We start from the raw sequence: 112886 nt of genomic DNA, 5'->3' as shown, positions 1-112886 counted from the left end.
CTCGCGGAATCCGTACTTCGCATACAAGGCGCGAGCGGGACGGAAGAACTCCTGCGGCTCCGTCTCGAGGCTGACGCGCCGGTAGCCACGGCGAGTCGACTCCGCGCACGTGCTCGAGCAGGCGAGCCCCCAGCCCACGGCCGCGAGCCGCGGCATCCGTGCGCTCGCGAGCCGGGTGCGCGGCTACGCCGTTGTCAGGGAAGCAGTTCGCGGGATGCCGTGTTCAGCCAGCCGTCCCAAAGGTCCGGCGCCGCGATCGCCGTCGTCGACGCGATCTGCATTGGCGCCGAGTGGTTGTCCGTCACTACGGAGGGGCTTATGATGACTGAGCGATATAAGAACCCATAGTTCTATTATCGAACAGACCGCCCCCACGCATCCAGTGCCCACGACGAAGTGAGGAGAAGCCGTGCAGTTCCACCACTACGGCTACGTGTCCGGTGACCCGCGCGTGCAGCCCCTCGCGGGCGTCGGCATCGACCGCCCCGAGGAACTCCCCGATGAGGTAGACGTCCTCATCGTCGGCGCGGGCCCGGCGGGCATGATCGCCGCGGCGCAGCTGTCGCAATTCCCCGACGTCGTGACCCGCGTCATCGATCGCCGCCCCGGCCGGCTCGAGATGGGCCAGGCCGACGGCATCCAGGCCCGCAGCGTCGAGACGTTCCAGGCGTTCGGGTTCGCCGAGCGCATCGTCGCCGAGGCCTTCTGGCAGACCGAGATGGTGTTCTGGAAGCCCGATCCCGCCGATCCGTCGCGCATCGTGCGGGCGAAGCGCACCCCCGACGACCCCAGCGGCGTCAGCGAGTTCCCGCACCTCCTCGTCAATCAGGCACGCGTGCTCGACTACTTCGCCGAGGTGATGGCGAACTCGCCCACGCGCTCGAAGCCCGACTTCGGGCTCGAATTCGAGAGCCTCGACGTCGCCGAGCACGGCGAGTACCCGGTGACGGTCACGCTCGTGCACACCACCGGTGAGCGCGAAGGCCAGCGCCGCACCGTGCGCGCGAAGTACGTGATGGGGGCGGATGGCGCGCACAGCAAGGTGCGCGCGGCGATCGGATGCCACATGGAGGGCGACCGGGCCAACCACGCGTGGGGCGTGATGGACGTGCTCGCGGTCACCGACTTCCCCGACATCCGCCTGAAGGCCTCCATCCAGTCGGAGGCGGGCAGCATCCTGCTCATCCCGCGCGAGGGCGGCTTCCTGTTCCGCATGTACGTGGACCTCGGCGCGGTTCCGCTCGACGACCACCACCATGTGCGCGAGACCACGATCGAGCAGGTCATCGCCAGGGCGAATGAGATCCTGCATCCGTACACGCTCGACGTGAAGAACGTCGCGTGGCACAGCGTGTACGAGGTGGGCCACCGCCTCACCGACCGGTTCCACGACGTCGAGACGGAGGCCGCCGGCACGCGCACGCCGCGCGTGTTCATCGCCGGCGACGCCTGCCACACGCACAGCGCCAAGGCCGGCCAGGGCATGAACGTGTCGATGCAGGACGGCTGGAACCTCGGCTGGAAGCTCGGCCACGTGCTCGAGGGGCGCGCCCCCGAGAGCCTGCTCGCCACCTATTCCGCCGAGCGGCAGGTCGTGGCGCAGAGCCTCATCGACTTCGACAAGCAGTGGTCGGCGATGATGGCGAAGAAGCCCGAGGAGTTCGCCTCGCCGTCGGAGCTCGAGGAGTTCTACGCCCGCACATTCGAGTTCCCCGCCGGGTTCATGACGCAGTACGCGCCCTCGTTGATCGTCGCCGACGCGACGCACCAGGCGCTCGCCGAGGGGTACCCGATCGGCAAGCGGTTCAAGTCGGCCATGGTCACCCGCGTGTGCGACGGCAATCCGGTGCACCTCGGCCACCACGCGACGGCCGACGGCCGGTGGCGCATCTACGTGTTCGCCGACGCGGCAGGTGTCGGCGTGTCACGGCCGGGAGCGGCATCCGCTGTCACCGACCTTGCCGAGTGGATCGCGACGTCACCGGACTCACCGGTTACCGCCACCCCCGAGGGCGCCGACCGCGATGCGTGGTTCGACGTGAAGGTGATCACCCAGCAGCCGTACACCGAGGTCGACCTCGGGGTCGTGCCCGACCTGTTCCTGCCGCGCACCGGGCCGTTCCAGCTCATCGACTACGAGAAGGTGTACGCCGCCGACCCCGACGACATCTTCGAGACGCGCGGGATCGACCGCGCCGGCGCGGTCGTGGTGGTGCGTCCCGACCAGTACGTCGCGAACGTGCTGCCGCTCACGGCGACCGACGAGCTGGCCGCCTTCTTCCAACCGATCCTTCGTGCCGGCCGGCCCGCCGTTCAGGCGCCGTAGGCTCGTGCCACGGTCTCGGCGGCGAGCTTGAGGCGGTCGGCGATCTCGGCCTCGGATCGGGGGAACGAGACATGGATCACCGCGATCGCCGCGGGCGGCTGCCCCGGCAGCGTCAGCGGCACGGCGACCGACCTGAGCGACGGCACGACCTCGTCGTGGCTCCGCGCATAGCCGCGTGCACGGCTGTCGGCGATCTCGCGGCGGAGCTCGTCGGGCACGTCTGACGGCCATGCGCTCTCGGGAAGGCCGAGCAGGATCGCCTTGCCTGGGCCGCCGCGAGTGATCGGATGCCGGTGGCCCGGCCGGTACGACACGACGGCCACGGTCTGGCGCGGCGACGCGCTCACGAGCGTGACGGCCTCATCGGTGTCGACGAGCACGGCGAGCAGGCACGTCATGCCGAGTTCGTTCGCGACGTCGTTGAGCTCGGGCAGCGCGAGCTGCTGCAGGTCGCGTGCCACGCCCGACGCGAGCGCCGCGAGACCCGTGCCGAGAGCGAGGCGGCCGGCGGCATCGCGCGAAACGAGGCCGTGATCCTCCAGCGTGCGCAGCAGTCGATACGCCACCGAGCGATGCACGCCCAGTGCGCTCGCGAGCTCGTCGATCGAGAGGTTCCGGTCGGCGGCGGCGAGGATCTCGAGCATCCGGATGCCGCGGCTCAGCGTCTGCGACCCCGCCGGCGTTGCCGCGCTTCCTGCCATGATCAGCCCGTGCCCTTCTGCCGGTGCGAGGCGCGATCATCGCGTCTCTTCCCTGTCCCGTTCGTTCGATACTAGGACGACTCGACCAGTAATCGAACACGAAGGCGGCGTGTACCGGGCGAAGGAACCCGCCATCTTTTCGCGCGGGAATCGGGCGAATCATCGAGCGGATGCCGCGTCGGCACGTACGCTGAACGACACGTGCAGCGCCGCCGCCCGGGGCCTTCCCCGCAAGCGACACCGCTGCACTCCCCTGTCGAGAGGAGCGCCCGTGAGGGTCGGCATCGCGAGAGAGCGACGAGGCGGCGAGCGGAGGGTCGCCGCCACACCGGATACCGTGCGCCAGTTGGCCGGTCTTGGGCTGGAGGTGCTCGTCGAGCACGGCGCGGGCGAGGAATCCGGTCATTCGGATGCCTCGTACGAGGCGGCCGGCGCCGACGTCGTCGACGCCATCGAACTCGGTGATCTCGACGTGCTCCTGCACGTGCGTCCGCTCGAGCCCGAGACGCCGGCGCGCTTGCGGCGTGGCGCCGTCACGATCGGGCTCGCGTCGCCGTCGACGGAGTTGCCGACCGTGGAGGCCCTGCGCGTCGCGGGCATCACGGCCTTCGCCCTCGAGCTCGTGCCGCGCATCTCCCGCGCGCAATCGATGGACGCCCTCACGAGCCAGGCGCTCGTCGCCGGCTACCGGTGCGTGCTCGAGGCCGCGATGCGGTTGCCCCGGTTCTTCCCGCTCTACATGACGGCGGCGGGCACCATCCCGCCCGCGAAGGTGCTCGTGCTCGGCGCCGGGGTCGCGGGCCTCCAGGCGATCGGCACGGCGAAGCGCCTCGGCGCCAGGGTCTCGGCGAACGACGTGCGCGCGGCATCCGCCGACGAGGTGGCGTCGATGGGCGGCACGTTCGTGCACCTCGATCTCGACGCGGCCGACGCGGGGGGCGGCTACGCCAAGGAGCTCGGGGCCGATCGCGCCGCGCGGCAGCGGCAATTGCTCGCCCCGCATGTGGCCGACGCCGACGTGCTCATCACGACCGCTGCGATCCCCGGACGCCCTGCGCCGCTCCTCGTGACGGCCGAGATGGTCGCCGCGATGCGGCCGGGCGCGGTCGTCATCGACCTCGCCGCGGAGTCGGGCGGCAACGTCGAGGGCTCGGTTGCGGGATCGGATGTCGCGGTGCCGACCGCCGACGGCGGCGGAACGGTCACCATCGTCGGCATGAAGGATGCCGCGTCGACGATGCCCGGCGACGCGTCGCGTCTCTACGCGAAGAACGTCGCGAACCTGCTCGCCCTCATGACGCACGACGGCTCGGTCGAACCCGACTTCAGCGACGTGGTGGTGCTGGACGCGTGCCTCACCCACGACGGCGAGGTGCGGCATCCGGCGACGGCAGATGCGCTGGAGGCGGTAACCGCCGAGGGTGGTTTCGATACGCGTCGGGCTTCGCCCGGCGCTACTCAACCACCGGGGGCTCCCGACGAACAGGAAGGAACGCGCTGATGGACGACGGCATCGCACTCCTCACGATCACCGTGCTCGCCGTGTTCGTGGGCTTCGAGGTGGTCTCGAAGGTGTCGAGCACCCTGCACACGCCGCTCATGTCGGGCGCGAACGCGATCCACGGCATCATCCTCGTCGGCGCGATCATCGTCGCCGGCCAGGCGGGCGACGGCTGGACGCTCGCCCTCGCGCTGCTCGCGGTACTGCTCGCGACGGCGAACCTCGTCGGCGGCTTCGTCGTCACCGACCGCATGCTCGAGATGTTCCGGGGGCGCAAGAAGCCCCCGGAGCCCGCGGCACCTACGACGCCCGCGGCACCTACGACGCCCGCGGCACCCGTGGCATCCGACGCCGGCACGAAGGAGGCCGGCCGATGATGCTGCTCTCCCCCACCTGGACGGCGATCCTCTACCTCGCGGCGGCGGTGTGCTTCATCCTCGCGCTCAAGGGCCTCAGCTCGCCCAAGACCGCCCGGCGCGGCAACCTCATCGGCGCCGCGGGAGCGCTCGTCGCGGTCGTCACCGTGTTCCTCTCGGTGAAGCTCGACAACATTCCGTGGATCATCGCCGCGATCGCCGTGGGCTCCGCGATCGCCGCCCCAGTGGCACGCCGGGTGCAGATGACGCAGATGCCGCAACTCGTCGCGCTCTTCAACGGCGTCGGCGGCGGCGCGGCGGCCCTCGTGGCATTGCTCGAGCTCGGGCATTCGGATGACCCGTGGGTGCGCCTCGCGATCGCCTTCACCCTGCTGGTGGGCTCCGTCTCCTTCGCGGGCTCCATGGTGACGTTCGCCAAGCTGCAGGAGCTCATGACGACGCGACCCGTGGTCTTCCCGGGGCTCCCGATCATCATGGCCGCCGTGCTCCTGGCGGCGATCGCGGCATCCGTCGCCGTCATCTTCACCAGCGCCATCTGGATCGCCGTCGTGCTCATCGTGCTCGGCCTCGCGACGGGCGTGCTGCTCGTACTGCCGGTCGGCGGCGCGGATGTGCCGATCGTCATCTCACTGCTCAACGCGTTCACCGGTCTCGCCGTCGCGGCCTCGGGACTCGTGCTCGGCAACGTGCTGCTCGTCGTCGCGGGCACGCTCGTGGGTGCGAGCGGAACGATCCTGACCCGCGCGATGGCGTCGGCGATGGGACGCAGCGTCGCGGGCATCCTCTTCGGCGCCTTCCGGGGCGGTTCGACCGCCGGGTCGACCGTGGCATCCGATCGCCCGGTGCGTTCCTCGAGCGCTGAAGACGTCGCCGTGCTCCTCGGCTACGCGCAGCGCGTGATCATCGTGCCGGGCTATGGGCTCGCGGTCGCGCAGGGCCAGCACACGATCGCCGAGCTGCAGGCGGCGCTCGAGGCGCGCGGCATCGAGGTGATCTTCGCGATCCACCCGGTTGCCGGGCGCATGCCGGGTCACATGAATGTGCTCCTCGCCGAGGCGAACATCCCGTACGAGGCGCTCAAGGAGATGAGCGAGGTGAACCGCGAGTTCAAGACGGCGGATGTTGCGCTCGTCGTGGGCGCGAACGACGTCGTGAACCCCGCGGCGAAGACCACGCCGGGCTCGCCGATCTACGGCATGCCGATCCTCGAGGTCGATGCCGCCCGGCAGGTCGTGTTCCTCAAGCGCTCGATGCGTCCGGGCTTCGCGGGCATCGAGAACGAGTTGCTCTTCGAGCCGCAGACGACGCTGCTCTTCGGCGACGCGAAGGACTCGCTCGGCAAGGTGCTGACGGCGGTGAAGGCGCTGTAGGTCGGGCGCGGGCGGGTGCGGGAGGGTGCGCGTGCGCGTGCGCGCGTGCGGCCGCTGGCCGCTGGCCGCCTCCCGCCTCCGACGGCGGCGCCCAGCCCGACGCGTAGGATGGATCGGTACCCCATCGGATGAAAGAGGTCGCCGTGGCCGCCGCCCGCGATACTGCTCCGGAGCTGTCCCGATTCTGGACCGTTCCGGTCGTCCGCGGCATCTTGGCGATCGTGCCGGCCGTGGTCATCACGTTCTCACCGAATCATTCGCCGGGGTTCGGCCTGCTCGTGTTCGGCGCGTGGGCGATCGTGTCCGGTCTCGTCGTCGGCGCGCTCGCGATGCGGTTCACGGCTGATCGCGGCATCCGCTCGCTCTTCGTCATCACCGCGATCGTCACCGTCGTGGCGGGCCTCCTCGCCGTGACCGTGCCGGGCGGCCTGCCGTTCCTGCTCTACCTCGTGAGCGTGTGGGCGGCGGTGACCGGGTTCGTCGAGCTCTACGCTGGCCTGCGTGCCCGCGGGCGCACGCCGGCCGCACGCGACTGGATCGCTGCGGGCGGGCTCACGGCGCTGCTCGCGCTCGTGTTCCTGCTGCTGCCGCCCGACTCGGTGACGGCAGTCGGACTCTTCGGCGGATACCTCGTGATTCTCGGCGTCTACCTCGTCATCGGCGGGTTCTCGCTGAAGTGGGCCGCGGCACCGCGCGCCGACGCATCCCGATCGGAGCCCCAGTCGTGACCCAGCCCTCCGGTGAGTACAAGCCGAGCCGCCGCGACGTGCTGCGGCCGGCCGAGTACGTGGGCGGCGCCGCGATCTCCGCGATCTTCACGGGCGTCGTCGTGCTCATCGTCACGCGTGACCTCACGCTCGCCCTGATCGTGGCGGGCGGCGTGTTCATCGTGGTGCTCGTCGTGCTGGCGCTCCTGGCGATGACCGTGAAGCCGGATGCCGCGGAGTCCGCCGAGCTCGATGGACCGGGCCCTGACGGGCCCGACGAGCCGGGCGCGCCGGGTCGCGGCGGACACTGACGAGGCGCGATTCACATGAGCCCGGCGGCACACCAAGTGTCGCCGCCGACGTCTGCGTCTCGGCCGTCTCCACGGGCCGAGGGGCGGCTCACCTAGGTGCGAAATGCAGGAGATCCTGCCCTATGGCGTCGATGTCGGGCGCATGATCGAGCATCTCCTGCAGTTCGAGCCGGCGGTAACAGCCGGCGCCTCATGGGGGATCTGCCTCACGTGAGGCGCGACTCACATGAGCCGAGCGACACGCAAGGTCCGACTCCACAGGCGGGACGAGTGGAGACAAGGGGGCCGGCGAGCCGAGGCCGGAGGTCGGCGAGGGAAGGCCGGCGACCGAGGAGCTGGCGAACGCGGACCGGCGAGCGGGCGAGCGCGCAGCGCCGCCGCGCTCAGCCGAGCTCGTCGACGAGCTTCGACGCGATGCCCGTGTAGCCACCGGGCGTGAGGGCGAGCAGGCGCGCCTTCGCATCTTCGCCGATCTCGAGGCTCTCGACGAAGGCGGCGAGCTCGGCGGCGCCGACGCGCTTGCCGCGCGTGAGCTCCTTGAGCAGCGCGTAGGGGTCGGTGATCGACGAGCGCCCGGCGACGACCTCAGCGCGGATGACGGTCTGGATCGCCTCGCCGAGCACCTCCCAGTTGTCGTCGAGGTCTGCGGCGAGCAGGGCTGTGTCGAGGTCGATCTCGCCGAGGCCCCGCTCGATGTTGTCGAGCGCGAGCAGGGAGTGGCCGAAGCCGACGCCGATGTTGCGCTGCGCGCTCGAGTCGGTGAGGTCGCGCTGCATGCGTGAGGTGACGAGCGTCGCGGCGAGCGAGTCGAGCACGGCCGACGAGAGCTCGAGGTTCGCCTCGGCGTTCTCGAAGCGGATCGGGTTGATCTTGTGCGGCATCGTCGAGGAACCGGTGGCGCCGGCCTGCGGGATCTGGCGGAAGTAGCCGAGCGAGATGTAGGTCCAGATGTCGGTCGCGAGGTTGTGCAGCACTCGGTTCGCGTGCGAGACGCGAGCGTAGAGCTCCGCCTGCCAGTCGTGCGACTCGATCTGGGTCGTGAGCGGGTTCCAGGTGAGGCCGAGCGACTCGACGAACTCGCGCGACACGGTCGGCCACGCGACATCCGGAGCGGCGACCACATGCGCGGAGAACGTGCCGGTCGCGCCGGAGAACTTGCCGAGGTACTCGGTGGCCTCGACCTGCGCGGCGATGCGCGACAGGCGGTGCGCGAACACCGCGAGCTCCTTGCCCATGGTCGAGGGCGTGGCGGGCTGGCCGTGGGTGCGCGAGAGCATGGCCGCGTCGCGGTGCTCCACGGCGAGGGCGGCGATGCGGTCGATGACGCGGCGGTACTTGGGGAGCCAGACCTGCTGCACCGCGTCGCGCACGGTGATCGCGTACGAGAGGTTGTTGATGTCTTCGCTCGTGCAGGCGAAGTGCGTGAGCTCGGCGATCGAGTCGAGGCCGAGCAGCTCGAGGCGGCGGCGCACGTAGTATTCGACGGCCTTCACGTCGTGCCTGGTCGTGGCCTCGAGCCCGGCGAGCTCGTCGATGTCGACCTGCCCGAACTCCGTCACGACCGAGCGCAAGCGCGACTTCTGCTCATCGGAGAGCGCGGATGACCCGAAGAAGCCGCGATCGGTCTGGGCGATCAGCCACTCCACCTCGACGTGCACGCGGGCGCGGTTGAGGCCCGCCTCGGAGAGGTGCTCGCCGAGCGCGCCGACCGCCGAACGGTACCGTCCGTCGAGCGGGCTGAGCGGCTGGGGAGGCAGCGAAGTCATCGATTTCCTTGTCTGAGTGCTGGTGCGAGTTGCCGGAAGAGCGCCGACGTCGACCGCTCTATCATCTCAAGCACTCGATCGAACATGACCGCGTCGGAGTAGTAGGGGTCTGGCACGTCCTGCAGGGCCGCGAGTTCGGGGTCGAACTCGAGCAGCAGCCGAACCTTGTCCTGCTCGAGCGTGCTCGGCGCCCAGTTGCGCAGGATCCGCATCTGGCCGCGGTCGAACGCGACGATGAGGTCGAGCGTGGGAAAAGCCTCGGCCTCGAACTGCCGCGCCCGGTGATGCGAGCCGTCGTAGCCGGCGCGAGTGAGCGCCTCGATCGTGCGAACGTCGGCGGGCTCGCCGACGTGCCAGTCGCCGGTCGCCGCGGACTCGATCGCGAGCCGGTCGGCCAGCCCGGCGCGTTCGGCGAGGGAGCGCAACACGACCTCGGCCATCGGGGAGCGGCAGATGTTGCCGGTGCAGACGAACGACACTCGGAAGGGCTGCGCGGCGTCCCCGGCGGGTTCCGCTCGCGTCATGCTTCCATTGTGGACGAGATGCGGCGTGTGCGCAGCACTCGATCCGCTGGCTAGGCTGGCCGTCCGGCCGGTGAACCGCCGGGTCTCGCGCGCGACGAGGGAGCCACGAATGACGGATGCCCCGAGCGCCGACATCCACGTCGACGCCGAGCTCGCGGCGGGGCTCGTGGCTTCGCAGCATCCCGACCTCGCCGGGCCCGTGACGTTCGCGGCGAGCGGCTGGGACTGCGCCCTGTTCCGCCTCGGCGACGACCTCGCGGTGAGGTTGCCGAGACGCACCCTCGCTGCCGGGCTCGTGCTGCATGAGCAGCGCTGGCTGCCCGAGCTCGCCGCGCTCTCGCCGGTGCCGCTGCCCGCTCCCGTGCGCGTGGGGCGCCCGACGCGGGAATTCCCGTTCGCGTGGAGCATCGTGCCGTGGTTCGAGGGGGTCGCGGCGTACTCCGTCGAGCCGGCGTGGCGCGCGGCTGCCGCTCCGGGGCTCGCGGCGTTCGTCGCCGCCCTCGGCACCGGTGCACCGGCGGATGCCCCGCTGAACCCGTTCCGCGGTGTGCCGCTCGCGGCGCGCGACGACGTCGTGCGGGTGCGGCTCGCGAGCGGACGGCTTCCCGACGCGGTCGCACTCACGGCGGTCTGGGAGCGTTCGCTCTCGGCGCCGACGTGGCACAGGCCGGCCGCGTGGGTGCACGGCGACCTGCATCCGGCGAACCTCGTGCTCGCGGCGTCCGGAGCCCTCGCGGCCGTGATCGACTTCGGCGACGTGTGCGCCGGCGACCCTGCGTGCGACCTCGCAACCGCGTGGCTCACGTTCGACGTCGCCGGGCGGGCGGCCTTCCGCGCAGAGCTCGAGCATCGACAGGAGACGGATGCCGCGACGTGGGACCGCGCCCGCGGCTGGGCGCTCGTGCTCGGCAGTGCGATCGTCGACTCGGTCGGCACGTCGGGCGCGCTCGGGCGCGTCGGGGCGCACGCGCTCGCGCAAGTGCTGCTCGACTGACGGCCGCGCGGCACGCAGAGCTGACGGACTGGCGGCTCGGCTCGGCGACCCACCCTCCACAGGCCCGGCGCCGCCCCACTTGTGTACGGCTCGGCAAGGATGCGGCGAGCGGATGCCGCGGCGCGGCCACACTCGTCGCATGCACGACTCCGACTTCGACTCCGCGATCGCCGCACTCACGGGCAACCCCGTGACCCCGTCGCGAATCGACGCGGCCGAGCGCCACCTCGGGATGCTGAGCGCCCTGCGCGACGAGGTGCGCGATCGACGCAGGTCGCTCGTTCCACGAGGTGCCGACGGCTGGCGTTCGACGGCCGCCGATCGATACCTGGAGCGGCTCGACGAGCTCCGTGGCCTCCTCGAGGCCGTGCTGGACTCGCTCGAGTCGGCCCGGTCGCAGCTCGCCGACCGCGTCAGCGGGATGCACTCCGAGCTCGAGGCACGGGAGGCGGCGGTGCGTGCCGAGGCCGAGCGCGCGGAGGCATTGCGGGAGAGCCTTGCGCGCTCTGACGCGGCTCTCGCGGAGCGGGGCAACGGGGGCATCGAGCGCGGAGCAGCGCCAGGAGGCGCCACGGCATGGACGACTCGCTGACCGTCTCCGGCGGCGGGTCGACCGCCGTCGCGACCGACGAGCTCTTCGTCGACGCCGCGCGGCTCGGTGCGGTCGAGACCGTGATGACGGAATGGTCGGAGCGGGCAAGTGTCATCTGGCGCGGCCTGGTGCACCTCGACCTCGACGAGCCGCTGGTGACGTGGGGCGTCGCTCCGGGCCGGCAGGTGCAGGAGACGATCGGGCGCCTCGCGGAGGCGGGTGAGCAGGCCGGCCGCCTTCGGGTGTCGCTCATCGAGAGCGCCGAGCGGTATGGCGCCACCGAACGCATGATCGACGCCCTCTGGGCGGCGGGCGGCCGACTCGGCGGGTGGACACTGGGGTGGTTCGCGCCGGCGATCGTGGGCGCCGGGCTCGCGGCCGCCGCCGCACAGGGCATGGTGCGGCTCTTCGGCATCGGGCAGACGCCGACCGAAGCGTGGCTGGCCGAGCACCGGGAGCTCCTGTCCGACCCCGCATTCGTGCGGGTCGTTCGCGCCGCCGCCGATTCCGCCGACGAGTTCACCGCCGGGCTTCTGCATCTTCCGAGCACCACGGCCCCGATCGGCACCATGATCGGCGCCCCCGAGAACGCGTCGGTGCTGCTCGCGCTCGCCGGCGGTCTCGGCCTCGCCGGGGGGCGCCTGCTCGTCGATGGGCCGGTGCAGGTGTCCCGTGTGGGGGTCGGTTCATCCTCCCCCGGTGCCGCCGGCGACGGCAGGGCGGGCCCGCCCGACCCGGGCCGCTCCGTGCCGGCGCCGAGCGGCGTCGGCGATCTCGCGGAGCGCGTGCCCGCGAGTGGCGACGCGCAGATCCGCATCGAGCGCTACGGCCCGCCCGGCGATGCGCGCTGGATCGTCTACATCAGCGGCACGATCGAGGTCGGGCTCGACGCTGGCGAGCAGCCGTTCGACATGACCTCGAATGTGCACGGCATCGCCGACGACTCCGCGCTCGACGACCTCAGGTTCGCCGGTGCCGACTCCGGCGCCGGCGAGCGGGCGGTGCGCCAGGCGATGGCCGATGCCGGCGTCGCGCCGGGCGAGCCGCTGCTCGCGGTCGGCCATTCGGGCGGCGGCATCATCGCGGCGAGTCTCGCCGGCGATCCCGAGCTCAACACGGTCGGTGTCCTGAACCTCGGCGGGCCGGTCGCGTCGGCCGAGCTGCGCGAGGGCGTGCAGCTGCTCTCGATCGAGCACGAGGAAGACCTCGTTCCGGCGTCCGGCGGCGCGGGGCATCCGTCAGATCAGCGCACGACCGTCTCACGCAGCGTGCTCGACCCGAGCGTGGAGTACTCCTCGATGCTGCCCGCGCATGAGCTCTCGCGCTACCGCGAGACGGCAGCACTCGTCGACGAGTCCGAAGAGGAGCGGCTCTCCGCGTTCCGCACGCTCGTCGCCGACGTCACCGGCGACGGCGAGGGCCGTTCCACAGAGTGGAAGGCCCGGCGAGACCTCAGCTGCTCGACGACGACGACGGCCGCACGATGAGGCCGATGAGCCAGCTGATGATGCCCATCACGAGCGCGCCGAGCACGCCCCACCAGAAACCCTCGATGACGAGCCCGAAGCCCATGAGGCCGCTGATCCATGCGACGAGCAGCAGCAGCAGGCCGTTCACGATGAATGAGATGAGGCCGAGCGTGAGCACGTAGAGCGGGAACGCGACGATCCTGATGAACGTGCCCACGATCGCATTGACCAGCCCGAAGATGAGCGCGATCAGCAGGTAGGTGAGCACCGTGGCGATGTTGGTGTCCTCGTAGGGCACCACGTTCACGCCGGAGACGATGAATGTCGTGAGCCACAGGGCGAATGCGACGACGATGACCTTGACGATGAACCGCATGGCTCAACTCTGGCAGAACGCCTCGACGGAGCGAAGGGGTACGGTGGAATCCGTGACCGCACCGGAGCCCACCGGGGCAGGCGTTCGCCTTCGCCCCGAGATCGCATCCCTTCCGCCGTACCGCCAAGGCCGGCCCGCGCCGGCCGATGGGTTCAAGCTCTCGAGCAACGAGAATCCCTTCGACCCGCTGCCCTCGGTCGTCGAAGCGATCTCCGCATCGGCGAAGTACGTCAATCGGTACCCGGATGCCTCTGCCCTCCCCTTGCGCGAGGCGCTCGCCGCACGATTCGGCGTGAGCGCCGACGAAGTGCTCGTGGGCGCAGGATCCGTCTCCCTCCTCGCCCAGTTCATCGCGGCCGCCGCCGGCCCCGGCGACGAAGTGGTCTACTCCTGGCGCTCGTTCGAGGCCTACCCCGGGCTCGTCTCCGTCGCCGGCGCGACGAGCGTGACGGTGCCGAACCAGCCCGACCATCGCCACGACCTCGAGGCGATGGCCGCGGCGATCACCGATCGCACCCGCGTCGCCATCGTCTGCTCGCCGAACAACCCCACGGGCACCATCGTCACCGCGGCGGAGTTCGACGCATTCATGGCCGCCGTGCCCGCCGACCTGCTCGTGCTGCTCGACGAGGCGTACATCGAGTTCGTACGCGACGAGCCAGAAGCGGCAGGCAGAGCCGTCGACGGCCGCTCGCTCATCGGCCGGTACCCGAACCTCGTCGTGCTGCGCACCTTCTCGAAGGCATACGGGCTCGCTGGTCTGCGCGTCGGCTATGCGATCGGTCCGCTCGACATCCTCGACGCCGCACGGTCCACCGCGATCCCGCTCGGCGTCACGGCCGCCTCCACCGCAGGCGCCCTCGCGTCACTCGAGCCGGCCGCCGAAGCCGAGCTCCTCGCGCGCGTCGACGCCATCACCGTGCGCCGGAGCCGCCTGCACGAGGCGCTCCTCGCGCAGGGCTGGCCGGTCCCCGTGCCCCACGGGAACTTCGTGTGGCTGCCCACGGGAGCCGCGACCACGGAGGTCGCCGATCGGCTGTTCGAGGCTGGACTCGTCACGCGCGCGTTCCCGCCCGAGGGCATCCGCATCTCGATCGGCGAGGAGGAATCTGGAGACATCCTCCTCAGGATTCTCGGCGAGCTTGTGCCCGCTTTACAAGAACAGCTCCCGTCATAGCTGTAGCGTGGAACGGTGTCTGCCCGCGAAAGAGACTTCACCGCACCGACGGTCCAGCTTCTGACCCCTGAGGGCGAGCTGCGACCGACGCCCGAGGCTGAGGCCTATCTTCCCCTCGTCGAGGCACTCGACGACACCATGCTCGAGCGGTTCTACCGCGACATGGCGATCTCCCGGCGCATCGACATCGCCGGCGCGAACCTGCAACGGCAAGGCCAGCTGGCGCTCTGGGTGCCGAGTCACGGGCAGGAGGCGGCGCAGGTCGGCTCCGCACACGCGGCCCGCCCTCAAGACCACCTGTTCCCGTCGTACCGCGAGCACATCGTCGGCATCATTCGCGGGCTCGACCCGGTCAACATCCTGGCGCTGCTCAGGGGGGCGACGCTCGGCGGCTGGAACCCCGCCGAGAACGGCAACTTCCACCTCTACACGCTCGTGCTCGCCTCGCAGACCCTGCACGCGACGGGCTATGCGATGGGCCTGCAGTTCGACGGCGCCACGGCCACCGGCGATCCCGAGACGGATGCCGCCGTGCTCGTCTACTACGGCGACGGCGCTTCCTCCCAAGGAGACGCGAGCGAGGCGCTCGTGTTCGCGTCGAGCTACCAGACTCCGCAGGTGTTCTTCATCCAGAACAACCAGTGGGCGATCTCCGTGCCGGTCTCGCGACAGTCGCGCAGTCCCCTCTCGCTCCGCGGCGGCGGCTTCGGCATGCCGGGCGTGCGCATCGACGGCAACGACGTGCTCGTGAGCTACGCCGTGACCCGCCAGTCCCTCGAGGAGGCGCGTGCTGGCGAGGGCCCGAGCCTCATCGAGGCCGACACCTACCGCATGGGCGCGCACACCACCGCCGACGACCCCACCAAGTACCGCACCGACGACGAGGTCGAGTACTGGGCCCGGCGAGACCCGATCACGAGGTACCGCACGTGGCTCGAGGGCCGCGGGGCATCCGCCGCCTTCTTCGACGACGTCGACCGTGAAGCGGCCGATGTCGCCGCCGACCTGCGCCGCCGGGCGCTCGACCTGGTCGCGCCGACCCGCGAGGTAATCTTCAAGCACGTGTACAGCGAGCCGCATCCGCTCATGACCGAGCAGTCCGCGTGGCTCGAAGCCTACGAGTCGAGCTTCGAGGGCGGGTCGTCGGCATGAGCGCACGAACCGAAGAGGAGCTCCGGGTGACGGATGCCACACAGGGGTCCGCCGAGGCTCTCGAGACGCAGACCGCCGCAAGCGAGACCACCGCGACCGATGCCTCCTCGAGCGACACCGCGGCAGCGGCATCCGCGCCGTCGTCGATCGAGCCGGGCGTGCCGGGCGTGCAGACCCTCTCGCTTGCGAAGGCGATCACCGCCGGCCTCCGCGAGGCGATGCGCGCCGACCACAAGGTGCTGCTCATGGGCGAGGACATCGGCCCGCTCGGTGGCGTGTTCCGCGTGACCGAGGGGCTCCAGGCCGAGTTCGGCGACAAGCGGGTGCTCGACACGCCGCTCGCGGAATCGGGCATCGTCGGCACCGCGATCGGCCTCGCGATGCGCGGCTACCGGCCGGTCATCGAGATCCAGTTCGACGGATTCATCTTCCCCGCCTTCGACCAGATCACCACGCAGCTCGCTCGCATCACGGTGCGCCACAACGGCACCGCGTCGATGCCCATCGTGATCCGGGTGCCCTACGGCGGCCACATCGGCTCGATCGAGCACCACCAGGAGAGCCCAGAGGCGTACTTCGCGCACACGCCGGGCCTGCGCGTGGTGAGCCCGTCGAACCCGCACGACGCGTACTGGATGATCCAGGAGGCGATCGCCTCGAACGACCCCGTGCTGTTCTTCGAGCCGAAGAGCCGGTACTGGCCGAAGGGCCCCGTCGACCAGGCCCACGCCGGCGTGCCGCTGCACGCGAGCCGCGTCGTGCGCGAGGGCACGGATGTCACGGTCGTCGGCCACGGCGCGATGGTCGCCACCCTGCTGCAGGCCGCCGACATCGCCGCCGGAGAGGGCCGGAGCCTCGAGGTCGTCGACCTGCGCTCGCTCTCCCCCATCGACTACGGCCCGCTGCTCGACTCGGTGCAGCGCACCGGGCGACTCGTCGTCGCGCAAGAGGCGTACGGCAACGTGAGCATCGGCTCCGAGGTCGCCGCCACCGTCGCCGAGCGGGCGTTCTACTCGCTCGAGGCGCCGGTGCTGCGCGTGTCGAGCTTCGACACCCCGTTCCCTCCGGCGGCGCTCGAGACCGAGTACCTGCCGAGCCCCGATCGGGTGCTCGAGGCCGTCGACCGCGCACTGGCATATTGACCCGCGGCTTCGGCCGCGACCTGAGAGAGGCGTGAGATGAGCGAGATCCGATTCCCGCTGCCCGACGTCGGTGAGGGACTCACCGAGGCCGAGATCGTGCAATGGCGCGTCGCCCCCGGCGACCGGATCGCGCTCGACCAGGTGTTCGTCGAGATCGAGACGGCGAAATCGCTCGTCGAGCTGCCGAGCGCCTTCGAAGGCGTCGTCTCCGAGCTGCTCGTCGACGAAGGCAACACCGTGAACGTCGGTACGCCGATCCTGGTGATCCAGACGGATGCCGCGGGGTCGGCGGATACCGCGGCCGTCGCGCCTTCCGCCGCCGCAACGCCCGCCGCACCTTCCGCCGCCGCACCGACGGCGCCCGCAGCGCCCTCCGCTCCGGCAGCACCCGCCGCACCGGCTGCCGAAGAGGGCGGCGGTGCCGTGCTCGTCGGACACGGGAGCTCGGGTCCCTCGGCGACTCGCCGGCGGCGGCATCCGTCTCCCGGGGGTGCGCACGAGAACTTCACGTCGCCCACTCCCCCGCCGCCCCCGGCCTCAGCTCCCGCGGCGCCGGCTCCGGCCCCGGCGACGCCCGCCCCCGCTGCCGCACCCGGTCCTGATCGGCGCCTTCCGGTGATCGCGAAGCCGCCCATCCGCAAGCTCGCGAAAGACCTCGGTGTCGAGCTCTCGCGAGTCACCCCCACCGGACCCATCGGCGACATCACGCGCGACGACGTGATCCGCGAGGCGAGCCAGGCGAGCGTCTTCCGCAACATCCAGACGCCCGAGTGGCCCGAAGGCCGGGAAGACCGCATTCCGGTCAAGGGCGTTCGCAAGGCGATCGCGAATGCCATGGTGCAGAGTGCATTCCAGGCGCCGCATGTGAGTGTCTTCGTCGACGTCGATGCGAGTCGCACGATGGAGTACCTGAAGCGGCTCAAGGCCTCACCCGACTACGCGGGCGTCAAGGTGTCGCCGCTGCTCATCATGGCGAAGGCGATGATCTGGGCGGTGCGCCGCAACCCGTCGGTGAACGCGCAGTGGACCGACAGCGAGATCATCGTCAAGCACTACGTCAACCTCGGCGTCGCCGCGGCGACCCCCCGCGGTCTGCTCGTGCCGAACGTCAAGGAGGCGCAGGCGATGACGCTCGTCGAGCTCGCGGCCGCCCTTGAACGGCTCACGCTCACGGCTCGTGAGGGCAAGACGCAGCCGGCCGAGATGCAGGGCGGCACGATCACCATCACGAACATCGGCGTCTTCGGCATGGACACCGGCACGCCGATCCTGAACCCCGGCGAGGTCGCGATCGTGGCGCTCGGCACGATCAAGCAGAAGCCGTGGGTCGTCGACGGCGAAGTGCGCCCGCGCTTCGTCACGACGATCGGCGCCTCGTTCGACCACCGGGTCGTCGACGGCGACGTTGCGAGCCGATTCCTCGCCGATGTCGCATCGATCATCGAGGAGCCCGCGCTCCTGCTCGAGTGATCGGGGCCGGCGTTCCGCGGGTGCCGGCTGTTCGACGTGAGCTGCCTCTCCCCCGCTGATCTCAGCCGTGCGGGGTACTCAGCGGCGCGTCTCGTAGACAACGGATGCCGCGTCGCGACGCACCTCGACGAGCCCGGCCTTCTCGAGCACCCGCTGCGATGCGAGGTTCTCGGGCGTCGTGTCGGCGCGCGCGCCGAGCGCACCGTGAGCGGCTGCCGTGCTGAGGGCGGCGACGACCGCCTCGGTCGCGAGGCCGGAGCCGCGAGCGCTCTCGATGAGCCCATAGCCGAACTCGACGAAGCCTTCGTCGTCGGGAGGGCCGAAGAAGCCGAACCCGCCGACCGCATGGCCGTCGCCGTCGAGGCGGATGACATAGGGCCCGAAGGGCGCGGGGTCGCCGTGCGGCCCGATGATGCCGAGGTACATGCGTGCGACGTCGAGCTCGTCGGCGGTCGGATATCCCGGCGCCCACGAGTCGTCGTGCGGCTCGCCGTCGAGCAGGCGTCGCGCGTGCGCCGGCGTGTAGGGCACGAGCCGGAGCCGATCGGTGCGGATCACCCGCAGGTCACCGTCCGGACGACTCGAGGCATCGGCTCGGAAGGACTCAGAGCCGGATCTCATAGGTGACGGCCGCCTTGGAGCGCCCGGCCTCGAGCATGCCGGCGTGCTCGAGCGCTCGGCGGGCGGGCAGGTTGGCGATCTCCGTCTCGGCACGAGCGATGGTTGCGCCCGCCGAGCGGGCGAGCTCGAGCGTCGCCTGCACGATGTGCCGGGCGAGGCCACGACCGCGTACGGCGGGCACGAGGCCGAAGTCGAACTCGACGACGCCGTCAGCGCTCGGAGGGCCGAACAAGTTGACGCCGCCGATGGCGGCGCCGTCTCTGCCGCGCCGCACGAGGTAGGGCCCGAATGGGGCGGGATCGCCGCTCTCGCGCACGGTCTGCACGAAGGCGCTGAGGAGCTCGGGCTCGTCGGTGAAGGCGTAGCCGCCCTCCCACCCGTCGTGCGGATCTACTTCGCCCGAGAGCACGCGCAGGGCATCGGCAAGGGTGAACGGATGCAACGTCAGAGGGGTTGTCGTCGTATCCACGGGCATCACTCTCGCACGTCGATCCGACACTTGCCAGATCATTTCCACAGGATCGGGGGAATGACGGCAGGTACCGCGCGTTGCACTGTCACGTGATGGAGGGTGCGTGCTTTCCCTGATTTTGACAACCATTATCAATAAGCGTAGCGTCGGAGACATGAGACGACGCCACGCTGATTCCCGCCGCCCGCTTGCACCCGTAGCGGGAGTCGCGATGCTGGCAGCAGCTGCGCTCGCACTCACAGGATGCGCCGACTCGGCGGCATCCGGCAGCGGCAGTGACAGCGGCGCCAAGATCGTCGTGACGACCACGCAAGTGGGCGACTTCACCCGAGAACTGCTCGGTGACGATGCCGGGATCACCCAATTGCTCTCCGCCGGCCAGAGCGCCCACAGCTTCGACCCGTCGGCAGCCCAGCTGCTCGCCCTCACCGAGGCCGACGCGCTCGTCGTGAACGGCGCCGGCCTCGAGAGCTGGCTCGACGACGCGGTGAAGGCCTCGGGCTTCGACGGCGAGCTCATCGACGCGAGCTCCGGCATCGAGCTCTTCGGCACCGACGACCACGAGGCGCACGCCGACGAGGGCGCCGCGGAGGAGCACGCCGACGAGGCGGAGGAGCACGGCGAGGAAGCGGAGCACACCGAAGACGAGCACGGCGAGGGAAACCCGCACATCTGGACCGATCCTGAGCTCGCCGAGCACATGGTCGAGAACATCACCGACGGCCTCGCCGCAGTCCCCGGAATCGATGCCGCCACGGTGGAGTCGAACGAATCGGCCTATCTCGACAAGCTCAGCGCCCTCGACGACTGGATCGAGGAGAACGTCGCCAAGGTGCCCGTCGAGCAGCGACTGCTCGTGACGAACCACGACGCGTTCACCTACTTCATCGCCGCGTACGACCTCACCTTCGTCGGCAGCGTCATTCCCAGCTTCGACGACAACGCAGAGCCCAGCGCCGCCGAGATCGACGAGCTCGTCGCCAAGATCCGCGAGACGGGCGTCAAGGCCGTGTTCTCCGAGGCATCGATCTCGCCCAAGGCGGCCGAAACCATCGCGACCGAATCGGGAGTGAAGGTCTACTCCGGCGAGAACGCCCTCTACGGGGATTCGCTCGGGGCCGCCGGCACCGACGGCGAGACCTACCTGAGCAGCCAGGAGCACAACGCACGACTCATTCTCGAGTCGTGGGGCGTCGAGCCTTCCGCGCTCCCCGCCGTGCTGCAAGGATGACTGGATGAGTGACGCCACCGTGCTCCGCCTCGACGGCGCCGCCTTCACCTACCCCGGGGGCGCCGGAGTGAGCGAACTCGATCTCGCAGTCGAGGCGGGCGAAGCGGTGGCGCTCATCGGTCCGAACGGCGCCGGCAAGTCGACGCTGTTGAAGGGCATCCTCGGACTCGTGCCGCTCACCGCGGGCCGCGTTCAGGTCGGCGCCAGTGCGGCGCCGGTGAGCGCGGACGCGCCGAACGACCGGGCCGGATCGCCCGAGCCGGCGACGCATGCCCGGAACGGCATGGTGGGGTTCCTCCCCCAGTCGGCCGAGCTCGATCCCGACTTCCCGATCAGTCTCGAGCAAGTGGTCATTCAGGGCAGGTACCGAGGGCTCGGGCTGCTGCGCTGGCCCGGCCGAGCCGATCGGCAGGCGGCTCGCGAGGCGATCCAGACCGTCGGCCTCGCCGCGCTCGCGAAGCATCGCTTCGGTGAGCTCTCGGGCGGGCAACGCCAGCGCGGCCTGCTCGCTCGCGCCCTGGCATCCGAACCTCGACTCCTGCTACTCGACGAGCCGTTCAACGGCCTCGACCAGGCGAACCGCGATGCACTCATCGACACCATCCGCACCCTCAAGCACCGGGGTGTGGCAGTGGTCGTGTCGACGCACGACCTCGAGCTCGCGCGGCTCGTCTGCGACACCGTGGTGCTCGTGAACGGCACCCAGCTGGCGAGCGGGCCCGTCGACGAGGTGCTCACGCTCGGCAATGTGCAGGAGTGCTTCGACGGCGTCGGAGTCGAGATGGACGAGCACACGCTCGTGGTGCCCGGCCACGAGGGCCACTGAATGCCGCACGCTGCATACATGGCGGATGCCCCGGGGGAGTGGTGACCGATGAGCCTCGTCGACGTGCTCTTCGGCTCCTTCGCGATCCCGTTCATGGGGCGGGCCCTCCTCGTCATGCTCGTGCTCGCGGTGGTCGCCGGCGTCGTCGGGGTGCTCGTGAACCTGCGCGGACTCGAGTTCATCAGTGACGGACTCACCCACGCGGTCTTCCCCGGTCTTGCGATCGGGTTGGCCGTGGGCGGCACCACCGGCCTCATCCCGGGCGCCGCGATCGCAGCCCTCGGGGGCGCCCTCGCGCTCACGTGGCTCGATCGCGCTGGCATCACCTCCGATGCGGCGATCGCCATCGTGCTCACGGCGACGTTCAGCGTCGGCGTCATCGTGGTCTCCCGCAGCTCCGACTACGCAGGCGAGCTCGAAGCGCTCCTCTTCGGACGGGTGCTCACCATCCCGCCGTCGGAGGTCGTGCCGCTCGTCGTGGTGAGCCTCATCGCACTCGCGGCCGTCGCGGTCACCCTGAAGCAGCAGCTCTTCCGCGCGTTCGATGCGCGCGGCAGCCGCGCCGCCGGCGACTCGTCGCTCGTGCTCGATCTCGTGCTGAACGCCGCGGTCGCACTCGTCGTGGTGGCGGCAGCGAGCACGATCGGCACGCTGCTCGTGCTCGCGCTGCTGATCGTCCCGGGCGCTGTGGCCCGGCTGGTCACCGAGCGCATGTGGTGGCTGTTCCCGACTGCCGCGGCCTTCGCCGCCATCGCCGCATGGCTCGGCCTCGCGGCAGGCTATGCGATCTCGGTCGGCGGCGGCTTCGATCTCCCGGCCGGGAGCACCGTCGTGGGCGTGTTCGTGATCGGCTACGGGATCGTGCTGCTCGTGCGTCTGCTCCTCGACCGGCGTGCCACGCGGCCCGGGCGCCGGCGACAGGCTGCCGGAAGGGCTCGCGACGCCAGCGGCGACGCGGGCATGGAGGACCTCCTCAGCACACCCTTGCTCTCCTCCCGGAAGGCGCGCTGATGGGCTATTTCGAGCGTGCGCTCTTCGCGGCGGTCGTGATCGGTGCAGGGGCAGGATTCGTGGGCGCTCTCGTGGTGCTGCGTCGCCGCACGTTCTTCGCGCAGGCGCTGACGCACGCCACCTATCCCGGCGCGGTCGCTGCGGCCGCGCTCGGCGTGAGCGTGCCGCTCGGCGCGGCAGTGGCATCCGTCGTGCTCGTCGCCGTGATGGCGGCCATCGCGCGGGTGCGGCGGCAGGGCGCCCAGGTCGCGGCCGGCATCGTGCTGACCGGTGGCTTCGCTGCCGGGGCGCTCCTGCAAGCGGCGATCCCCGGACTTCCGGTGCGTGCCGAGTCGCTGCTCGTCGGATCGATCCTCACGGTGAGCGATGGAGATATTCTGATTGCGGCATCCGTGGCGGTCGTCGCCGTCGCGCTCATGGCCGCTTTCGGCAAGGAGATCGCGTTCTCGACCTTCGACCCGGCAGGATTCCGGGCTGCGGGGTTCCGTGAGTGGCCCGTCGAGGTGCTCGTGCTCGCCCTCATCGCCGCTTCGGTGGTGAGCTCGCTGCCGGCGGTCGGCGCCATCCTCGCGATCGCCCTGCTCGCCGCCCCGGCCACGGCCGCGCGACTCCTCGTGCCGGGCTTCCGAGGCATCCTGGTCGCCGCTCCGATCATCGGTGCGGCATCAGGCGTGCTCGGAGTGCTCGCCTCCCGCACGTTCGCGATCGCAGCCGGTCCCGCGATCGCCCTCGCCGCCACCGCGTTCTTCCTCCTGGCACTGGGAATCTCCAAGCTCCGCGGGCTACCGTTGAACCGAGTCGCCATACCTGTGGAGACCGTAGAGGACGCACGAACCGCATGAAGAGAAACACCTGGCAACGCGAAGCCGTACGCGAAGCGCTCGACGACACCGAGGGCTTCATCAGCGCGCAGGCGCTCCACGGGGCGCTGCACCAGACGGGCTCGCCGATCGGCCTCGCCACCGTCTACCGTGCGCTCGGCGACCTCGCCGCCAACGGCGAAGCAGATTCGCTGCAGTCGCCCGATGGCGAGTCGCTCTACCGGGCGTGCAGCACGACGGGCCACCACCACCACCTGATCTGCCGCAACTGCGGACTCACCGTCGAGATCGCCGCCGACGAGGTCGAGACCTGGGCACAGAAGGTCGCCGCCGATCACGGCTTCACGGGCGCCGCCCATGTCGTCGACGTGTTCGGCCTGTGCGCCAACTGCACGAAGCTGCTCGCAGCGGGGGAGTAGCCGAGCGAGCGGATGCCGCAGGATGCCGACGAGGTGTTCACGGATCTCGAAGGCCGGTCCGTGTGGTTGCGTAAGGCAGCGCTGCGGCGGAACTCCTGATCGCGCATGGTTTCACCGGGCAGCATTTGGGTCGCGCTCGGATCGTCGCTACCGTGGTCCACGGTCCTGCAGGACCCAACCGCCCAGTCCGCGCTCACGAATTCCCAATTCGGAATCCGTGAGCGTATGGTTCGGCGGCGTGGCATACGGTCCCGATGGCCGTCTGTGACGAAGCCTGGATTCGCCCGGAGACGACACCTCGTCCCGCGCTTGAGTCCGGGTTCCGATTCGCCGTCAACCCGGTCGTCAACCATGAGCTCGCCCCACCGAGCGATGATGGCGCACGTCTTCGTGCGTGTCATCCGGCGTGCCTCCCGGAGCACCGATATGACCGAACCGCCCGCAATCGCGGCACGCAACCTCAGCAAGTTCTTCGGCCGCAAGCAGGCCGAAGCGATCGAGCGCCTGCGCGCCGGCGCCAGCCCCGCCGAGCTCGCGCCGCTCGGCACGCCGGCCGTCGTCGACGCCGACTTCACCGTCGAGCGCGGCGAGATCTTCGTCGTCATGGGGCTCTCGGGCTCCGGCAAGTCGACGCTCATCCGCATGCTCAACGGACTCATCGAGCCGACCGGTGGCACCGTGACGGTGATGGGGGAGGAGCTCACGGGCATCTCGCCGAAGCGACTCCGGCAGCTGCGCCGCAGCCACGTGTCGATGGTGTTCCAGCACTTCGCGCTGCTTCCGCACCGCAGCGTGCTCGAGAACGCCGCCTACGGACTCGAGATCCAGGGCGTCGCCGAGGCCGAGCGCCGCGAACGCGCCGAGCGCGTGCTCGATCGCGTCGGCCTCGCCGGCTGGGGCGAGCGCATGCCCTCCGAGCTGTCGGGCGGAATGCAGCAGCGCGTCGGGCTCGCCCGCGCCCTCGCTTCCGACACCGACATCCTGCTCATGGATGAGGCGTTCTCGGCGCTCGATCCGCTCATCCGCCGCGAGATGCAGGAGCAGCTCGTCGAACTCCAGCAGGAGTTCGGCAAGACCATCGTCTTCATCACGCACGACCTCAACGAGGCGATGTTCCTCGGCGATCGCATCGCCGTCATGCGCGACGGTCGCATCGTGCAGCTCGGCACCGCCGACGAGATCCTCACGGATCCCGCCGACGACTACGTCGCCCAGTTCGTGAACGACGTCGACCGCGCGCGAGTGCTCACCGCGGCATCCGTCATGGAGGCACCGCGCGCGCTCGTCTCGTCATCGGCCGGGCCGCGCACCGCGCTACGGACGATGCGCGACCTGCAGACCTCGTCGGTGTTCGTCGTCGGACAGGGACGTCGCCTGCTCGGCGCCGTGCAGGACCGCGACGTGATGCGGCTCGTGAAACGCGGCGACCGCTCACTCGACTCGGTGATTCGCGACGACGTCGCGTTCGTCGACCGTCAGACCTATCTCTCCGACCTGCTCGAGAGCGCCGTCGAGAGCGTGCTCCCGCTCGCCGTCGTCGACGACCAGCATCGGCTCATCGGCGTCGTGCCTCGCGTCACGCTGCTCGCCGCGCTCGGCAATGTGTCGTCCGCGACGGGCGAGCACGCCGTCATCGAGCCGCCGGCGACCATCGCCGTCGAGACGATCACCGCCACGCTGCACGAGACCGCCCTGCTGGGCGAGTCGGATGTCGCAGGGGAGAGGGCCTTCGCATGAACGACTTCCGTCTCCCCCTCGGCCAGCTCGTCGAAGACGCCATCGACTTCGTCACGGAGGCCTTCGGCGGACTCTTCGACGTGATCCGCATTGTCTTCGCCGGACTCTACGACACCGTCGACCTCGTGCTCTCGACGCCACCGTTCTGGGTCGTCATCGTCGCGATCGCCGCGCTCGGCTACTTCGCCCGCGGTTGGGTGCTCGCCGCCGGCAGCACGCTCGGACTGCTCATCGTCGTCGGCGTCGACCAGTGGGACAACTCGATGGACACCCTGGCCCTCGTGCTCGTCTCGAGCCTCATCGCCGTGGCGGTCAGCGTGCCGCTCGGCATCCTCGCCGCGCGATCGGAGCTCGCGTCGCGAATCATCCGGCCGATCCTCGACTTCATGCAGACGATGCCGGCCTTCGTCTACCTGATTCCCGCACTCATCCTGTTCCGGGTCGGCGTCGTGCCGGGCATCGTCGCGACGATCGTGTTCGCGATGGCACCCGGCGTGCGCCTCACCGAGCTCGGCATCCGCGGGGTCGACAAGGAAGTGGTCGAAGCCGGCCACGCCTTCGGGTCGTCACCCTCGCGCATCCTCCGCCAGATCCAGCTGCCGCTCGCGATGCCGAGCATCATGGCCGGCGTCAACCAGGTCATCATGCTCTCGCTCTCGATGGTCGTCATCGCCGGCATGGTCGGCGCGGGTGGTCTCGGCGGCGAGGTCGTCGCCTCGCTCGGTCGCATCGACATCGCGCTCGGTTTCGAGGCCGGCCTCTCCGTCGTCATCCTCGCGATCATCCTCGACCGCCTCACCGGCGCGCTCGGCTCCCGGCGGCGGAAACCGACGCGCCGGGTATCCGACGACCCCACGAACCGGATCGGCACCACCGATCCCCGTCGCGCGGAACCGCGCGACTCCGCATCGCCCGTGCCACAGCACGCGGGAGGAAAGGAACACCTATGAGAACGCGTCAACTGACGAGGCTCATCGCCCTCGGGGCAGCAGGAGCGCTCGCGCTCACGGGCTGCGCGAGCGGCGCCGGCGCAGCCGGCGGCGACCTGCTGAAGAACGGCGATCGCAGCGAGCTCACCATCGCCGTGTTCAACGGATGGGACGAGGGCGTCGCCGCGAGCGAGCTCTGGAAGGCCATCCTCACCGAGCAGGGCTACGACGTCACCCTCGAGTACGCCGACCCCGCGCCCGTCTACTCGGGCCTCAGCACCGGCGACTACGACGTGACCCTCGACACGTGGCTGCCGATCACCCACCAGGACTACATCGAGCAGTTCGGCGACGACCTCGTCGACCTCGGCGCCTGGAACGAGGACGCCAAGCTCACCATCGCGGTGAACGAGGACGCCCCGATCGACTCGCTCGAGGAACTCGCGGCGAACGCCGACAAGTTCGGCGACCGCCTCATCGGCATCGAGCCGGGTTCGGGCCTCAACCGGGTCACCACCGACAGCGTCATCCCGACCTACGGTCTCGACGACCTGGAGTACCTCACCTCCTCGACGCCGGCGATGCTCGCCGAGCTGACGGCGGCGACGGATGCCGGTGAGAACGTGGCCGTGACGCTCTGGCGCCCGCACTGGGCCTACGACGCGTTCGCGCTCAAGGACCTCGCCGACCCCGAGGGCACGCTCGGCGATGCCGAGGGCATCCACTCGTTCGGCGGCAAGAACTTCGAGACGAGCTTCCCGACGCTCTCCGAGTGGTTGTCGGACTTCACGATGGACTCCGAGCTGCTCTACTCGCTCGAGAACGCAATGTTCAACCAGACCGAGACCGACGACTACGGTCCCGCCGTCGAGAAGTGGATCTCCGAGAACCGGGAGTACGTCGACTCGTTGACGTTGTAGCGCAGATCATCGGCGGGTGAACGGATGCCGCGGCATCCGCTCACCCGCCGATGTCATGCCACTTCGAGCAGCATCGCCCGTGCGCGCGTCGCTCAGCGGAGATGCCCACGATCTGTTCCTCGAGCTCGGGATGAGGCGGCCGTCGCCTTGACCGCCGCCAACTTTTATGCTTAAAATCCTCCGCGGCATCAGACCCGGAGCGCCGAAGGGAGGCGGCGAATGAGCGGCGAATCGACCCGTGCGGGGCGCAAGGCGAGCATGTCCGACGTCGCCGAGCTCGCGGGCGTCTCGACGATGACGGTCTCGAACGTCATCAACCGGCCGGAGGTCGTCTCCGAGGCGACCCGCGGGAAGGTCCACGCCGCGATGCGCGAGCTGCGCTACCGCAACAACCTGGTCGCCCGCAGCCTCAGACTCGCGCAGCCGCGCCAGATCGCCTACGTGCTCCCCGCCCAGGACACCGGGGGCAACCAGTACATGGACACGTTCCTCCACGACCTCGCCGCCGCCTGCCAAGCGGCCGAGCGGAACCTCACCCTCGTCACCGAGCGGGACGCCGAGGCGCTCATGACGGCGTGCGAAGACCTCTACTTCGGACAGTCGGTGGCGGGCTTCGTCATCTCCAACGTGTGGTCGGCCGACCCGCGCCCGGTCGGTCTGCGCGAGCGCGGCATTCCGTTCGCGGCCTACGGAAGGACCGCCGAGGCCTTCGCGACCCCGTGGAGCTGGGCCGAAGGCGACGCCGCACTCGGTATCGCGCTCGCCGTCGAGCATGTCGCCGAACGCGGGCACCGCGAGCTGGCGTTCGTGGGCGCCGTCCCCGCCAACGTCACCATGGCCCTGCGCGAGATCGGCTACCGCGAGGCCTGCGTGCGACTGGGGCTCAGCGGATCGCTCGACGACACCCGGATCGTCCCATGCGACGGCGACCTCGCCTCCGGCGTCCGCGCAGCCGCCGACCTCCTCGACGCCCCCTCGCCCCCGACTGCGATCATCTGCGTCTCGGACCCCCTCGCGGCGGGCGCCCTCATCACGCTGCAGCGCCGCGGTCTCGCGCCGGGCCGGGACGTGGCCGTCACCGGCTACGACGACACGACGCTGACATCTTTCGGCACGGTCGGCATCACCTCGGTCCGCCAGCAGTCGGCGGCCATCGCTTCGGCACTGGTGCGCCTCGTCATCGAACCGCCCGAGGAACCCGAGCACCTCCTGCTGCCGCCCACCCTCGTCACCCGCTCCAGCACTGACCCGACGGCGTGACCGATCTTCACCCAAGGAATTTTCAGCTCACAGAGCACCAACACCCAGAAGAGGAGAAGGTCCACATGGCCAACCAACCGATCCGAGTCGTCGTATGGGGCGAGAATCGGCACGAGCAGGTCGAGCCGTCCGTGGCCGAGCGCTACCCCGACGGCATGCACGGCGCCATCGCCGACGGCGTCCGTGAATGGCTCGGCCACAAGGCGAGCATCACCACCCACACCCTCGACGAGCCCGAGCACGGGCTGACCTCCGATGTGCTGGACGAGACCGACGTCCTCGTCTGGTGGGGCCACGCGGCCCACGGCGAGGTCGCCGACGAGATCGTCGAGCGCGTCCACCGGCACGTCCTCGCCGGAATGGGCCTCGTCGTTCTCCACTCCGGGCACTGGTCCAAGATCTTCATGAAGCTCATGGGCACCACCTGCACGCTGCGCTGGCGCAGCGAGCACGACCGCGAACTGGTGTGGACGGTGAACCCGCAGCACCCGATCGCCCGCGGCATCCCGAACCCGATCGTCATCCCCGAGCAGGAGATGTACGGCGAGTACTTCGACGTGCCCACCCCGGACGAGCTCATCTTCATCAGCGGCTTCACCGGCGGCGAGGTCTTCCGCAGCGGCATGACCTACCGCCGCGGTTTCGGCCGCATCTTCTACTTCAGCCCCGGCGACCAGGACTTCCCGGTCTACCACCACCCGGACGTGAACCACGTGATCGCCAACGGCATCGAATGGGCCCGGCCCGACCGCGAGCGCGAGACACCGACTCTGCTGCGCTACGAGACCGACGACTTCTTCAACGGCCAGGGCTACCGGGGAGCGTTCGAGCGATGAGCTTCCGAACCATCGAATCCGAAGGGCCCCTTCGCCTCATTGTGGTCGGCGCGGGCGGCATGGGACGGGCCTGGGCCCGTACCATCAAAGCCAGCCCCGATGCCGAACTCGTCGGGATGGCCGACCTCTACGTCGAAGCGGCCGAATCCGCCGCCGCCGACACCGGCATCCCCGGCCTCGCGGTGGGCACCGACGCGGTTGAACTCGCGCAGCGCGTCGGCGCGGACGCCATCGTGAACGCCACCATTCCAGAAGCGCACCACCCGGTCACGATCGCGGCCCTGCAGGCGGGCTTCCCCGTGATCGGGGAGAAGCCGGTCGCCGCCACCGTGGCAGAAGGCCTCTCGCTCGCCGCGACGGCCGAGCACACCGGGCAGCTGTTCATGGTCAGCCAGTCCCGCCGCTACCACCCGGCGCTGCACCAGGCCAAGCGTCAGCTCGCCGGGCTCGGCGCCGTCGGGATCGTCGCGGTCGACTTCTTCCGGTCGCCCCGCTTCGGCGGCTTTCGCGACGAGATGGCCAGCCCGCTCCTGCTCGACATGGCCATCCACCAGTTCGATATGGCCCGGTTCCTGCTCGACGCGGACCCTGTCTCCGTCTCCTGCGAGGAGTACAACCCGGGCTGGAGCTGGTACGCGGGCGACGCGGCCGCGAACGCGGTCTTCGCGATGGAAGGCGGCGCCCGGTTCACCTACAACGGCTCCTGGTGCAGCCCCGGCCACGAGACCTCCTGGAACGGTTCCTGGCGGATCTCGGCCGAACGCGGCTCCGTCCTCTGGGACGGCGAGAATGACCCGAGCACCGACCCCGACGAGGAGGCCGACCCCGGCGAAGACCCCGGCAAGGACATCGCGGGATCGCTCCGCGAGTTCATCGCCGCCGTCCGGCACGGCCGAGAACCGATGGGGCGCGTGCACGCCAACATCATGAGCCTCGCCATGGTCGAGGCGGCGACGCAGAGCGCGTCCCAGGGGCGGCGGGTCGCGATCGACGACGTGCTCGACCGCTCCTACGACGCCGCGCTCGCGACCGAGCGCCACGCCGAAGCGCTCGCCGTCCTGGAATCGTGGCCGTCCGTTCGAGAGGCCCTGAGCCCTCGAGCGGAGCGACCGTGAGCGAAACCCCCAACGTCGGCATGATCGAGTATGTCGACTCGTTGACGTTGTAGTGGTCGTTTCGGCCGACCATCCGCTGTCTGGTAAGCTACCTCTTTGGCTGGGCACTTCCACTGCCCAGACCGCGACAATCCCCTTCGAACCTCGCGAGAGATCGCGGGCATTCGTGCGGGATCGTCAGCAGACAAGAGACCTTGGGAGGGGCATCCGCCCCTCGGTATTGGAGGAAACCACTATGGCCGCAGTGTGCCAGGTGACCGGAGCCGTTCCCGGCTTCGGACACAACATCTCGCACTCGCACCGCCGGACGAAGCGCCGCTTCGACCCGAACGTGCAGAAGAAGACCTATTACGTGCCGTCGCTTCGACGTAACGTCACCCTCAAGGTGTCCGCCAAGGGCATCAAGGTGATCGACGCTCGTGGCATCGAGTCCGTCGTGAAAGACATCCTGGCCCGCGGGGAGAAGATCTGATGGCGAAGCAGCAGGACATCCGTCCCATCATCAAGCTCCGTTCCACGGCCGGCACCGGGTACACCTACGTGACCCGGAAGAACCGCCGCAACAACCCCGACCGTCTCGTGCTCAAGAAGTACGACCCCGTAGTGCGCAAGCACGTCGACTTCCGAGAGGAGCGCTAAGACATGGCCAAGAAGAGCAAGATCGCGCGCAACAACCAGCGCCAGGTGATCGTCGACCGTTACGCGGCCAAGCGCCTCGAACTGAAGAAGGCGCTCATCGACGAGAACGGCACCGACGAGAGCCGCGAGGCCGCTCGTCGTGGCCTGCAGAAGCTTCCCCGCGACGCGTCGCCGGTGCGTCTGCGTTCGCGTGACGCCATCGACGGACGCCCCCGTGGCATGCTCACGAAGTTCGGCGTCTCGCGCGTCCGTTTCCGTGACATGGCCCACCGCGGCGAGCTGCCCGGCATCACCAAGTCGAGCTGGTAAGCCACAGCCTGTGCCGAGAGGGGCGTCCCGCAAGGGGCGCCCCTTTCGTTGTCTCCGAGGGCCCCGGATGCCGCGGTGCGGGTGCCCGGCATCTGCGACACGCCGGAGCGAGTCTGCGAGATGCATCCGGAAATCCGCGGGATTCCGCGGATCTCTGCTACATTCAAGGCGGCCCGATCGGCCACGGGGGCGGTTGAACGATCGTTCCCGAGAACTCACAATTGCTGTACCGAACAGCGAAGGTCCGAGGAGGACATTCAATGGCTGACAAGTCGCTCAACAAGACCGAGCTCGTCGCGAAGGTCGCTGCATCGACCGGGCAGAGCCAGGCCACCGTCGACGCCGTGCTCGGCGGCCTCTTCGAGGCGTTCGCCGAGTCCGTGGGATCCGACACCAAGGTCTCGATCCCGGGTTGGCTCGCTGTCGAGCGCACCTCGCGTGCCGCTCGCACCGGTCGCAACCCGCAGACGGGTGCCACGATCGAGATCCCGGCCGGTCACTCGGTCAAGATCTCGGCGGGCTCGAAGCTCAAGGCTGCTGCCAAGTAGCATCCGAGACTCCCGAAGGGGCGCCGGCGCGAGCCGAGCGTCCCTTCGTCGTCTCCGGGGCGCACCGGGGCCGCTCACGGTAGCGCCGTCTAGGCTGGTTCGGTGCCCCGCTCCGTACGCGTGCTCGGCCCTGCCGTGCTCCTCGCCGTCGCGCTTCTCGCGACGTTCGCCTCCCTCGCCTACGGCGGGGGAGCGGAGCCGTACCTCATCCAAGATCCGGGCCCCATCGCGCGATTCGGGGTGCCGGTCGCGAAGCTGCTGGTGAACCTCGGTGCGGCGGGCATGCTCGGCGCGCTCGTGCTCGCGGTGTGGGCACTCACCCCCGAGCGACGCGAGTTCGATCTCGCGCTCGATGTGGCCGCGGCATCCGCAGCCCTGCTCACCGTCGCGAGCGCGGCGACGGGGTTCTTCACCTTCCTCGTCGTGACCGCGGTGCCCTTCGACCTCAGCGAGTCGTTCGGGCAGAAGCTCGGCCAGTTCGCGACGACCATCGAGCTCGGCCAGGCCTGGCTCACCACGACGCTCGTGGCGGCTGCCGTGACCGTGCTGTGCTTCGCGGTGCGCAACCAGACCGCGCTCGTGTTCGTCACCGTGCTCGCTGCGGCCTCCCTCGTGCCGCTCGCGCAGCAGGGGCACGCCGCCGGGGCGGCCGGACACTCCGAGGCGATCACCGCGCTCGGGCTGCACCTCGTGTTCGCGGCAGTCTGGGTGGGCGGGCTCGTCACGATCGTGCTGTTGCGCCGCGAGCTCGGCCTCGACCGGCTGCCGGCGGTGCTCTCGCGCTACTCCACCGCCGCCCTCATCTGCTTCATCGTCGTGGCACTGTCGGGGTATGCGAATGCCGCGCTGCGAATCGGCACGTGGGACGAGCTCGGCACTCCTTATGGTTCGCTCGTGCTCGTGAAGCTCACGGCGCTCATCGCGCTCGGGCTGTTCGGCGCGGCGCAGCGGCGATTCCTCATCGGGCGGATCGTGGGGACCGCGGGGGGTGGTGGCCTCGGTGGCCTCGATACGCCTGCTGCGCTGGCTACTCGACCACCGGGGGGCGCTGCGAGGGCTACTCGACCACAGGGGGCGTTCTGGCTGCTCGTGGTCGCCGAGCTCGCCTTCATGGGGCTCGCGTCGGGCGTCGCCGCAGCCCTCGCCCGCACTCCGACCCCCGTGCCGGAGCAAACGGGTTCCCTCGCCCGCACACCGGCCGAGATCCTCACGGGCGAGCCGCTGCCCCCATGGCCCGACTTCTCCCGGTTCTTCACCGAGTGGAGCCCCGACCTCATCTGGCTGCTCGCGTGCGGCTTCGGCATCTTCTTCTACCTCGCCGCTGTGCGCCGGCTCGACAAGCGCGGCGACCGCTGGCCGATCTACCGCACGGTGCTGTGGGTGGCCGGCCTGCTGCTGCTCGCCTACATCACGAGCGGCGGCGTGAACGTGTACGAGCAGTACCTCTTCTCCGCGCACATGGGTGCGCACATGGTGCTCACCATGGCGGTGCCCGTGCTGCTCGTGCCGGGCGCGCCGATCACCCTCGCGGCGCGCGCCATCCGCCCCAGGAAAGACGGCAGCCGTGGTGGTCGCGAGTGGATCATGCTCGCCGTGCACTCCAGGTTCGCGGGGTTCATCGCGAACCCGATCGTCGCGGCGCTGCTCTTCGCCGGCTCGCTCTGGGTGTTCTACTACTCGCCGCTCTTCCGCTGGACGATGATCGACCACATCGGCCACGAGTGGATGATCGTGCACTTCCTCATCACGGGCTACCTCTTCGTGCAATCGCTCATCGGCATCGACCCGGTGCCCTACCGGCTGCCGCACGCCTTCCGGCTCGTGCTGCTGCTCGGCACGATGGCCTTCCACGCCTTCTTCGGGCTCGCGATCATGTCGGGCACCGGCCTGCTGCTCGCCGACTGGTACGGCGCGATGGGTTGGGGCACCGACGCGCTCGTCGACCAGCAGCTCGGCGGCGGCATCGCCTGGTCGATCGGCGAGATCCCGACCGTGGCACTCGCGATCACCGTCGCGGTGCAGTGGTCGCGAAGCGATGAGAAGGAATCCCGGCGCCGAGACCGCCACGCCGACCGCACGGGCGACGCCGAACTCGAGGCGTACAACGCGCGGCTCGCAGCGATCGCCGAGCGCGACGAGAGCAGGTCGTGAACCCGCCGACCGATGCCGCAGCTGGCTCGAAGTCCTGACACTCAGCGGGTTGCGCCACTGACGGCTCGAGCGGGAGTCACCTCAGCTGGATCGCGATATTGCCGTCGGGCTTGATCACTGCGGTGAGCGCCAGCGTGAACGGCCGATCTTCTTCAAGGGTGAAGAAATCGCCGTCGAAGAGCGACTGCACGTCGACGGTCATGTGCGCGACCCCCTCGGTGGGCGGCATCTCGAACGACGACTCGCCCGGCGTGAGCACCACGACGGGTGTGGACACCATGCTCCACTTCGGTTCGCTCACGACGCGGTCGTCGATCTCGATGCCGAAGGGGCAGTCGGTGGGCTGCAGCACCGGCTGCTGGGCGCACGTCTGGAGGAACTCGTCGACCTTGACCTGCACGCGATCGACGAACTCGGCGGTCGGCTGGGCATCGACGATGACCGACGTGCGTGCCGACGCCTCGGCTTGCACCGCGACGTGCGGGGCGTCGAGCAAGGTCGAGTCGTAGTGGAACTCGTACACCGCAGGTGCCATCGCGAGGTAGGAGGTGATCTGCGTGAACGCGGTGAGCTCCTCGCCGGACTTCGCCGCCCGCGTGTCGAGCGACAGCGAGCCGACGGTGAAGAGCGGGTTGTGCGCGGCGGTCACGTCGATGACGGCGAGCGGGCTGACCGCGAACTCCCACCGATTGAGGAACCCGTAGAGCGGATCGATCGGTCGCACGTCGAAGGTGGACTCGATGATCGCGGCCTCGAGGCGGTAGCTCGCCGTGACCGAGTGGGAGCCATCGGCGAGCGTCTCGTCTTTCACGATGCGAACGTCTTCGGGGCCGGCTTCGACGACCCCCGAGCGGAGCATCGCGGTGGAGATGTTCGCGGGCAGGCCGAGCTCCTCGAGCTCCGCGGCGTCGAGAGCGACCCCGGGAGTGGTCGACGCGGTCGCGATGTCGTCGTCGGCGATCGCCTCGAGATAGCGGTCGACGAAGCTCGAGGCGCCGTAGATCGTCTGGTTCAAGCCGCCGAGGGCCGCGAGGAAGGCGCCGACGAGGAGCACCGCGAGCCCCGCCCATGCGGCGACGGCCAGCGGCGACACCCGACCGACACGCACGCGAGAGCTCCCCACCCGCACAGTCTATGTTGGGTCGCAGCGCGAGCCCGCGCTATCCCCAGCCCCGGGGAACGCAGGCCGGTGCGGGGTTACAGTGGGAGCGCGCCCGCGCACGGGCGTGCTCGCCGCGCGGCGCCGGCTCGCGGCATCCGCCAGCCCCCTCGGAAAGAACCGTCGTGCAGAACGTGACCCTCTCCCGCGAACAGGCCGCGGTGTTCCAGGCCATCGAGGGCACCCGCGAGCACGTGTTCGTCACCGGGCGCGCCGGCACCGGCAAGTCGACGCTGCTCAATCACTTGAACTGGAACACGAGCAAGCAGATCGTCATCTGCGCGCCCACGGGCGTCGCCGCGCTCAATGTCGGCGGGCAGACCATCCACTCGCTGTTCCGGCTGCCGATCGGGGTGATCGCCGATCACGACATCGATCAGAACGACGCCGTGCGCAAGATCCTGAACGCGATGGACACGCTCGTCATCGACGAGGTGTCGATGGTGAACGCCGACCTGATGGACGCGATGGACCGCTCGCTGCGCCAAGCGAGGCAGCGCCCGCATGAGCCGTTCGGCGGTGTCCAGGTCGTGCTCTTCGGCGACCCCTACCAACTCGCGCCGGTGCCGGGCGACGGCGATGAGCGCGCCTACTTCGCCGACACCTACGAGTCGATGTGGTTCTTCGACGCAAAGGTCTGGCGCGAGGCCGACCTGAGGATCTTCGAACTCGGCGAGATCCACCGCCAGCACGACGACGAGTTCAAGCTCATGCTGAACGCGGTGCGACACGGCATGGTGACCGCCGAGATCGCAGGCGTGCTGAACAGCATCGGCGCGCGGCGGCCGCTGCCCGAGCACGGCGCCATCACGCTCGCCACTCGCAACGACACGGTGAACCGCATCAATGCGACCCAGTTGCATCGGCTGCCCGGCACCTCGCAGGCCAACGCGGCCGACGTGACCGGCGACTTCGGCGGCAGGGCGTTCCCCGCCGACGAACGGCTCGAGCTGAAGATCGGCGCGCAGGTGATGTTCCTTCGCAACGACAACGCCATCGGTCCCGACGGTCAGCGCTGGGTGAACGGAACCATCGGCACCGTGACGCACCTCAGGCGCGCGGTGCGCGTCGAGATCGACGGCGACGAGCACGAGGTCGAACAGGTCACGTGGGAGAAGTTCAAGTACACCTGGGACCCCACTCGCAAGAAGCTCGAGCGACAGGTCGTCGCCGAGTTCACGCAATTCCCGCTGCGGCTCGCGTGGGCGGTCACGATCCACAAGTCGCAGGGCGCCAGCTACGACACGGCGATCGTCGATCTCGGGCAGCGCGTATTCAGCCCCGGCCAGACCTACGTCGCCCTCAGCCGCCTCACATCACTCGACGGCCTCTACCTCTCGCGGCCGCTGCGCCCGAGCGACATCATCGTCGACCGCAACGTCGAGCGGTTCATGGCGGGAGCGACGCGGGAGATCGGCGCGGCAGCCGAGCTGCCCAGCGCGGGGGCCTAGGGCGAGTCCCCTACTGCGTCGGCCTCGTCCGGCGGGAATCTCGGTCCGTGCGGGGATGGGCGCGTGCGGGGATGGAGTCGGGCGACGCCGCTGCGTATTCTCGTAGGATGCCGTACCCCCCGAACGGGGTTGGTGCAGCGACGACGAGGTGAGGTGAGCACGTGTCCTACGGGGAGCAGCGCCACGAGCCGATGCGTCGAGCCCGCGGTCGTCACGCTGCACCGACGGCAGACCCGACGGTGGCCCCGACCGCCCCGACGGCCGCCCCGGTGGTTGCAGGAGGTCGGCGAGCGCGCCGCGCTGCAGTCGCGGCTCCGGTCGCGGCCCCGGTCGCGGCATCCGTCGAACCGCGCATCTCCGCCGCGGCCGCGTGGCTCTTCGAACGCCGTGTGCACGTGCTGATCGCCACGTCGGTGGTGACCGTCGCGTTGATCGGTGGCGCGCTCGCGCTCAACCCCTTCGCGAGCGCACCGCGGCCCGTGGGTGAGGTCGCGACCGTCGCCGACACCGACCGCCCGACGCCGTTCGACCCGGCGGCGCCGGGCAGCTCTGCGCCGATCGTCGCGAGTCCGGGGCCGACGCCATCGATCAGCCCGACGAGTCCGGCACCGCGGCCCGAAGCGCCACCGGCGGCTCCGGTGACCGACGCGCCCGTCGCACCGCCGGCCGAACCGGGAGCCACCGAGCCACCGGAGCCCGACACCGCCCCGGCTCCGACGAACCCGACCGAAGATTCCACGCCTCCCGGCCCGGCGGAGGACTGCGAGGAGCCCGACGGACTGCTCGGCCAGCTCTTCGCGCCGCCGTGTCCGTGAACCACCGGTCTTGTGGAAGCGAGGCGCTGAAAGATCAGCACTCGCACGCGCCATCCGATCCGGGCTTCGCGGGATAGAATCGAGTCGGACACGCAGCTAGGGGGCTCGGTGGCTGACCGCCTGGGGAAGAGGCGGCGACGAAGCGCATTCGCCGCCGTCATTGCCACGACATTGGTGTTCTCCGGATGCACCGGAGGAGCCGCAGACCCCGGGGCGCGGTTCGACCAGGTCGACGCCGCATTCGGCGACGAGGTGAGCAGCAGCCTCGAGGCGGTGCTCGACGAGGCCGTCGCGCTCAGCGGGTCGAGCGGCGGCGTCGCAGGGGTCTGGGCACCGTGGGCGGGCGAATGGTCTGGTGCGTCGGGTGCGCTGGAGTTCACCGAGGGCGCGCCTGCCGTGGCATCCGAAACCCGGTTCCGCATCGGCACGCTCACGACCGAGATCACCTGCACCATCCTGCTGCGGCTCGTCGACGCCGGCAAGGTGGCGCTCGACGACGAGGTGGGCGACTACGTCGAGTGGATACCCGACCTCGACGGCATCAACCTCGAACAGCTCTGCCGGCACACGTCGGGCATCGCCGACTACTACCCGCCGCTCCGCAGCCATTTCGTGGCGAACCCCGAACGCGTGTGGCCGTCGAACGAGCTCCTGTCGAACGCGCTCGCGATGAGCCGCGTGGGCCCGCCCGGCGAGCAATGGTCGCAGTCGCGTTCCGGCATCCTTTTGCTCGGCATGGCGCTCGAACGAGCGACCAACCGCTCGTGGGCCGACCTCGCGAAGCAGTACGTCTTCGACCCGCTCGGACTTGAGAGCACCGGCATCCCCGCGCCCAATGACACCGATCACGACGGCCTGCTCGGTGCGTACTCGGCGTCGATCGCGCAGGACGGCACCGTCGACTGCGCCGTGCTCCTCGACGATTCATCGCAATCGAGCTCGATGGGCGGTGTCGCGGCGGGCGCAGTCTCGAACCTCGAAGACATGCGAAAGCTCAGCGAGGCGTTCGCGACGGGAGTGCTGCTCGACGAGGGCACCGTGCGCCGGCAATGGAGCCCGACTCCGATGGGCGGCGATACGCCCGCGTGGCAGGCATGGGGCCTCGGCGGCGCCCAGTACGGTTCGATGCGCGGCACCGCCGGCGAGACCGCCGGAGCCCTGACGGCCGGATTCACCGACCCCGCTAGCGGACTCACCGTCGTCGTCGCGCTCAACAACTCGACGTCGGGCGCCGACTTCGTGCGCGAGGTCGCGTTCGCCCTCGCATCGATCGCGTCCAAGGCCGAAGCGCAGGGTGAGCGTGAACGCCCCCTCGTCGAGCTGCCGTGGTCGATCGAGCAGGCCACCGAGAACATGCGCGCGCTCGCGAAGTGCCCGCGCGAGACGGAAGCGGCGCCGGCCGGAGGCTGATCCGCACAGGAACGAAGGAGGCGAGTCATGGGAAAGCTGATCTGCAGCGGCATCATGTCGCTCGACGGATACATCGCCGACGAGCACGGAGACTTCAGCTGGGCTGCACCCGACGAGGAGGTGCACACGTATGTCAACGAGCTCGAGCGGCCGGTCGGCACCTACCTGTACGGGCGCCGCATGTACGAGGTGATGCGCTACTGGGAGACCGCCGACGAACAGCCCGAGCAGGCCGAGGTCGAGCGCGAGTACACGGCGATGTGGAAAGCCGCCGACAAGATCGTCTACTCGTCGACGCTCGAGCAGGTGACCACAGCGCGCACCCGCCTCGAACGGCAGTTCGACCCCGAGGCGCTGCAGCGGATGAAGGATGTATCGGAACGCGATCTCTCGATCGCGGGCCCGAGCCTCGCGGCGCACGCGATCCGGGCTGGACTCGTCGACGAGTTCCGGATGTTCCTGAGCCCGGTCTTCGTCGGTGGAGGCACGCGATTCCTGCCCGACGGTGTGCACGTGCGACTCGAGCGGATCGAGGAGCGACCGTTCGACAATGGGTTCGTCTTCTTGCGCTACGGCATTCGGGAGGGCACCTGAGCGCCGGCCGCAGAGCCGCGGCGTTCCCGATCAGATCACCTGGGCTCCACGGTCGCGCAGGGCACTGGCGAGTGCCGGATCGAGCTGGGCGTCGGGGTCGACGATGATGCCCGCCGTCTCCTCGAACTCGAGCACCGGGAAAGCCGATGCGACCCCGAGCTTCTCGGCGCTCGCCAGGATGTAGGCCTCGGATGCCTGGGCGGCGAGGGCGCGCTTGGTGGCGGCATCATCGAGGTCGCCGGTCGTGAGCCCGGCGTCGGGATGCACACCGGTCACGCCCAGGAAGCAGATGTCGGCCCTGATGCGCCGGATCGCCTCGTCTGCGAGCGGCCCGCTCGTCACCATCGAGTGCCGCGAGAGCCGGCCGCCGATCAGCACGATATCGACGAGCGGATGCTCCGCCAGCGCGATCGCCACGGTGGGGCTCGGCGTGATGACGGTGGCCTCGAGGTCGGTGGGCAGCAGCCTCGCCATCGCGAGGGTCGTCGTGCCGGCGTCGAGGATCGCACTCGTGCCCGGGCGGATGAGCTGCAGGGCCGCGCGCGCGACCCGCTCCTTGCTCTCGGTGGCGAGCGAGAGCCGATCACTGTAGGGCCGGATCGCGGCCGAGACCGGCAGCGCCCCGCCGTACACGCGCTGGCACAGCCCGGCCTCGGCGAGGGCGCGCAGGTCGCGGCGGATGCTGTCCTCCGAGATGCCGAGTGCGGTCGCCACGTCTTTCGCGACGATGCGCCCATCGGCCGCGAGGATCGCGAGCAGATGGTCTCGACGTTGCGCACTCAGCATCCGCACTCCTTCTTGGTGTTGCACGATTGTGCACGGTTAACGCTACGCTACCCGACATGGAAACTCCACTGCTCATCCTCATCGCCGGCCCCTACCGTTCGGGAACGAACGGCGACCCCGATGCCATCGCCCGCAACCTGGCACGACTCGAGGAGGCCGCCTGGCCGATCTTTCGCCGAGGGCACGTGCCGATGATCGGCGAGTGGGTCGCGCTGCCCGTGCTCCGCGGTGTTGCAGAGGCTGCCCAGGCCGACGAAGGCGGCGACGTCATGTACGAGACGGCCGCGCGCTTGCTCGAGCATTGCGACGCCGTGCTGCGACTGCCGGGGGAGTCGAGCGGCGCCGACACGGATGTCGCGATCGCCCGGCGGCGCGGCATCCCCGTGTACTTCGACCTCGACGAGATCCCGCAGCTCGAACAGATCCCGCCGCGGGTGAGCCCGTCAGCGACGCGGATCGGTCGAACGAGCGGGCAGGCTCAGCGGAAGCCCTCCGCTTGCGTGCTCTCCTCAGCCACGCGAACGCCGTACCGGTAGGCGAGCTTGCCGCCGAGCCATCCTGAGACGCCGATGATGGCAAGCCCGATGATGCTGAGCACCAGGCCGACGACGCTCACCTCGTCGTGGTCGGATGCCGCGCGCACGAAGTAGTTCACGGCGAACAGCACGGTGGCCGTGAGGTTCAGCGTCAGGTGGATCACGGCGGTTCGCTTTGCGGGAGTCCTGATGAGGGATACGGATTCATATTCCGGTGCCGGCATAGGCCTGGCGGGTCTCGATTGCCTTGTGGATGATCGGATCGCGTGAAGGATCGCTGTCCTATGCTCTCTGGTCATGGCTGACTTCGAGGGCGCCCTCCCCCGCTCAAACCTCCGCCGGATCCCCTCATCACGTTCGGCTCCCGGCAGGGGTATCAACGCAGACGCCTTCCCCGCCGTGCTCCTTGCGGCGCAGTCGGGTGCGTCGTGGGCGTGCACGAACCTGTGGGTCGACCATGCCCCGGCGGTCACCGCTTTCCTGAGGGCTCGCGGGTCGTACGAACCCGAAGACCTGACGAGCGAGGTGTTCCTTGCCGTCTTCGACCAGCTCGACCGCTTCCGCGGCGGCGAGGCGGAGTTCCGCACGTTCGTGTTCACGATCGCGTACCGGCGACTCGTCGACGAGCTGCGCAAACGGTCGAAGCGAGGCCATCACGTGGAGTGGAGCGACGAGCTCGATGCGCGTCGAAGCCCGAGTGCCGAGCACGAGGCGATCGGGAATCTCACGGATGCCTCGGCCCGCGCCGTGCTCGACGGGCTCCCGCCCGACCAGCGGAACGTCATGGTGTTGCGCATCGTCGCCGACCTCACCGTCGAGCAGGTCGCCGAGATCCTCGGCAAGCGGCCCGGCGCGGTGAAGGCACTGCAGCGACGCGCGCTCCAGACACTTCGAAAAAAGTTCTCCGCAGGGCGTACCCCTGCGGCGGCATCCGGCGATAGCAGGGAGTGAGATGAGAGACCACCGGATCACAGACGACGAGGCTTCGGCCGTGCTGCGCGGGGAGACCCCCGAAGCACGCCGCGACCTCGCCGCTGTGGCAGACGCCGTTTCGATGTTCCGGCAGGCCTCTTTCGGATCGCCCCCTCAGCCGTCGGCTGAGTTGGCGCTTCGCCTCGACCTCGAGAGAGCGCAGAGGATCTCGGCTTCTGCAGACGGAATGACCCCATCGACATCGGTGATGGCGCCTCTGGCGTCGGCACCGAGAACAAGGAGAAGAAGAGTGTCTTTGAGTGGATTTGTCGGCCTCGGCCTGGCAGCGAAGATCGCGATCGGCGCGGGCGCCGCGGCGGCAGTGGGCATCACCGGCGTCGGCGCGGCCGGCGCAACCGGCGTGTTGCCGACCGACGCCCAAGTGGTCTTCGAGCAGGTCACCGGGGTGCACCCGGGCGGCGAGCACGTGAGCGACGCCGGTATCGAGAACAGCGAGTTCGGCATCACGACGTCCGAAGAGGCTCAGCTGAAGGCCGAGGTGAAGCGCGAGGCTGCGCTGGAGAACGCCACGGACAAGGTCAAGGCCGGCCTTGAGTCCGCCACCGACAAGGCCCAGGCCGGCCTTGAAACGGCCACCGAGAAGGCCCAGGCCGGGCTTGAGACGGCCGAAGAGGTCGGACAGACGGGCCTCGAGGCCGTCGAAGGCGCCGGTGACATCGCCGACGAGGTGGGCGGAGCTGTCGACCTCGACGGAGACGCCGGCGTCGACGCCGGAGCAGGAGTGCAGGGTCACTGACCCGCGGCCGAATCACTCGAGAACGGACCCTCGCCGACTGGCGGGGGTCCGTTCTCGCGTGTGGATCTTCAGAGGCCGCGCGCGGCCGCGCGATCGCTCCTGGCGAACTCGATCGCCGTCCGTATCGCTCCGGGCTCGTCGTCGTGCAAGCTGATCGCATGAGCGCCGAGCACGACGAACACTCCCGCACGCGATCCGCGCGGTTACGCATCGCGAGTGCCCCGAACCGGGTCACGACGTTCGAGTTGTTCTTCGATCTGGTCTACGTGTTCGCGTTCACCCAGCTGAGCCGGCTCATGGCCGAGACGCACTCGGGGCTCGGCATTCTCCAAGCACTCATCCTGCTCGGCCTCCTCTGGTGGACCTGGGAGTCGTACGGCTGGCTCTCGAACCAGGCGCCAGCCGACCAGGGGGTCATGCAGGTGGGCATGAGCATCGCGATGATCGCGGTGTTCGTCACGGCGCTGACGATTCCCGAGGCGTTCCATGACCTTCCGGGAGGATGGCACGCTCCGCTCGTGCTCGCACTCGCCTATGCGCTCGTGCGTGTCATCCACACGACCTTGTACATGGTGGCGGCCGGCGATGACGCGGCCCTGCGTCGGCAGGTGCTGCTGACACAAGCTGTCGCGATGGCGCCCGCGACGGCGGCCCTCATCGTCGGCGCCGTCGTCGGAGGACCGGCGCAGACGTGGATCTGGCTCGGCGCATTCCTGTACTACGCCGCCCTCACGTATGCGAGCTCCCGCGGCGGCGGTGGCTGGCGCCTGCACTCGCCGGTGCACTGGGCGGAACGGCACGGACTCATCGTCATCCTCGCGCTCGGCGAGTCGATCGTCGCGATCGGCGTGGGCGTCGCACGTGAGCCGATCGACGGCCCGATCACCATCGGAGTGGCCCTCGCCGTAACGCTCTCGATTCTGCTCTGGTGGGCGTACTTCGCTCGCGCCTCGGCGGCCGGGGAACTTGCCCTCGAGCGCCGGAGCGGTGCCGCGCGAGTGGTGCTCGCTCGCGACGCGTACACGTACGTGCACGTGGTCATCGTGGCGGGCGTGATTCTCGCAGCACTGGGCGTGGAGGAGGCGATGACACACATCGGCGCGCCCGAACCCCTCGGTTGGTTCGGCGCCTCGGCGCTCGCCGCGGGTCTCGCCCTCTTTGCGTCCGCGACCGCGTTGTTCGGCCGCCTGGTCGACCTGCCGTGGCCCGGGATCCGGCTCGTCGCGGCGCTCGTGCTCGCGGCATCCGTTCCCGTGCTGGCCGCGGTGCCTGCCGTGTGGGCGCTGGTGATCGTGGTGGCGGTGCTCGCGGCGATGGTGGCGCTCGAAGCTGCGCAGCGAGCCCCGGTGGTCGAGTAGCGCCGGGCGACGCCCATGCATATCGAAACCACCCGCCCGGTGCGACGCCAGTCGGTCTCACCAGCCGCGGGGGGAGTCCTCGTCCATGCGGCGCAGCGATCTCGGCCGCCGGTCGAGGTGGATGCCCGCGATCATGCAGCGGATGGAGCCGCCGGCGAGTTCGATCGTCTCGACGTCGACGGCGAGGATGCGACAGCTCCGCTCGATGATCTCGCGCTGGGCAGTGGTGAGGCTCGCCTGCGCCCTGCGGGACATCGCGAGGATCCGCCCTCGCGAACCACGAAGCTCGATCGCGTTGCCGGCGAACTCGTGCACCTGGCTCCCGCTGAGCGCGACGACCTCCTTGCCGGATTCGGCCAAGCGAGTCGCGACCTCGTCCCGGCGCTCTGCGGGCGTGATCAGGTCGAGTCCGACCAGTGCGAAGTCAGTGGCGACGGCCATCATCACGTTCGTGTGATAGACCGGCACGCCGTGCTCGTCGATCGCGTCGAACAGCATCGGCTGATACTCGAAGTCCGCGCAGAACCGTTCGAGTGCGGCCGGGTCGGCCCGGTGCGATCGCGCCACGTAGGCGACCCGGTTGACGTGGTCGAGCACCATCGCCCCGGTGCCCTCGAGGAAGATGCCGTCGCGTTCGAGCCCCGAATAGTCCACCACCTCGCTGACGACGTACTCGCGCTCGAGGAACTCGATCACATCCCAGCGTCGCTCGGCTCGGCGATTCGGGGTGAACATCGGATACGTCGCGACGCGACCGTCGGGGTGGGTCGAGAACCAGTTGTTCGGGAACACGCTGTCGGGGCGACCGCCGTCGGGATCCTCGAAGAGATGCACGCCGACGCCGGCGCTCTCGAGTGCCGCCGCCACGGCGGTCACCTCGTCGTAGGCGGCCTGGGCGATCTCCTCGTCGCTGCGGCCGGGGTCGAGCGACTGAAAGGCGTTGTCGACGGCCGTCTCGGGATTCGGCCTGAATCGGTGCGGGCGGATGAGCACGACCGCGCTCGGCGCCTGAACGGACAACGACACGCCTCCTCTCCTCGTTGCTCTCACCGTACGAGTGTGCGATATGCAGCGGCAATGCGCTGAATGCGTCATTTCGCCCAGTCGAGTGCGCAGAAATGCATCGGTTGTTATACGGTCTGAGCATGGCTCTCCCGCTCGACGACCTTGACCGAAATCTCCTGGCGGCCTTGCGGGCCAACGGCCGAGAGCCGGTCGCCAGCCTCGCCCGCAAACTCGACGTGACCCGGGCAACCGTCAACAGCCGGATCGATCGACTCATCGCCTCGGGTGTCATCGTGGGGTTCTCCGCGGTGATCCGTGAGCAGGACGACCTCGACTCGGTGCGGGCGATCGCGCTCATCGAGGTCGAGGGGCGAACCACGACCGACGTGATCCGGCATCTTCGGGGCATCCCCGAGATTCGCTCGCTGCACACCACGAACGGGAGCTGGGATCTCGTGGCCGAGATCCAGACCGACAGCCTCGGCAATTTCGATCGAGTGCTCGGCGCGATCCGGTCGATTCACGGCGTGCAGAACAGCGAGACGAGCCTGCTCCTCAGCTCAGTGATCGCGTGACGACTGAAGAGCGCTGTCTGCGTGACGCGGTCGTCGAGCGGATGCCGCGGTGGGCCCTACCTCGACGACATCAGAATCCCGTCGGCTCCGTCTCGAACTCGGGTTCCTCTCGAGTCGAAGGTCCTGCGGTTCGGTACCTACTTGGCGTTCACCGCGCCGGCGGGGCGGGCGCCGACTCGGTGACGTCAGTCTGGGTGCTCGTCGTCCGGAAGCTCCGGCCACCGACCGTCAGCACGACGGCGAAGCTGACGAGCGCCGACATGAGTACGACGCCCGAGCTCATCGCCGGCGACCAGTCGAGCCCGAGACGGGCTGCGATCGCGATGAGCTGACCGGTCCAGACGAGCAGCGGCAGAGCGGATGCCACGATCAGCTCCATGGCCCGCTCGCTCGCCCGTTGCCGGAATCCCACCACGACGAGATCGAGCACAACGGCGGAGACGAAGGCGGCGACGACGGACGACCCCAGCGTCTGGAAGCCGGTGAGCACCGACGCCATTCCCGCAATCGCAGTCACGAGCACGGTGAGTGCGCCCGGGAACCAGGCTCGGGTGCGAAGCAGGGAGATCGCGGGGATCACGAGCACCAGGGAGGTGAGGATGAAGCTCCCGAGGCCGGCGGAGGCCAGGCCCTCGGACACGACGTGCTGCTCGGTTCCCTCGGGCGCGTGCGACAGGGGAATGGTGGGAGCGTCGGTGACGAAGGCCGAGAGGAAGGTGAGCGCGAACGCGGCCACACCGGTGATGCCCACCACGGCGAGGAGCGCTGGGATGCGAGCCGCAAGTGGCGCGGTCTCGCCTCGGCGGAACGCGAGGAACGGGCCGCTCAGCAGCAGCGAGCCGCCGACGAACAGCAACAGGTGCGAGGGGCTGAGCAGGGCATCGATCCCGAACTCGACACCGAAGATCACGTGCCAGATCATGTCTGCGACGCCGCCGATGGCGAAGAGCGCGGCACCGACCGTCGCGAACCCGTAGCCGGCGGGAATCACGACGATTCGCGGCGAGCCCGAGCGCCGCGAGGCACGGAGGCTCATGACCGCAAGCCAGAGCACGAGGAGCGCGAGTCCGCCGTAGAGGAACGCGTGCCACGGTGTGAAGAACGAGTCGGGAAGGCCCATGATGTGCGCCCGGCCATCGGCGTACACCGCCGAGACGACGACGAGGCCGAGCACCGCGGAGACGGCGTCTTCGGGGAGGGTGCTCTGCGGGATGAGGGATTCGCTGGTGGCAGCGTTCATGAGGCTAACATATACCCCCTAGGGGTACATCGTCTACGGGCACACCTGACCGTTTCGGTTCGCTCCGCAAAAGTCTACGCGTGTTGCGTCGTGCTGAGAATCACTGGCAGCCCCCCAGCAAAGCCGGGGATGTCTGCGAGTTGTCACGAGTAGATTTGCGTGTCAGGATGACTCTACTTCGCGATCACACCGACGCTCAGCTCTCCAGTTTGCGACGAAGAGCCCATGAGCATTGCTCCCTGAAAGGCTTCACATGATTTCCATCGGAGTGGTGGGAGCTGGGCAGTTCGCCGCCCAGTTCGCCACCCTGTTCAAGGTGCACCCCGATGTGAGCACCGTCTTCGTGACGGATCTGCTGCCCGAACGGGCAACGGAGCTCGTCGATCGCGAAGATCTGGACGGCACGGTTGCCGACTTCGAAGCTCTTCTTGCCTCCGACGTCGATGCGATCGCACTCTTCACCCAGCGCTGGACGCACGGGCCGCTCGTCGTCCAGGCGCTTCGTGCCGGCAAGCATGTGTACTCGGCTGTCCCGATGGCCATCTCCCAGGAGGAGATCTCGGCGATCATCGAGGCGGTACGCGAGACCGGCCTGACCTACATGATGGGCGAGACCAGCCACTACAACCCGGCCACCGTCTTCGCGAGGAAGAAGGTCGCCGAGGGAGCTTTCGGCCGCATCTTCTATGCCGAGGGCGACTACGTCCACGACATGGACCTCGGCTTCTACTCCGCCTACCAGTACAGCGGCGGCGCCGAGTGGAAGAAGACCGCCAGCTACCCGCCGATGCTCTACCCCACTCACTCGGTCGGTGGGGTGCTGGGCGCCGTCCAAGGCCATGCGGTGAGTGTCAGCTGCATCGGAGTCCGAGACGACCGCGACGACGGAGTCTTCGACAAGGAGATCAGCCAGTTCGACAACGACTTCTCGAACGCCAGCGCCCTCTTCGAGCTCGACAACGGCGGCGTCATGCGCATCAATGAGATGCGGCGCGTGGGCTACCCCTCGCACATCAGGGAATCCCGGTTCCGGTACTTCGGCACCGAGGCCAGTTTCGAGCAGCTCGCCACTGTCAGCGTCTGGCAAGACAAGCACGATGTCTTCGACATCAGCGACAAGATCGCGACCAAGCCGACCATGTCGCTCGACGACCCCTCGCTTGCCAACGTCGCCCCAGAACTGCGGGAAGCGTTCGTGTCGGGCTACGCCGAGGTTCACGACGTCGATCGACTCCCCGAGGTGTACCACGGCATCCCGAGCGGACACGAAGGCAGCCACCACTTCCTCGTCGACGACTTCGTCCGCGCCGTTGTCGACCGCACCCTCCCTCCAGTGAACGCGTGGGTGGCGGCCCGCTACACGCTGCCCGGCATCATCGCCCACCAGTCCGCTCTCCAGGGCGGCGCTCGCCTCGAGATCCCCGATTTCGGTGATGCCCCCGCCTCGGTCGACGCGTCGAATACACTCGACCGACAACGAGGCTGAGGGGTCTGTGAAGCCGTGACGAACAGTGCATCGTCGCACGAGCGAGTCACGCGTGCCGACGTTGCCCGCTATGCCGGAGTGAGCACCGCTGTCGTCAGCTACGTCGTCAACGAAGGGCCACGACCGGTCGCCGCCGCCACGGCAGAACGCGTCCGCAACGCGATCCGCGTTCTCGGCTACCGTCCCAACGTCAGCGCTCGAGCCCTCCGAACAGGAACCACACGGCTCCTCGGGTTCATCTTCCCCGAGATCGACAACCCGCTCTGGGCGGAATTCGCGCTCGCCGTGGGCGGCGCGGCGGCCAAACGCGGCTTCGACCTGATCCTCGCCAACAGTGAGGGCGATGCGACCGTCGAGCGGCAGCACATCCTCAACCTGGCAGCACGACAGGTCGACGGCATCATCATCACGAGCGTCTTGGCACGCCCGGATGTCGCAGCCCTTCCCGACACCGGGGTACCCATGATTCTCCTGAACACGTTCCGCGAGGTTCCAACATTCAACAGCGTCGGTGTCGACGCATTCCAGGGAGCCTACGAGGGTGTGCAGCACCTGATCAGCCACGGTCACACCACGATCGGCCTCATCATCGGTGGCAGCGGCGGCGCCGACATCGAGCTCCGAGAGGCAGCCTGGCTCCAGGCCATTCGAGATGCTGGCCTGCCTGACGGGCCGATCGCTCGCGATGCGTTCTCCCGCGAGGGCGGCTACCGGGCCGGCCTTCGACTCTTCGCCGGTCCTAACCGGCCCAGTGCCGTCTTCGTCAGCTCCGATATGCAGGCCATCGGCCTGTACCGCGCACTCTACGAGTCGGGACTCTCCGTTCCGGGCGACGTCGCAGTGGTCGCCTTCGACGGCACGAAGGAATCAGAGTTCACCAATCCCCAACTCACGGTCGTGCAGCAACCGGTGCAGGAGCTGGCCGCCACCGCCGTCGAACAGGTCCTCGCCGGGGAGTCGGTCCATGCCCCCCGGCGCTTCGTGCAGCCGGCGACCCTGGTGATTCGTCAGTCCTGTGGGTGCGAGTAACCCCCGCCACTTGGCATCCGCTGCCGTCAGGAACTCTCCTCCTGCGTGTGTTCCCCGGCGTCATGGAGCTCGAGCAGATGGCGCCGCTGCGAGACGGAGAGCTTGGTCGTCCCTATTCGGTAAACACCTTCTTCGCTATCCCCATCGCACCCATCCCCTTGGGCCAGCCCGCATAGAAGGTGACGTGAGTCAGAGCTTCGATGAGCTCTTCCCGGGTCACGCCGTTCTCAACGGCACGGCCGAGGTGGAACTCGAGCTGGGGAAAGTCGCCACCGGCCGCGAGCACCGCAACAGTGATGAGGCTGCGATCGCGGGCGGAGAGCTCGGGGCGGTTCCAGACGTCCTCGAAGAGCACGTCGTCGGTGAGGGCGGCGAGCTTCGGAGCGAAGTCGCCGAACATGCGGCGTCCGCCGCCTATCTGCTTGGGCTGGTCAGTCATGAGGATCCTCTTTCATTGGTGGGTGGACGGGTTGGTCCTACTGTTGCAGCAGCGCTTTGATGGCGCGGCGTTCGCCTCAGCGGGTGGTCGGGAGGGCGACGCCGGTGTGGTCGGCGAGCTGTGCGATCAGTTCGTCCTGAAAGCCTTGGTTCAGGGTGGCCGGGTGGGGTGCCTGTTGGTGCATGTGGTGCCAGTACCCGCCGGTGACTTCGGCTCCGGGGTCGTCGCTTCCGGCCAGCCATGCCTGGGTGAGGTGGCCTTCCCGGAGGTCATCCGACGCCGCGGGCCCACCCATGCGAGTGGGCACCCAGCCGGGGTCGACGGCGTTGCTGAAGGTATTAGGCCAGGCGCGGGCGACGAACATCGTGAACGCGGTGATGAACAGTTTCGAGTCGGAGTACGTCTTGGTGGCTCGGGTCCCAGACCAGTCGACGCCGGTCAGGTCAGCCCGCCCGCCGCGATGCATGCCACTGCTGAGGTACACCAGCCGGTCCGGACGCTCGATCAGCGCCGTGAGCAGGTAGGGTGCGACGACGTTCACCGGGAGGAGCGGGGGTCCGTCGACGACGCCGGCGTTGTGAATGACGGCGTCCATCCGGCCGATGCTGTTCAGCTGTTCTGCGATCGCGCGGACGTCGTCGGTATGGGCGAGGTCTCCGACGACGACTCGAACACCGCGCGCGGTCAGATCGCTGAGGGCGTCGGCCCGGTGGGGGTTGCGGGCGTGGAGGACGAGCTCATGCCCGTCCTCGATGAGGTCGAGGGCGGCGTTTCGGCCGAGACCTTCTGAGGATCCGGTGATGAAAATGCGAGACATTCGGGGATCTCCTTGCTGGTGTCGAGCGGTGTCAGTTCTGGTCGGTGAGAGCGCCGCGGCGGGTGAGAACCCAGACCAGGAGCGCGACGATGATGATGGCCAGGGCGGTGCCGGTGACGGCGGTCCACCCGCCGGCAGCCCACAGCGGCCCGGCGAGGGCGGAGCCGATCGCGCCGCCGAGGAAGTTGCTGACGACAAATGCGGTGTTCAGGCGGCTGCGGTTCTGGCCGGGCAGGGACAGCAGCCGGGTCTGGCCGAGTACGAGGGTGGCCTGCGCGGCGAGATCCAGCATGATGACGACCACGATCAGGCCGATGACGGAGGACTGTGCCAGCGAGGCGCCGACGAGGGAGGCGGCCAGGAGGCTGAGCGCGATTCCAGAGGATGGCACTGACCAGCCGCGGTCGTGGAACATGCCGGCCCGCCGTGCGGCGACTGCACCCACGAGGCCCGCGAGGCCGAACAGGCCAATCTGGCCAACGGATAGCGAGAACGGCGACGCCGAAAGCAGGTAGGTCAGCGAGGTCCAGAACAGGGAGAACACGGAGAACACCGCTGCGCTGATGAGGAGCGTGGGCGCGGCTGCTCGGTGCTGGGCGACGGTGGTGAACACGGAACCGAGCAGGCGGAAGTAGTTCGTGGCCGGGCGCTTGTCCAGCCGGGGGATCAGGAACGACAGCACCACGGCGAGGGCGACGGTGAGGATCGCGGCGAAGACGTAGATGGCGCGCCAGCCGATGAACTCTGCAACGGCTCCACTGATCGTACGGGACAGAAGCACGCCGATGAGGGCTCCGGAAGCGATGGTTCCCAGCACGCGCCCGCGCTGATCTGGTGCCGCGAGCTCACTGGCGAGCGGGGTCAGAAGCTGCGCGGAGACCGTGGTCAGGCCCACCCCGCCGAGCGCGGCGAGCAGCAGCGAGAAGGTCGGGGCGACGGCCGCACCGAGAAGTGCGAGCGCTGACAGTCCGAGGATCAGGGGGATCATCCGCTTGCGGTTGAGGACATCGCCAAGGGGGACGATCAGGAAGATTCCGAGCGCGTAACCGATCTGGGTTACGGTCACCAGCGAGGCGGCGACCGCGGAGGAGACGTCGAGCGAGCGAGCGATCTCCTCGATGAGGGGCTGAGCCCAGTAGAGGTTTCCGACGGCAAGACCGCCGGCGATCGCGAAGATGATGGTTCGCGTGCGCGTCATGCCACTGGTGGCGAGCGTTGTCATGATGTCCGTTCCTGATGATTGCGTGACACTCACGGCATCGATGAAACAGACCTGAGCCGGCCGCCGAACAGATGCGGCCCGCCCAGGGTGTTGGTAGGTCTCAGGCCTCGTCGATGACGATGCCGAACGACTCCGTGTCGAGGTTGTCGATGTCGAGGGTGTCGCCGGTGTCCAAGGCATCGACCCGTGCCAGCTCATCGTTCGTCAGTTCGAAGTCGAATACGTTGAAGTTTTGGGCGATGCGTTCGGCGTTGATGGACTTCGGGATGGCGGAGCGGCCCTGCTGGATGTGCCAGCGCAGGATGACCTGTGCGTTCGACTTGCCGTAGCCCTTGCCGATGGCGCGGATCGTGGGGTCGTTCAGCGGGTTGGTGGGTTCGCCGTTGTAGCTGCGGATGCCGCCGATCGGGGACCACGCCTGGGTAACGATGCCGTGTGCGGTGTTCTTCGCCTGCAACTCGGCACGGATGTTGTACGGATGCAGTTCGATCTGGTTGACCGCCGGCACGATGTCGGTCTCCGCGAGCAGAGCGTCGAGGCGGGCCGGCACGAGGTTGCTCACGCCGATGGCGCGAACAGCCCCGTCGGACAGGAGCTTCTCGAGCGCCTTGTACGCCTGGATCGTGCGCTCGAACTTTGCAGTCAACGGCTGGTGCAAGAGCAGCAGATCCAGCTGCTCGACGCCGAGCTTCTTCGCACTCTTCTCGAACGCGTGCAGCGTCTGTTCGTACCCGTAGTCGGTGACCCACACCTTGGTTTCGATGAACACCTCTTCCCGCGGCACCCCAGAGCGGCGCAAGCCCTCGCCAACCTCCCGCTCGTTCAAGTACGCGGCGGCGGTGTCGATGTGTCGGTACCCGAGCTCCAGCGCCGTCTGCACCGCGGCGACCGTCTCCTCCGGAGCAGTCTGGAATACGCCTAGGCCGATCGCGGGCATGGTGACGCCACTGTTGAACGCGACTGTCGGGGACATCTCTTCTCTTTCCATCTCTCGGTTCATTGTTGAAGGCTGAGCGCGTTCCGCCGGCAAGGGGTCGAGTCGCATCCGAAGCTGCTGAACAACTCTTTCGGCAACGGTGTGTCTCCTTCTTCGGCGGTCCACGACCGCAGGATGGCTGGCGCTGTGCTCAGGAGGCCTCCGCCGGAATACCGGCAGCGGGCTTGTGGTGGGCTCGCATGTCGCCGACGCCGTCAGCATCGACAACTCGCTCGTGAAAACGCCACGACCCGTCTTCGAATACGAACGTGTCGAGATAACGCCCCTGGAAGATCAGCTGCAGTGGGAAGTCTTCGGTCACCTGGATCGAGTCGACGTACGAAACACTTTGAGCGGTTGCGCCGTCCTCCGCGATGTCGATGAGCAGGTTGCTCACCACATGCCGGGTGCCAAGCCGGTCACCATAGACACGAATGACCTCGAGGGCAGCGAGATGCTCCGCGGCGCCCTGGCAGATCACATCGGGCGATAGCTGCCAGCGCGCGTGCTCGAACAGTGCGGCGGCGCCGGCCAAGTCGGCGCCATCCAGGCGATGGCAGTAGGTGTAGATCAAGCGTGTGATCGCCGATTCGGCATCGCGACGCTGCTCAGATGTCAGCATGTCTTCCTTCACTTCTCATCGGCAGCACAACTGACCCGTTCACGCTGGGCGTCGGAGCGTTGACTGCGACGAATCTGGAATACCCGAGTCAAGACGCGGGCATGGGAGGCACCGGTTTGGGTGCCGAACTTCGACTTTGGACGCACGCCGCCGGACGGCAGCAAAGTTGAGCTCAAAGCGGATACGGCGCATCCGTATATAAACTATCACACAAGCGGATACCTCGCAACCGCTTTGATAGGGTCGTGCACATGACCGATGTCAAGCTGCGCAAGGATGCTGCCCTCAACCGCGCACGACTCTTGGAAGCAGGGCGCGAGGTCTTCGCCCAGCGCGGGCTCGACGCGACCCTGAACGATGTCGCCCACCATGCCGGCGTGGGCGTGGGCACCGCGTACCGACGATTCGCGAACAAGGAAGACCTCATCGACGCGATTCGATATCAACAGGACAATGAACTCGAGGCAATCCTGAACGAATCTCTCGCCATGGGCGACCCCTGGGACGGACTCGTGCTCTATTTGGAGAAGTCGCTCGCTCTGCATGTGAGCGATCGCGGGATGGCTGAACTCCTCACCGGTCGGCGCGTCAGGCCGGAAATGCACGATCAGAGCCGCAACCGACTGGCGCCACTCGTGAATCGCGTCGCCGAACGTGCACGAGACGCCGGAGTCATACGTGCAGACGCTACCGGTACCGATCTGATCTTCCTCCAGATAGCCTGCATCTCCATCAGCACCGTCGTGCAGGACGGACCCGAAATCGAAGAACGCAGCGATACCCGCGACCTCTACCGCCGCTATCTCTGGGTCATGCTCGATGGCCTGACCCCCCAACGCGGCGACACCGCACCACTCCCCGTACAGGCACTTACGACGGGCCAGCTCCACGCACTCCTCAGCGACCCCATCGCCGGGGACAACTCACACGCGGCGCGAAGCACCTGACCCGCCCCTGGCCCACAGCCGCCACAGCTCATCATCCTGCTCGATCGTGAACAGATACGTACCTTCGGACCAATTCTTCCCGGGTGGTGCGTTGACCGGTTGACACCGCCCTCGGAATCGACCGATCTCATTCGTCCCTGGTCGACTCGCGTTCGATGATGCGGAACGGCGACTGCAGTTCGCGCGGCGCGACGTCGTCGGAGGTGGCGCCGCCGATGCGCTCGAGCAGCAGCTCGACCGCCATCGCGGCGATCTCAGAGCGACCCGGGTCGACGGTCGAAAGGCTCGGTCGCGAGAAGCGTCCATCGTCGACGTTGTCGAATCCGATGAGTGCGACGTCCGACGGCACGTCGATGCCATCCTCCTGCAGCACTCGCAGGGCGCCGAGCGCGAGTTCGTCGTTCATGGCGAACAACGCATCGAAAGGCTCGCCGCGCGCAAGCAATTCGCGCATCGCCTTGGCGCCGTTGCTGCGATGCCAGAGGTCGACCTCCACGACGAGCTCGTCGCGCAGCTCGATGCCGTGCGCACGGAGCGCCTGCACGTATCCCTCGTAGCGAAGAACGGCGGAACCAAGGCGTGCGTCGAGATGCGCGCCGATGACGGCAATCCGCTCACGCCCGAGCTTCAACAGGCTCGCGGTCGCCGCGGCGCCAGCCTCGACGTTGCGCATGGTCACGCGGTCGACGTTCGCGTCGGGCAGCCGCTCGCCGAGCAGGACGAGCGGCGAGCCGATGTCGAGGAGCTCGGTGTCCTCCTCCGTCATGCCGAAGGGGCTGAAGATGAGCCCGTCGGTGAGCTGTCGTCGCGGGCCGCGCAGGAGTTCGAGTTCCCGGGCACGGTCGCCGCCACGCGTCTGCTCGATGAGCACGACCAGGTCGCGTCGCTCGGCCTCCTCGATGACCGCATCCGCGAGTTGCGCGAAGTAGGCGAGTGACAGCTCGGGGACGGCGAGTCCGATGACGCCCGTTCGACCGGATCGCAGGCTGCGGGCGGACAGGTTGGGTCGGTAGTCGAGCTGGGCCACCGAGGCGAGCACCCGCTCGCGCGTTGCCGCGCTGACCCTGCCGAGCCCGTTCACGACGTTCGAGACGGTCTTGATGGAGACGCCGGCGTGCTGCGCGACATCGTGCAGCGTCGTACTCACGCGTCCTCCGATCTCGTTCGACACCACGCCAGCGTACAACGTTGTACCTACCGCTTGACAGTCGATCCGGGTTGGGTTTAGATGCTGGTACAACGTTTACCATACAACGTTTACCCTCGCCGCAACGGGAGAGGGCGCCCCCACCCCGACGAAGTCGAGCGGGATGACGACGACGTCACCACAGAAAGGCAACTTCGATGAGGAAGACGGCAACGGCAGTACTTGCCGCGGTGTCGGCCGGGGCGCTTGCGCTGGCCGGATGCGCCCCGACTCAGCCCGCATCAGATGGTCCGACGACGCTCACCTTCTGGCACGGGTACACGGAAGCCGATGGCGACGTGCTCGAGCAGATCGTCGACGACTTCAACGCCTCGCAGGACGAGGTGGTCGTGAAGACCGAGGTGAAGACCTGGGATGTCATCGACGACACGCTCCTTCCCGCCCTCTCAGCAGACGAAGGTCCCGAGATCGTCGCGATGCCCGCCGAGCGCATGCCCGTCTACGCGGACAAGGGCGCGTTCGTCGACCTCGGCGAGCTGTACAGCAGCGATGAGAACGTCGCAGAGATCGTGCCCGCTGCGATCGACATGGTGACGGCAGATGGCACCCAGTTCGGCGTGCCGACCGGGTTCGTGCCCCTCTCGGTGTTCTACAACCGCACGCTGTTCGACGCCGCAGGGATCACCGAATTCCCCAAGACGTGGGACGAATGGGTGAACGTCGCCACGCAGCTCACCGTCGACGAGAACGGCGACGGCACTCCCGAGCAGTACGGCCTCGCCCTTCCCGATCACGCCACCGTCGCGAACGGCCTCTGGCCGAGCCTCTTCTACGGTGGCGGCGGGGACCTCGTCACCGACGGCGAGGCCGTCATCGACTCACCCGAGAACGTGGCCACCCTCGAGTACTGGTCATCCGCCGTCGCGACGAACAAGATCTCCCCGACCGGGCTTGACGGCATCGGTGCCGACGAACTGTTCAGCTCGGGCAAGGCGGCAATGCACGTCGGCGGACCGTGGATGGCATCGATCTCCGAGGCGAACGACATCGACTATGGCATCGCCGCGATCCCAGCCGGCCCCGAGGCGCAGGCGGCGAGCGCGATCGGCGTCGGCATGGGCATCACCGCACAGGCCGACGACGCCCAGATCGCAGGCGCCGAAGCGTTCTTCTCGTACTTCTTCAGTGAGGATGTCGCGACTGAATGGTCGCTCGGCTCGGGCTGGCCCCCGCTGCGCGGTGATATCCCCGCGACCGCGGTCGAATCGAACCCCGTCGTTGCGTCGCTCACCGAGATCGCCGCGACCGGCCGGCCATTGCTGCCGGGCGTGACCGCGAGTGTCGACGTGCTGTCCGCAATGGACACGGCGACGCAGAAGTCGCTCGCGGGCGGTGATGCCGGCGCGTTGCTGTCGGACGCTCAGGCCGAGATCGAGGCTGCACTCGCCGGCTGAGCCTTCGGCATCCCGGGTGGGGGCGGGAGCCCCGCGGCAGCCCCCACCCGATCGAAACGGAGAACCATGTCCATCACACTGCACAAGCCGGCGACGCGATACCGGCCGCCCGCACCGCTCGGCGGGCGCGGAGCAGGCCCCCGACGCGCCCGCCGCAGCCTGCTCGCGCTGCTGTTCCTCGCGCCGGCGCTCGTCCTGCTCGGGGCCTTCGTCGCCTGGCCGATGCTCTCGGCGTTCCGGCTTTCGTTCACCGACTCGAGCGGATTCGGCCGTGAGAGCTGGGTCGGCTTCGCGAACTATGCGAGGGTCGTCACCGACCCGGCGGTGCTCCGGGCGCTCGGCAACACCGCGCTCTACGCCGCCCTGTTCACGCCAGCCGCGGTGATCGTCGCGCTCGTGCTCGCGCTTGCCCTGAACCATCCCCGCCTGCCGCTGCGCGGCGCATTCCGCACGGCGCTGTTCCTGCCATTCGTCGTGTCCCTCGCGGTGGCTGCGTTCGCCTGGTCGTACCTGCTCGACCCGCAGATCGGGTTGCTCAACTACTGGCTGCGCGGTGCCGGCATCCAGCTCGGCAACGTGCTGCAGGATCCCGCGCTCGCCATGCCGACCGTCGCACTCGTGGCGGTCTGGAAGAACTTCGGTTTCTACATGGTCATCTTCCTCGCAGGCCTGCAGGAGATCCCGGCAAGCCTCCGAGAAGCCGCCGTCGTCGACGGCGCCAGCGCCTGGCAGCGACTCGTGCACATCACCCTGCCGATGCTGAGCAACACCTTCGCGTTCGTGCTCATCGTCGCCCTCATCGCCGCCCTGCAGGCGTTCGACCAGATCTACGTCATGACAGGCGGCGGCCCATTCGGTTCCACGCAGACGATCGTCATGGAGATCTACGAGTCGGGCTTCCGCGAACTCGAGCTCGGCTTCGCCTCCGCGCTGTCCTATGTGCTGCTGGCGATCACGCTGCTGCTGAGCCTCGTGCAGTTCGTCTTCTTCGGCCGACGAGAGCAGGATATGCAATGACCGCGACCGATCACCGTCGCCCGCGCCGCGTGCACGCGGCATCCGTCATGCTCGTGCTCGGCATGCTGCTCGCGGCCGCAGCGTCACTGCTCCCGATCGCCATCATCGTCTTCACCGCATTCAAGCCGATCGCCGAGGTGAACGCCTACCCGCCGACCCTGATTCCGGGTGAGTGGACGCTCGAGAATTTCTCGCGCATCTTCGACGAACTTCCCTTCGCCCGGCTGATCCTGAACAGCGTCGTCTTCGCCGGCGGTGTCACCCTGTTCGCGCTCGCGTTCGACTCACTCGCCGCCTACGCGCTCGCCCGAATCGACTTCCGTGGCAGCCGGGTGCTGCTGATCGCGATCATCGCGAGCCTCATGATCCCGTTCCAGGCGACGCTGATTCCCATTTACCAGCTCGTTGCCGACCTCGGCTGGGTCAACACTTTCGCCGGGCTCATCGCGCCGCGCGCCGCCGACGCGTTCGGCATCTTCTTCCTGCGGCAGTTCTTCCTCTCGCTGCCCCGCGACCTCGACAACGCCGCGCGGATCGACGGGGCGAGCGAGTTCCGGATCTTCCGCAGCGTCATCCTGCCCAATGCGGTGCCTGCGCTGCTCACACTCGGCATCTTCACCTTCGTCAACAACTGGAACGACCTGCTGTGGCCGCTCGTGTTCACGACCGAAGCCGAGATGGGCACCATCACCTCGGGTCTCACGCTGCTGACGGGGCCCGGCGGGATCATCCCGCAGGGCGTGATGATGGCGGGCTCGCTCATCGCGGTGCTGCCGCTCGCGGTGATGTTCCTGATGATCCAGCGACGCTTCATCGAGAGCGTCGCGACGACGGGAATGAAGTAAGTGGCGACGAAAGCTCAGTGGTGGAATGACGGCCGGTTGCACTTCGGCGCGGGCATCGAGAACACGTTCGTGCCGCAGGAACGGGCGGGCGAGCGGCCGATCGACGAGTACGAGCTCACCGAGCATTACGACCGCTGGCACGACGATCTCGCGCTCGCGCAGTCGGTCGGCGCGGAGTTCCTCCGCTGGGGCATCCCGTGGCATCGGGTCAGCCCGGCCCCGGGCACCTGGGACTGGGATTGGACCGACCGCGTCATGGCACGCTTCGGCGAGCTCGGTGTGCGCCCGATCGTCGACCTGCTGCACTACGGCACGCCGCTCTGGCTCGACGACCAGTTCCTGCATCCCGACTATCCGAAGCACATCACCGAGTTCGCGTCGCGAGCTGCCGAGCGGTATTCGGATGTCGCGACCGACTGGACCCCGGTCAACGAGCCGATGATCCACGCCCTGTTCTGCGGCGAGTACGGATACTGGCCACCGTATGGGCGCGGACCGGCCGGGCTCGTGGCGGTGTCGGCGGCGCTCGCCCGAGGCTTCGTGGAGACGCAGCGCGGCATTGCCGACGTGCAAGCCGATGCGACGTTCGTCCACGTGGATGCCTCGCTGCGATACGTCGGCGACATCGATGCGCCGGAACACCGCGCGGAGGCACGGCGACTCAGCGAACAGGCGTTCCTCGTGGAGGACCTCGTGACGGGACGGGTCGGCGGCGACCATCCCCTCGTACCGCTGCTCACCGGGCAGGGCGTCGGCGATGACGAGCTCGCCTGGTTCGCCGACCACGCGGTCACGCCAGATGTCATGGGAGTGAACTACTACCCGCGGCATTCCACCGAGGTCTTCGAGGCCGGCGTCCATCACAGGGGCGGGTTCGCCGATCCGCGGCCCACGCGCGACGACGGCACCAACGGATTGACTGAGATGCTCCGCCTCTACGCCGACCGATATGGCGCGCCCGTCATGGTCACCGAGACCTGTGTGACCGGAAGCCCGGCCGAGCGAATCGAATGGTTAGAGGCGTCGCTCGCCGCGGTCGAGCGCATTCGCTCGAGCGGCGTCGACGTCGTCGGCTACACATGGTGGCCCTTGTTCGACATGATCGAGTGGACCTATCGCCATTCAATGGAGCCGCCGTTCGCGCATCGGCTGACGATGGGCCTCTTCGACCTCGTCGAGACGCCGACCGGGCTCCAACGACGCCGCAACGCCGTCGCCGCCCGGTTCGAAGCGCAGGCGCGAGCAGCGCGCCACGCCTACGCGCGGCTCGACTAGGGCGTATGGCCAAGCGCGCCTGCCTCCCCGCGCGGGGGAGGCAGGCGCGCTTCAGGATCGGCCGACCGCTATCCGCGAGTCCACTGCTGGGTGGTGGTGGTCGCGTCGCACGGTGCGAGCGCCACGCCCCACTCGTTCTCCGGAGTGGCGAGGCACAGGCCGGCATCCGCGGTGCTGCTGATCGTGAGGTCGGCGTTGAGCTCCCACTGCTGTTCGGGCGTGCCGGTGCAGTCGGTGATCATGAGCTTGCTGCCAGCAACCACCCCGCCGACCGGCGCGATGCACATGTCGCCGTAGACGGAGAGCTCGTGCTCGGCCGTCCAGTCGAACGACTGGTTCCCGCCGCCGTTGCAGTACCAGAGTCCGAGGGTGGTACCGGCCGTGGTCGAGAATCCGGGAACGTCGACGCACACGCCGTGCTTCACGCTCACGAGCGGCTCGCCGGGAGGGGCGGGGGGCAGGTCGTTGAGCTGCTCCTCGTCGAGGAGGCCCCAGCCCCACTGGATCTGCGCGAGGCCCGACTCGTTGGTCACCTCGAGCTCGCCATCGGCGCTCAGGGTCGTGAGCGTGTAGGCGTCGTTCGTGCGCAGGCCCGGCCAGTAGACGAGGCCGATGCCCTGGTCGCGGGCCACCTCGGTGAGGGCGCCGAGATACGACGTGTAGACGTCGCCATCGTGGTTGCCGTAGTTGAGTCCGGTCGTCATGGGTGAGCCCGCCTCGGAGACGACGGTGCGCCACCCATACTCGCCGATTCGGGGCAGCAGGTTCTGCTTCCACTCGTCCTCGGTGGTGTGGTTGGCCCAGAACCCGTAGAAGTGCAGCGAGAGCAGCGTGCCCTCGAGCTCTTCGGCCGCGCCGACGCCGGTGACATCGTCGTTGTAGCCGGTGCCCGAGATGATCACGCGCTTGCGCGGGACGTCACTATGGTCGTCGAGCCAGCCCGAAGTGAGAGAGACCCACTCGTCGAGGGTGTAGCCGAACGGTTCGTTCATCGGCTCGAAGTACACCAGGGGGTTCTTGCCGTACTCCGTGACCACCGTGTCCCACATTGCGTCGAACGCAGCCGGGTCGTCGGCCCGGCCGTCCTTGGCGTTGTCGCCCTCCCAATAGCTGAGGATGACCTTGAAGCCGTGGCGGGTGGCAGCGTCGATGGCGCCCTGGTAGGACTCCCACCAGTCGGTGCCGACGCTCGACGGATTGATGGGAAGCCGCACGGTGTTGGCGCCCACCTCGCGACGGAACTCCTGGACGATGTCCGACGCCTTTGCGTAAGTGGTTCGGTAGTCGTCGTCGGTGTCCAGACCGGAGGGCACGACCTCGTCATCGGCATAGTTGTCGCGCGGATCGGCCCAGTTGACCCCGCGGAACTCACTCGTACCGGTAGGGCCGGTCGAGGGAGCTGCGACTGCCGGGAGTGGGGCGGCCACCGCCGTGAGCAGGGCCGCGGCGAGGACGATGCCCATTGGGTTTCTCATCGGTCTCCAATCTTCGCGGAGCGTCGATGCGCCGCGATCTCGGGATGTTGACGTCAACATCGTTGCCGAAGGTCTCACATCTCGGCCCCTCAGCGCAAGAGGTCTCGTCCGACCGTCCCGGATTACGTCGGTGGCGAGTCTGGTGCCCCCCGACGCGGTGAGGGCCCCGGCCGTTCGGCCGGGACCCTCACGTCAGGGGCGGTTCGCTACTTCCTGAACTGGAATTTCGCGGTGTGCACCGTAGAGGGTGCCACGCTGATCGCCCGGCGCGGACCCCCGGGTCGAGGATCTCCGCGTGCGGGCGCTCAGAACACGATCACGGGCTTGACGGTGACGCCGTGGTGCATGTCGTCCGCCGCGCGACCGATCTCGTCGAGCGGGTAGCGCTTCTCGAGCCTCTCGAGCGGCAGCTTCCCCTCGGCGTGCATCGCGATCAGGAGCGGGATGAGCGTCGCCGGGTCCGTGTCGCCCATCGTGACCCCGCGCAGCACCTTCCCTGACAGGATTCCCTGGATGTCGACGGGGATCTCGGTCCCGGGAGGCGGGGCGCCGCACACGAGCACCGTGCCGCGCACCGATGCGGCATCGAGGGCTCCGCGCGCGACCCTCGGGCTGCCCGTGGTGTCGAAGCTCAGGCTGACGCCGCGACCCCCGGTCAGCTCGGCGAGCCGCGCGCCGACGTCCTCGGTGCCGGCGTTGATCGTCGCCGTCGCGCCGAACTCCTCCGCGAGCCGCAACCGCTCATCCACGAGATCGATCGCGATCAGCTGGGACGGATTCCCCTGCGCCGCCGCGATGACCGCTGACAGCCCGACGGCGCCGGCCCCGTAGACCGCGACGATGTCACCCTCCCCGGGATCGAGCACGTTCCACATCGATCCGAAACCGGTGAGCACCCCGCACCCGAGCGGGGCGAGCACCGTGAGATCCGCCCCCGCATCGACCTTCACGGCCGAGCGCTCGTCGGCGATCGCGTACTGGCCGAACGACGACTGGCCGAAGAAGTGGCTCGCGACGGGGGCGCCGTTGCGCGTGACATCCGCAGAGCCCTCCGGACGGAGCATCCCCAGGAGGTTCCGCGGCAGCCAGGTCTCGCAGTAGGCCGGGTGCGCCGAGTCGCATGCCTCGCACGATCCACACGAGGTGAAGCTCAGCAGCACCTTGTCGCCGACGGCGAGGCCGGTCACGCCCTCGCCGACACGGTCGACGATGCCGGCGCCCTCGTGCCCGATGATCCCGGGCGAGGGGAAGGGGATGCCACCGGCGATCACGCCGAGGTCGGTGTGGCACAGGCCCGAGGCCACGAGCTTGACGAGCACCTCCCCGGGGCCGGGGTCGGCGAACTCGACGTCACTGACCAGCAGTTCGCCCGGCGCCTCGAGGACGGCGGCGCGTCCCGCCGTCACTGGGCGGTCCCCTGCTCGAGGTTGAACACCATCGAGTGCGAGCGCTGATACGACGCCATCGCCTCTGGTCCGCCCTCGCGACCCCAGCCCGAGGCCTTGACCCCGCCGAACGGAGTGGCGGGGTCGAGCAGGGCCCAGCCGTTCACCCAGGTGATCCCCGCTTCGAGCCGCGCGGCGACGCGGTGCGCCTTCGCCAGATCCGAGGTCTGGATGCCGCTCGCGAGCCCGTAGCGCGTGGAGTTGACGAGGTGGATCGCCTCCTCTTCGGTGTCGAAGGGCTGCACGGTGAGCACCGGGCCGAATACCTCCTCCGACACGGCCTCGGCGTCGGCACCGAGATCCGCGAGCACCGTCGGGCGGTAGTAGAAACCGTCGAGCTCGGCCCTCTCGCCTCCCGTGATCACCCGGGCGCCGGCCGCCTTCGCACGGTCGACCATCGCCGAGACCTTCTCGAGCTGGGTCGCGCTCGCGAGCGGCCCGATCACCGTCTCGGGATTCGTGATGTCGCCGAAGGGCACGTGCGGCACCGCCTCGGCGAGGATGCCGAGCACGACGTCGTAGATCGGACGTTCGACCAGGAGCCGGGGTCCCGCCATGCAGAACTGCCCGGTGTTGAAGACGAAGGCGGCGATGACGGTGTGCATCGCCGTGTTCAGGTCCGCATCCGCGAAGAGGATGTTGGCGGCGTTGCCGCCGAGCTCTGCGGTGAACGGCTTGAGAGTGCTGCCCGCGAGCTGCGCCGCGTGCGCGCCGATCTCAGTCGACCCGGTGAAGGCGACCTTGTCGACGCCCGGATGCGCGACGAGGTGATCGCCGATCGCGCCGCCCGAGCCCGTCACGACGTTGAAGACGCCGTCGGGCACGCCGGCCTCCTGCAGGATCTGCGCCATCAGCAGCGCACTCAGCGGGGTACCGCTCGCCGGCTTGTGCACGATCGTGTTGCCGGCGATGAGCGCGGGGGCGATCTTCGTGCTCGACAGGATGAGCGGGAAGTTGAACGGTGTGATCGCCGCGACGACGCCGATCGGCTCCTTCTTGACATAGACGTGGGCGTGGCCGGTGATCTCGCGCACCGAGCCGTCGAGGTGGTGCCCGAGGCTCGCGTAGTACTCGTACAGTTCAGCGGCGTTGTTGACGTCGACGACCCGGGCGAAGGTGATCGGCTTGCCGACGTTCGAGCTCTCCGCCTGGGCGAGCTCCTCGGAGCGCTCGCGCATGAGCGTGTAGGCGCGCTGCAGGATGCGCGCCCGTTCGCGACTGGACAACCCCGACCACACTCCCGAGTCGAACGCGGCGCGCGCGGCCGCGACCGCGGCATCGACATCGGCGGTCGTCGCCTTCGCCACCTCGGTGAGCTTCTTCCCGGTCGCGGGGGCGATCACGTCCATGCGGCCGCCGTCCGAGGCGTCCCGCCAGTGCCCGCCGATGAACAGTCGTCCGGGCGGGGGAGCGGTGGTGGATGCGGGGGTCGGGGTTTCAGTCAGGGTCATCGTCCTGCTCTTCTCTGAGTGGTGGATGCGGTAATGGGTCTGGTGCTCGGTTGTCTGAGTGGCGCGTTCAGCTCGCGACGGAGGAGAGAGCTGCGACGCGCTCGAGCAGGTCCGCGAAGCCGGCGGGGTCCTCCTGGAACGGCGCGTGACCGTGAGGGATGCGCACGATCTCGGCGCCGCTGCGCACGGCGAGCGACTCCTGGAATGCCGGCGCGACGACGCCGTCGTTCTCGGTGAGGATGTAGGTCGCAGGCTTCACCCGCCACGCGACGCGTGAGACCTCGTCGCCGAACGAGGCCAGCGACTGCGGCCGGAACAGATCGGCGAGCTGCTCGGATGCCTCGCGCGGAACTCCGGGGGGCATGTCCGCGGCGATCAGGTCCACGCGCTCGTCTCGGCTGCGGCCCATCGTCACCTGACCGTCGGCGATGCCCCACGCCTCGGGGAGGGAGCCGCCCACCGAGGCAATGACGCTCTCACCGGCGTCGAGCGCGAACGCCGCGACGTACACGACGCGCTCGACCGCGGGGTGATCGCCCGCCTCCGTCACGGGCACGCCACCGTAGGAGTGCCCGACGAGCACGACCGGCCCGTCGGCGCGATCGATCGCGGCGGTGATCGCCGCGGCATCCTGGAGCATGCTCTCGGTACTGCCGGTCGAGGGAAGATCGAGCGCGTCGACCTCCCAGCCGCGCTCGCGCAGGATCTGCTCGAGTGGGCCGAATTCCCACGGGCCCACCCAGGCGCCGTGGACGAGGATGATTCGGGGGCGGAGTTGCGCAGTCATCGGGATTCCATGCCTTTTCGGACGGGATGCGCACGGGTTCGCTCTCGCGATGCCCGACGTTGCGCATCTGCTGGATCGACGTCGGTGTCGTTCCCCCAGCGTGCCGCCGCGCGCCGGGCTGCGGTATCCGTAGGACTACGTAATCGGCGACGCGGACGCGAACGTCGCCTCGTACCAGGCCGCGATCTGAGCGCGCGACGAGAAGCCGAGCTTGCCGAGGATGCGCTGCACGTGAGTGTCGACGGTGCGCACCGAGAGCACGAGTTCCCCGGCGATCTCGCGGTTGCTCATCCCGCGATGGATGCGCATCGCCACCTCGCGCTCCCGCGCGCTGAGCCCGCCGGCGACCGTGGCCTTCGGCTCGAGGGCGAACGCGACCGCCTCGTCGGAGTCGAGGTGTCCGCCGGCACCGACGAGCTTGTCGTACCGCTGGGGGCCGAGCCGCCGCCGGAGTTCATCGACGCATCGATCGTGATGAGCCGCGAGCTGCGGCCCGTGCACCGTGATCGCCGACCCGATGAGCTGCCAGCGGGCATCAGTCGCCCCCAGCAGGATCGCGGCCCGATCCGCCAGGCCGCGCTCTGCGCCGACCCAGCTGAGCACCTCGAGCATGAGGCACTCGCCGACGGGATCATCGAAACCGCGATCGGTCACGATGGCCTTCCGCGCGAAGCGCTCCGCGGCATCCAGATCACGCTCGACGAACGCAGCGAGGCTGAGGGACCACAGCGCGTGCGCGCGCATCCAAGTCTCGTCCACGGACTCGGCGTAGGCGAGCGCGTCCCTCCCGGCTCGGGCCGCGTCGGGCTCGCGGAGATGGCTCAGCGCCGTGGTGAGCTGGAACTGCGCGAGGAGAGCCTCCTCGGGATGGCCGCACTCCTGAGCGGCGCGGATCGACGCTTCGAACTCGCCGACGGCATCCCGCGGCCGGCCGGAGAACATCGCGTGCGTGCCGCGCCAGCGGTGGAGCTCGACGCGGATCGTGGCGGCCCGGTCCGTTGAGAACGAGGCGCCCTGCCTCTGGCTGTCCGCCTCGTCGAGTCTCGCCGCGGCTTCGTCGAGGTCGCCTTGCAGCAGGCACAGCCAGGCGGCGTTGATGAGAGCTGGAACCCGGTGGGTGGCGGACCCTCCCGGCAGGGCGAGCACGCGGGTCGCCCAGCCGCGACCCTCGGGGATGAACCCGCCGACCGCCCAGTGGTAGCAGAGATCGGAGAACAGGGCGAGGGCCGTGTCGGTGGCCATCGCGGTGGCCACGCTGAGAGCGGACTGCAATTCGGCCCGGTCGGCGCGCAGTCGCGCGAGTACCGCGGTCTGCCCCGGGCCGTACCAGTCCACTCGCGAACTCGCCGCGACTGACGCGAAGTGGTCGAGGTGTCGTCGGGTCAGCACAGGCGACCGCCCCTCCTCCTCGGCGCGCTCCCGTCCATACCCGCGGATCGTCTCGAGCATCCGGAATCGACCGGTCTCATGGTCCGCCTCGACGACGGACTGCGCGACGAGCGCGTCGAGTGGATCGACGATGTCCTCGATCGTGTAGCCCCCGACCGCCGCAGCGGCCTCGAGGTCGAACGGGCCGGAGAAGACCGCGAGCGCGCACCAGAGTTCGCGCTGCTCGGGCGAGCACAGCTCGTAGCTCCAGTCGACCACCGCCCGCAGGGTGCGTTGACGCCCGACGGCGCTGCGGGAGCCGCTGCGAAGAAGCGTGAACCGGGAGGAGAGACCGCTCGCGAGCTCCGCGATCGAGAGGGTCCGCAGCCGCGTCGCGGCAAGTTCGATCGCGAGCGGCAGCCCATCGAGGGATCGGCACAGCTCGGCGGCGGACTCCTCCTCGGTCGGACCGAGCTCGAAGGCGGCGTCGGCGGCACGTGCTCGGGCCACGAGGAGGGACACCGCCTCGGACGGCCCCTCCGACGCGGCCTCCATCGACAGCGGCGGCACCGCGTAGACGAGTTCGCCGTCGAGCTCGAGCGGACGACGGCTCGTCGCGAGCACGGTGAGTTTCGGGAGCGCGAGCAGAAGTTCGTCGGTGAACGAGGCGGCGGCATCGATGATCTGCTCGCAATTGTCGAGGACCAGGATCGCGGGTGTGTCGCGAAGCGCGGCGACGACGACCTCGAGCGGATCGCGCCCCGATTGGTCCGCGAGCGGAAGGGCGCGCACCACCGCGAGCGGCACGCGTTGCGGATCTTGCACGGACTCGAGCGGGACGAACCAGCAGTCGATGCCCTCGTGTTCCGCGTACCGGTTCGCCGCGCGCATCGCGAGCCGGGTCTTGCCTGCACCGCCGACGCCCGTGAGGGTCACGAGCGAAGATGCGTCGAGGAGCGACTGGAGAGCCTCCAACTCGCGATGGCGACCGACGAACGCGCTTCGCGGCTCTCTGATCATCACGACTCCAGCGTCGTCGCCCGCGACTGGCGCGGGTGAACTCGGGTGGGTCGATTATCGCAGTGTTCCAGCGCCGATCGGTTATGGTGCCCACATGACGACTCTCGTGGGAATCGCGCCGAGCGGCGAACGGCGCAACCCCACTGCGGTCGCTGCGTTCGTGCTGGGGCTGCTGGCAATCGCGGGTTTCGCGACCTTCCTGCTCGGCAAGGCCCTTCCCGACGCGATGGTGTTCGCGGTGATCCAGGGGATCCTCATTGCCGCGCCCGCGCTCTGGCTGATCGTCGTCGTGCTCGCGATCGCGCTCGGGCACTTCGGGTTCGCGCAGGCCCGTCGGCACAGCGGCGCGGGGCGCGGCCTGTCGATCACCGCGATCGTCCTCGGCTACGTCGCGCTCGTACCGATGGCCATCATGGTGTGGCTCACGGTGTCCGGCCTGGCGCTGTGGGGGCCGTGGTTCGGGATGCTCCGCTGAGCAACCTCGCTCGACGGTGGGCACCGGCTCGACTCAGTGCGCCTGCTCGATCCACCCGTCGCCCGTGACGGGCTCGCCCTGGAACGTGCCGTCCACCGAGCCGATGCCCTCGTATACGGGTGCGCCCTGCGTCGGGAACTCCTGGTCGGCGACCGGCGCCGTCACGGTGAAGTCCGCGTCGAAGAGCGGGATCTGCACCCGGACGCCCGTGTAGTACGTCTCCCCCGTGACCTGGCTCGTCCACGTCGGCGCGAGCGGCGTCATCGTGCTCGCGACGTAGTACATCTGCCCGTCGGGGCTCTGCACTGTCGAGAACGACGGGACCGCGACATCCGTGGGAGGATCCTCGCCGGCCTTCGAGAGGAAGTAGTTCTGCAGGGTCCAGCCGTTGTCGAGCTGCTGGTCGGTGAGGTTCCATTTGACCGGGTTCGCCGAGTCTCCGAACGCGCCGTATTCGTGGTCCATCCAGGTCTCGCCGGTGACGGGGATCTTCTCTCCGTCGAGCGTGATCGTGCCGGTCGTCTGCAGGTGCGTGAGCGAGAAGTAGTAGTTCTTGTGCTGCAGATCGAGCGCGTGATCAGTCGAGTTCACACCGGTGCCCCATACGGTGAACGGGCTGCCCTGTTGCGTCTCCGTCAGGTCGAACTGCACCGGCGTCAGCGTCACCTCGTCCGCCATGACTGCCTCTATGTGCAGCCCCTGCGTCGGGTCCTCGCCCGGCGCCGACATCGAGACGTACGAGGGGGCGGCAACGGCCTTCGCGCCGGTCCCGTCGCCGCCGATCAGGATCTCGGGCGTCGAGGTGTAGCCCGTGCCAGGGTCGCTCACCAGCACGACGCCCACCCCGCCGTCGGTGCCGAGTGTGGCGATCGCGGATGCCCCGGTACCGCCGCCGCCGCGGATCGTCACCTTCGGCGCGCTCGTGTACCCGGTGCCGGGGTCGGTGACGACGATGCTGCCGAGCTGGCTCGCCGAGTCGCCGAGGCGGGCGAACCAGTCCTTCGTCGGGTCCGACTCGGCCCAGTGTTGCGGGTCCCATGACTTCGGGGGGAGGTAGACGGTGGTCGCCTGGTAGTGCTTCCCGTTCTGCACATCGGTGAGCATCACCTGGGTGAAGGCCCAGCCGTTGATCGGGAACGCGGCCGCGTTGATCTCGAAGCCGAACTCCCGGTCGCCCGCCCGGAGCGTTCCGATATTCCACCACCACTCGGTCGGAGCGCCGAGGTGGAGGTACATGTCCTTCGGCAGTCCGACCGCGGCACTGTCCGCTGGCACCGGAATCGGCGTGCCGGTTGACTGCGGTACCGCCGGCGGCGCGGGTGAGGCGCACGCGCTCACCGCCGCGATCGTGGCCGCGACGATCACCGTGCCGACCATGCGTCGCACCCGGCCCGCTGCTCGCACGTACGCCCCCCAGCGTTGGTTGGTGCTGAACGTACCATGACGGGAATCAAACCCGCGCTATCAGCCGTCCTTCCGCCGGGGGTTCGGCGGTCGGCGGCGCTCCCACGCGTCGACGATGTGCGCACGCATGGCAGCCTCGGCGGCATCGGGATCGGCCGCCTCGATGGCAGCGAACACCGCCTCGTGTTCGTCGAGGGTGAGCTCGAGCTCACTGTGCCTGCTGAACCGGGCGCTGAGCCGTGCCTGGTAGAAGAGCGTCTTGACGATGTTGTCGGCGAGGAGATTGTCGGTCATCTCGCCGACAACGGCGTGGAACACCACGTCGGCCTCGCCGAACGCCGGCTCGTCGCCGATCGTGTCGCGCATGAGCTGGAGGGCGTTGCGCAGACGCTCGAGCTGCTGTTCCGTGCGCGATTCCGCGGCATCCTTCGCGATGATCGCTTCGAGCGCGGCGCGCACCTCGGTCAGATCGTCGAGCACGCCGAGCGTCGCGTCGTTCGCCACGAGGGCGGAGAGCACGGTCGCGTCGAGCATGTTCCATGAGCCGGATGGGGTCACCTGGGTGCCACGGCCTTGCGCCACGGTGACGAGCCCCTTCTCCTCGAGCCGCTTCACCGACTCTCGGATGACCGTTCGACTGACGCCGAACTGCTCGCAGAGCACCGCCTCAGGAGGGAGCGTTCCCCCGGTCGGGATGTCGCCGCGCACGATCGCGTCGACGAGCTCGGCGACCACCGTCACCCCGAGCCTCGGCGAGCGCGCCCGCGTGGCCATCGATGGCGACCAACCCGGCTGGACGGCCTCGTCAGACGCGCTCGATTCAGGAGACATGCGCACAGCCTAGCGAGCATGATGTCACACCTATGATGTTCACTCTTCGCTCCTCATCCATGTCCTCTTGCAGATTACATCACATGTATGATGTAATCACTCTTGCTCCCAAGGGTGCTTTGTCGTCAGAGACGCCGACCAGAAAGAAGTTGCGAGATGTCACAGCCAATGTCCCCCCGGCGCCGTTCCATTCGGCTCCTCTCCGTGGCCGCACTTGCGGCCGGCGGGCTCCTCGCGCTCAGCGGGTGCTCCCCGAGCGACGCGGGCGGGGGTGACAGCACGTACGGCTTCACCCAGGCCGAGCAGGTCAAGGACAGCGAGATCACCGTGTGGGTCGATGCGTCTCGTGAGCCCGCCGTCACCGCCTTCGAGAAGGCCTACCCCGACATCAAGATCTCGTACGAGACCTACGACGGCTCGTCGGGCGGCAGCGGAAGCTTCCAGAGCAAGATCGCCCTCATGGACCAGGCCGGCGAAGGCTGGCCCGACGTCGTCTTCTCCACCCAGCAGAACGATGCGATCTGGGCCTCGAAGCAGACCGCGAACGGCGAGCAGGGCTTTGCGGCCCCGCTCAACAAGGGACTCTTCGACCAGGACTTCCTCGACGGTTTCGCCGACGGCGCACTCGACTACGCCACGATCGACGGCACGGTCTATGCCCTGCGCAACGACCTCGCCCAGACCGTCTTCTACTACAACCAGGCGCTCCTCGACGAGTTCGGCTACGAGGTTCCCACCACGTGGGAAGAGTACGCCGAGCTCGGCGACAAGCTCGCCGCCGAGCACCCCGGTTACATCCTCGGCACCATGGGCGACACCTTCATGACCTACGTCTACTACGGCGGATCCGAGTCGCCGGTGTTCCAGTCCCCTGAGCCCGGGGTGTTCCACTCCGACGTGAGCGACGAGCACGCGCAGAAGATCTCGAAGATCATCGACGGCATGCTCGCGAACGGCACGCTCGTGCAGGACAGCTTCTTCAGTGCCGACTTCGCGGCCAAGTACGCCGACAAGCTCGTCGGCGTGCCGGGACCGGTCTGGTACACGGGGGCCATCTTCCAGGGCGGCCTCGCCGTTCCCGCCGGTCAGATCGGCGTCGCGCCGCCGCTCACGTGGGAGGGCGGCGACGTGGCGGCCGGCAACGTCGGCGGTGGCCAGTGGTACGCGTCGAGCCACTCGAAGAACCTCGAGGCCGTCAAGACCTTCCTCGAGTTCGTGACGAGCGCCGACGAGTTCCAGGTCGACGCCTCCTCGGGCTACCCGGCCTACACGGATGCCGCCACCAAGTGGCTCGCCAAGCAGGCCGAGGCCGGCTACTTCGTGAACGACGACTTCCAGACCGTCATGAGCGACGCCGCAACGCAGGTCTGGGACGGCTGGAACGTCACGAACTGGAGCCCCGAGACTGCCTGGGCGAAGGTCGTCATCCCGGGCATCGCCGCCGGTGAGACCGTCGAATCCCTCCTGCCCGCCTGGCAGAAGGAGCTCGAGAACGAGGCGACGGTCAACGGCTACACCGTCAAGTGATCATGACCGTCATCTCACCCCCGGCTCCCGCCGGCGTCGTCCCCACGGGGCGGCGCCGGCCGGCCGGCCGGCGCGGCACGAAGCTCAACTCGGGCCAGTCGCGCTACGGCTACCTGTTCGTCAGCGGCTACACGCTCCTGCTGATCGCCTTCGGGCTGCTCCCCACCCTCTACGCCGTGTACCTCGCGTTCACGCGCAACGGCGCGTTCGTCGGCGTCGACAACTTCGTGCGAGTCTTCAACGACTACCGGTTCCTGCCGGCCGTGGCCCACGTCGCGCTGTACGTGCTCTTCTGGCTCGTGAGCCTCATCGTCTTCGTCGTGATCCTCGCGATCGTCGTGCATGGCATTCGGGTCCGCTGGCTCGGCAACAGCGCCAGGTTCCTCTTCTACATCCCCGGCGCCATCGCCGGCGCTTCGAGCGTGCTGCTCTGGCTCTTCGTGCTCGATCCCACCGTGAGTCCCGTCTCGGGCCTGCTGCACGCCATGGGCTACGAGTCCCTCGTGAACGTCGTCGCCGTGGGAAACCTGCCCGTCGTGTTCACGGCGATCGCCTTCTGGGCGGGCGCGGGTGGCTGGATCGTGATCATGTACGGCGCGCTCAACAACATCAGCACCGACGTGATGGAGGCCGCCCGCATCGACGGCGCCTCGCACGTGCAGACCGCGTGGCACATCCAACTGCCGATGCTTGCCAAGTGGATCAGCTACATGGGCATCATGTCGCTGGCTGCCGGCACCCAGCTGTTCGTCGAGCCGAAGGTCCTCGCCCAGGCGACCAAGAACGTGGTGCCTGAGGACTACTCGCTCAACCAACTGGCCTACCTGTATGCGTTCCGGCAGAACGACTTCTCGGGATCCGCCGCGATCTCGATCACGCTGCTCGTGGTCGCGCTCGGCCTGTCCACCGTCTTCATCTTCCGCGGAAGGCTGTTCGAACGTGACTGATCACACCACCCGCAGGCGGCGGGCCACGCTCACCCCCGGTCAGTGGATCGGGCGGGCGGTCGTAGCGGTCGTGCTCGCCGTGTTCACGGCCTTCTTCATCCTCCCGATCATCTGGCTGATCCTCGCCCCGACGAAGACCAACAACGAGCTGCTCCTCAGCGGGCCGTTCAGCGTCGGAAGCCTCGACCAACTGGCGGCCAACTGGAACGAGCTGTTCGCCTTCGGCGGCGGGGTCTTCGCCACCTGGCTCGGCAACTCGGCGTTCTACTCGTTCGCCGCGCTCGGCATCACCCTGCTCGTGAGCATCCCAGCGGGCTACGCACTCGCGCTCATCGAGTTCAAGGGCCGCAGGCTGCTGCTCGTCACGACCCTCATCGTGATGCTCATCCCCAACACCGCGCTCGTGCTGCCGATCTTCCTCGAGCTGAGCGCCGCGAAGCTCATCGGAAGCCCGCTCGCGGTCATCCTGCCGTTCTCCTTCTTCCCGTTCGGCGTGTACCTGACGTACATCTACTTCTCGACCGCCGTCTCGCGCGACCTGCTCAACGCGGCCCGCATCGACGGCGCCGGTGAACTGCGGGTGTTCGGGCAGGTGGCGATGCCGCTTGCGACGCCGGTGATCGCGCTCGTCGGGTTCTTCAGCTTCGTGGGCAACTGGAACAACTACTTCCTGCCGTTCCTCGTGGTCGGCGGCCAGAAGATCCCCGTGCAGGTGGGGCTCTCGAACCTGCTCGCGAACGTGCCGGCCTTCAACCCGACGACCGCGACGAGCATCGTCATCCAGCTGCCGACGCTCGCGCTCGCGACGCTGCTCTCGGTCGCGCCGATCCTGATCATCTTCCTGTTCGCCCAACGATTCCTCGTCGAGGGCATGACTGCGGGAGGGACGAAGGAATGACCCGTCACGGATTCGTGGTCGGCGTGCGACCCGAGAAGCGCGAGGAGTACCTCGAGCTGCACCGCGCGGTGTGGCCGCGGGTCGAGCAGGCGATGCGCGAGAGCAACATCCGCAACTACTCGATCTTCATCATCGACGACGTGCTGTTCGGCACCTACGAATACGTCGGCGAGGACTACGACGCCGACATGGCGCGCATCCAGGCTGATCCGACGAGCCGCGAATGGTGGAGCCACACGAACCCCTGCCAGGTCCCGTTCGGTGCGGCGCCCGCCGGAACCCTCTGGCGCGAGATGGACCTCGCCTGGCACATGGATTGACGATGAGGACGACATGAAGATCACCGGGTATCGCACCCTCTCGAGCCGCCACCATTGGGGCCGCGCCGTCGGCGACATCAATGGACACATCCCCGACGCCGTCACCGAGGTGCCCATCGTGCTCATCGACACCGACGAGGGCATCACCGGCGTCGGTCTCGGCTCGCACGCCGACGTCGACCGGCTCTTCCCTGCGATCGAGGGAGAAGACCCGCGCAGTGTCGCGGCCCTCTTCGACCGGATGCTGGCGCAGGTGTTCAAGTCGGGTCATGCCGGCGCCACCTACGGCGGACTCGCGACCATCGACTCGGCGCTGTGGGACATCAAGGCCAAGGCTGCGGGCGAACCCCTGTGGCGCCTGCTGGGCGGACGCGACCGGTTCGTGCCCGCCTACGCGTCGGGGCTCGACATCGCCCTCGACGACGACGAGCTCGCGGCGTTCTATGTCGAGTTCGCCGAGCGGGGCTACGTCGCGGGCAAGCTCAAGGGCGGGTTCGATCTCGACACCGACCTGCGCCGCCTTCGGGTCATCCAGGACGTGCTCCGGCGCAACACCGAACGACCTGGGCTCATGCTCGACGCCAACGAGTCTTGGCAGGTCAAGCAGGCCGCCCGCTACGTGGGCGCCATCGAGGCCGAGCTCGACCTGCTCTGGGTCGAGGAGCCGCTGCGACGATGGGATGCCGCGGGCCACGCCCGGCTGAGCAACCTCGTCGGTGCGGCCATTGCGACGGGCGAGAACCTCACGGGCGTCGACCAGTTCCGCCCGTTGTTCGATGCCGGGGCGCCCGACATCGTGCAGGCCGGAGCCGTGTGGGGCGTCACGCACCTGCTGCGCCTGGCGACGGTCGCCGCCGCACGCGACCTGCCGATCAGCCCCGTTGGCTACAACGCGAACCCCGCGGTCGCGGCCGTGATGACCGCGGTGCCGAACCACCTCACGACCGAGGTGCAGGACGTGCGGTTCGCGGCCGGCGTGCTCGTGGACCACGAGTTCGCCGACGGCGGCATCGTCCTCGGTGAGGCACCCGGGGCGGGAATCGCGATCGACGAGGCCGCGATCGAGGCCGCAGCGGCGGGCGAGGGCTGGCTCCAGCCCTCAGGGCCTCACGTCCGACCGGCTCGCGCGGGCCTGCGCCTCCTGCTCGACGGCGTTGAACGGTAGGCGAAGCGGTGCACTCGGAAAAGCAGTCGTCGCCCTGCGGAGCGGCGTCGAGAGCCCGCTGCGACGGAGCGTCCTTTCGCTAGGTGGAGTTTGCTCCGCGCAAGTAGCTCGGACTCACACGGGGATCCATCGGCAGTTCTCGAGCTGTGACCTCTAGGCTGCTGCGATGACCTTTCGGCTCGCTGCCTATGCCGTCTGCATCGACGTCGGGCGCGTACTGCTCGTTCATCACCGCGCACCGATCATTGGACGCTGCCCGGCGGAGGCGTCGAACGCGGTGAGGATCCCATTGAGACGCCAGTTCGCGAGCTGTGCGAGGAGACGGGCTACTCCGGTGCAGTCCAGCAACTGCTCGGCGTGGACTCTCGGATCATCCCGGCATCAGAACGACTCCAGCCTGGACCCGAACACCAGAACGTCGGCATCTATTATTACCGAGTCACGATCACCGGCGGCGTTCTGCGGACAGAGCCCGACCATGAGATCGTCGCGGCAGCCTGGATTCCGATCGATGACGTCGCGAACCTGCGTCGCTCGTCGCTCGTCACGATAGGGCTCAATTTGAACGAGCGGATGCCTGCCGACGGTCATGTTGCGCCAGTTCCCGTTGGCGGCCTCCTCGAGCACTAGGCCGAGTTGCTAAAGCTGGGAGTGATGGCACTCCCCAACAGAGATCAAGAGCTCACCCAGCGACGATCCCGGGAGCCAGGAACCAGAGAACCAACACCCGGCGTATGCACGCAGGCACTATTAGTGAAACCGGCATCCGCCAAAAAACGGAGATTAAATAAAACGGAGATGAAATGGAGACACGGCCCAGTATTACCCGGGAAAAAGAGACGCTGGACCGGCCGCGATCCCAGTATTGGAGCGGATGACGGGAATCGAACCCGCGCTATCAGCTTGGGAAGCTGAAGATATCCAGTAGTGATTCACTCGGCTTCACCAGGGCTCACGAGCCCCGGAATCACGGGGAAGTGTGAAGTCGAGTGAACCAACGTGATGCCGAAATTGTGACTATTAAGTGACTACGAAGGGTCCACAACCGGGTTCGCAACGAGTCACCAACTTATCGATGGCAAGCGTCGCGGTCCGCCACCGCACCAGCCGGAAGAGGCCGGGCAGGAGGAAAGCCCCGCTTCCCGGCAGGTCCGGTTCTTTAGGGCGGAATCCCCAGCCCGGCATGGGCGAACGGGCCGGGGATTCCGCATGCACTGAACGGCCGCGGCCAATGAACACCGGCCCGGACCCGGACAGCGGTTCCAGGCCTTCGTGCCGTTATGCACCGGCCGGCTGCCGGCCGGGCCGGAGCAGCAGCACGACGCTCGTGGCCAGGACCCAGACCATGAAGAGCAGGAAGCCGACGAAACCGACGATGCCGACCACGCCTTCCCCGGGGGTGGTCTGGAATATTCCCACGAGAGAAATGAGCAGCAGCAGGGCCGTGGCGGCAGCCAGCCAGCCCAGCCACTGCGGTAGCGCCCGGGTGGTCAGGATGGCCACCGCCGCCCCGAGGAACATTGCGCCACTGGCGGGGATAATGGCCGCACCCACCCATTCGTTGAGGGCGGTGAGGGCGAGAAGCGCCGCCGGGTCGGGCTGGCCGCCGGAGGCGTACTGGAGGAGCGCCAGGTTCAGGCCCCCCGAAACCAGCATGAGCGCCACCACGGCAGCGCCGGCGGTGAGGAACAGCGCGGCGAACATCCCGGACGGGCCCTCCCATCGGCGCAGCCTGCTCCAGAGGCCGGCCAGGAATACCAGGAAGGCGACGTCGGCGAGGAATCCCAGCAGCAGCGACAGCCGGTGGGCGGTGCTGTCCGCGGCAAGCTGGGCTGCGATGTCCTCCGCCGGGCTGTTGGTACCGGGTGGGGCGGGCGTGAAGATGCTGGCCACAACCAGGGCGGTGAACACCAGACCAGCCACCGCAGCCCAGCGGTCCGGCCTCCCCGTCGCCCTTTCGGGTCTAACCTGGCCGGGCGTGGGGCCACCCGACGGCGCGGAATTCGCTCTGGCATCCATGGCGTTCCTCCTGGCGCTGCGCCCTGAGCGTACTGCAAGCACGAAGGGTGCAAACCTACGAATCAGTGTAGACCGTTCGGGGATCGGTCAGCGGGCCGCAGACGATTCCGCTACGACCGTCGCCCGGGTGGGGCCGCGTCGGAATTTGTGACTATTAGGTGACCACAAGGTCGGTTTGCAATCGAAACTCGCGGGCCTCACAGGCGATGAAATCTTTGATCAGAGATGCGAACGTGTGCGGTCGCGACATCGTGAGTGGGGTTCCTCAGCATCTCCGTCAACGCAACTACAAGCGGTAGCGCTTCTTGTTGCCAGAAAACTGACCTGATCAGGGCCTTCGTAAGGAGCGGATGACGGGAATCGAACCCGCGCTATCAGCTTGGGAAGCTGAAGATATCCAGTAGTGATTCACTCCGCTTCACCCGGGCTCGCGTGCCCCGGGATCACAGGCGATCGTGAACTCGAGTGAACCAACGTGATGCCGAAATTGTGACTATTAAGTGACTACGAAGCATCACCGAGGTGGCGGAGCAACTCGGCGGGCACCGGCGACTGTGCACTATCGCCTGCGACGCGCGGCCGTCTCCATCGGCATAGACATCGACGCCAACGACGCGCGATTCGTAATCGGGCATGGTTGCGACAGCGATCGTCACGGGGATGAGCCGACCTCCACCGCAACCGCCCCGGTGTTTCTCGTGGCCACAATCCGAAACGTTTTGGGTTACAGTGGGCGCCACGAGTGTGTGAGGGAGCCCAATGGCGGGGGAAGGTGCCACGATCAAGCCGGTTGGTATTGAGGATGTCGCGCGCGCGGCGTCGGTGTCGATAACGACGGTTTCGCATGCCCTGAGTGGCCGCGGTCAAGTGGCTCAATCGACTCGTGAGCGCGTGCGGCGGGTGGCGAGTGAGATGGGGTACTCGCCGAATCGTCTCGCCAGCGCGCTTCGTAGCCATCGGTCACAGATCCTTGGGTTCGTATCGGACGATATCGCGACGACCCCCTTCGCGACGCGTGTTGTGCTAGGCGCTCAGGATGCTGCCGCCGAGAATGATCAGCTCCTCGTTGTCGTGAACTCGAACCGAGACAAGGCGATTGAATCCAAGCAGATTTCGGCGCTCCTGGCCGCACAGGTGGATGCGGTCGTCTACGCACGCATGTTTCACCAGGTACCGTCCGCTCTGCCGCGGGAGCTGGACAGTATTCCGGCGGTACTCGTGGACACGACTGACACTCGGCGGATCATCCCGTCGGTCGTTCCCGACGAGGAACAGATCGGGCGTCTTGCCACAGAGAAGCTCATCTCGTCTGGTCACACGAAGATCGCTCACTTGACCGTCTCGGCGTCTGGTCGCGGCAGCGTCGGTCGGCTTGCCGGGTATAACGCAGCGATGCATGCAGCGGGGCTTGAGCCGCGTGTGTTTCGTGGGAGCGACCCGGGTGATGCCGCCGCGGGCCGTGCAGCGTTCGCCGCGATGCTCGCGGCCGACGTGCGAGATATCACTGCCGTGTTCTGCTTCAACGATCCGATGGCCATGGGGATCTATCAGGCGGCGATGCGCGCCGGTGTGAGCATCCCTGATGACTTGTCGGTGATCGGCGTGGACAACTTCGAGCCGGTTGCCGCGGCGTTGCTTCCCGGTCTCACCACCATTTCGCTTCCTCACTATGAAATGGGTCGATGGGCGGTTCAGTCCGCTTTGGCCACTCTGGACGGTAGGGCGCCCGATGCGTCTACCGAGACCCGGATCCCGGGACAGTTGGTGATCCGGGATTCGGTCACTTCACCCCGCTCAGGCAAGGGCCTGGGTCTCTAACCGCCGCGCGGATACTCCCGCGCCTTCGATGTCCCATTCGCTGCCGAACGGGTGAATCGGTGAGGCGAACGTTCCCGCGGCAGAGGAGATCTCCAGCACAGGCCCGTCTACGACGACCCGGATGCTACCGGCCCACGGAACACGGTACGAGGCGTCCGTCAGCGTCACAACGAGATCCTGGCTGTCGCGTTCCAGCTTCAAGACGACAGCACCGTCCCGGATGATCTTCACGACGTCGTCTGCACGGGTCGGCCACGTGATGTCCGACGCGATGCCGCCCGGCTGGGCCGGGCCGTAGTACTGAGTGAGGTCCGGGTGTGGCTCCAATGCGAGGACCTCGTCTGTGATCGTGATGCGGTAGGGGATCGAGTGAGCTCCTGCCCATCCGTCACCTGAAACGTCTCGCAGCCAGAACATGAGGCAGGGCCTGTCCTCCGCGTCACGGAAGACCGTCGCAGCGTATGGCGACGGGCCGTAGCTCAAGCGTGCCCAGGACTGGGGCGAGAAGACGCCGTCCGCATAGTCCCCGAGAGCGTAGACCACGTCGTAGAGAACGTTCGAATCCCACACCGAGATGATGAGCGCGTGCCGCCCATTCACCTCCACGATCTGCGGACATTCCCACATCGACCCCGTCCACACAGGATGCTGCTCGGATGCGGGCCGGGCGAGCACGATCCCGTCTTCGTTCCACTCGACTCCATCCGAGGACGAGTACCCGACCACGGCGGCCACGCCGTCAGCCAGGCCGGCTCCGACGAGCATCCGCCAGTGGTCGCCATCTTGAACGATCATCGGATCGCGATACATGAGCACGCGCTGGTCGCTGAGCGGCGCTGATGCCACCACCGGCCCCTTCACCCACGTGACCCAGTCCTCGTCTGCCGGTGTCGCGCTGCGAATGCGCCCGATCGCCGGATCGTGGCCGGCGACGGAGGTGTACAGGATTCGCGTGTTTCCCTCGGCGTCGGTCATCAATGACCCTGACCAGACTCCGGCATCGCCATCTCCCGGGCTCAGCGCCGGAGGGAGTTGTCTCAGTGAGAACAGGTCATTCCCGCTGGCGTGACCCCACGAGCACGCCGGGTTCCACTCTGTGACACCGGGGACGTGCTGGAAGAACAGGTGACAACGTCCGCGGGCGAACGTGATGGCATGGGGATCGTTGATCCATCCGTTCGCCGTGAAGTGAAATTCGGGTCTCATGATGTCTCATTTCGGGCCAGGTCGCATCGTTATGTTTCTGTGACCTAAAAGGTTTTGGGTTGCGTCTCTTGGGTGATTATAGTCACAGCTACAAAACGTTTTGGGACTTATCCCCGACGAAAGGATGAAGCGAAGATGCTTCGACGACGCATGATCGGTCTCACCGCCGTTACGGTCGGCGCCCTCGCGCTGGTGGGCTGCACCGCAGGCGACGACAACGAGCGGGACGACGCCACTATCACCATCATGGGCGCATTCACCGACGCGCAGGCGGATGCCTTCCAGGCCGACCTCGACAAATGGGGCGAAGCCTCCGGGATCAAGGTCGCGTATGACGGAAACTCCGACTTCCAGACGGCGGTGGTGGCCCGAGCCACGGCGGGCAATCCGCCCGACATCGCGATCTACCCGCAGCCCGGCGTGCTCAAGAGCCAAACCGCGAGCCTGTTCCCCCTGGAAGATCTCGGCATCGACGTCGAGGCGATCACCGCCGATGAGGCCAACGGTCTCGGCACGATCGCCCAGGTGGACGGGCAGACGTTCGGCCTTCCGTATTCGATCAACGTGAAATCACTGGTCTGGTACAACCCCGCTGCGTTCGAGTCCGCCGGTCTCACCGTGCCCACGACGGACGAGGAGGTCACCGCCCTGCAGGAGAAGATCATCGCCGACGGTCTCGGCTACCCGTGGTGCGTTGGCCTAGAGTCAGGCGCCGGAACCGGCTGGCCGGCAACGGACTGGCTCGAGGAGTACGTGCTGCGGTACGGCGGACTCGACGAGTACAACGCGTGGATCGCCGGGGACGTCCTCTTCGAGAGCGATCTCGTGACGCAGGCCGGTGACAAGGTCGCCCAAGAACTGCTCGAACCGGACAAGGTCAACGGTGGCGGCGCGGCCGCGGCGACAACCTCGTTCCAGACCGCCGGCAACCAGCTGTTCGTCTCCGGCAAAGAGAACGGTCAGTGCTTCATGATGCGTCAGGGATCGTTCATCGCGGACTTCTTCCCCGATGACATCAAGGCGCAGATCGCCGAGAACGACCTGTCGAACATCAACTTCTTCCAGCTGCCGTCCCCGGATGGCACGGACGTCGCGATGCTCGGCGGCGGCGACCTGGTCGGTGCCTTCACCGATTCCGACGCGACAAAGCAGGTGGTGGAGTACATCACGGGGCCGGACTTCGGCACCAACGGATACGCCAGCCAGGCGATCTTCCTGTCCCCGCACAACGACTTCGACACGTCCAACTACACGACGGAGTTCCAGAAGAACGCGCAGGAGCTGCTGAAGAACTCGACACTGTTCGGGTTCGACGCATCCGACCAGATGCCGGGTGAGGTCGGAGCCGGCACCGAGTGGAGCGAGCTGACCAACTGGTTCGCAGGTCAGAAGACGATGGAGCAGGCCTTCCAGTCAATCGACGCCTCCTGGCCTCGTTGATTCGGACCCGTCGCTCCACGGGAGCGGAGCGGGAGCGGCGCCGGGGCAACTGCGCCGCGCCGCTCCCCACCAGGTCCCCAACATCCTCACAACGACGTCAGGCGGTTCCGATGGCCATCCTCAGCGCAGTCATCTCCGTGGTCCTGGGCCTCGGAGTCTCGTTCCTGATCTTCTGGAGTCTCAACTGGCTCGTCGAGCGCGCGAATGACAAGACGAAGGCCCGGCTTCTGCCGTACGTCTTCCTTCTGCCAGTGATCGTGCTGGTCGCGGTCTTCCTGCTCTACCCGGCTCTGCGTACCTTCGTGGAGAGCTTCATGAAACAGAGCCAGCGGCGCGGCGAGGGTGCGACGTTCGTCGGGCTGGACAACTACATCTCGCTGTTCACCGATCCGAACTTTCTCGGCGTCCTCTTGAACAACCTCCTCTGGGTACTCGTCGTGCCGGCCGCGACCGTCCTCATCGGACTTCTCGTGGCCATCCTCACCGACCGACTCGGTAAGCGTCGCGAGCAGTCGTTCAAGGCGATGATCTTCGTGCCCATGGCCATCAGCGGTGTCGCGGCCGCCGTGACCTGGCGGTTCATCTACTTCTACGCTCCGCCGGGCAACCCGCAGATCTACTCGCTCAATGCGATCTGGACGGGCATCACCGGCCAGGACCCAGTGCCCTGGCTCACGATCGACGCGGCACGTCTGAACAGCTTCCTGCTGATGTTCATCGTCATCTGGCTGCAGGTGGGCTTCGCGATGGTGCTGCTCTCGGCCGCGATCAAGGGCGTACCCGAAGAGACGATCGAAGCCGCGCGCATCGACGGCGCGACGGAACGGCGCACCTTCTTCCTGGTGATCGTCCCGCAGATCCGCGGCACGATCCTCGCCGTATTCGTCACCGTGGTCATCTTCGTGATGAAGATCTTCGACATCATCTACGCGATGACCGGCGGCCAATACCAGACAAGCGTGCTGGCAGTCGAGTTCTATGCCCAACTGTTCAGCTTCCAGAACCCGGGCAAGGCCGCCGCCGTCGTCATCGTCCTGATGATCGCGGTCGTGCCGCTGATCATCTATCAAGTCCGCAGCTACAAGTCGCAGGAGGAACTCCGATGACGATCATCCCCACCCCGGTCGTCGACGAACAGGGCCACCGCGAAACCGTCGAAGTCGAGAAGAAGACCCGCCGCAAGGCCGCGGTAAGCGGCGAGAGGCCCAAGCGCCAGGTCCTCATCACGATCGTGATGGGCATCATCGCGGTCGCCTGGCTGCTCCCGCTGCTCGGTCTCCTCATCACAGGTTTCCGCAGCAAGGCCGACGTGGATGCCACAGGATGGTGGACAGTGCTCCTCAACCCGTTCGGGCAGGACTGGACCGTCCAAGCCTTCTCCGATGCCTGGGTGGCACTGGATGCCGGCACCACGTTCTGGAACTCGGTCGCCGTCACCGTCCCGGCGACGATCCTGCCGGTAATGATCGCGGCCATGGCCGCCTACGCGTTCACGTTCTTCCAATTCAGGGGCAAGGAGATCTACTTCGCGATCATCCTGAGCCTGATGGTCGTGCCCATCCAGCTCGCGATCATCCCGGTCCTCCAGCTGTTCGTCTGGTTCGGGAACGCGACCGGAATCCAGATCATCGGACAGTACCCAGCCGCGTGGATCGTGCACGCGACGTTCGCGATGCCGTTGGCCATCTACATCCTGCGCAATTACATGCAGACGCTACCCAACTCGCTCATCGAAGCCGCGCGCGTCGACGGGGCAAGCCACTTCCAGATCTTCTGGAGACTGATCGTCCCGATGTCGGTGCCTGCCCTGGCCTCGTTCGCGATCTTCCAGTTCCTCTGGGTATGGAACGACTTCCTCGTCGCCTATATCTTCATCCAGAGCGGGCCAAACCAAGTCCTCACTCAGGGGCTCTACACCCTGCTGGGCCAATACGGTCAGGGCTGGCAGCGAGTAGCGGCCGGATCGTTCATCACGCTCGTCGTTCCGCTGCTGATCTTCTTCGCACTTCAGCGGTTCTTCGTCCGCGGACTCACTGCAGGTTCGGTCAAGTAGGCGGGTGGCTTCCCCTGGGGTGCTGCCACCGACCTTATGCGATCGTTTGTTGCCTGAAGGGCAACGGATGTGCCGCTCGGAGGTCCGTCAGTTTGAGAACAAAGTGACGAGTAAGTGACTACGAAAGGGCCTGGGCCACTAAGATTGCGGCTCCCTCCGCGTGTAAAATCCCTGATCAGAGCGGATGACGGGAATCGAACCCGCGCTATCAGCTTGGGAAGCTGAAGATATCCAGTAGTTGTTCACTCGGCTTCACTCGGGCTCACGGGCCCCGGGATCACGGGGGAGGGTGAACTCGGGTGAACCAACGTGATGCCGAAATTGTGACTATTAAGTGACTACGAGGGGTTCACGACCGTCTCTGGCCTCGACCCTGCTGATCGATTTAGTTAGGGCGTGGCTTGCGGAGAGCTCGAATGGATCATGTCGAATCAACGGCGCTACCTGATGACGATCGCGGTCGGGCGAGCGGCGTTGCGTGGAGGGTCCCCCAACCGGGCAGAAAGGCGGGCGGGTCAGGATGCCGCGACTTCGCACTCTGGCTCGCGAACGAGCCGACCGTCTCGGTCGGCGACCGGCTCGCGGGCATGCGGATATTGGCGACCTCCGCCGCTGGTGCCACAAACGTTCAAACCCGGGTTTCGAGCTCGCTGGTCGCGCCGCCCCTGAGCTCGGCAGAATCAAGCATCTCCAGCTCTCCCCGCGAGGTTCTGACCACCTCGACTTGACGGGTCAAAAACCATCGTTCGTGGCGGGTCGACGTGGTCAGACCACCGCTTTCGCTCAGGGAAATGTACTGGAGGTTTGAACGAGCGGACTGATCTTCTCGACGTCGGCTCCTGAGGCGATCGAGGGGTGAGCGGAGAACCCAAGGAGAAGTGGGCCAGCCATCAACTGCCGATCGTGGAGACCAGCACGCCGCCCTCGGCCGGCAGCACCCGCCAGACGCTGCCCCTCCCGTCGACCCGGAGCTCGCCGTCGCCCACGATCAGGGCCGTGCGCTCGTCGATGCCGAGCCCGCCGGCGACCAGCCCGGATTCGACCGCGGCGACCAGGCGGGACAGCATGCCGCGCTCGGCCACGTGCACCTCGATGGCCACGTCGACGAGGCCGATGCCGGCCTCGATCTCCAGCTCGTCGCCCGGGTCGTCGGGGTCCTCGGGTGAGACGACCACGCCGCCGATGCGCGAGCCGCTTCCGAGCGAGCCCTCCGCCGCGATCATCGCGCCGGCCGAGACGCCGAGGTAGGGCACGCCGCCGGCGACCAGCCGGCGCAACTCGCCGAACACCGGCTCGAGCCCGGCGCGCACGTCCTCGACGAAGCCGCCCCCACCGCGATGCCGTCGACGTCGGCGATCGCGCCGAGCCCAATCGGCTCGCCGGGCCGCCCCGCGGTCAGGTGCACCTCGATCTCGGCTCCCCTTCCGGCCTCGGCCAGGAGCTCGCCGAGCGCAGCCGCCTTCTCCTCGGCCTCTGGGTGCAGTGAGATCACGGCGACGCGCGGCCGCGCGCGGCCCGTGGCGCCCGCCCGCAGCGCCGCTTCGGCGACGAACGGCGCGTAGAGCGCGGCATCCGCACCCGTGGTCGCGCCGCCGCCGATGAGGTGCACGCTCACGCGGCATCCTCCCGGTCCCAGGTGAGGATCTCGCGGTGGATCCCGTCGACGCAACTGCCCGCGTCGTTCGCATCGGAGGTCATCCGAACAGGCTACCCGGGGGGAGTCTGGGCTCCACTGCGGCGACGCTGCCCGCACGTCCGAGCGCTCGTGGCAGTGGGAGCATCTAGCACCCGAGCTGCGCTCGATCGGCTGTGAGTGTGACACGCGTGCGCAGAATCTATTGCTCGGGACGAGAGGGCTGCCAAAAACGATCGTTTGTGATCGCCTTCAAGGTGTCATCGAGCGTCTTCGTCTGTCCGCGTCGAGGATGGCGACGGGCGTCGCTCCCTCGCGGTCACAATCGATCGTCTTTGAACGCGAGCGGGGCTGTTGGGATCAGCTGTCGATAAGGAGGTCGCCGCCAAGTTCGGACCAGGAACTGAGGAAGTCGCTGGTGAGGGCGTAACCCAATTGTTCGTGCTCTTCGGTGATGAAGCTGATCCTCAGTGACAACCCGGCTCCATCGGCGGGCAGCGAGATTGATTGCGCCTTGGCATCCTGGACGACGCTTTCAAGCACCCGGTTGAGTTCACTCTGGCGCTTTCGCCAGTCTTCGCCCGGGATCCGGATCATCGTAGCGAGGTCAACGAACCGATGATCGCGGCCCGAGCGTGGCCGCGTCAGCATATCGACATCGACACCGAGTTCCTCGGCTTGCGCCTCGTTCTCGAACCAATAGTGGGCGGAGAGCAGCAGGTACCCTGCTCCGGATTTCTCGATGTCATCTTCCCTTCGGAGGCCGATCTTTGCGTGGATGCAGACTACCGTCGCCGGCAGCTGAGTAGAAGGAGGGCGCGGAACGATGCGCTCTCAACCGCGTTTGCTAGTGCGCTGGCGGGCGCTGGCCGGGCTGGTGCTTAAACGATCGATTCTGAGCCCCCCAGCGGGCTGCCGGTCGATCGATACCCTCGGCACCATGGAGATCTCACTGATTGACCCACGGGACACTACGTGGGAGCTGCGCGATCCGACGTATCGCGTCTATTTCTGGACGGTCCCGGACAGTGTCAGCTACGAGTGGCGCATCACCGACGCCGCCGATGTCCACGAAGTAATCGCCTGGGCGGAGGCGGAACGCGGTGAACGCACGTACGAGCTCTTCATCGAGCACGTCGATCGCAGAGCTTCCGGAGCTGGTGAGTGGATCGAGGAACCTGGCCTTATCCGTCTCGTCGGCGACAACCCGACGACTGGGAGGATAGGCGGCTCTGTCTCGATCAGTGAGGGCTAAGGCCGAACTACGTCATAAACGATTCGTTTGTGACACTGACCATGTTCGAGATCGAGGTCAGCGGCGGACTCGGTAACGGATGTGTGTCGCCTCCGGGGTGTCGATCACCCGAACGATGTCCAACTCGATCCGTGACGGCAGGACGTCGAACAACCGACGCCCACCGCCGAACAGCACCGGGATCTGATGGACCTGCAATTCGTCCAACACCCCGGCCTCGAGCGCCCGCTGGGCGGTATACGCACCATGCACCAACACGTTCCGGTCGCCAGCCGCTGCCTTCGCCTGCGCCATCGCACTTTCGATTCCGTCGCTCACGTACGTCACCAACGGATAGTTCGCCACCGTGGGACCCGGCGGCCGGTGGCTGGGCACGAAGATCGGAACACCGTGTGTGTCACCTCCCCAGTGATCGACCTGCTCCACGGTCCGCCGACCCGCGAGCACCGCACCGGTCGCATTCCCCTCGTCGTGAAAGTCCCTGGCCGGCCCGGACGGCCGGACGTTCCAGCCCGGATCCGCAGTGAATATCCACTCGTGCAGCCGGTCGAAGCCGTCGCCGCCGGGGTTGTCCGGTTCGTCGTTCGGACCCGCGATGTAACCGTCGAGGGACATCGACATGTAGAGGACTGATGAGGACATGAGCAAGCTCCTTGTTTCCGACGACGCAACCCCTTCAGCCGCGCCTCCTACTCTGGCGTCGAACAACGAGATACAGGATCGACACCGTCGACCAATAACGATCGGTTCTGGCGTCCTCCGTTGCGGCAGGCTTTGCGCTGCCCAGACTTGAACGATGAGAGTTCAATCCACAAGAGGAGCCCGTCAGCCAACTCCTCCCACGTCACCCGGCTCGCTGGGAACGAAGCATGATTGCTCCATGACCTCTCAGCGCTGGAGCGCCTCATTTGCCGTCGCCGTCGTGGTGGTCTCCGTGCTGGCCGGGTGCAGCTTTCGGACCGAATATCACGGCATGGATCGCGTCGACGGCAGGCTTTGGCGGCAATTGGTGGCATTCAAGGAGCCGCTCTTCCACCAACTGTTGCCGTACGGGCCGACGGTGGAGATCGCCGGTAATCCCCCTGCGGAAGTGCGGCCGGCCTCGATCAGGGAGTACCTGGCGAACATTGACGCGAACTGGTGGGATGGCACGTCCGAGGTTGATCCGGCCTGGGTCGAGTCGGGTGGGGTTGTCGTTTACGACGTCCGAGAGAGGCCGTCGGCGGTGAGCATGTCGATTTTCATCGGATCGGGCCCGCGTCCCGAGGGAGCACCCACAGACGATCGCCGTTTGTACTCTGGACCATCGGAACTATTCACCTGCTTCGGATTCGTCGCCGGATTCGACCGGTCGGACGGCTTCGTCGACCTGATGAGTGAACGAGTCGCCTATTCGTCTTCGGAGTGCCCGCCCGAGCTCGCTGCGGCCGTCTCAGCCGATGCCGCATTCGGAAGTATCGAGGTCTTTGACGGCTGACGCTGGGTCCGTTGCGGAGAGTCGCCTTCACCCATCGCCGGTCATCCTCGTCGTCAAGCGTGGCCGGGTGAAAGCTCGTTGACGCCGCGTCGCAGGGAGCGGTCGATCCTGCCGTAGCACCGCGACGAACTCATGCGTTCGGTGAGCGCGGCTTCGGATGCACGAATTTGGGCCGTGAACGCAGGGATGGCACACAAGTCCGCGCGGCATCACGAGCGTCCCGCTCATGATCCATTAGCGGTCCATTTCGAGGGGCGCGGCGCGGGCGGCCTAGGGTGTGTTGATCAAGTCCGGATAGTCCAGCCCCAGCCATTCCGAGACTTACAGCCAAGTCACCGGAGGAGTTCCTCCCGCGCCAGACCAGAAACGGGTAGACGATCCCACCACCACAGTCGGTCGGCGAGAGGGCGCTCGGCGAATGTCCTCAGCGCACCCGTTAGGTCCGGCTCAGTGAACCCCCGGTACTCATCGTCAATCGCGGCGAGTTGCTCAGCGACGAGCGACAGTTGGCTGTCGGTCAAGGACGTCATGCCGCCTGCGATGAAGTCCCGCAAGGTCAGCGCCGCGACCAGGTCGTGGCCTCCCCAGTCAGTGTCGGTTCGCGGACGACTCGCCTCGAGCGCCAATCGATGAACATGCTGCCTCCAGCCGGACATGAGTTCGGCCATGCTCAGCGCTCGCCCGTGCGGGAGTGCGACGATGATCCCACTCAGCTCATCGGCCATCTTTCACTCCCCGGACAGTGCGGCGTGCTTCGGAACGCCGTCCTCGTTGCTGACGCGGACTTCGTTGAAGTCAGCGTTGGACAGCATTATGCCCTTCGAGCCGGCTACGTCGCGTGGACCAGGTCGGTCTTGATCCAGATCAGCGTGGCGGCGAGGGCGATCGCGGCGCGGTAGCTGCGGGCGGTCTTGTCGGAGCGCATCGCGATCCCGCGCCACTGCTTGAGCTTGTTGAAGCAGCGTTCCACCACATTGCGGCCCCGGTAGCGGGACTTCTGCTCGTCGCCGAAGTCGATCGGTCGGCCCGGTTTCTTGCGGCGGTGAGCGATCTGGTCGTCGCGTTCGGGGATCGTCGCGGCGATCCCGCGCTGTCTCAGCCAGGCACGGTTCGCCTTCGACGGGTACCCCTTGTCCGCGAGCACCCGGTCAGGGCGGCTGCGCGGCCTGCCGGATCCGGTCCGCGGCACCCGGATGTGCTCGAGCACCGTGGTCATCATCGTGGTGTCATTGACGTTGCCGCCGGTGAGCACCCACCCCAACGGGCGTCCCCGACCATCAGCTACCAGGTGGACCTTGCAGGTCAATCCGCCGCGGGAGCGGCCGATCGCGTGATCAACCGGCTCGAACCAGGGATTCTTGTGATTCGGTGGAGCCCCCTGTGTCCCGCTTGAGGGTCGCACCGTGCTGATGCACGCGCGTGATCGTCGAGTCGATCGACACGACCCAGTCGAGCCGCCCGGCGGCGTCTGACTGTCGCTGCACCTCAGTGAGCAGCTTGTCCCACGTGCCATCGTGAGCCCAGCGGGTGAACCGCTTGTAGATCGAGTTCCACCTCCCGAATCGCTCGGGCACGTCCCGCCACGGCGCCCCGGTGCGGTACTTCCAGGCCATCCCCTCAATCGCGAGCCGGTGATCCGTCCACGGCCGCGACCGGCCCGTCACCGCCGGCATCAACGGCTCCAGCACAGCCCACACCTCGTCAGAGACCTCGCGACGCGCCACCCGTCAAGACTCGCCGACCGACACCCGAAACCACTTGATCAACACGCCCTAGGGGGACTGCCTCAAAACTCCCAGCATGACTCCAACCGGCATGGCAATCCACCCCAGACCTATCACCACCGCACCCGCACCTACGAGCCGGTAGATCCGCAGTGGATACTTCTGGCGATCTATTGACTTGCTGATGAGGTTGTTGGGGCCCCAAGCCCGATCCAGGTTCCGCCTGTTCCATTCGGAGATCCAGAGCGGACTCACGATCATGATCACGCCTCCGGTGACGATCAGCCCGCCGCTGAGTCCGATGAGTGCGAGTGGAAGCATGAAACATCCGTCCGAATGACTACGCCGAAGGTCTACTCGCCACGCTACCGGCCCCGGCACGCTGCGGGGAGTTCGACCTTTGACGATGGACTCGGCGACGTCCAATGGCGGGTCCCCACCGGTGCTCGCGCTCGAGGCAGAGCGCGCATGCAGTTGCGAGTCGCCACTGGCTGTGGCGTCGCGTGCGGCGAACGCCGCTCACCCCGACCTGCGGGCACCGCGAGGAGAGGTCGACGCCGGAATTTGTGACCATTAAGTGACTACGAAAGCGGTTTTGCAACTGAAAGCCGCGGCTCCGTGGGAGGTGAGGGCCCTGATCAGGGCTGTGAATGTGTTCGCAGGAACCATCGTGGACTGGTTCCTCATCGCATTGCCGCGCCCGCAACGGGCGGCGCATTCGCGACGGGACCGAAAAGAGCCCTTGATCAGGCAATTCACGAAGAGCGGATGACGGGAATCGAACCCGCGCTATTAGCTTGGGAAGCTGAAGATATCCAGTAGTGTTCACTCGGCTTCACAGGCGCTCACGTGCCGCGGAATCACGGTGGAGTGTGAACTCACGTGAACCAAGGTGATACCGAAATTGTGATCATCAAGTAACTACGAGGCTTCCATCAAGGGACGCGGCCGCGGTTAGGCGGCCAGCTGCCCGGACCGAGCGTCGGGTTACATGCGCGGGCTGCTGACCCTCCAATTGGGGCTGCGGAAAGTTCGGATTGGGGTCTCTCCGAGGGCGTTCCAGACGTTATCGTTCGATCGCGGCACAATTTCAGGGCCGACGTTATGTCTCGCCCTACCGAGGAGTGCCCGTGTCGGCTCGTCGTCTGTTGTCCCCTGCCCGCGTCGGCCTCGTCGGCGCGCTCTCGATGGCGCTGGTGGCGGGGGTGGTGTCGCCGGTCGCGGCAGAGGAGCCCGCCGTTGATCCGCTGTCGTCTGAGGAGATCGTCTCGGTGCCGGTGGAGGAATCGGCGCCGGTGGTTGAGGATGGCCCTTCGACACCGACCGATGAGGCGTGGTCGGATCCGGTCGAGGCCGTGCCGGAGGCACCGTCAGCTGACGATGACGCTGTCACGCCGTCAGATGTCGATGTATCCGAGCTGGTGAATAAGCCCGGTGAGGCCCCCGATGGTGGGGTGGTGACGGATCGGTCGGAGTTCGAGACGACGTACGAGCTCGGTGATGGGGTGATGTACACGGAGCTGTCGCGGGAGCCGGCGAATGTGCGGGTCGACGGGGAGTGGGTGCCGATCGAGACGGATGTCCTCGGAACTGAATTCTGGTCGTTCCTCGGCGGTGGCGGGGGTGTGGTGGAGCGGCACCCGCTGGAGCCTGAGTTCGCTGATTCCGCAGCGGATGCGGACCTGCTGCGTTTGTCGAAGGCCGGGTTTGACGTGTCGTTCGAACTCGTCGATGCAGCTGATTCGGGACTGCAGCGGGAGTTGAACCCGTTCGCCGGCGACAAGTCGGTAGTGCGGTACCCGGACGTGTTCCCGGACACGGATCTGCGGTTCGATGTGGAGCGCGCCGGGGTGAAGGAGGTCTTCGAACTCCGTGAGCGTCCTGGCGGCACTGGCCGGACGGAGTGGGAGTGGCTGGTCGACGCGGATGGGTTGGAGTTGGTGGAGACCGAGACGGGAACCATCGAGTTGCGGGACGGCGAGGAGGTCGTGCTCGTGATGCCGACGCCGCACATGTGGGATTCGGCGGGCAAAGATGGTGAACGGGCGAACGCGGAGCGGTCCGTGGCCGCAGACGTCGAGCGCGCCGGGGATCGGTGGCGGTTGACGTTGAGCGCCGGCCGGGAGTGGCTGAACAGCCCAGACCGGGTGTACCCCGTGTTCGTGGACCCGGAGGCCTGGTACGGCGTCGGTGCCACGCACGCGTACAAGACGAACGGGCAGTACAACTACAACTACGGCCTGCAGATGGGCAACACCAACCAGAACGGCACATGGCGCACGGTCGCGTACTACGACTATCCGCAGTTGTTCGGCAAGCAGGTGATCGATTCCGCACTGGTGATGGGCGGGCTGTCCAGCGATTCGACGCAGGGTTGGCGGGCGAACACGGTGCACCAGGCGTCGTGCTTCTGTTACGACCAGGCCGGATACGGCGAGGTCGGCTGGTTCAGCACTGGCGGCGGCGACGGGTACTCGGTCGTTGAGGACGACCGGTTGACGACGAAGCTGGCTGGGTGGGTCGCAACCCGAGGAACGGGCGGCAACTTCCTGTTCAAGGGCACCGAGATCAACGACTACACGTATAAGCACTTCACCGGGTCGAGCCTCGGCATCGCATGGAAAGACTACCCGTCGGCGGGGCGTGCAGAGACACCACTGAATGGGTCGATCGTGTCGCAAACGCCGACGCTGACGTCTGCTGCAGCGACCTCCGCGCCCAATTTTCCGATCACTTGGCGTTTCCTTGTCGGCACTTCGACGAACGTGGAGGCGTCGCAGGTGTGGAGCTCGGGGTGGGTCGGCACGACCGGGATCGGCGCGTCGGCTGCGACGGTCAGCAAGGGCGCGTTGCAGCCTGGAACCAAGTACTACTGGAAGGTCCAAGTGCACGACGGCACCGACGGATGGTTCGGCGTCGGGAACGTTCGCGAGTCAGGGGTTGCGAACTTCACCACGAACACCCCGGGTATGCCAGCACAAGCGAGCGCGGTACCGGTGGACGGGTCGCGAGTGGCCTCCACCACACCGTCGTTCTCGACTGGCACCGCGACGGACCGAACCGGGGCGCCGGTGAAGTACAAGTTCCAGGTCGCGACCGGAGCCGACGCGTTGACAGGCCTGGTGGCGTCGTCGGGATGGCTCGACGCACCATCGTGGACCCCACCGCAGGGAGTTCTCCAAGACGGCGGCACGTACACATGGTCGGTGCTCACGAAGGACAGCATCGAGGAGTACGGCCCCAGGTGGGTGAACAAACTCACCGTTGACCTCCGGCTCGGCACCGCGGGGCCAGCGCCCACGGACGCGGCCGGCCCGGTGACCGTGAACCTCGCCAACGGCAACGCGAACCTGACGTTCGCATCGCCGACCGTCTCGACTGTCGGCGGGCCGATGGGGTTGTCATTCAACTACAGCTCCCGCGCGACCAGCAACCGAGGCTTGACTGCCAGCTACTACGACATCAGCCCAATCTCCTCGAGCGCCGCAATTACCACGACCGGAAAGCAGCCGGCCATCGTCAGGACTGACCCGATGGTGAACTTCAACTGGGCTGCTGACGCGCCGTCACCGGCGCTGAAATCGGACGGGTTTTTCGTGCGCTGGAGCGGGTTCATCACCGTCCCGGCCGCCGGGAACTATACCTTCGGCGCCGCCCGCGACGACGGTGCTCGAGTGTTCGTCAACAATTCCAAGGTGTACGAGCACTGGTGGGGCGGGCAGCTCCAAGGCGCCTGGGGCACCCCGGTGTCGATGACTGCCGCGGCCACGCCGATCACGGTGGAGTATTACGACATCACGGGGCAGGCGGACATGCAGTTGAAGGTCCGGGACTCCCAGGGGCGCGAGTTCATCGTGCCGCCCGAGTGGTTGACCCGCACGGTGCCGACCCTGCCCGTCGGCTGGTCCGCGTCCGCCCCGATCGCGGGCGGCCTCTCCGAGTTCGTCGCCGTGAAGACCAGCGAATCATCACTGATCTTCACCGACCGCACCGGAGGCTCGCGCACCTATCCGAAGACGTCGACTGGTGGGTACATGGCACCAGTCGGGGAGCATGGCACCGGGAGCCTCGACGCGGCAGGCCGAGCCACGCACACCTCATCGGATGGGACCGTGTCGGTATTCGACGCGAACGGCAACCTCGCCGACTCGGCAGCGCCCGCTGATGGGAAGAAGCCGGCAACGCCGAAGATCACATACGGCAGCGACGGGCGGCTGCTTCGCATCTCCGACCGCGCCTCACGTGACGGCGACAACTACGGTCGCGAGGTGCGATTCGGGTACGGCTCGGACGCAGCGAACCCATTCGGTCTTGGGGCTGGGAGCGTCTGCCATGTCCCTGACGGGTATGTCGCACCGCTGCCACACCAGATGTGCCGGATCGTGTACCCCGGCTCGACCGGGTTGAACGACACCACAAGCCTCCTTTACAAGGAGCGCGACGTCACCATCAACGGTCAACCTGGCAAGGAGTTGTACCTCGCGGCGATCGTGGATCCAGGCGGCGAGATGACCTCGTTCGAATACGACACGCAACGCCGGCTCGTCGGACTCCGCAACCCCCTCGAGAACGACTGGCTCAAACACACCAGCACCGCGCCCTCGGACGCGAACCGCACCACGATCACCTACAACAACGACGGGTGGGCGGCATCGGTCGCCCTGTCCGCGCCACAGGGACAGAACCTCGACGACCGGCCCATCCGCCGGTACGAGTATCTGACGAGCCCCGACGGGTCCGGCACCAGCTTTGTCAAGATCGACGGACTGGACGTACCCGACAACGAAACGTCAAACGGTAACGCGCGCACCGTCACCTACGACGCGGGGCTCCGGCAGACCTCAGCCACCTCAGCGGCCGGACTCACTGCGCATACAGCGTGGAATGAGAAGGACCAGGTGAAGTCCACGACCGACGCCCTGGATCGCATGTCGACGACTCTGTACGACCCACTCGATCGACCCGTCGAGAGCTATGGGCCAGCACCCAGCGATTGTTTCGGAGAGGATCGCCGCCCTGTGCCGACCTGCCCGATCATTCCCGCGGCGACCACCACAGGCTACGACGAGGGAATGCAGGGACTCTCCGCCGAATACTTCGACAACGCCACCCTGTCCGGCGTACCGGACGTGCACGCGCTCGGAGTCGGCGCACCAGACGGCTCCATCAGCCGCACCTGGGGGACGACAGCACCAGCCAGCGGCATACCAGCGGACAACTGGTCGCTCCGATTGACCGGTACCATCACCTTCCCGGCGATAGGGACCTTCAAGCTGCGCACCCTGGCGGATGACGCCACTCAGGTGTGGATCAACGATGTGCTGATCATCGACAACTGGGTCGATTATCGCAATGAGGGCTTGTCCTCTCCCGGAACCTTCACCGCGACCCAACCCGATCAAGTCGCCCGTATTCGGGTGCACTACGCGGATATCACCAACGATGCGAAACTCGAACTCCAGTGGACTCCGCCGGGCGGAACCGAGTTCGTCAAGGTGCCGAGCTCGGTACTGCGGCCCGCCTACCACCTTGCAACGTCATCGACGAGTTTCGACAGCGTGCCGGCCGGCTCGGACCTTCCGGTGGACGCGGTCGCGCCGCTGCGCACAGCGACCACCTACGGAACCAGCCCATGGCTCGGACTGGCCCACGATTCAATCGTGGACCCCGGCGGGCTCGGTTTAACGACCAGAACCGAGTATCAGTCCGCTGAGGACTACTTCCGCCGCGCATCCCGCATGCTGCCCGCCGGAGTCGCCGGCGGCCAGACCGTCGCCCAAGCCGGCACGGATTATCGCTACTACGGCGACACGCAGACCATCGGACAAGCCTGGTCCACCGATGACCCGATCTGTGGCCTGCCCGCGTCCACTCAGCAGTACGGCGCGCTCAAGCAAGCTACCGCTCCAGCCGCGGCGGGCGGCGGCAGCGTCGTGAGTCAGTTCGTGTATGACCGGTTTGGCCGGCAGATCGGCTCGAAACGCACCGGCGACACTGGGTGGACGTGCGCCACACTGGACGCTCGTGGCCGCACCACGAGCATCACCTACCCGGCGACCGGTGACACGTCGGAGCGCACCGCGACGTCCACCTTCGCGGTCGGCGACGATCCGCTGACGACACAGGCTCAGGATTCGACCGGCACCATAACCACGGTTACCGACCTGCTCGGCCGTGTGCTGAGTTACACCGACGTATGGGGCACGACCTCGACTGCCGTGTACAACCGTCTCGGGCAGGCCACACAGGCTACAGTCGTTCCGCCCGGTGGGATCGCGTCGACGACCGAGCTAACCTACAACCTCGACGGGCAAGTCGAGACAGTCACAGTCGACGACGTCCTCCTCGCCGACCCCACCTACACGACCGGACAATTGACCGGGGTCACCTATGCGAACGGGTCTTCGCTTGCGGACCTGCAGCAGAGTCCAGCGGGCGCGCCGACCGGTATGTCGTGGTTGTTCCCGCACGGGCAATCGACGGTCTCGGACGCCGTAGTCCGGTCCCAATCCGGTCGAATCGTCGCGAACACCCTCACTGACGGGTCCACTGACTACGACTCGCGGTATGGGTTTGACGCTGCCGGGCGACTCGTGAGCGCAGTAATCCCGGGACACACTCTGACATATGGTTTCGCGGCGGGAAGCGGGTGCGGGGTGAACACCCGTGCAGGGTTGAACGGGAACCGCACCAGCATGACCGACCTGCCCGATGGCGGCACCCCGGTGACCGCGGCGTACTGTTACGACCACACCGACCGGCTGACGTCGACTGCCGTGACCGGAACGCCAGCAGGGCCGGACGTCTCACCGGTCGCACAAGCGATCCCGGCATCCCAGCTCGAGTACGACGCGCATGGGAACACGACGACCCTCGCGGATCAGACGCTCGAATACAACGTGTCCGATCAGCACGTCACAACGGAAGTTGACGGCATGGTGATCGAGTATCTGCGGGACGTCACGGGCCGGATCGTGCAGCGCACGGAGACCACGGCGGGGGAGAACCCTGACGTAACGGTGGTGCGGTATGGGTTCTCTGGTAGTGGAGACAGCCCGGCTCTCATCCTTGACGGCTACAACAACGTTGCGCAGTCCGTGATCGGACTGCCAGGCGGCGTCACCGTGTCCCGACTCGGCGGTGGCGAGGCGTGGGCATACCCAAACATCCATGGCGACGTCGTCGTAATGGCGGGCGGCACGGGAGTTCGAACCCCGCAGGTGTCACTGTATGACCCGTTCGGGCAACCCGTCGACCCGGTTACCGGGCAGATTGGCACACAGGCGGCGGATGACGCTGGCCCCGACACTCTGGTCGGTAATGCGGACTGGGGCTGGCTCGGTTCTACCCGGAAGCTCACCGAGCACGCCGGGAGCGTCCACACGATTGAGATGGGGGCGCGCCAATACGTGCCCGCGCTGGGCCGATTCCTGGAAGTCGACCCAGTCGAGGGCGGTGTCACCAACAACTACGACTACCCCTCTGACCCGGTGAACAAGTTCGATCTCACGGGCGAACGCCAAGACTGCGGCTCAGCTGCGTGCAACAGGCGGTATTACAAGGAATTCAAGAACATGCCACGCCGGTTAATGCCGACGCCTTATATCAATAGACCCAGTATTGACAGGGGAGCCTGCAGTACGGACCTGAATCGTTCTTGCAAGACGACCGACGTTGCTCTCAATCTCTGCACTTTCTTGTGCGTCTCTTTTACATATTTCTATCGCCATGAGGACGGTCGCCAAGGGATCGGGGCGGAGTTTGGCGCGGGACCGAGGTCGTCCGTAGATCTCTCCATCGGCGGCTCCGAGGGAGTGGGTGTAGGCGGCGGCCGTGCTCTAGGCTGGACCTGCAGTGTTGCGAGCGGTGGAGGCACGAGCTGGAACCAGCAATATGCCATGGGTACATGGCCCTGGGAGCTCGCCACCACGCCAACCACAGGGGGCGGGGTCGTGATAGGCGGCGGCGGTGGGTGTTCGGCCACCTACTCAGTTACTGGACTTGAATGGTAAGGGAAGCTCGATGACAGGTATGCCTACTCAGCTTCTTTGGTTTCTCGTGGTCTGGTGGGGCTTCGTCGCGATCGGACTCGCGGGTGCCCGTTTCCTTGTAGTCGAACGGCTAAGGCTGAATGCCGGCGGTGTTGAGCCTGTTTGGGTTCGGCGCAGTAAGCGCGTCGTGGATACCCTCGTCGTTCTACTGCTCGCCTTCTCCGCGTTCTGGCTGGTGCTGGCGGTAATTCGCGTGCTCGGGGGTGAGTAGCAATGAAGCGGCTCCTGGCGTCGGGGCTTAGCATTCTAGACAGATTCGGCCCCCTCGGGCCCGCTGGCGTGGTCGGCGCTTCGATCAACTTGACAGTGGCCTCCGCGTTCTTCGTGACTCGTCCTTGGGGCACCGAGCCGTTCTTCATTTCAGCTGCCGCTGGCTTGGTTTGGATAGGCCTCGGAGTCATGGCCATCCGTGCGTGGACAAGGTTTGGTCGTGACCGTCGGGTTGGGCCGCCGCCTCTGGAAGTTGAGTTCGAAAGACCTGTGGAGCCAGTCCGGGACAAACCGAGCGAACCTCCGGTCTAATGACCGCACGACCGAGATCGCGTGCGTCTCGAACAGTCGACGTGTCCTCGTGGCTGGATCGCTTGAAATTGGAAGACGACGAGACCGGATGGACGCCCAGTGACAAGGATGCATGATGGTCGTATCGGATTCCCCTGCTGAGTTGGGTCGTGCACGATTGAGCGTTTCCAAGATCGCCGTGTCGTTGGTACTCGGTGTCCTCACGGGCGTCGTGGTCTACTACGTCATCGCGGTGGTCGCGACGGCGCAAGTCCCTGGGCCCTTCACGGTCAATCCTTTGACCCTGGCGTTGATCGCCCTCGTCGGCGCCCTCGTGGTCGCCATTGCGTGGCGCTGGCCCGTAGTAGGCCTGACGGCCGGCGTTGTCATCGTCCTCGTGGTCGTCGCCGTTGTGGCAGCACGAATCGGATGGTCGGCGTCGGGTTCGGATTGGCTGAATCCGTTCAATGCGGTGGCCTTCGGCGCAGCGAGCGGCTACCCGGCGCTCGTCGGCGCCGTGATGGCCATCGTGTCCGGGTTGAGACTGCGCTCCCGACCCGCGTGACACCGAGCCACGGATCCTCAACATGGCCCCCGGTCGCCTTGGGCGACCGGGGGTTGCTTGCCCGTTGATGGTCGCTTCTGCTGAGTCAACTAGCGGGCGGGCGGTTCCCTTCCCACCTGTCTGCCACTCCCTCGGAAGCGATGAGGAAGCGTTCGAGTGTCTGCGCCCAGTCCGGCTCGTGACCCCAGCCGCCGCTGAAGGAATCATAGTCATCGTCGAGCTCGACGAGTTCCTGAGCCCAGTCAGGGCCCTCATGCCCGATCCTCGAGTGCGCCCAGCCGGCGCACTCGCGCGCTGACATCTGGCCTCGGAGCACGCACCTGACATAGTGGCGCGCTGAGAGCTGCAGGGCCTGGTCTTCGGTCATCTCGCTGACATCGATCCCGGCGCTGCTCAAGGCGGCGTCGATCAGCGCGCCTAGCTCGAACACGTTCATGTCGGTCGCTGCGCCCGCGAGCTCGCGGAGCGGTGAGCTATCCACGCCTTGAACCAGCGCCCGCGTGGCGGCATCGATCGCGGTCGGCGCCGCGTCGCCCTGCACCATCCAGAGTGCCCGAGCGACGAGAAGGCCCAGTACGCCGTCCGACTCCATCTCTGCATCGCCGCTCATCTGCGCCAGTCTGCCAGCACGTGCGTCCGTCGTTGACAGATCCGGGTGGGAAATGTCCCGCGTTGCGGAAGCTGAGTTCGGAGCTCCGAGCTGACGCACTCTGAAGCATCCGTAACCTGCGGGCACCGCGAAGAAAGGTCGTAGCCGGAATTTGTGACTATTAAGTGACTACGAAAGCGGTTTTGCAACTGAAAGCCGCGGCTCCGTGGGAGGCGAAGGACCTGATCAGGGCTGTGAACGTGTTCGCAGGAACCATTGAGGACTGGTTCCTCAGCGCATCGCCTCGCCCGCAACGAGCGGCGTGTTCGAGACGCGACCAAAAATAGGGCTTGATCAGGGAATTCGCGAAGAGCGGATGACGGGAATCGAACCCGCGCTATCAGCTTGGGAAGCTGAAGTTCTACCATTGAACTACATCCGCGCGCGGCATCCGTCTCAGGATGCACGGTGACCATGCTAGCAAGACGGGCCGCGCTGTGTTCGCCGATCGCAAGCGGCTACGGCAGCTCCGACCCGAACTCGAGAGCTTCGACGAGCGGGCGTATCGCATCTTCGAACGCGTCGTCGACGAAGTACGCCTTGAGGCGGTTGCGCAGCAGCTCGTTGCCGATCGCGCCCATGATCATCGATTGGTCGAGGCTCAGGTACCGGTCGGCGATCGTGCCGCTGCCCACGGCGACGGAGTCGTAGAACCCGCCCGGGCCGTAGGCGCCAAGCTCGTTCTTCAGTCCGTCGAGGTTCTCGAGCACCGCGTCCTTCGCGTACGGGAGGGCGAGGAACGCGGCGTGCGTCGTGACCACGCCGTCGCCGAAGTCGGGCGTCGGGTTCGTGGCCTCGCGGCATCCGTCATATCCGGCGTCGACGTTCGTGCGCTCGACGTCGCTTGCGTAGCCGTCGGAGCTGATGCCGATCGCCTCGACGCCGTATTCGCGGTATTCGGCGAATGGGTCGGATGCCGGTGAGAAGCCCCAGTATCCGTAGCCAGCCTCGTCGAGCCCGTGCTCGATCTGCGCGCGCACGGTCGCCGGGTGGTTGACCGCCCAGGACTCGGCACCCCACTCGGCCTCGGGGATGAACAGGTCGGGCATGAGCGCCTCGAACATGCTGCCGCCCCATGCGGGCACGAGCTTCAGGTCGCGGTATTCATAGACGCCCTCGTAGACCGGCACGCCGAGGTACTCGCGCCACTCGCCCGCGGGCTTCTGCTCCTGCCAGGCCCAGCCGCAGCCCTGGTCGGGCATCGTGCGGAGCGTGCCGTAGTAGCTCTCGGCGGGGATCTGCCCGTTCGCGATGCCGAGGTAGGTGGCGATGCGCGACTCGCTCACCGTCGTGTCGTACCAGTGGCAGGTGTAGAAGACGTCGGGGCCTTCGTCGCCGTAGTTGCCGGGCACCGAGCAGCCCGGAGGCGCTTCGACCCAGAAGCCGCCGCGGTTGATGCCGACCTCGGGGCGGGCAGCGAGGTCGTGGAACCAGCCGAAGTCCATCGAGGCGTAGAGCGCCTCGGCTTCGTCGGCGAGCTTCGGCTCGGCGCCGGCGACGACGCGCAACGCGGTGGCGAGCCATCCGTTGTCCACGGTCGAGAGGAACGGATGCACCGTGCTGCCGTTGGCCGGCCAGGTCGTGAGCTTCGTGCCGTCGGCCGGCGAGTACCAGTTGTAGTACATGCCGCTCGGCTCGTCCCGTTCCATCGTCGTGAGCGTCGAGAGCGTCGTGCTCATCCGCTCGCGCGCTTCCTTCTTGGAGATGAGCTCCAGGTCGCGCGCCACGACCGTGGACCAGAGGTAGCCGCCGATGTTCGTCGGGCTCGTGTAGCCGCTCGCCGCGGTGAGGTCGCCCTCGATGTTGTCGGCGACGAGCCCGGTCTCGTCGTCGGTCATGGCGACGAGCGAGGTCCAGGTGTCGGCGGCGTAGCCGCGCAGCACCCGGTCGGCGGATGCGCCGCCGCGGGCTGCGCCCTCGTCGGCGGCGGCGGCGGACGACGCGGACGCGGCCGTCGGCGGGATCGCGAGTGCCGCGAGCGCCACCACCATTCCCGTGATGGTCATCGCGCGCAGGGTCGATCGCATGTGAACTCCTTCGTTCGCGTCCTCGACAGGACGTCGTCCTGACAGGGTCGCATTAAAACCTGCCACATGAAAGGTATTGTCGCGAGGTCGGGGTGAGGTCGTCGTGGGGGTCGACGGATGACGCATCCGCAGATCGACGCGGCACGCCGTTGCTACGCTGGCACCGTGCTTCTCTCGGATCGCGACATCAGGGCCGAACTCGACCAGGGCCGCATCGGTCTCGCGCCCTATGAACCGGGGATGATCCAGCCGTCATCGATCGACGTGCGCCTCGATCGCTACTTCCGGTTGTTCGACAACCACAAGTACCCGTTCATCGACCCCGCCGAAGACCAGCCCGAGCTCACCCACCTCATCGAGGTGCGTCCCGACGAGGCGTTCATCCTGCACCCCGGCGAGTTCGTGCTCGCCTCGACGTTCGAGGCGGTCACCCTGCCCGATGACGTCGCGGCTCGCCTCGAGGGCAAGAGCTCGCTCGGTCGCCTGGGCCTGCTCACCCACTCGACGGCGGGGTTCATCGACCCGGGCTTCACCGGGCACGTCACGCTCGAGCTGGCGAACGTCGCCACGTTGCCGATCAAGCTCTGGCCGGGCATGAAGATCGGCCAGATGTGCTTCTTCCGCCTGTCGTCGCCGAGCGAGCGGCCCTACGGCTCGGCCGAGTACGCGAGCCGCTACCAGGGGCAGCGCGGGCCCACGGCGTCGCGCTCGTTCCAGAACTTCCACCGCTCGGATGTCGGCGTGACCGAGGCCGGCGCGCAGGGGCGTTGAGCGAGCGGATGCCGCGGCCGACCGCAGGCGCAAAGCGCGCATCGCTGCTGCGGTGGTCGGCGATCGGCGCGACCGTCTTCGTTGTGCTCTACGCCGTGCATCGGCTGCTGCAGGGCGCCGGGCCGGCGAGCACGGATTCGGCCGCGCTGGCCGAGTGGATCGCCGCCCAGCGCGGGGCCCTGCTCGGCAGTGAGATCGCCCTCGGCGCTGCACTGCTCGCGTGCTTCGTGTTCGTCGCACCGCTCGTGGTCGTGCTGCGCGCCGATAGCGGAGCAGTGACCGCCACGGCCTTCGCGCTCGCCGGAGGCGTATTCATCGGCATGGGTCTCGTCTCCTCCGCGGTCGAGACCGCGCTGTTCGCCGCAGACGGCGCCGATCCCGGCGTGATCGCGGTGCTCGACGGTCTGCAGGCCCGCGTCCCGAACGTGCTCGCCGGCGCCGCGCTCGCCGCGAGCATCGCACCGGCGTTCCTGCAGCGACGCCTGGCCTGGCGATGGGTCGGGTTCGCAAGCCTCGTGGCCGCGGCGGTGTTCGCCCTCGGATTCGTCTTCGGGGTTCTCGGGTCGGCTCCCGAGTCGAGAGGGTCCCTATTCGGTGTCGCGGCGTTCATCGTGTGGATGGCGCTCGTCACTGTCGCGCTCTGGCTCTCGTCGGCGCGCCCGGAGTCGGAGTCGGCGTCACCTGACCGTTCGTGACCACTCGCCGCCGCGAGGGGGACGCGATGACGACAAGGTACGCCCTCGCGCGGGCGGTCCTCGCGCTCGCCGGCTCAGAGCTCAGCTGATCGCGGCGCGCTTCGCAGCTCACGCGCGCCATGGCGAACGTCGATCCGGCCTTCCGTCGGATGCGTCTTCGCGTTCAGCCGTCGGGGTGGCCGCCGTAGCTGCGGAGCTTGTACTCGGTGGTGACGAGGGCGAGGGTGAGCTCACGCAGCTGTCGACGGATGCGGTCGCGCTGGGCGAGCATGATCTCCCGCCGCTCGGCTTCGGTTTCGGTGCCTCGTTCGACCAGGGCGATGTAGCGCTTGAGATCGTGCATGGTCATGCCCGACATGCGCATCCGGGTGAGGAAGACGAGACGGCGCAGAGTGAACGCCGAGTACTCGCGGTAGCCGGCGCTGTTGCGGCCGGGCCGGACGAGACCTTCCTGCTCGTAGTAGCGCAGGGTGTGCGGCGAGAGGCCGACGAGCGCGGCCGCTTCGGCGACGCCCTTCGGCGACCCGCCGGGTTCGAAGGTGGAGTCGTCGAGCGCGTGAAGCGCGTCGACGACACCTTCGAAGGCGTCGCTGTCGGTCGTGTCGAGCAGGCGCTCGATCAGCTCGTTCGTTGCCATCTGCACACCCTAATCCGTGCCTTGCTGTCGTCAGAAGGCCCGCACTGCAGGCGCGACGCCCGGGAAGTCGGCCGACTCGCTCAGCGAAGCCCAGCGCCGTACTTCGTCGAGGGAACTCCGGTAGGTGGACGAAAGGTTGCGTACCGCCTCGGCTCCGAGCGGCAGCCGCAACGGCGCATCCGGGTCATCGAGGACGTGGCGGATGATCGACGCAGCCCGCACCGGGTCGCCCTCCTGGAGGCCGTCGGCATCCGCCATGTTCGCCCGCACTGCGCCGATCACGTCGTCATAGTCGGCGCTCAGTGCGGCGGCCCGTAGCACCCCGCCCGCGTTGAACTCGGTGCGGAACCGGCTCGGCTCCACGATCAGCACACGGATTCCGAACGGGGCGACCTCGCCGGCCAGCGCCTGCGACCAGCCCTCGAGCGCGAACTTGCCCGCTGAGTAGCTGCCGACCGCGGGGAACGACATTCTGCCCCCTTGGCTGCTCATCTGCACGATCGCTCCCGACCGAGCGGCACGCAGGTGCGGGAGCACCGCGCGCACCAGGGCGGCGGGGCCGAACAGGTGCTGTGCCAGCATGTCCCGAAGCTCTGCGTCGCTCACTTCCTCGGCGGCGCCGACCTGACCGGCGCCGGCGTTGTTCACCAGCACATCGACGCGGCCGAAATGACGGATCGCACCGCCGACCACCTCTGCCGCTGCGTCGGTATCGCGAACATCATGGGCGAGCGGGAGCAGTCGCTCGGGGAACCGCTCGCGGAGCCCGTCGAAGCGTTCGAGCCGCCGCGCCGTGGCGACGACGTTCTCACCCGCCTCCAGCGCCGCCTCGACCAGCGCCCGGCCGAGGCCTGAGCTGCCACCGGTGATGATCCACGTCTTCTGCGTCTCGTTTCCGTTCATGCACCTGACGCTACGGATTCGAGTGCGCTCGAAGGCAAGCCCTGCTTCCGCGTCCGGTTCACCTGCTGGCGTTGATGCCCGCCGGCATCACGCTGCTGTTGTGAGCGGACACCACGAGCAGTTCCTGTGGCTCCGCATCCGACTCGACGCGGATGACCTCCGGGTGGGGCCGATCGACTCTGAGCCCCGACCCGCGTCAAGCGGGTCGTAGGGCACGAACGCGGTCGCCGGCCACGAACAGGACGCCGACCACGATGAACAGCCAGGCTCCCGACACCGGCAGCAGGCTTGCGCACACGACGCCCCAAGCGGCCAGTATCCAGCCGAGCACCCCCGGCACCCGGTGGCCCCTCCTGGTGGCGAACACCACGAGGATCCCGAGCGTGAGCAGCGGCACGGCGAAACTGCCCAAGTTGAGCCAGAACGCCTCGGCGACCCGAAGTTCATCAGCGTCGGGCCGCAGCGTCACCGTGTTCCACCAACCGGCGGAGACGACGTCGCGCCAGACATCCGCGCGCGCGACGGACGTCAGCACGAGATGGATCACACCCCCGACGATCGCCACCCAGCCGCCGGCCGCAGTGAGCCCGACGCTCTTCACCATGCGTTCTGCTTGTCCTGCTTCGGTCGCCGTCATGGTGTGATCATCGCAAATACCCGCGAGCGAAAGATCACCCGTTCGGCGGATGTGCCCGAGGTCGCCGACCGCGAGAGGGCTCCCTCAGGTCACGCGACGGATGCCGCAACACCCGCTCGCGCGAGACCCGCGCGATCGAGCGCCTCGATGCCGCCGCTCACGAACGCCGTGACCGCGTCGAGGGTGGCGTCGGCTCCGAGGATGCGGGAGTGGCCGGCGCCCTCGGTGACGAGCAGGCGGGAGCGCTCGCCGTGGGCGGCGTGCAGCCGCATGCCTTCACTCGCGGCGACCTCTCGGTCGCCCCGGTCGTGCACGACGAGCAGCGGAACGTCGGCGGGGAGCGGTGTGGCCACGGCGTCGAACCGCCCATAGGGATCCTGTTGCTCGGGCATGACGCGCTGGGTGAACTTGCGAGCAAGCACGTCGGCCGTAGGCGCGCTGAGTCCCAAGCGGCCGGCGAACGAGTCGACGAGGAAGCGGGCGTCGGCCATGCCCGAGATCGCGACGACGCCCCCGGTTGCCGTGCCCTCGCGCACCGCGGTGAGTGCGGCGAGCCCGCCGAACGAGTGGCCGATCACGGCGCGGAACCTGCCGTGGCGTGACTGCAGCGCCTCGATGGCGGCGAGGTAGTCGCGGATGTCGGTGCGCCGGCCCGCCGACTCCCCGTTCGCCGGCGCATCGAAGGCGACGAGTCGATACCCCTCGGCCCGGAGCTCCCGCACGATGGGCGCGAACTGGGCGGCGCGGCCGCGCCATCCGTGCACCAGCAGCACGGTCTCGGGGCCGTGGCCCCACTCGTAGGCGACGACGTCGCGACCGCGAATGTTGAGCAGGCTGCGGGCGGCGGACTCGTGCACTCCGCGCTCGCTGGGGCGCACAGGGAGGGCCGGTCGCACTTTCATGAAGAGCGGCATCGCCAGTTGCGCCGCGAGCTCTGGTGAGACGCGATCGGCGGCGCGGATGGCGGCGAGCGAGGCGGTGATGGCGGGGTGCATGGGTGGCTCCGATCCGGGGAAGCAAGGGCGCTGCGGCGCCATTCTCAATCAATACGAACGGTCGTACGTACACTATACGAACGATCGTGCGTAAACTGAAGGGCATGGACGAAATCGACGGCCGACGCGTGCGTGGCGACGCCTCACGGCGCACCGTGCTCTCGAGCGCGGCCGACCTGGCCTCCATCGAGGGCCTCGACGGGCTCTCGATCGGGCGCCTCGCGACGGCCGCCTCGGTGAGCAAGAGCGGAGTCGCGACGCTCTTCGGCAGCAAGGCGCGGTTGCAGCTCGCCACGGTGGAGGCGGCACGCGAGCGCTTCGTCGCCTCGGTGATCGAGCCGGCGCGTTCCGAGCCGCGCGGCCTCGGCCGCATCGTTGCGCTCCTCGACCTCTGGATCGCCTACTCACGCGACCGCGTCTTCCCGGGTGGCTGCTTCTTCGCCGCTGCGGCGGCTGACTTCGACTCGAAGCCGGGCGACGTGCGCGACGCCCTCGAACGCGCGCTCGACGACTGGAGCGGCTACCTCGCCGCCTCGTTCCGCTACGCGATCGAGCTCGGCGAACTCCCCGCGCTCGACGACGCCGATCAGCTCGCCTTCGAGTGCACGGCGCTCCTCGACGCGGCCAACACGCGCTCGGTCATGCACGGCTCGACCACGCCGTACCGATTCGCGCGCGTCGGCCTCGCCGATCGCCTCACGTCACTCGGCGGTGCGCCCGAGGTGATCGCGAAGTTGCGCGACGTCGACGACGAGGCGGTCGCGGCGCGCCGCTGATCCCCGGGCCAGCAGGCCCCGTCCTCAGTGCGCCGTCGTGACCCCGAGCAGGTCGTGCGTGATCACGGCCGCCACACGCGCGCCCGCGCCCGCGGCGACGATGAGCTGCTGCGGTCCGGGAGCGGCGACATCGCCGGCGGCATAGACGCCCGCCGCGTTGGTGCGCCCCGATCCGTCGGTGAGCAGATGCCCGTCGCCGTCGGTGTCGAGCCCCAGCCCGTCGAGGTATTCGACGGCCGGATGCCACAGCGGCCGCACGAATCCCGCCGTCACCGGCACGACCTCGCCGTCGGCGAGTCGCACGGCGCTGAGGGTTCCGCGATCGCCGTCGAGGTCGGCGATGGGCCTGCGGTCGACGCGGATGCCGCGGGCTGCGAGCGCTGCGGCATCCGACTCGTCGATCGTGGCCACGCCGTTCGTGAACACCGTGACCGAGCTCGACCAGCGCGACACGAGCAGAGCGCGAGCGAAGAGGTCGTCGCTCTCGCCGATGAGGGCGAGCGGCTGGTCGCGCAGCTCCCAGCCGTCGCACGCGGCGCAGCTGAAGAGGCTCATGCCGTAGTAGGCGCGGATGCTCGGCAGGGCGGGCAGCGTCTCACGCAGCCCGCTCGCGGCGAGCACGGCACGAGTCGAGACGGTGCGCACGGATGCCGCAGCACCGGGCCCGGCCAGATCGACCGCGAAGCGCGCGCCGACAGCCGCGTCGGGCGCATCCGCGTCGAGTCGCCGCACCGCCGACACGGTGTGCCGCTGCAGCACCTCCACGTCGGGATAGGCCGCGAGCTCCTCGCGCGCGAGGCGCCGCAACTCGTGCGGCGGCACTCCGTCGCGGGTGAGGAACCCGTGTGCGATGAGCGTCGCGGCGTTCCGCGGACGGTTGCCGTCGACCACGAGCACGCGGTGACGGGCACGCACGAGGTTGAGCGCGGCGGAGAGTCCGGCGGGCCCGCCGCCGACGATGACGACGTCCCAATCGGGAGTGGCCGGCGCAGCGGCATCCGTGTCAGTCATCGTCGCCTGCCTGCGGGGGCAGCGCGGCCACGACGGGGTGGTCCTTGGCGATCATGCCGACCTTCGCGGCACCGCCGGGGGAGCCGAGGTCGTCGAAGAACTCGACGTTCGCCTTGTAGTAATCGGCCCACACATCGGGCAGGTCGTCTTCGTAGTAGATCGCCTCGACGGGGCACACCGGCTCGCAGGCCCCGCAGTCGACGCACTCGTCGGGGTGGATGTAGAGCGAGCGCTCACCCTCGTAGATGCAGTCGACCGGGCACTCGTCGATGCACGCGCGATCCTTGACGTCGACGCACGGCAGTGCGATGACGTACGTCACGAGCCGACCAGGGCGCCGTCGCGGGAGATGCCGACCTGCTCGTCGCGGGGCACGACCTTCACGCGCTCGCGCACGAAGGCATCGGTCTCGCCGAGGGCGCGCTCGTGCGCGTCGAGCGCGAGCCAGCCCTCCCACGTCGTGTAGTGGATGCCGCGGTCGTCGAGCAGCCCGAGGAGCGCGTCGGGCTCGACGACGGTCGGAGCCGGCAGCGCGTCGCGGTCCTCGATGAGGTTCGCGATCGTCTCCATCGCGTCGCCCTTCGTGTGGCCGATCAGGCCCACGGGCCCGCGCTTGATCCAGCCGGTCGCGTAGAGGCCTGGCACGGGCGTGCCGTCGGCGTCGAGCACGCGCCCGCCGTCGTTCGGGATGACGCCGTTGCGCTCGTCGAACGGGGCACCGGGCACGGGCGAGCCGTAGTAGCCGACCGCGCGGTAGACCGCCTGCACCGGGTAGTCGACGAACGTGCTGGTGCCGACGACGGCGCCCGATCCGTCGCCGACGGGGGCGTTCCGCTCGAAGCGCATGCCCTCGACGCGTCCCTCGCCGAAGACCTCGACGGGCGTGTGGAAGAAGTGCAGGTGGAGCCGGCGCGACGCGCTGCCCACCTCGCGGGTGCGCCAGCTCTGCAGCGTGCGCAGCATGACCTTGATCTGGTTGTTCGCAGCGGACGCGGCATCCACGCCCGCGAAGTCCTCGTCGGAGACGACGATGTCGACATCGGGCACCTCGCCGAGCTCGCGCAGCTCGATCGGGGTGAACTTCACCTCGGCGGGACCGCGGCGGCCGAAGACGTGCACGTCGGTGACGGGCGAGCCCTCGAGGCCTGCGTAGACGTTGGCGGGGACATCCGTCGACTGCAGGTCTTCGGGGTGCTTCGCGAGCACGCGGGCCACGTCGAGCGCGACGTTGCCGTTGCCGATCACGGCGATGTCCGTCGCGTCGAGCGGCCACGTGCGGGGCACGTCGGGGTGGCCGTCGTACCAGGCGACGAAGTCAGCCGCGCCGTAGGAGCCGGGCAGGTCGATGCCCGGGATGTCGAGATCGGCGTCGCGAATCGCGCCCGTTGCGAGGATCACGGCGTCGTAGTGCGCGTGCAGCTCGTCGAGCGAGATGTCGCGGCCCACGGTGACGTTGCCGATGAGCCGGATGATGCCGGCATCGAGCATCTCGTGCAGCGAGTTCACGATGCCCTTGATGCGGGGGTGGTCGGGCGCCACGCCGTAGCGGATGAGGCCGTAGGGGGCGGGCAGCGACTCGAAGAGGTCGATCGCGACCTCGCCGCCGCGCTCGCGCACCGCGTTGTTCAGGATGTTGCCGGCGTAGATCCCGGCGGGGCCGGCTCCGACGATCGCGACGCGAAGGGTCGGGAGGGTCATGGCTGTTGTGCCTTTCGGTTGGAGATGGCCTCGGGGGCGTAGGGGCTGAGGGTGACGACATCGCCGACGACGATCACGGCGGGAGAGCGGATGCCGCGGTGCGCCGCTTGCACCGCGATCGTCTCGAGGGTACCGACCGTGACCCGCTGGCCGGGTCCGTAGCCGTCTTCGACGATCGCGACGGGGCAGTCGCGGCCGCGCTCGCCGCGGGCGAGGGTGGCCGCTGAGTTCGCCAGGGTGTTCATGCCCATGAGGAGCACGACCGTGTGGTCGCGGCCGCCGCTGAGCTCGCGGAGCTGCTCGTGGCCCGTGACGACGCTGAAGGCGGTGGCGAGTCCGCGGTGGGTGAGCGGGATGCCCGCGATCGCCGGCACCGAGATCGCGCTCGTGACGCCGGGCACGACCTCGACATCGATGCCCGCAGCGCGGCAGTACGCGACCTCTTCGCTGCCGCGGCCGAACACGTAGGGGTCGCCGCCCTTGAGACGTACGACGCGCTTGCCCTCGAGGGCGAGCGAGACGAGCAGCTCGTTGATGCCGTCTTGCGGCACCGGGTGGTGGCCGGGGAGCTTGCCCACGTCGATCACCGGGGTGTCGAGCGCGAGCTCGTCGAGCACGGCGCGAGCGCCGAGCCGGTCGGCCACGATGACGTCGGCGGCCTCGAGGGCGCGGAGGCCCCGCACGGTGAGGAGACCGGGGTCGCCCGGTCCGGCGCCGACGAGGGTCACGCGGCCCGCGATGGCGGCGCTCACTTCGCACCCGCCTGGAGGAGACCGCGGCGTCGGAGCATGCGTCGCTCGAGCGGGGCGAAGAACGCGAGTTCGATGAGGATGCCGATGGCGAGGATCAGGAGGATCGTCGCGAGCACGCCCGCGAGGTCGGCGAGCTCACGACTCTGGTCGAGCATGGAGCCGACGCCGAAGCCGATCGTGCCGCCGGTCGCGATGATCTCGGCGGCCATGAGCGAACGCCACGAGAACGCCCAGCCCTGCTTGAGGCCGGCGACGTAGCCGGGAAGGGCGGCGGGGAGCACGACCAGCGCCGCGAGACGTCCCGGTCCCGCGCCGAGGACCGTGCCCACCCGCCGCAGCTGCGGGGGCACCTGGTCGACGCCCGCGATGAGTCCGTTCACGATGGAGGGGACGGCGCCCATGAGCACGACGAAGTACACCGTGGCATCCGTGAGGCCGAACCAGATGATCGCAGCCGGTACCCACGCGACCGACGGCAGCACCTGCAGACCCGAGATGATCGGCCCGATCGCGCGGCGAAGCGGCTTCACCTCGGCCAGAAGCAGCCCGAGCGGAGTGCCGACGACGACCGCGACGAGGAAGCCGAGCACGCCGCGCTCGAGACTCGTCGTGACGGCGAGCTGCAAGCGACCCGACTCCCACGCCTGGCCGATCGCGGTGACGACGTCGAGCGGGCTGGGCGCGAGGTCGGGACGGGGCTGGGCGATCACGATGTACAGCTGCCAGGCGACGAGGAGCGCGACGACGAAGACGATGGGCGGCAGGACGCTCGTGGTGAAGCGCTTCCACGCGCTCGGGGCGCGGTCGGGGTCGGTCTGCAGCCGGTCGAGGCCGGCTTCGAGGCTGCGGAAGTCGTCGGGCTCGGTGGTCGAGTAGGCCGCCTGCGGCCGTATCGAGGCCAGGTCGGCCTCAGTGGTCTCGACGGGCTCGACCAGTAGATCTGCGGTGTCACGCGGCATTTCGGCGGATCTCCTTTCGGAGCTGCTCGGTGATCTCGATCGAGAGCGCCGCGACTTCGGGCGACTCGATGCGGCGGCCGGTGGTCTCGGCGATGCGCCATTCGCCGGCGACTCGGCCCGGCCGGCTCGAGAGCAGCACGACGCGCTGCCCGAGGCGGGCGGCCTCACGCACGTTGTGCGTGACGAACACGATCGTGCGGCCGGTGCGGCGCCACACCCGCTCGAGTTCCTCGTGCAGGAGGTCGCGCGTGATCGCGTCGAGCGCGGCGAACGGCTCGTCCATGAGCAGGACGGGCCGGTCCTGGGCTAGGGCGCGAGCGAGGGCGACGCGCTGTCGCATGCCGCCCGAGAGCTCGTGCGGGCGCTTCTCGGCGGCATCCGCAAGGTTCACCGTGTCGAGGAGTTCGAGCGCTTCGCCTCGGCGAGCCGCGCGCGGCACCCCGCGCAGGCGCAGCGCCAGCTCGACGTTCTGCCGGGCGGTGAGCCACGGCATGAGCGCCGACTCCTGGAACATGACGGCGGCGCCCTCGGCGGGCACGTCGATGCTGCCCGTGGTGGGTCGGTCGAGACCCGCGATGAGGTTCAGCAGCGTCGACTTGCCGCAGCCGGAGGCGCCGAGCAGGCAGACGAACTCACCCGCCTCGATCGAGAGGTTCACGTCGTCGAGCACCAGGGGTCCTGCGCCGAAGCGCTTGCCCAGCTGCTCGATGCGGATGGCCGTCTGCCCGCTCATGTGGTGCTCCTACTCCTCGCCGAGGCCGCCGGCGGAGACCGGCTCCTCGCCATCGGTCTCGAGGAGGCCGTTCAGCAGGCGCAGGTCGAAGAGCCCGTCGATCGAGCCGTCCTTCTGCGTGCCGGCCGCAAGGCCGTTCTTCACGAGGGTCTCGAAGGTCTCGGCGTGCGGGTCGACCGAGAAGGTCACGTGCTCGAGCGCGCGGGTGATGACGTCGTCTGCGAGCGGCTTGCCCGTCTCGGCCTCGAGCGCGGCATTGATCACGGCGGGAGCCTCGTCGGCGTGGTCGCCCAGCCAGGCGACGGATGCCACGTGGCCCTCGAGCAGCGCCTCGACCGTCTCGGGGTGCTCGGCCAGGAACTCGGCACGCACGAGCAGCACCGTCGTCGGGAAGGCGCCGTCGTCCCACAGGTCGGCCTCGTCGACGAGCACGTGAGCGCCGGCGTCGACGATGAGACGGGAGACCCACGGCTCGGGCAGCCAGGCCCCGTCGATGCCTCCCTGCTGGAACAGGGTGAGGGCCTGGGCGTTCTCGGTCGGGGTGATGTGCACGTCGCCGCCGCCCGTGGTGTCGGTCTCGAAGCCCTCGTCGGCGAGCCACGAGCGGAGTGCCACGTCTTGCGTGTTGCCGAGTTGCGGCGTCGCGAGGGTCGTGCCCTCGAGGTCCTCGACCGAGTCGATCCCGTCGCGCACGACGAGTGCAGCACCACCGGTGGCCGCGCCGGCGACGATGTGCGCTGACTGGCCTCTGGACTGGATGAACGTGTTGATCGACGGGTTCGGGCCGATGTACGTGGCATCGATCGCGCCGGCCGAGAGCGCCTCGATGGCAGCGGGGCCGGCATTGAAGACCTGCGTGCTGAGCTTCGTCTCGCCGAGCGCGTCGGCGAAGAGGCCCTCTTCGAGCCCCACGAGCGCGGGCGCGTGGGTGACGTTCGCGAAGTAGCCGAGGCGCAGCTCGTCGGCAGGCCCGGAGGAGGCGGCATCCGTCTCGGACGCCGCGCCCGCGGAGGCCGAGCAGCCCGTGAGCATCATCGCCGCCACTCCAAGAGCG

The 112886-nt window shown here is 67.9% G+C and carries 108 protein-coding genes, 2 tRNA genes and 1 pseudogene (2 of these 111 running past the window's edge); 63 read left to right on the top strand and 48 right to left on the bottom strand.

Translation table 11 applies throughout. The features are described from left to right. Positions 1-156, bottom strand: the 5' portion of a protein-coding gene (locus J7E25_RS01340) for a hypothetical protein (RefSeq protein ID WP_214867207.1). Its footprint begins 69 nt before the window's first position; only the first 156 of its 225 coding nucleotides appear in the window; its start codon is at positions 154-156; its stop codon lies off the left edge, out of view. Positions 157-409: 253 nt separating this feature from the next. Here J7E25_RS01340 and J7E25_RS01335 point away from each other — a divergent pair, with 253 nt between their 5' ends. Beyond that, positions 410-2326, top strand: a complete 1917-nt coding sequence (locus J7E25_RS01335) for an FAD-binding monooxygenase (protein WP_214867206.1) — start codon at positions 410-412, stop codon at positions 2324-2326. Here the strand turns inward: J7E25_RS01335 and J7E25_RS01330 are convergent. Beyond that, complete coding sequence (locus J7E25_RS01330) at positions 2314-3027, bottom strand: IclR family transcriptional regulator (RefSeq protein ID WP_214867204.1); 714 nt, start codon at positions 3025-3027, stop codon at positions 2314-2316. The genes J7E25_RS01335 and J7E25_RS01330 overlap by 13 nt on opposite strands. 271 nt (positions 3028-3298) lie before the next feature. Here J7E25_RS01330 and J7E25_RS01325 point away from each other — a divergent pair, with 271 nt between their 5' ends. The 5 genes from J7E25_RS01325 (at position 3299) to J7E25_RS01305 (ending at position 7293) form a co-directional block, all read left to right on the top strand. Then, positions 3299-4528, top strand: a complete 1230-nt coding sequence (locus J7E25_RS01325) for a Re/Si-specific NAD(P)(+) transhydrogenase subunit alpha (protein WP_214867202.1) — start codon at positions 3299-3301, stop codon at positions 4526-4528. Further along, positions 4528-4905: an NAD(P) transhydrogenase subunit alpha gene (locus J7E25_RS01320; RefSeq protein ID WP_251038693.1), complete on the top strand. Its 378-nt coding sequence runs from the start codon at positions 4528-4530 to the stop codon at positions 4903-4905. The genes J7E25_RS01325 and J7E25_RS01320 overlap by 1 nt, the downstream gene beginning before the upstream one ends. Beyond that, positions 4902-6275 (top strand): NAD(P)(+) transhydrogenase (Re/Si-specific) subunit beta, encoded by a 1374-nt coding sequence (locus tag J7E25_RS01315; RefSeq protein ID WP_214867200.1) that lies wholly within the window; start codon positions 4902-4904, stop codon positions 6273-6275. The genes J7E25_RS01320 and J7E25_RS01315 overlap by 4 nt, the downstream gene beginning before the upstream one ends. Positions 6276-6403: 128 nt before the next feature. Beyond that, positions 6404-7003: an HdeD family acid-resistance protein gene (locus tag J7E25_RS01310; RefSeq protein ID WP_214867198.1), complete on the top strand. Its 600-nt coding sequence runs from the start codon at positions 6404-6406 to the stop codon at positions 7001-7003. Beyond that, on the top strand, positions 7000-7293 hold the full coding sequence (locus tag J7E25_RS01305; protein WP_214867196.1) for a hypothetical protein: 294 nt from the start codon (positions 7000-7002) through the stop codon (positions 7291-7293). Before J7E25_RS01310 ends, J7E25_RS01305 begins: the two co-directional genes overlap by 4 nt. Positions 7294-7676: 383 nt before the next feature. On the opposite strand, the gene purB is transcribed toward J7E25_RS01305, so the two are convergent. Then, entirely contained in the window at positions 7677-9059 is a 1383-nt protein-coding gene (purB, locus tag J7E25_RS01300; RefSeq protein WP_214867195.1) for an adenylosuccinate lyase, read from the bottom strand. Beyond that, a complete protein-coding gene (locus tag J7E25_RS01295; protein ID WP_214867192.1) occupies positions 9056-9583 on the bottom strand; it encodes a low molecular weight protein-tyrosine-phosphatase in 528 nt (175 codons plus the stop codon). Before J7E25_RS01295 ends, purB begins: the two co-directional genes overlap by 4 nt. Before the next feature lie 109 nt (positions 9584-9692). Between J7E25_RS01295 and J7E25_RS01290 the strand changes: the two genes are divergently transcribed. From J7E25_RS01290 to J7E25_RS01280, 3 genes are all read left to right on the top strand, one after another. Beyond that, positions 9693-10577 carry an aminoglycoside phosphotransferase family protein gene (locus J7E25_RS01290; RefSeq protein WP_214867190.1) on the top strand — a complete coding sequence of 295 codons (885 nt, stop codon included), beginning with the start codon at positions 9693-9695 and terminating at the stop codon, positions 10575-10577. Between the two features lie 139 nt (positions 10578-10716). Next, complete coding sequence (locus J7E25_RS01285) at positions 10717-11169, top strand: hypothetical protein (RefSeq protein WP_214867188.1); 453 nt, start codon at positions 10717-10719, stop codon at positions 11167-11169. Further along, positions 11154-12656, top strand: coding sequence for a hypothetical protein (locus J7E25_RS01280; RefSeq protein ID WP_214867186.1), 1503 nt, complete (start codon positions 11154-11156; stop codon positions 12654-12656). Before J7E25_RS01285 ends, J7E25_RS01280 begins: the two co-directional genes overlap by 16 nt. Here J7E25_RS01280 and J7E25_RS01275 read toward each other — a convergent pair. Continuing rightward, positions 12622-13014: a phage holin family protein gene (locus J7E25_RS01275; protein ID WP_214867184.1), complete on the bottom strand. Its 393-nt coding sequence runs from the start codon at positions 13012-13014 to the stop codon at positions 12622-12624. The two genes, J7E25_RS01280 and J7E25_RS01275, sit on opposite strands and share 35 nt — an antisense overlap. Positions 13015-13066: 52 nt before the next feature. Here J7E25_RS01275 and J7E25_RS01270 point away from each other — a divergent pair, with 52 nt between their 5' ends. The 4 genes from J7E25_RS01270 (at position 13067) to J7E25_RS01255 (ending at position 17955) form a co-directional block, all read left to right on the top strand. Beyond that, positions 13067-14191, top strand: coding sequence for a histidinol-phosphate transaminase (locus J7E25_RS01270; RefSeq protein WP_308164289.1), 1125 nt, complete (start codon positions 13067-13069; stop codon positions 14189-14191). Positions 14192-14206: 15 nt separating this feature from the next. Next, a complete protein-coding gene (locus tag J7E25_RS01265) occupies positions 14207-15343 on the top strand; it encodes a thiamine pyrophosphate-dependent dehydrogenase E1 component subunit alpha (protein ID WP_215007006.1) in 1137 nt (378 codons plus the stop codon). 158 nt (positions 15344-15501) lie between these two features. Continuing rightward, positions 15502-16485 carry an alpha-ketoacid dehydrogenase subunit beta gene (locus tag J7E25_RS01260; protein WP_308164331.1) on the top strand — a complete coding sequence of 328 codons (984 nt, stop codon included), beginning with the start codon at positions 15502-15504 and terminating at the stop codon, positions 16483-16485. A gap of 36 nt (positions 16486-16521) precedes the next feature. Further along, the gene (locus J7E25_RS01255; RefSeq protein ID WP_214867178.1) at positions 16522-17955 is read left to right on the top strand and encodes a dihydrolipoamide acetyltransferase family protein; all 1434 of its coding nucleotides are present in this window, start codon (positions 16522-16524) and stop codon (positions 17953-17955) included. A 78-nt stretch (positions 17956-18033) separates the two neighbouring features. Here J7E25_RS01255 and J7E25_RS01250 read toward each other — a convergent pair whose 3' ends face one another. Both J7E25_RS01250 and J7E25_RS01245 read right to left on the bottom strand, forming a co-directional pair. Then, complete coding sequence (locus J7E25_RS01250) at positions 18034-18513, bottom strand: GNAT family N-acetyltransferase (RefSeq protein ID WP_308164288.1); 480 nt, start codon at positions 18511-18513, stop codon at positions 18034-18036. 46 nt (positions 18514-18559) lie between these two features. Next, positions 18560-19045 carry a GNAT family N-acetyltransferase gene (locus J7E25_RS01245; RefSeq protein WP_214867174.1) on the bottom strand — a complete coding sequence of 162 codons (486 nt, stop codon included), beginning with the start codon at positions 19043-19045 and terminating at the stop codon, positions 18560-18562. A gap of 157 nt (positions 19046-19202) precedes the next feature. Between J7E25_RS01245 and J7E25_RS01240 the strand changes: the two genes are divergently transcribed. The 16 genes from J7E25_RS01240 to J7E25_RS01165 all read left to right on the top strand — a co-directional run bounded on the left by J7E25_RS01240 (position 19203) and on the right by J7E25_RS01165 (position 33800). Continuing rightward, complete coding sequence (locus tag J7E25_RS01240; protein WP_214867172.1) at positions 19203-20279, top strand: metal ABC transporter substrate-binding protein; 1077 nt, start codon at positions 19203-19205, stop codon at positions 20277-20279. Positions 20280-20283: 4 nt separating this feature from the next. Beyond that, entirely contained in the window at positions 20284-21105 is an 822-nt protein-coding gene (locus J7E25_RS01235; RefSeq protein WP_214867171.1) for a metal ABC transporter ATP-binding protein, read from the top strand. 48 nt (positions 21106-21153) lie between these two features. Continuing rightward, the gene (locus J7E25_RS01230) at positions 21154-22116 is read left to right on the top strand and encodes a metal ABC transporter permease (protein WP_214867170.1); all 963 of its coding nucleotides are present in this window, start codon (positions 21154-21156) and stop codon (positions 22114-22116) included. After that, positions 22116-22958, top strand: a complete 843-nt coding sequence (locus tag J7E25_RS01225; RefSeq protein ID WP_214867168.1) for a metal ABC transporter permease — start codon at positions 22116-22118, stop codon at positions 22956-22958. Before J7E25_RS01230 ends, J7E25_RS01225 begins: the two co-directional genes overlap by 1 nt. Beyond that, positions 22955-23356, top strand: coding sequence for a Fur family transcriptional regulator (locus tag J7E25_RS01220; RefSeq protein WP_214867167.1), 402 nt, complete (start codon positions 22955-22957; stop codon positions 23354-23356). The genes J7E25_RS01225 and J7E25_RS01220 overlap by 4 nt, the downstream gene beginning before the upstream one ends. Before the next feature lie 426 nt (positions 23357-23782). After that, positions 23783-25093 (top strand): glycine betaine/L-proline ABC transporter ATP-binding protein, encoded by a 1311-nt coding sequence (locus J7E25_RS01215; protein WP_214867165.1) that lies wholly within the window; start codon positions 23783-23785, stop codon positions 25091-25093. Next, complete coding sequence (locus J7E25_RS01210; protein WP_214867162.1) at positions 25090-26043, top strand: proline/glycine betaine ABC transporter permease; 954 nt, start codon at positions 25090-25092, stop codon at positions 26041-26043. The genes J7E25_RS01215 and J7E25_RS01210 overlap by 4 nt, the downstream gene beginning before the upstream one ends. Beyond that, positions 26040-26942, top strand: a complete 903-nt coding sequence (locus J7E25_RS01205; protein ID WP_214867160.1) for a glycine betaine ABC transporter substrate-binding protein — start codon at positions 26040-26042, stop codon at positions 26940-26942. The genes J7E25_RS01210 and J7E25_RS01205 overlap by 4 nt, the downstream gene beginning before the upstream one ends. Before the next feature lie 219 nt (positions 26943-27161). Continuing rightward, entirely contained in the window at positions 27162-28202 is a 1041-nt protein-coding gene (locus J7E25_RS01200; RefSeq protein ID WP_214867158.1) for a LacI family DNA-binding transcriptional regulator, read from the top strand. A 65-nt stretch (positions 28203-28267) separates the two neighbouring features. Continuing rightward, a complete protein-coding gene (locus J7E25_RS01195) occupies positions 28268-29038 on the top strand; it encodes a ThuA domain-containing protein (RefSeq protein WP_214867156.1) in 771 nt (256 codons plus the stop codon). Then, on the top strand, positions 29035-30153 hold the full coding sequence (locus J7E25_RS01190) for a Gfo/Idh/MocA family protein (protein WP_214867154.1): 1119 nt from the start codon (positions 29035-29037) through the stop codon (positions 30151-30153). The genes J7E25_RS01195 and J7E25_RS01190 overlap by 4 nt, the downstream gene beginning before the upstream one ends. Before the next feature lie 235 nt (positions 30154-30388). Further along, the gene (gene rpmB / locus J7E25_RS01185) at positions 30389-30625 is read left to right on the top strand and encodes a 50S ribosomal protein L28 (protein ID WP_129520113.1); all 237 of its coding nucleotides are present in this window, start codon (positions 30389-30391) and stop codon (positions 30623-30625) included. Continuing rightward, positions 30625-30792: a 50S ribosomal protein L33 gene (gene rpmG, locus J7E25_RS01180; protein ID WP_021760158.1), complete on the top strand. Its 168-nt coding sequence runs from the start codon at positions 30625-30627 to the stop codon at positions 30790-30792. The genes rpmB and rpmG overlap by 1 nt, the downstream gene beginning before the upstream one ends. A 3-nt stretch (positions 30793-30795) precedes the next feature. Then, positions 30796-31101 (top strand): 30S ribosomal protein S14, encoded by a 306-nt coding sequence (rpsN, locus tag J7E25_RS01175; RefSeq protein WP_214867152.1) that lies wholly within the window; start codon positions 30796-30798, stop codon positions 31099-31101. Positions 31102-31361: 260 nt separating this feature from the next. After that, entirely contained in the window at positions 31362-31649 is a 288-nt protein-coding gene (locus J7E25_RS01170) for an HU family DNA-binding protein (RefSeq protein ID WP_214867150.1), read from the top strand. 102 nt (positions 31650-31751) lie between these two features. Further along, the gene (locus tag J7E25_RS01165) at positions 31752-33800 is read left to right on the top strand and encodes a cytochrome c oxidase assembly protein (protein ID WP_214867148.1); all 2049 of its coding nucleotides are present in this window, start codon (positions 31752-31754) and stop codon (positions 33798-33800) included. 76 nt (positions 33801-33876) lie between these two features. On the opposite strand, the gene J7E25_RS01160 is transcribed toward J7E25_RS01165, so the two are convergent. Then, entirely contained in the window at positions 33877-34923 is a 1047-nt protein-coding gene (locus tag J7E25_RS01160; protein ID WP_214867146.1) for a hypothetical protein, read from the bottom strand. A 161-nt stretch (positions 34924-35084) separates the two neighbouring features. On the opposite strand from J7E25_RS01160, the gene J7E25_RS01155 reads away from it, so the two are divergent. The 4 genes from J7E25_RS01155 to J7E25_RS01140 all read left to right on the top strand — a co-directional run bounded on the left by J7E25_RS01155 (position 35085) and on the right by J7E25_RS01140 (position 39229). Beyond that, positions 35085-36410 (top strand): DEAD/DEAH box helicase, encoded by a 1326-nt coding sequence (locus J7E25_RS01155; protein ID WP_308164286.1) that lies wholly within the window; start codon positions 35085-35087, stop codon positions 36408-36410. 239 nt (positions 36411-36649) lie between these two features. Further along, positions 36650-37225, top strand: a complete 576-nt coding sequence (locus tag J7E25_RS01150) for a hypothetical protein (protein ID WP_214867142.1) — start codon at positions 36650-36652, stop codon at positions 37223-37225. Between the two features lie 108 nt (positions 37226-37333). Then, the gene (locus J7E25_RS01145) at positions 37334-38635 is read left to right on the top strand and encodes a serine hydrolase (protein WP_214867140.1); all 1302 of its coding nucleotides are present in this window, start codon (positions 37334-37336) and stop codon (positions 38633-38635) included. 27 nt (positions 38636-38662) lie between these two features. Then, complete coding sequence (locus J7E25_RS01140; RefSeq protein WP_214867139.1) at positions 38663-39229, top strand: dihydrofolate reductase family protein; 567 nt, start codon at positions 38663-38665, stop codon at positions 39227-39229. 30 nt (positions 39230-39259) lie between these two features. On the opposite strand, the gene J7E25_RS01135 is transcribed toward J7E25_RS01140, so the two are convergent. Continuing rightward, positions 39260-40015 carry a DeoR/GlpR family DNA-binding transcription regulator gene (locus J7E25_RS01135; protein ID WP_214867137.1) on the bottom strand — a complete coding sequence of 252 codons (756 nt, stop codon included), beginning with the start codon at positions 40013-40015 and terminating at the stop codon, positions 39260-39262. Positions 40016-40071: 56 nt separating this feature from the next. Here J7E25_RS01135 and J7E25_RS01130 point away from each other — a divergent pair, with 56 nt between their 5' ends. Next, positions 40072-40551 (top strand): DUF4406 domain-containing protein, encoded by a 480-nt coding sequence (locus J7E25_RS01130; protein ID WP_251038691.1) that lies wholly within the window; start codon positions 40072-40074, stop codon positions 40549-40551. On the opposite strand, the gene J7E25_RS17675 is transcribed toward J7E25_RS01130, so the two are convergent. Then, entirely contained in the window at positions 40494-40715 is a 222-nt protein-coding gene (locus J7E25_RS17675) for a DUF2231 domain-containing protein (RefSeq protein ID WP_215007047.1), read from the bottom strand. The genes J7E25_RS01130 and J7E25_RS17675 overlap by 58 nt on opposite strands. Positions 40716-40848: 133 nt before the next feature. On the opposite strand from J7E25_RS17675, the gene J7E25_RS01120 reads away from it, so the two are divergent. From J7E25_RS01120 to J7E25_RS01110, 3 genes are all read left to right on the top strand, one after another. Then, on the top strand, positions 40849-41502 hold the full coding sequence (locus J7E25_RS01120; protein ID WP_214867133.1) for an RNA polymerase sigma factor: 654 nt from the start codon (positions 40849-40851) through the stop codon (positions 41500-41502). Between the two features lie 277 nt (positions 41503-41779). Further along, entirely contained in the window at positions 41780-42280 is a 501-nt protein-coding gene (locus J7E25_RS01115; protein ID WP_214867131.1) for a hypothetical protein, read from the top strand. Between the two features lie 158 nt (positions 42281-42438). Further along, positions 42439-43638, top strand: coding sequence for a low temperature requirement protein A (locus J7E25_RS01110; protein ID WP_214867130.1), 1200 nt, complete (start codon positions 42439-42441; stop codon positions 43636-43638). A gap of 57 nt (positions 43639-43695) precedes the next feature. Here the strand turns inward: J7E25_RS01110 and ctlX are convergent, their stop codons facing one another. Next, positions 43696-44664, bottom strand: coding sequence for a citrulline utilization hydrolase CtlX (ctlX, locus tag J7E25_RS01105; RefSeq protein WP_215007059.1), 969 nt, complete (start codon positions 44662-44664; stop codon positions 43696-43698). A 119-nt stretch (positions 44665-44783) separates the two neighbouring features. Between ctlX and J7E25_RS01100 the strand changes: the two genes are divergently transcribed. Then, positions 44784-45218, top strand: a complete 435-nt coding sequence (locus J7E25_RS01100; protein WP_214867128.1) for an Lrp/AsnC family transcriptional regulator — start codon at positions 44784-44786, stop codon at positions 45216-45218. Positions 45219-45366: 148 nt separating this feature from the next. Here the strand turns inward: J7E25_RS01100 and J7E25_RS01095 are convergent, their stop codons facing one another. Next, entirely contained in the window at positions 45367-46458 is a 1092-nt protein-coding gene (locus tag J7E25_RS01095; protein ID WP_214867126.1) for a hypothetical protein, read from the bottom strand. 253 nt (positions 46459-46711) lie between these two features. Here J7E25_RS01095 and J7E25_RS01090 point away from each other — a divergent pair, with 253 nt between their 5' ends. Beyond that, a complete protein-coding gene (locus tag J7E25_RS01090; RefSeq protein WP_214867124.1) occupies positions 46712-47944 on the top strand; it encodes a Gfo/Idh/MocA family protein in 1233 nt (410 codons plus the stop codon). A 15-nt stretch (positions 47945-47959) separates the two neighbouring features. Further along, complete coding sequence (locus J7E25_RS01085; protein WP_214867123.1) at positions 47960-48973, top strand: LacI family DNA-binding transcriptional regulator; 1014 nt, start codon at positions 47960-47962, stop codon at positions 48971-48973. A 112-nt stretch (positions 48974-49085) separates the two neighbouring features. Here the strand turns inward: J7E25_RS01085 and J7E25_RS01080 are convergent, their stop codons facing one another. The 5 genes from J7E25_RS01080 to J7E25_RS01060 form a co-directional block, all read right to left on the bottom strand. After that, complete coding sequence (locus tag J7E25_RS01080) at positions 49086-49412, bottom strand: carboxymuconolactone decarboxylase family protein (RefSeq protein WP_214867121.1); 327 nt, start codon at positions 49410-49412, stop codon at positions 49086-49088. Positions 49413-49488: 76 nt separating this feature from the next. Beyond that, the gene (locus tag J7E25_RS01075; RefSeq protein WP_214867119.1) at positions 49489-50229 is read right to left on the bottom strand and encodes an SDR family NAD(P)-dependent oxidoreductase; all 741 of its coding nucleotides are present in this window, start codon (positions 50227-50229) and stop codon (positions 49489-49491) included. A gap of 31 nt (positions 50230-50260) precedes the next feature. Further along, the gene (locus tag J7E25_RS01070) at positions 50261-51451 is read right to left on the bottom strand and encodes an MFS transporter (RefSeq protein ID WP_251038690.1); all 1191 of its coding nucleotides are present in this window, start codon (positions 51449-51451) and stop codon (positions 50261-50263) included. Between the two features lie 100 nt (positions 51452-51551). Further along, positions 51552-52424, bottom strand: a complete 873-nt coding sequence (locus J7E25_RS01065) for an aldo/keto reductase (RefSeq protein WP_214867793.1) — start codon at positions 52422-52424, stop codon at positions 51552-51554. A 154-nt stretch (positions 52425-52578) separates the two neighbouring features. Beyond that, complete coding sequence (locus tag J7E25_RS01060) at positions 52579-53061, bottom strand: nuclear transport factor 2 family protein (RefSeq protein WP_214867117.1); 483 nt, start codon at positions 53059-53061, stop codon at positions 52579-52581. Between the two features lie 239 nt (positions 53062-53300). Here J7E25_RS01060 and J7E25_RS01055 point away from each other — a divergent pair, with 239 nt between their 5' ends. Next, positions 53301-53996: a TetR/AcrR family transcriptional regulator gene (locus tag J7E25_RS01055; protein ID WP_214867115.1), complete on the top strand. Its 696-nt coding sequence runs from the start codon at positions 53301-53303 to the stop codon at positions 53994-53996. Between the two features lie 127 nt (positions 53997-54123). On the opposite strand, the gene J7E25_RS01050 is transcribed toward J7E25_RS01055, so the two are convergent. Further along, positions 54124-55143 carry a LacI family DNA-binding transcriptional regulator gene (locus tag J7E25_RS01050; RefSeq protein ID WP_214867113.1) on the bottom strand — a complete coding sequence of 340 codons (1020 nt, stop codon included), beginning with the start codon at positions 55141-55143 and terminating at the stop codon, positions 54124-54126. Positions 55144-55340: 197 nt separating this feature from the next. Between J7E25_RS01050 and J7E25_RS01045 the strand changes: the two genes are divergently transcribed. The 4 genes from J7E25_RS01045 (at position 55341) to J7E25_RS01030 (ending at position 59734) form a co-directional block, all read left to right on the top strand. After that, the gene (locus tag J7E25_RS01045; RefSeq protein ID WP_214867110.1) at positions 55341-56597 is read left to right on the top strand and encodes an ABC transporter substrate-binding protein; all 1257 of its coding nucleotides are present in this window, start codon (positions 55341-55343) and stop codon (positions 56595-56597) included. A 66-nt stretch (positions 56598-56663) separates the two neighbouring features. Next, positions 56664-57614: a carbohydrate ABC transporter permease gene (locus tag J7E25_RS01040; protein ID WP_214867108.1), complete on the top strand. Its 951-nt coding sequence runs from the start codon at positions 56664-56666 to the stop codon at positions 57612-57614. After that, entirely contained in the window at positions 57611-58459 is an 849-nt protein-coding gene (locus tag J7E25_RS01035; RefSeq protein WP_214867106.1) for a carbohydrate ABC transporter permease, read from the top strand. Before J7E25_RS01040 ends, J7E25_RS01035 begins: the two co-directional genes overlap by 4 nt. Then, positions 58460-59734 carry a family 1 glycosylhydrolase gene (locus J7E25_RS01030; protein WP_214867104.1) on the top strand — a complete coding sequence of 425 codons (1275 nt, stop codon included), beginning with the start codon at positions 58460-58462 and terminating at the stop codon, positions 59732-59734. It abuts the gene before it with no gap. 68 nt (positions 59735-59802) lie between these two features. On the opposite strand, the gene J7E25_RS01025 is transcribed toward J7E25_RS01030, so the two are convergent. The 5 genes from J7E25_RS01025 to J7E25_RS01005 form a co-directional block, all read right to left on the bottom strand. Continuing rightward, positions 59803-61197 (bottom strand): ricin-type beta-trefoil lectin domain protein, encoded by a 1395-nt coding sequence (locus J7E25_RS01025; protein ID WP_251038689.1) that lies wholly within the window; start codon positions 61195-61197, stop codon positions 59803-59805. Positions 61198-61514: 317 nt separating this feature from the next. Beyond that, positions 61515-62615 (bottom strand): NAD(P)-dependent alcohol dehydrogenase, encoded by a 1101-nt coding sequence (locus J7E25_RS01020; RefSeq protein WP_214867101.1) that lies wholly within the window; start codon positions 62613-62615, stop codon positions 61515-61517. Then, positions 62612-64105, bottom strand: a complete 1494-nt coding sequence (locus J7E25_RS01015; protein WP_214867099.1) for an aldehyde dehydrogenase — start codon at positions 64103-64105, stop codon at positions 62612-62614. Before J7E25_RS01015 ends, J7E25_RS01020 begins: the two co-directional genes overlap by 4 nt. A 67-nt stretch (positions 64106-64172) precedes the next feature. Continuing rightward, the gene (locus tag J7E25_RS01010) at positions 64173-64892 is read right to left on the bottom strand and encodes an alpha/beta hydrolase (RefSeq protein WP_214867097.1); all 720 of its coding nucleotides are present in this window, start codon (positions 64890-64892) and stop codon (positions 64173-64175) included. Positions 64893-65027: 135 nt separating this feature from the next. Next, positions 65028-67280, bottom strand: coding sequence for a LuxR C-terminal-related transcriptional regulator (locus J7E25_RS01005; protein ID WP_251038722.1), 2253 nt, complete (start codon positions 67278-67280; stop codon positions 65028-65030). 94 nt (positions 67281-67374) lie between these two features. Here J7E25_RS01005 and J7E25_RS01000 point away from each other — a divergent pair, with 94 nt between their 5' ends. Continuing rightward, positions 67375-67755, top strand: a complete 381-nt coding sequence (locus J7E25_RS01000) for a hypothetical protein (protein WP_214867093.1) — start codon at positions 67375-67377, stop codon at positions 67753-67755. Positions 67756-67788: 33 nt separating this feature from the next. On the opposite strand, the gene J7E25_RS00995 is transcribed toward J7E25_RS01000, so the two are convergent. Together J7E25_RS00995 and J7E25_RS00990 are read right to left on the bottom strand one after the other, a co-directional pair. Beyond that, positions 67789-69132 (bottom strand): lipocalin-like domain-containing protein, encoded by a 1344-nt coding sequence (locus J7E25_RS00995; protein ID WP_251038721.1) that lies wholly within the window; start codon positions 69130-69132, stop codon positions 67789-67791. 87 nt (positions 69133-69219) lie between these two features. Beyond that, positions 69220-69990, bottom strand: coding sequence for a FadR/GntR family transcriptional regulator (locus J7E25_RS00990; protein WP_251038688.1), 771 nt, complete (start codon positions 69988-69990; stop codon positions 69220-69222). Between the two features lie 204 nt (positions 69991-70194). Between J7E25_RS00990 and J7E25_RS00985 the strand changes: the two genes are divergently transcribed. From J7E25_RS00985 to J7E25_RS18405, 6 genes are all read left to right on the top strand, one after another. Next, positions 70195-71517, top strand: a complete 1323-nt coding sequence (locus J7E25_RS00985; RefSeq protein ID WP_308164282.1) for an extracellular solute-binding protein — start codon at positions 70195-70197, stop codon at positions 71515-71517. A 2-nt stretch (positions 71518-71519) separates the two neighbouring features. Further along, positions 71520-72464: a carbohydrate ABC transporter permease gene (locus J7E25_RS00980; RefSeq protein ID WP_214867087.1), complete on the top strand. Its 945-nt coding sequence runs from the start codon at positions 71520-71522 to the stop codon at positions 72462-72464. Continuing rightward, positions 72457-73362 carry a carbohydrate ABC transporter permease gene (locus J7E25_RS18235; RefSeq protein WP_308164281.1) on the top strand — a complete coding sequence of 302 codons (906 nt, stop codon included), beginning with the start codon at positions 72457-72459 and terminating at the stop codon, positions 73360-73362. The genes J7E25_RS00980 and J7E25_RS18235 overlap by 8 nt, the downstream gene beginning before the upstream one ends. Continuing rightward, positions 73359-73682 (top strand): L-rhamnose mutarotase, encoded by a 324-nt coding sequence (locus tag J7E25_RS00970; RefSeq protein ID WP_214867083.1) that lies wholly within the window; start codon positions 73359-73361, stop codon positions 73680-73682. The genes J7E25_RS18235 and J7E25_RS00970 overlap by 4 nt, the downstream gene beginning before the upstream one ends. Positions 73683-73695: 13 nt before the next feature. Next, a complete protein-coding gene (locus J7E25_RS00965; protein ID WP_214867081.1) occupies positions 73696-74847 on the top strand; it encodes a mandelate racemase/muconate lactonizing enzyme family protein in 1152 nt (383 codons plus the stop codon). A gap of 195 nt (positions 74848-75042) precedes the next feature. After that, positions 75043-75477 (top strand): NUDIX domain-containing protein, encoded by a 435-nt coding sequence (locus tag J7E25_RS18405; protein ID WP_214867791.1) that lies wholly within the window; start codon positions 75043-75045, stop codon positions 75475-75477. A gap of 648 nt (positions 75478-76125) precedes the next feature. Here J7E25_RS18405 and J7E25_RS00955 read toward each other — a convergent pair. Together J7E25_RS00955 and J7E25_RS00950 are read right to left on the bottom strand one after the other, a co-directional pair. Further along, a complete protein-coding gene (locus tag J7E25_RS00955; RefSeq protein WP_214867079.1) occupies positions 76126-76758 on the bottom strand; it encodes a DUF4386 family protein in 633 nt (210 codons plus the stop codon). Between the two features lie 453 nt (positions 76759-77211). Then, a tRNA-Gly gene (locus J7E25_RS00950) sits at positions 77212-77283 on the bottom strand. Positions 77284-77625: 342 nt separating this feature from the next. Here J7E25_RS00950 and J7E25_RS00945 point away from each other — a divergent pair. Beyond that, on the top strand, positions 77626-78684 hold the full coding sequence (locus J7E25_RS00945) for a LacI family DNA-binding transcriptional regulator (protein WP_214867077.1): 1059 nt from the start codon (positions 77626-77628) through the stop codon (positions 78682-78684). On the opposite strand, the gene J7E25_RS00940 is transcribed toward J7E25_RS00945, so the two are convergent. Next, a complete protein-coding gene (locus tag J7E25_RS00940; protein ID WP_214867075.1) occupies positions 78661-79890 on the bottom strand; it encodes a glycoside hydrolase family 32 protein in 1230 nt (409 codons plus the stop codon). The two genes, J7E25_RS00945 and J7E25_RS00940, sit on opposite strands and share 24 nt — an antisense overlap. Positions 79891-79944: 54 nt before the next feature. Between J7E25_RS00940 and J7E25_RS00935 the strand changes: the two genes are divergently transcribed. The 3 genes from J7E25_RS00935 to J7E25_RS00925 all read left to right on the top strand — a co-directional run bounded on the left by J7E25_RS00935 (position 79945) and on the right by J7E25_RS00925 (position 83383). Beyond that, the gene (locus J7E25_RS00935; RefSeq protein WP_214867073.1) at positions 79945-81330 is read left to right on the top strand and encodes an ABC transporter substrate-binding protein; all 1386 of its coding nucleotides are present in this window, start codon (positions 79945-79947) and stop codon (positions 81328-81330) included. A 110-nt stretch (positions 81331-81440) separates the two neighbouring features. Beyond that, positions 81441-82436, top strand: a complete 996-nt coding sequence (locus tag J7E25_RS00930) for a carbohydrate ABC transporter permease (RefSeq protein WP_214867071.1) — start codon at positions 81441-81443, stop codon at positions 82434-82436. Beyond that, the gene (locus J7E25_RS00925) at positions 82433-83383 is read left to right on the top strand and encodes a carbohydrate ABC transporter permease (RefSeq protein ID WP_214867069.1); all 951 of its coding nucleotides are present in this window, start codon (positions 82433-82435) and stop codon (positions 83381-83383) included. Before J7E25_RS00930 ends, J7E25_RS00925 begins: the two co-directional genes overlap by 4 nt. Positions 83384-84273: 890 nt before the next feature. Here J7E25_RS00925 and J7E25_RS17660 read toward each other — a convergent pair. The 3 genes from J7E25_RS17660 to J7E25_RS00915 form a co-directional block, all read right to left on the bottom strand. After that, positions 84274-84693 carry a Type 1 glutamine amidotransferase-like domain-containing protein gene (locus tag J7E25_RS17660; RefSeq protein WP_308164280.1) on the bottom strand — a complete coding sequence of 140 codons (420 nt, stop codon included), beginning with the start codon at positions 84691-84693 and terminating at the stop codon, positions 84274-84276. Beyond that, entirely contained in the window at positions 84603-84998 is a 396-nt protein-coding gene (locus tag J7E25_RS17655) for a hypothetical protein (RefSeq protein WP_251038686.1), read from the bottom strand. Before J7E25_RS17655 ends, J7E25_RS17660 begins: the two co-directional genes overlap by 91 nt. Positions 84999-85376: 378 nt before the next feature. Then, positions 85377-85667, bottom strand: a complete 291-nt coding sequence (locus J7E25_RS00915) for a hypothetical protein (protein WP_214867067.1) — start codon at positions 85665-85667, stop codon at positions 85377-85379. A gap of 289 nt (positions 85668-85956) precedes the next feature. Here J7E25_RS00915 and J7E25_RS00910 point away from each other — a divergent pair, with 289 nt between their 5' ends. Beyond that, on the top strand, positions 85957-86271 hold the full coding sequence (locus J7E25_RS00910; RefSeq protein WP_214867065.1) for a hypothetical protein: 315 nt from the start codon (positions 85957-85959) through the stop codon (positions 86269-86271). A 57-nt stretch (positions 86272-86328) separates the two neighbouring features. Here the strand turns inward: J7E25_RS00910 and J7E25_RS00905 are convergent, their stop codons facing one another. Next, the gene (locus tag J7E25_RS00905) at positions 86329-86913 is read right to left on the bottom strand and encodes a dihydrofolate reductase family protein (protein ID WP_214867063.1); all 585 of its coding nucleotides are present in this window, start codon (positions 86911-86913) and stop codon (positions 86329-86331) included. Positions 86914-87151: 238 nt separating this feature from the next. Here J7E25_RS00905 and J7E25_RS00900 point away from each other — a divergent pair, with 238 nt between their 5' ends. Next, positions 87152-87748 (top strand): hypothetical protein, encoded by a 597-nt coding sequence (locus tag J7E25_RS00900; protein ID WP_214867062.1) that lies wholly within the window; start codon positions 87152-87154, stop codon positions 87746-87748. 332 nt (positions 87749-88080) lie between these two features. Here J7E25_RS00900 and J7E25_RS00895 read toward each other — a convergent pair whose 3' ends face one another. Continuing rightward, on the bottom strand, positions 88081-88473 hold the full coding sequence (locus J7E25_RS00895) for a hypothetical protein (RefSeq protein ID WP_214867060.1): 393 nt from the start codon (positions 88471-88473) through the stop codon (positions 88081-88083). A gap of 104 nt (positions 88474-88577) precedes the next feature. Beyond that, a pseudogene (locus J7E25_RS00890) lies at positions 88578-89472 on the bottom strand (IS5 family transposase). A 1130-nt stretch (positions 89473-90602) separates the two neighbouring features. Between J7E25_RS00890 and J7E25_RS00885 the strand changes: the two are divergent. Both J7E25_RS00885 and J7E25_RS00880 read left to right on the top strand, forming a co-directional pair. Next, a complete protein-coding gene (locus tag J7E25_RS00885) occupies positions 90603-97484 on the top strand; it encodes a PA14 domain-containing protein (RefSeq protein ID WP_214867058.1) in 6882 nt (2293 codons plus the stop codon). Between the two features lie 718 nt (positions 97485-98202). Continuing rightward, entirely contained in the window at positions 98203-98589 is a 387-nt protein-coding gene (locus J7E25_RS00880) for a hypothetical protein (protein WP_251038685.1), read from the top strand. Between the two features lie 85 nt (positions 98590-98674). Here the strand turns inward: J7E25_RS00880 and J7E25_RS00875 are convergent, their stop codons facing one another. The 3 genes from J7E25_RS00875 to J7E25_RS00865 form a co-directional block, all read right to left on the bottom strand. Next, on the bottom strand, positions 98675-99181 hold the full coding sequence (locus tag J7E25_RS00875; protein ID WP_214867056.1) for a hypothetical protein: 507 nt from the start codon (positions 99179-99181) through the stop codon (positions 98675-98677). Between the two features lie 368 nt (positions 99182-99549). Next, positions 99550-99620, bottom strand: a tRNA-Gly gene (locus J7E25_RS00870). A 76-nt stretch (positions 99621-99696) separates the two neighbouring features. Next, the gene (locus tag J7E25_RS00865; protein WP_214867054.1) at positions 99697-101265 is read right to left on the bottom strand and encodes a glucoamylase family protein; all 1569 of its coding nucleotides are present in this window, start codon (positions 101263-101265) and stop codon (positions 99697-99699) included. Between the two features lie 165 nt (positions 101266-101430). Between J7E25_RS00865 and dcd the strand changes: the two genes are divergently transcribed. Continuing rightward, positions 101431-102036 carry a dCTP deaminase gene (dcd, locus tag J7E25_RS00860; RefSeq protein ID WP_214867052.1) on the top strand — a complete coding sequence of 202 codons (606 nt, stop codon included), beginning with the start codon at positions 101431-101433 and terminating at the stop codon, positions 102034-102036. A gap of 8 nt (positions 102037-102044) precedes the next feature. After that, positions 102045-102731, top strand: coding sequence for a hypothetical protein (locus J7E25_RS00855; protein ID WP_214867050.1), 687 nt, complete (start codon positions 102045-102047; stop codon positions 102729-102731). A 163-nt stretch (positions 102732-102894) separates the two neighbouring features. Here the strand turns inward: J7E25_RS00855 and J7E25_RS00850 are convergent, their stop codons facing one another. The 4 genes from J7E25_RS00850 to J7E25_RS00835 form a co-directional block, all read right to left on the bottom strand. Next, entirely contained in the window at positions 102895-103368 is a 474-nt protein-coding gene (locus tag J7E25_RS00850; RefSeq protein WP_214867048.1) for a MerR family transcriptional regulator, read from the bottom strand. A 30-nt stretch (positions 103369-103398) separates the two neighbouring features. Next, positions 103399-104271: an SDR family NAD(P)-dependent oxidoreductase gene (locus tag J7E25_RS00845; protein WP_214867046.1), complete on the bottom strand. Its 873-nt coding sequence runs from the start codon at positions 104269-104271 to the stop codon at positions 103399-103401. 196 nt (positions 104272-104467) lie between these two features. Beyond that, the gene (locus J7E25_RS00840; protein WP_214867044.1) at positions 104468-104908 is read right to left on the bottom strand and encodes a DUF6463 family protein; all 441 of its coding nucleotides are present in this window, start codon (positions 104906-104908) and stop codon (positions 104468-104470) included. Between the two features lie 89 nt (positions 104909-104997). After that, complete coding sequence (locus tag J7E25_RS00835) at positions 104998-105903, bottom strand: S9 family peptidase (RefSeq protein WP_214867043.1); 906 nt, start codon at positions 105901-105903, stop codon at positions 104998-105000. A gap of 104 nt (positions 105904-106007) precedes the next feature. Here J7E25_RS00835 and J7E25_RS00830 point away from each other — a divergent pair, with 104 nt between their 5' ends. After that, entirely contained in the window at positions 106008-106679 is a 672-nt protein-coding gene (locus tag J7E25_RS00830) for a TetR/AcrR family transcriptional regulator (RefSeq protein WP_214867041.1), read from the top strand. A gap of 24 nt (positions 106680-106703) precedes the next feature. Here J7E25_RS00830 and J7E25_RS00825 read toward each other — a convergent pair whose 3' ends face one another. The 7 genes in view from J7E25_RS00825 to J7E25_RS00795 are tightly spaced (at most 9 nt apart) and all read right to left on the bottom strand, a layout consistent with a single transcriptional unit that may run on beyond the window. After that, positions 106704-107690: an NAD(P)/FAD-dependent oxidoreductase gene (locus J7E25_RS00825; protein ID WP_214867039.1), complete on the bottom strand. Its 987-nt coding sequence runs from the start codon at positions 107688-107690 to the stop codon at positions 106704-106706. After that, positions 107683-108012: a ferredoxin gene (gene fdxA / locus J7E25_RS00820; RefSeq protein ID WP_214867037.1), complete on the bottom strand. Its 330-nt coding sequence runs from the start codon at positions 108010-108012 to the stop codon at positions 107683-107685. The genes J7E25_RS00825 and fdxA overlap by 8 nt, the downstream gene beginning before the upstream one ends. Next, complete coding sequence (locus tag J7E25_RS00815) at positions 108009-109388, bottom strand: FAD-dependent oxidoreductase (RefSeq protein WP_214867035.1); 1380 nt, start codon at positions 109386-109388, stop codon at positions 108009-108011. Before J7E25_RS00815 ends, fdxA begins: the two co-directional genes overlap by 4 nt. Continuing rightward, positions 109385-110140 carry a uroporphyrinogen-III C-methyltransferase gene (cobA, locus tag J7E25_RS00810; protein ID WP_214867033.1) on the bottom strand — a complete coding sequence of 252 codons (756 nt, stop codon included), beginning with the start codon at positions 110138-110140 and terminating at the stop codon, positions 109385-109387. The genes J7E25_RS00815 and cobA overlap by 4 nt, the downstream gene beginning before the upstream one ends. Next, positions 110137-111099 carry an ABC transporter permease gene (locus J7E25_RS00805; protein ID WP_214867031.1) on the bottom strand — a complete coding sequence of 321 codons (963 nt, stop codon included), beginning with the start codon at positions 111097-111099 and terminating at the stop codon, positions 110137-110139. Before J7E25_RS00805 ends, cobA begins: the two co-directional genes overlap by 4 nt. After that, complete coding sequence (locus J7E25_RS00800) at positions 111089-111832, bottom strand: ABC transporter ATP-binding protein (RefSeq protein WP_214867029.1); 744 nt, start codon at positions 111830-111832, stop codon at positions 111089-111091. Before J7E25_RS00800 ends, J7E25_RS00805 begins: the two co-directional genes overlap by 11 nt. A 9-nt stretch (positions 111833-111841) precedes the next feature. Continuing rightward, a protein-coding gene (locus tag J7E25_RS00795) for an ABC transporter substrate-binding protein (RefSeq protein ID WP_215007166.1) crosses the window boundary here: on the bottom strand, positions 111842-112886 show its 3' portion. 38 nt of this gene lie beyond the right edge of the window; 1045 of the gene's 1083 nt are visible here — the last part of the coding sequence; its start codon lies off the right edge, out of view; it ends in the stop codon at positions 111842-111844.

The sequence above is a fragment of the Agromyces sp. ISL-38 genome (genome assembly GCF_018613935.1).
Lineage (GTDB): Bacteria > Actinomycetota > Actinomycetes > Actinomycetales > Microbacteriaceae > Agromyces.
The sequence above is the reverse complement of the archived record's forward strand: the minus strand, read 5'-3'. Positions and strand labels throughout refer to the sequence as shown.

What these genes read in the sequence shown, in the direction of transcription:
- J7E25_RS00805 (WP_214867031.1), bottom strand. Translation starts at nt 111,099, where the DNA reads ATGCCGCGTGACACCGCAGATCTACTGGTCGAGCCCGTCGAGACCACT.
- J7E25_RS00925 (WP_214867069.1), top strand. Translation starts at nt 82,433, where the DNA reads ATGACGATCATCCCCACCCCGGTCGTCGACGAACAGGGCCACCGCGAA.
- J7E25_RS01140 (WP_214867139.1), top strand. Translation starts at nt 38,663, where the DNA reads ATGGGAAAGCTGATCTGCAGCGGCATCATGTCGCTCGACGGATACATC.
- J7E25_RS00945 (WP_214867077.1), top strand. Translation starts at nt 77,626, where the DNA reads ATGGCGGGGGAAGGTGCCACGATCAAGCCGGTTGGTATTGAGGATGTC.
- J7E25_RS01330 (WP_214867204.1), bottom strand. Translation starts at nt 3,027, where the DNA reads ATGGCAGGAAGCGCGGCAACGCCGGCGGGGTCGCAGACGCTGAGCCGC.
- J7E25_RS00980 (WP_214867087.1), top strand. Translation starts at nt 71,520, where the DNA reads ATGACCGTCATCTCACCCCCGGCTCCCGCCGGCGTCGTCCCCACGGGG.
- J7E25_RS00915 (WP_214867067.1), bottom strand. Translation starts at nt 85,667, where the DNA reads ATGCTGACGCGGCCACGCTCGGGCCGCGATCATCGGTTCGTTGACCTC.
- rpmB (WP_129520113.1), top strand. Translation starts at nt 30,389, where the DNA reads ATGGCCGCAGTGTGCCAGGTGACCGGAGCCGTTCCCGGCTTCGGACAC.
- J7E25_RS01295 (WP_214867192.1), bottom strand. Translation starts at nt 9,583, where the DNA reads ATGACGCGAGCGGAACCCGCCGGGGACGCCGCGCAGCCCTTCCGAGTG.
- J7E25_RS00835 (WP_214867043.1), bottom strand. Translation starts at nt 105,903, where the DNA reads ATGCACCCCGCCATCACCGCCTCGCTCGCCGCCATCCGCGCCGCCGAT.
- J7E25_RS01120 (WP_214867133.1), top strand. Translation starts at nt 40,849, where the DNA reads ATGGCTGACTTCGAGGGCGCCCTCCCCCGCTCAAACCTCCGCCGGATC.
- J7E25_RS01065 (WP_214867793.1), bottom strand. Translation starts at nt 52,424, where the DNA reads ATGTCCCCGACAGTCGCGTTCAACAGTGGCGTCACCATGCCCGCGATC.
- J7E25_RS00895 (WP_214867060.1), bottom strand. Translation starts at nt 88,473, where the DNA reads ATGGCCGATGAGCTGAGTGGGATCATCGTCGCACTCCCGCACGGGCGA.
- J7E25_RS01000 (WP_214867093.1), top strand. Translation starts at nt 67,375, where the DNA reads ATGACGACTCTCGTGGGAATCGCGCCGAGCGGCGAACGGCGCAACCCC.
- J7E25_RS01040 (WP_214867108.1), top strand. Translation starts at nt 56,664, where the DNA reads ATGTCCATCACACTGCACAAGCCGGCGACGCGATACCGGCCGCCCGCA.
- J7E25_RS00850 (WP_214867048.1), bottom strand. Translation starts at nt 103,368, where the DNA reads ATGGCAACGAACGAGCTGATCGAGCGCCTGCTCGACACGACCGACAGC.
- J7E25_RS01015 (WP_214867099.1), bottom strand. Translation starts at nt 64,105, where the DNA reads ATGACCCTGACTGAAACCCCGACCCCCGCATCCACCACCGCTCCCCCG.
- J7E25_RS00865 (WP_214867054.1), bottom strand. Translation starts at nt 101,265, where the DNA reads ATGCGATCGACCCTGCGCGCGATGACCATCACGGGAATGGTGGTGGCG.
- J7E25_RS01320 (WP_251038693.1), top strand. Translation starts at nt 4,528, where the DNA reads ATGGACGACGGCATCGCACTCCTCACGATCACCGTGCTCGCCGTGTTC.
- J7E25_RS01275 (WP_214867184.1), bottom strand. Translation starts at nt 13,014, where the DNA reads ATGCGGTTCATCGTCAAGGTCATCGTCGTCGCATTCGCCCTGTGGCTC.
- J7E25_RS00990 (WP_251038688.1), bottom strand. Translation starts at nt 69,990, where the DNA reads ATGTCTCCTGAATCGAGCGCGTCTGACGAGGCCGTCCAGCCGGGTTGG.
- J7E25_RS00800 (WP_214867029.1), bottom strand. Translation starts at nt 111,832, where the DNA reads ATGAGCGGGCAGACGGCCATCCGCATCGAGCAGCTGGGCAAGCGCTTC.
- J7E25_RS00875 (WP_214867056.1), bottom strand. Translation starts at nt 99,181, where the DNA reads ATGGAGTCGGACGGCGTACTGGGCCTTCTCGTCGCTCGGGCACTCTGG.
- J7E25_RS01035 (WP_214867106.1), top strand. Translation starts at nt 57,611, where the DNA reads ATGACCGCGACCGATCACCGTCGCCCGCGCCGCGTGCACGCGGCATCC.
- J7E25_RS00830 (WP_214867041.1), top strand. Translation starts at nt 106,008, where the DNA reads ATGGACGAAATCGACGGCCGACGCGTGCGTGGCGACGCCTCACGGCGC.
- J7E25_RS01095 (WP_214867126.1), bottom strand. Translation starts at nt 46,458, where the DNA reads ATGAACGCTGCCACCAGCGAATCCCTCATCCCGCAGAGCACCCTCCCC.
- J7E25_RS01200 (WP_214867158.1), top strand. Translation starts at nt 27,162, where the DNA reads ATGAGCGGCGAATCGACCCGTGCGGGGCGCAAGGCGAGCATGTCCGAC.
- J7E25_RS01090 (WP_214867124.1), top strand. Translation starts at nt 46,712, where the DNA reads ATGATTTCCATCGGAGTGGTGGGAGCTGGGCAGTTCGCCGCCCAGTTC.
- J7E25_RS00910 (WP_214867065.1), top strand. Translation starts at nt 85,957, where the DNA reads ATGGAGATCTCACTGATTGACCCACGGGACACTACGTGGGAGCTGCGC.
- J7E25_RS01010 (WP_214867097.1), bottom strand. Translation starts at nt 64,892, where the DNA reads ATGACTGCGCAACTCCGCCCCCGAATCATCCTCGTCCACGGCGCCTGG.
- J7E25_RS01100 (WP_214867128.1), top strand. Translation starts at nt 44,784, where the DNA reads ATGGCTCTCCCGCTCGACGACCTTGACCGAAATCTCCTGGCGGCCTTG.
- J7E25_RS01005 (WP_251038722.1), bottom strand. Translation starts at nt 67,280, where the DNA reads ATGATCAGAGAGCCGCGAAGCGCGTTCGTCGGTCGCCATCGCGAGTTG.
- J7E25_RS00970 (WP_214867083.1), top strand. Translation starts at nt 73,359, where the DNA reads ATGACCCGTCACGGATTCGTGGTCGGCGTGCGACCCGAGAAGCGCGAG.
- J7E25_RS01195 (WP_214867156.1), top strand. Translation starts at nt 28,268, where the DNA reads ATGGCCAACCAACCGATCCGAGTCGTCGTATGGGGCGAGAATCGGCAC.
- J7E25_RS00940 (WP_214867075.1), bottom strand. Translation starts at nt 79,890, where the DNA reads ATGAGACCCGAATTTCACTTCACGGCGAACGGATGGATCAACGATCCC.
- J7E25_RS00825 (WP_214867039.1), bottom strand. Translation starts at nt 107,690, where the DNA reads ATGACTGACACGGATGCCGCTGCGCCGGCCACTCCCGATTGGGACGTC.
- J7E25_RS01135 (WP_214867137.1), bottom strand. Translation starts at nt 40,015, where the DNA reads ATGCTGAGTGCGCAACGTCGAGACCATCTGCTCGCGATCCTCGCGGCC.
- J7E25_RS01055 (WP_214867115.1), top strand. Translation starts at nt 53,301, where the DNA reads ATGACCGATGTCAAGCTGCGCAAGGATGCTGCCCTCAACCGCGCACGA.
- J7E25_RS01215 (WP_214867165.1), top strand. Translation starts at nt 23,783, where the DNA reads ATGACCGAACCGCCCGCAATCGCGGCACGCAACCTCAGCAAGTTCTTC.
- J7E25_RS01080 (WP_214867121.1), bottom strand. Translation starts at nt 49,412, where the DNA reads ATGACTGACCAGCCCAAGCAGATAGGCGGCGGACGCCGCATGTTCGGC.
- J7E25_RS01280 (WP_214867186.1), top strand. Translation starts at nt 11,154, where the DNA reads ATGGACGACTCGCTGACCGTCTCCGGCGGCGGGTCGACCGCCGTCGCG.
- rpsN (WP_214867152.1), top strand. Translation starts at nt 30,796, where the DNA reads ATGGCCAAGAAGAGCAAGATCGCGCGCAACAACCAGCGCCAGGTGATC.
- J7E25_RS00845 (WP_214867046.1), bottom strand. Translation starts at nt 104,271, where the DNA reads ATGAACGGAAACGAGACGCAGAAGACGTGGATCATCACCGGTGGCAGC.
- J7E25_RS00930 (WP_214867071.1), top strand. Translation starts at nt 81,441, where the DNA reads ATGGCCATCCTCAGCGCAGTCATCTCCGTGGTCCTGGGCCTCGGAGTC.
- purB (WP_214867195.1), bottom strand. Translation starts at nt 9,059, where the DNA reads ATGACTTCGCTGCCTCCCCAGCCGCTCAGCCCGCTCGACGGACGGTAC.
- J7E25_RS01025 (WP_251038689.1), bottom strand. Translation starts at nt 61,197, where the DNA reads ATGGGCATCGTCCTCGCCGCGGCCCTGCTCACGGCGGTGGCCGCCCCA.
- J7E25_RS01210 (WP_214867162.1), top strand. Translation starts at nt 25,090, where the DNA reads ATGAACGACTTCCGTCTCCCCCTCGGCCAGCTCGTCGAAGACGCCATC.
- J7E25_RS01070 (WP_251038690.1), bottom strand. Translation starts at nt 51,451, where the DNA reads ATGACAACGCTCGCCACCAGTGGCATGACGCGCACGCGAACCATCATC.
- J7E25_RS01045 (WP_214867110.1), top strand. Translation starts at nt 55,341, where the DNA reads ATGAGGAAGACGGCAACGGCAGTACTTGCCGCGGTGTCGGCCGGGGCG.
- J7E25_RS01285 (WP_214867188.1), top strand. Translation starts at nt 10,717, where the DNA reads ATGCACGACTCCGACTTCGACTCCGCGATCGCCGCACTCACGGGCAAC.
- J7E25_RS01290 (WP_214867190.1), top strand. Translation starts at nt 9,693, where the DNA reads ATGACGGATGCCCCGAGCGCCGACATCCACGTCGACGCCGAGCTCGCG.
- J7E25_RS01170 (WP_214867150.1), top strand. Translation starts at nt 31,362, where the DNA reads ATGGCTGACAAGTCGCTCAACAAGACCGAGCTCGTCGCGAAGGTCGCT.
- J7E25_RS00815 (WP_214867035.1), bottom strand. Translation starts at nt 109,388, where the DNA reads ATGACCCTCCCGACCCTTCGCGTCGCGATCGTCGGAGCCGGCCCCGCC.
- J7E25_RS01220 (WP_214867167.1), top strand. Translation starts at nt 22,955, where the DNA reads ATGAAGAGAAACACCTGGCAACGCGAAGCCGTACGCGAAGCGCTCGAC.
- J7E25_RS01310 (WP_214867198.1), top strand. Translation starts at nt 6,404, where the DNA reads ATGAAAGAGGTCGCCGTGGCCGCCGCCCGCGATACTGCTCCGGAGCTG.
- J7E25_RS00900 (WP_214867062.1), top strand. Translation starts at nt 87,152, where the DNA reads ATGACCTCTCAGCGCTGGAGCGCCTCATTTGCCGTCGCCGTCGTGGTG.
- J7E25_RS01315 (WP_214867200.1), top strand. Translation starts at nt 4,902, where the DNA reads ATGATGCTGCTCTCCCCCACCTGGACGGCGATCCTCTACCTCGCGGCG.
- J7E25_RS01230 (WP_214867170.1), top strand. Translation starts at nt 21,154, where the DNA reads ATGAGCCTCGTCGACGTGCTCTTCGGCTCCTTCGCGATCCCGTTCATG.
- J7E25_RS01235 (WP_214867171.1), top strand. Translation starts at nt 20,284, where the DNA reads ATGAGTGACGCCACCGTGCTCCGCCTCGACGGCGCCGCCTTCACCTAC.
- J7E25_RS01075 (WP_214867119.1), bottom strand. Translation starts at nt 50,229, where the DNA reads ATGTCTCGCATTTTCATCACCGGATCCTCAGAAGGTCTCGGCCGAAAC.
- J7E25_RS00840 (WP_214867044.1), bottom strand. Translation starts at nt 104,908, where the DNA reads ATGACGGCGACCGAAGCAGGACAAGCAGAACGCATGGTGAAGAGCGTC.
- J7E25_RS00855 (WP_214867050.1), top strand. Translation starts at nt 102,045, where the DNA reads ATGCCGCGGCCGACCGCAGGCGCAAAGCGCGCATCGCTGCTGCGGTGG.
- J7E25_RS01130 (WP_251038691.1), top strand. Translation starts at nt 40,072, where the DNA reads ATGGAAACTCCACTGCTCATCCTCATCGCCGGCCCCTACCGTTCGGGA.
- J7E25_RS01240 (WP_214867172.1), top strand. Translation starts at nt 19,203, where the DNA reads ATGAGACGACGCCACGCTGATTCCCGCCGCCCGCTTGCACCCGTAGCG.
- J7E25_RS01110 (WP_214867130.1), top strand. Translation starts at nt 42,439, where the DNA reads ATGAGCGCCGAGCACGACGAACACTCCCGCACGCGATCCGCGCGGTTA.
- J7E25_RS01255 (WP_214867178.1), top strand. Translation starts at nt 16,522, where the DNA reads ATGAGCGAGATCCGATTCCCGCTGCCCGACGTCGGTGAGGGACTCACC.
- J7E25_RS00995 (WP_251038721.1), bottom strand. Translation starts at nt 69,132, where the DNA reads ATGGTCGGCACGGTGATCGTCGCGGCCACGATCGCGGCGGTGAGCGCG.
- J7E25_RS00905 (WP_214867063.1), bottom strand. Translation starts at nt 86,913, where the DNA reads ATGTCCTCATCAGTCCTCTACATGTCGATGTCCCTCGACGGTTACATC.
- J7E25_RS01205 (WP_214867160.1), top strand. Translation starts at nt 26,040, where the DNA reads ATGAGAACGCGTCAACTGACGAGGCTCATCGCCCTCGGGGCAGCAGGA.
- rpmG (WP_021760158.1), top strand. Translation starts at nt 30,625, where the DNA reads ATGGCGAAGCAGCAGGACATCCGTCCCATCATCAAGCTCCGTTCCACG.
- J7E25_RS01225 (WP_214867168.1), top strand. Translation starts at nt 22,116, where the DNA reads ATGGGCTATTTCGAGCGTGCGCTCTTCGCGGCGGTCGTGATCGGTGCA.
- J7E25_RS01190 (WP_214867154.1), top strand. Translation starts at nt 29,035, where the DNA reads ATGAGCTTCCGAACCATCGAATCCGAAGGGCCCCTTCGCCTCATTGTG.
- J7E25_RS00965 (WP_214867081.1), top strand. Translation starts at nt 73,696, where the DNA reads ATGAAGATCACCGGGTATCGCACCCTCTCGAGCCGCCACCATTGGGGC.